The following is a 97803-nucleotide window of genomic DNA, read 5'->3' on the forward strand; positions in this document are numbered from 1 at the left end:
GCATCCAGCATGGGGCTTACAAAGGGGGGCGTGGCCGCCTAATTGGTCGCACAAAGGGCGGGCTGAACTCCAAACTCCATGCCGTTACGGATGCGGTGGGTCGCCCAATTCAGCTGTTTCTGACAGCGGGGAACGTCAGCGACTACATCGGCGCACGGGCGCTCTTACCCTCACTACCTGCTGCGCAATGGATGTTAGCGGATCGCGGATATGATGCCGACTGGTTCCGAGAAGGCTTGAAAGAAAGAAGCATTGAACCATGCATCCCATCGCGCCGGAATCGCAAAAACGTCATCCAACATGACACCAAGATTTATCGAAGCCGCCACAAGATTGAGAACATGTTTGGGCGGCTGAAAGACTGGCGCAGGATCGCGACCCGCTACGACAGGTGCCCTATTATCTTCATGTCTGCCATCGCCCTCGCGGCAACGGTGTTGTTTTGGTTATGAGTCCAGAGCCTAAGACCCATCATCGTTTCATTCACCCGCTTTTTGAAATAATTCTAAGAAGGATATATTTTTCCAAACACAAGAGAGACGTATCTTTTGAATCCAGCAAACAGTGGGACGTTGTAAATGAGTATTTTCCTTTTTTTGAATACACCAAAACACAAAGATACCTTTTGAACCTCACCACTTACCGCCCACGCGATTTAAGTGTGTTAATGAATTGCGCCAAACAAGTAGACAAAAAAAGAAACAATTTTCGTGAGGAAACTTTCACACGTTTGATTAGGCAAAAATTGCGAGACGCTTTGTGGACAGATTTTGCAGAAGCCTTGCGTAGTTCGTACACTAGAGAGCAGCTATCGGTTTTAAAACGTGTACTTTTTCATCTACCGCGATCTTTTCAATTCAAACAGTTTAATGAAGTTCTTGATGATTTCTCACACGACCCGGAACTTGCAGACTTGATTGATTTTTACGAACCGAAAGATTGGGCGCGCCTGTTGAAAGACATGTACCGTTTAGGAGCGCTAGGCTACTCTCACAAAAATGAGGCCGATGAAGAACGCCTACATTTTATGTTTCGAGGTGATCTGGACGGACTAGTTATTTCGCCAGAGCATCAGGTTGTGAAACCTTGGGGGCTTTGTGTTGAAAAAGGGTAGCCTGCATTCAGTGATTTACACAGACACCAAAATAGGTTCTCGCTTGAGATAGGGTCAAATTTTTCGCTTCCACCCACAGCCACTTTTGATGGACAGCTTCAGCTGTCCATTTTTAAGGCGCTGATAAATGCCTCCTGCGGAATATCGACCTTCCCGAACTGGCGCATCTTCTTTTTACCCGCCTTCTGCTTGTCCAGCAGTTTACGTTTCCGCGTGGCGTCGCCTCCGTAGCATTTGGCAGTCACGTCCTTGCGCAGGGCCGAGAGGGTCTCGCGCGCGATGACCTTGCCTCCGATGGCGGCCTGGATCGGGATTTTGAACATGTGGCGCGGGATCAGGTCTTTGAGCTTTTCGCACATCGCCCGGCCCCGCATCTCGGCCCGGTCACGGTGAACCATGGTCGACAGCGCATCGACCGGTTCGTCATTCACCAGCACCGACATCTTGACCAGCGCGTCCTCGGTATAGCCGGTCATCTGATAATCGAACGACGCATAGCCCTTGGTCACCGATTTCAGGCGGTCGTAAAAGTCAAAGACAACCTCGTTCAACGGCAGGTCATAAACGACCATGGCGCGGCTACCCGCATAGGTCAGGTCCATCTGGATGCCGCGGCGGTCCTGACACAGTTTCAGCACGTCGCCCAGGAATTCGTCGGGCACCAGAATGGTCGCCTTGATGCGCGGTTCCTCAATATGGTCGACCTTCGACGGATCGGGCATGTCGGCGGGGTTGTGCAGCTCGATCATCTCGCCGTCTTTCATGTAGACGTGATAGATCACCGACGGCGCGGTGGTGATGAGCTCGATATCGTATTCGCGTTCGATGCGATCGCGGATGACCTCAAGGTGCAAAAGCCCGAGGAAGCCGCAGCGGAAGCCAAAGCCAAGGGCTGCCGAGGTTTCCATTTCAAAGCTGAAGCTGGCGTCGTTCAGGGCCAGTTTGTCGATCGCATCGCGCAGGTCTTCGAATTCGGAACTGTCAACGGGGAAGAGGCCACAGAATACGACGGGTTGCGCGGGTTTGAAGCCGTCCAGCGCGATTTCCGTGCCGTTGCGGTCATTGGTGATGGTGTCGCCGACGCGGGTATCGCGGACCTGTTTGATCGAGGCGGTGAGAAAGCCGATCTCGCCGGGGCCAAGGCTGTCGACCATCTCCATCTCAGGCCGGAAAACACCGACGCGGTCGACATGGTGCAAGGTGTTGTTCGACATGAACTTGACCCGCATCCCCTTTTTCAGCGTGCCGTCCATGATACGAACCAGAACGATGACGCCGAGATAGGCATCGTACCACGAATCCACCAGCATCGCCTTGAGCGGCGCGTCCAGAGTGCCTTTTGGGGCAGGCAGATGGGTAACGACGGCTTCCAACGTCTCGTGGATGCCCTGCCCGGTCTTGGCGCTGACCTGAATCGCCTCGGACGCGTCGATGCCGATCACATCCTCGATCTGTTCCGCCACGCGGTCACAATCGGACGCAGGCAGGTCGATCTTGTTCAGCACCGGTACGATGTCATGATCGGCGTCGATGGCTTGATACACATTGGCCAGCGTCTGCGCCTCGACCCCTTGGGTCGAGTCCACAACCAGCAGTGAGCCTTCGACCGCGCGCATGGACCGCGAGACCTCATAGGCAAAGTCCACGTGGCCGGGGGTGTCGATCAGGTTCAGCACGTATTGCTCGCCATTGTCGGCGGTATAATCGATGCGGACCGTGTTGGCCTTGATGGTGATGCCGCGTTCGCGCTCGATATCCATGCTGTCGAGCAGCTGTTCCTTCATGTCACGATCCTTGACTGTTCCGGTCTCTTGGATGAGCCGGTCAGCAAGGGTGGATTTGCCATGGTCGATATGCGCGACGATGGAGAAATTGCGGATATGAGCGAGGTCTGTCATGGGTTGGGGATATGTAGGGGAATCGTGGGTTGGTCAAGGTGGCACGTTTAGTGTTTCAGAGGTCTGAACAACCCACTTGGATATGCGATGCCTAAAGCTGACTACGTTGAAAAGCTAAGTTCGGAAATTCGGAATAATGACGCTCATAAATGTGTTGGCGCCGCCTTGCGTGCCGCGTTAAGGAATTTTCCGCTCGTCAACATGGAGGGTAACCACGACGCAAGTAGCAGCCACTTTTTTCCTGAAGGAAAGCTCCTGCTGCAATCAGTCGTAAACTGGCGGTTCCTGTGTCTCGAAACGACCGACGCTTTGAGACAATCGTTATCAAAAATAAACTCAGATAGCTTCCACGTTTTGAAAACACATATCATTTTGCTGCGAATTCGACTTACCTCCAAGACGTGGACATTGCTCGGCAAACTATCGAAAGCGCCGTAACCTCGTTCGCTTCTGCAGCCAACAAGGAACAGTTTTTGTTTGCTAAAACTGCTAAAGATTGGTCAGCACGGCATGCATATGACAATGCGCAATCCGTTATGACGAAACTCAGTTTGGATGATCTGGAATTCTCTAGCGATGAAATTTTTGATCGTGTGCTTTGGCCTCAAGAAATCGACTTCGTTGTCTCACTTGAAGAGCAAACCCCGTTTAAAGGCTTTTTTCACGATTCTAAGTTCTCTTTTTGGCGAGAGTGGCGTCAGGGTTTCATAGATGGGCTGCCGTTAAACTGGGACCTTCAATGGCGTATTGCATTGATCAATGAAAATATTTGGGACGCGGGACCAGACGCTGTTGCGACCGAGATTGAACGGGTCCGAGCGCGGTGGGAGGCCGAGAAAGCCCTAACCGACTTAAGCGATAGCCTGAGTGCCCAAGTTACCGCACGCCAAGGCATCGGTGGTAACAACCCTCCTGAGAGCATTCAAGACGAGCTTTTGGTTGGTTCGATCACGTTGATCTGGGAAGCCAAAGAAGAACTCTCAACCGCATTTGAAGAGGAAAATCCTGATCGCGCGCGGATTGAGGCAATCCTAGTTAAGTTCAAATCCGGATTGGGAAGCTTTCTCAAGTGGTGCGCAAGCAAGGGCGATCTTGCGGTCGATACTTTGATCAAATGGGGTGTTCCTGCCGCTGGAGCGGGATATGCCGCGAAATATCCAGAGAAGCTCGAAGCGTTAATTGACGCCCTCGAACGATGGTTGCCGTACCTGCACTGATCGATGCTGAAGTGAAGCTCAGCCTATAGGGTGCGGTTTTCCCAACTCGCACAATCACTTTTTCGCAACGCATGATTGATCCCGAATCCAGATTGATTCATACTCCCACGCAGACCGAGAGGGGCATCAGACCTTTCCGGGCAGGCAAATACGAGGCATGAGCATGAAAAAGTTCCTCCTAATCGCATTCTGTGCCACGTCGATGGTGGCGGTAGCTCCGGCCGTGGACGCGGCGCAAATCAAACGCGCCTGTCTGGCGTCGGATCGCTCGGCGGCAACGCGGGATCGGTGCAGTTGCATTCAGCGGGTGGCCAATCAGGCATTGACCCGTAGTGATCAGAAGACCATCGCCAGGTGGTTCCAAGACCCGCATCAGGCGCAAGAGCTCAAGATGTCGAAGACCGAACGCGACGATGCGCTGTGGGACCGGTATCGGAACTTTGGTCAGATGGCGCAGGCGATCTGCAACTAGGCTGATCAATCCTTGACCTGACCCGAACTGCGCCCCAGAAAGGCGCAGCGAAAGGGATATCTGATGGTTATGAAAGGGCTGACCCTGCGCGGTCTCGAAGTGTTCGAGGCGTTGGCGCGGACCGGATCGGTGGCGCAGGCCGCCGAGATCACCGGGCTCAGCCAGCCGTCAGTGTCCCAGCAATTGCGCAATCTGGAAAAGGCGGTGGGCACCGATCTGGTGGATCACGCACGACGTCCAATGCGCCTGACCCAGGCCGGGCGCAGCTTTCTGGCCCGCGCGCAGGCGGTTCTGGCCGAACTGCAGATGGCCCAGAGCGAGCTGACCGTGATGGACTTGGGTCACCTTGCGACTCTGTCTGTCGGTCTGATTGACGATTTCGACAATGACCTGACCCCGCGACTGGCCACTTTGTTGGCGGAAAGTCTGACACGGTCAAAGTTCAAACTGATCACACTGCCCAGTCTTGACCTGTTCGAAGAACTTGAGGCGCAGCGCCTTCAGCTTGTGGTGTCAGCCCATAGCGGCGAGGTGCTGGAAGGCGTGGTTGAGTACCCGCTGGTTCGCGACCCCTTCATTTTGGTGACCCCCAAGGGGGCTGAGAACGCCATGCAGGATCTGCCCTTCCTGCGCTACGCCCGCGAGCAGTTGATCAGCCGTCAGATCGAGGCCCATCTGGCGCGTCAGCAGCTGGAATTTGAAGAACGGTTCGAAATCGGTTCTCATCTGGCGCTGATGGCGATGGCCGCGCGCGGCCTCGGCTGGGCGATCACGACGCCGCTGGGCTACATGCGGGCGGCGCGGTTCCATGACGGGCTTGAGGCACACCCTGCCCCGATCGGAGACGTTTCGCGGACGATTTCCTTATTCACCCGCACCGACTGGTCAGGTCAGGTTCCGCAAGAAGTTGCAGGCATGATGCGCCGCCTTATGGGCAGCCAGATTGTTGATCCAGCCCTTGCACAACTGCCGTGGTTGAACACTCGCCTAAAGCTGATGAGCTAGCTGCGCAGATGCGCGTCGAGACCTTCGACCGCTACCTCGATTAGATCCAATGCTCCATCGAAGTCACGTGTATAGTATGGGTCCGGGACGTGGTCTGTGCCGATATGTGGCGCAAAATCCGTCAGCAGACGCACTGGGGTTTCGTTCCCGGCTGGCCTCAATGCCTCAATATCCGCGATGTTGTCGGCATCCATCCCGATGATCAGATCGAACCTATCGAAATCCACGGTTGCGAATTGCCGCGCCCGTAAATCATCAAGCTTTTTGCCGCGCGACTGAGCTGCCTTTTGCATCGGCCCATAAGGTGGGTCACCGATGTGCCAACCCGACGTCCCAGCACTATCGGTGGTGTGATGCGGCGCACGGGCGCGAAAGGCGCCCTCGGCGGCAGGTGAACGGCAGATATTGCCCAGACAGACGAACAGGATACGGTGGGTCATGAACCACGGTGTAACGCGAAGGGCCAAGATGGAAAAGATCGTCATTCTGACAGGGGCCGGGATTTCCGCCGAAAGCGGATTGGGCACGTTCCGCGACGAGGGCGGTCTGTGGGCCCAACACCGGATCGAAGACGTTGCCACGCCCGAAGGGTTCGCACGTGATCCCGCGCTGGTGCACGGGTTTTACAATGCCCGCCGCGTGCAGGCCGCCGAGGCGCAACCTAACGCGGCCCACGATGCGCTTGCCCGCCTACAGCGGGACTGGCCCGGCGAGGTTGTGATCGTCACACAAAACGTCGACAGTCTGCACGAGGCCGGTGGCACGCAAGACGTGATCCACATGCACGGAACGCTGTCCGGGGCGCTTTGCGCGGCCTGTGGCCACCGCTGGACGGCACCGCCCGAGATGGCCGTGGGCGAGCCCTGCCCCGCCTGCGCAGCCCCTACTGCACGTCCGGATGTGGTGTGGTTTGGTGAGATGCCTTATCGCATGGATGCCATCTATGATCATCTGGCAGGCGCAAGCATCTTCGCCGCCATTGGCACTTCGGGTCAGGTCTATCCCGCCGCGGCTTTCGTGCACGAGGCCATGATGTCCGGAGCAAGAACTGTCGAACTGAACCTCGAGCCGTCGACCGGCGCATCCAGTTTCGACGAAGTCATACTGGGCACCGCAACAGAAACCGTTCCGCGCTGGGTTGATCAGATCCTGAACTCGCAGTAGGGCGAAACCCGCAGACAAGTGGCGAATTTCCTTGCTATACTAGTGCCCTAACAACCCGAGAGGTCCCCATGACAGACCCAAAAAACCAACAAGGTGAAATCCTTGACGATGACAGGCTCGATACGCGTGGCGCCCTTGGTGATCAGCTAACGGACCTGTGGTGGACATTCTTGCTGCGCGGAATCCTGGCCGGTGCGCTCGGGATCGCAGCGCTATTCTGGCCGACGGGCAGCATCTCTTTGCTGATCCGTCTGGTGGGTCTGCTGTTGGTCCTCGATGGAGGCCTGACGCTGCTGGGGTTTGGTCGACGTGGCCTGATTGGCGGTTTCGGCATCGGGGCGCTTCTGATCGGACTGATCCTGATGATCTGGCCGGAAGGCGTCGCGCGCCTCGCGTTCTTCCTGCTGGGAGCGTGGGCTTTGATTGTCGGGATAGGCTCGCTGATGGCGTGGCGGCAATTGCCCGATGCACATCCGGACGCATCCACCATGCGCAATTCCGGCATCGTTGCGCTGTTGATCGGCCTTGTTTTATTGTTCTGGCCCGGCAGCGGCATGGTGGCGCTCGGCTGGGCGATTGCCTTCTCGGCGCTGGCTGTTGCTGCAGTGATGCTCTGGCTGGCTATGCGCTTCAAACGCGCCCATGACCGCGTGGCGATGCGGGTGGTCAACCGCTGAACCTTTTCCACAACGGCAACAGGCCGGGAATAACCCGGCCTGACGCATGGATGACGGCCGCAACGCGGCCCGAGTTCAGGCGTAACTTTAGTTCGAATGCGAACCGTGACCGCCGGTGTCCTTACGCACCAAATCCACCGGAATTTCGATCTCGACTTCGCCTGCTGTCTCAAAGATCAGCGTAACGGGAACCATTGCATCCTGTTCAAACGGGGCTGTCAGGCCCATGAACATCACGTGGTCGCCGCCGCGCTTCAGCATGTGCGTTTCACCCGCCGGGATGGCAATGCCCTCTTCGACATGGGTCATTTTGGCGACGCCGTTTTCGTCGACAATATGGGTGTGCAACTCGACCCGAGCTGCGGCGTCCGATTCTGCGCCGATCAGACGGTCATCGGTCGCGCCGGTGTTCTGGATCATCATGAAGGCCGCGCCAGCTTTGGCTGTTTTGCCAGATGAACGGGCATATGCGTCATCAACGGTGATGGTGTCCTGCGCAAAAGCAGCCGTAGCAAGGGTTGCGGCGGCAAGGGTGGTCAGCAGTCTGGAAGTGAGGGACATAGCGCCTCTCCTGTAGTTTGGTGTTTGATAAGAGTTGAAAATGAATCAAACACTTGCAGGAGGTGCCCGGGCAGGTTGAGATGGTAACGGCAGAGCGATCAGATTCTCCGCCATACGCGATGGCATGGGTCGATCGATTTCCGGGGCTACGGGCAAGGACGGCTCCGCATTGCTCAACGCACCCAACAGGTTCAGCGCATAATCCGGACAGAAGTGCGGGGCCTTTGTCGGCTGCCCTTCGGCATCCATATAGACCACAACCGGCCCCGAGCCGGTGCACAACACCATATGTCCGACTGCCCGGTCCACACCGCGCGATGCAGCAATGCCCTGCCCGGTCAAAACGACCAGCAGCGACAGCACAAACGGCAGAACTTTGTTCAGAACGGGTTTCATCCTGTCCCCGATATAGGCCAGAGACAAAACGGGCTTCAAGCGCAATCAGACACGCCTGAAGCCCAGGGCCGGGAGGACAATGTCAGCGGTCCAGTTCCGGACGCTTGACGGACCCTTTTGTCAGGCTTGTATGCAGCCGATTCACCCGACGCTGCATTCGCAGACATGCCCCAAACGTTTTGCCGAAAAAACCGGCCAGAAGGGAGAAAGAAGGTAATGATTTGAACGACATGAGGTTGAACTCCGCCAGATGAATATGCCTAAACATAATACGGGTAGAGCAAACGGTATGTGAACAATTTCACCCAATGCGGAAATTTATCTCCATTTTGAGAACAGCGCTCTGCGCAAAACAAAAAAGCCCTGCACCAAAAGGTACAGGGCCAGAATTCTTGCAAGAAAAAGGTCTTAGGCCGAAGCTTGCGCCTTGGCGATTTCCTTTTTCACTTTCAATGCGTTGTTGGACAGCTCATCGTCCTTGGCTTTCGCCAGGAACGCGTCCAGACCACCACGGTGGTCCACCGAACGCAGGGCAGCCGCCGAGATGCGCAGCTTGACGCCACGGCCCAGCGTTTCCGACTGCAGCGTAACGTCGTTCAGGTTGGGCAGAAAACGACGACGAGTTCTGTTTTTGGCATGGCTGACATTGTTGCCAGTCATCGGGCCTTTTCCGGTCAGTTCGCAACGGCGCGACATGGTTTCTTCCTTTGTTTCTGGAGGCCAGGCAATACACCCTCGGCCAAATCACAAGGGGCACAACCCGAAGTCGCGCCCGAAAACTGGTTGGATGCATGTAGTGGGAATCACAGACGGGGTCAAGCCATATGCCAAGGATTCACAGCACCAAGTTTTCATTTAATTCTCCCAGCCGTTTCAGGGCGTGATTTTCCAACTCGGGGCGACCTGTTTTTGCCGCTGCGGCCGCCAGACGCGCCCAGTAATGGTGGCTTTTCAGTCGCGCCGCACGATGCACATGGACCATTCTTTCCGGTGACAATCGCTGACGAAGCAGCATTTTCTGCAGCCTGCCATATCCACCAGTTTGCCTTATAGCTTTGGTCGCAGGATGACCAGTAAAGCATAGCCTTACGATTTTCATCGTGGGAAAGGCGTCCTGGATCATACGGGCATTCAGCAAATCGGCGCGGTTGAACGGATCAACCAGAATGAGGCCCCGTACTGGATAAGAGCGACTCGGCAGCGCTCCAAGATCAGGATCGAATTCAGTCGCCCATTTTTTGAAGCGCGGGTCAAATGGCACGTGTTCTTCAGAAATTGAGAACTGCGGTGAAACAGCAAGAAGAGATTTCAAGTTCAGCGCCCGCGCCAAGCGAAGACCCGCGTAACCACCCATTGAAAAGCCAATCGCCGCGACATGTTCCAATCCGTGGGTCAGCCGCGACAGGCAGACCTCAAGCTCAGGTGTTTCAGAGTTTACATACCAATCATTCAGCCGAGCCTGCACATGCAAATGCGCATATCCCGCCTGTATGAAAGTTGCCGCTGGCCGGGGTTCCGAAAACTGTCCTGGATCAGACACCCGGTGGCGAAAGGTGATATACAAGCGAGAATGAACTGGATTGAAAAGCGTGGCACGCAGTCGATTTCCATCAAAAATCCGACATTGCTGCATTCTTCAACTGCCCTTTTTTGACCAGAATCGCCTGCCTGATCGGGTTATTTCATTCAGTCACGTATTCAGAGCGGGTTCAACATGACTGCTTTTTGAGGATTTTAATATCCAAGGGGCATTTCCCTATACGTCATAGCCCTGCAGCAGTGGCTTTTCATTCTTCAGGTGCCGAGCCACGAGGCGCGCTTGTTGGGGGCCTTTGGGGATGTACCGGGCCGGGTTGGGATTGTGGTTCATTTCCGCCAATTCTGGAAAGATATCGAATATTTCACGTCGGGCTTCCAGGCTAAGGGTCTTGAGCGCCTCAGGTCCGGTAAACAGGCTTTCGCTTGGGGCGTTTTCGGCAAAGATAACCTCGTGCCGGTCAAAAAGCAGGTGGTAATATTCGACACTGTCCACCGTGTCATCGACGAATATGCCTGGCAGCGTGGTCAGTTTTATCGCTGGAATCAGAACTTCGGGCTCGCCAAACATCCGTTCAGCGATTTTCGACTGCACCAGCATTCTGTGCTGCCGTGACACCAGCAGGTCTCGTTTGGGCAACCCATTGCCCAGCGCGCCTGCCAAAATGCGGACGGGGCGACGTTTCGGATCGCCTGCCAATGCCACCGAGTCAAATTTACGGCGCCCGATCCAGCGGATCGGCTGCATCCCGTTGCCCTGCGTTGGGATCATATCCCCCTGCCGAAGATCCTGAATAAGGACCGGCCCACGTTGTGCCTGAATTACTGTATCGCGGGTAAAGCACAAAAACCCTGTGCCGGATTCAAACCCGCCATAGTTGACCACGATCCCCGAGGGCAATTCGAAGCTGCCGCTGGACAGCGAATAGGATTGCCCGACAACAACGGTGAAAGTTCCGAAATTTGCGTCGGTTACAACTGTGCCCACCGGAAGGTTCAGCGCGTCCTGCCCGCCGCCGCCCTGAACATCCCCGGCGACTTGGGTTCGGATAAAGTTCAGGGTGTCATTGCCCTGCCCCAAACGGATATTTCCGACACCTACGTCAAAAACCGTGACGGTATCCGCATCGCGACCCGCATTGATCTGCCCGTCGATCTGGGCGTTGAACACGGTGATTTCATCGTTTCCAGCGTTGCCGCGTACATTCCCGGAAATAGTACTGCTTACAATCGTGATCTCATCGTCACCGCCTCGGGCGCGAATATCATCAATGGGCGTGCCCTGGGGCGTACCGTTCAGCGTACCTTCGTCGCCGGTGACTTCGATATCGTCGTCACCATTTGTCCCACGGATATTGGGCATGTACGGCTATCTCCGACGCGTTCATTTGTTGACGTGCGCCACAACGAGACTATCGCCTTCCCCTCGAAATAGCACAATCAGAAATTGTATCCCCGCCCATAATACATGACTTTGGCGAACCCTCCACCTCTGACGCTAAAAGGCGTCTAGTGTGTTGCCAGGATACTAAGCATTCGTTCCGCAGCCGCCGTCGGGCTGAGATTGCCGGCACCAACATCGGAACCAAGGCGATCCATTTCTGCGCGCGCGGTCGGCGTATCCAACCGCGATAGCAGCGCGTATCGCACCTCCTGATCGAACCAGAACCGCGCCTGTGCCGCGCGGTTGCCATCCCAGTGGCCGTTTTCACGCCGCCAACCTGACAAGGTGGTCATTTCGTCCCAGGCTTGGTCAAGCCCATGTTCCTCGACCGCGGAAACGGTCATCGCTTTGGGAAAACCTTCTGGGTCCTGCGGGCGTTTTCGCAGCAGGCGCAAAGCCCCCGCGTAATCTGCGCAGGTTCGGGTGGCCGTGGCTTTCAGATCCCCATCCGCCTTGTTCACAAGGATCATATCGGCCATTTCCATGATGCCGCGTTTGACCCCCTGCAATTCATCCCCGCCCGCAGGCGCAAGCAACAGAAGGAACAGATCCGACATTTCGGAAACGACGGTCTCTGACTGCCCGACCCCTACAGTTTCAATCAGCACCACGTCGAATCTCGCCGCCTCGCACAGGGCAATCGCCTCGCGGGTGCGGCGGGCCACGCCGCCCAAATGGGATTGGCTGGGGGATGGGCGGATAAAGGCGTTCTTCTCGCGACTCAGCCGCTCCATCCGGGTTTTGTCGCCCAGAATAGATCCACCTGAACGGGTCGAGCTGGGGTCGACGGCCAGGACCGCAACGCGCAGGCCCTGCTCGATCAACATCATGCCAAAGCTCTCGATAAAGGTGGATTTGCCCACCCCCGGGGTACCGGACAATCCAACGCGCAGGGATTGCCGCCCGGATTTGGCCAAATGCGCCAGCAATTCAGACGCCTGCGCCCGATGATCGGCGCGGCCACTTTCGACCAGAGTGATTGCCCGGGCCAGCGCACGCCGGTCTCCGTCCAAAATCTTATCACCTAGGCTGTCCATATCCATTCCGACCCCGATCTTTTGCGGCACGACTACTTGCCGCCCCGACAGGTGATTTGTCCAGACCGGACCGCGAAGGAAACCTGCCCGATACCTGCATTTCGCACCTATGTGTTGCTGTTGATCCTCTTTGACCGGACCGCGGCCGGCTCGATGCTGCAGCGGCGCGATCATCGTCATTGAGAAACAGCGGAACTGGACGTTGCGCCTTGGTTGGCGGATAAAGCGCCAATGACAACACGCCTGCCCATTGATGACGCCATCCCCGAATTGCTTAACGCCCTGACGGCCAATGGCCGGGCCGTTTTGCAAGCCCCTCCGGGCGCAGGAAAAACAACGCGGGCACCTCTGGCGATGCTCGAGGCCGGGTTGTGCAATGGCAAGATCATCATGCTCGAACCCCGCAGGCTTGCCGCGCGTGCCTCGGCAGAGCGGATGGCTGAAACACTGGGACAACGTGCAGGCGAAACCGTCGGTTACCGCGTGCGGGGCGATGCGAAAACCTCAAATGCAACCCGCATCGAAGTGGTGACCGAGGGCATTCTGACCCGAATGCTGCAATCTGATCCGGATCTGCCCGGCGTCGGCGCGGTGATTTTTGACGAGTTTCACGAACGATCTTTGAACGCTGACCTCGGGCTTGCCCTGTGCCTTGAGGTTACGGGCGCACTACGCGACGACCTGATCCTGCTGGCGATGTCCGCCACGCTCGACGCTGAACCCGTCGGCCAACTGATGGACGCGCCGGTGGTGACGTCCGAAGGGCGCAGTTACCCGGTTGAAACACGTTGGCTGGACCGGCCACTGGGTGCACAGGCGCGACGGCTGGATGCACTAATAGATCTGGTCGCCAAGGCCGAGCGTGAAACCGAGGGCGGCATGCTCGTGTTTCTGCCCGGCGAGGGCGAAATCCGCAGGGCCGAGGCCGCGCTATCCAAACGGTTGCCCGGCAATTGCGCAGTTAAACCTCTGTTCGGCGCAATGCCCTTTGCCGCCCAACGTGCGGCGATTGCCCCGGCTGAGACGGGGCGCAAGGTCGTGCTTGCGACCTCAATCGCCGAAACCTCGCTGACCATTCCCGACATCCGCGTGGTTGTGGATATGGGCCAAGCGCGCCGGGCGCGGTTCGATCCGGGCTCTGGCATGTCGCGGCTGGTCACGGAACGGGTGACGCGAGCCGAAGCAACCCAACGCGCAGGTCGTGCGGGGCGCGTGGCCGAGGGCGTGTGTTACCGGCTGTGGTCCAAGGGGGAAGAAGGTGCGCTGTCCGCCTACCCCCCTGCCGAAATCGAAGCGGCCGACCTAACGGGCCTTGCGCTGGAACTGGCGCTTTGGGGGGCCGAACCGGATGACCTGGCCTTTTTGACACCACCACCCGAAGGAACGATGACCGAGGCCGGTACATTGCTGAACATGCTGGGTGCGTTGGATGCAAAAGGGCGGATCACCGACCACGGACGGGCCTTGGCTGCGCTGCCCCTGCATCCTCGGCTGGGGCATATGCTGGTGACTGCCGGGACCAACGCCGCTCCGCTGGCGGCGCTTATGGCGGAACGTGATCCGCTAAAGGGCGCTCCTGTAGATCTGTTGCTGCGGCTTGATGCGTTGCGCGATACCCGCGCCTTTCAACGCAACCGGGTGTGGCAGATCAACATGGGCGCGTTGGAACGGATCAAAACCGAGAGCAAGCGGCTGAAGACACGAAGCAGCAAGACAGACCTGAGCCCTGCCGCGATGGCCGCCTTGGCCTATCCCGACCGCATTGGGCAACGTCGCAAAGGCGATGTGCCGCGTTACGTTCTGTCCGGCGGCAAGGGCGTCGTGCTGGACAGCAGTGACACACTGGCTGCCGCGCCCTTTCTTGTCGTCACAGATACGGACGGAAACCCACGCGAGGCCAAGGTGCGCATGGCCGCACAAATCTCGGAACGGGAAATCCGGGACCTGTTTGCGGATCAGATCGAATGGGTCGACAGCTGCGCGTGGTCGAAACGCGAACGCCGGGTCATTGCGCGCAGGCAGGAACGCCTTGGCGCGATCACTCTGGATGACCGTATCTGGAAGGACGCGCCGGACGAGGCTGTCGCCCGCGCCATGCTGGACGGAGTGCGCGATCTGGGATTGCGGCTGGACGGGGCCACGGCACGATTGGCGGCGCGGGTCGAACTGGTACGCACCGAAGGGATCGCCCTACCGGACTTTTCATTGGACGGGTTGATGGCCGTTTTGGACGACTGGCTGCTACCCATGCTGTCAGGTCAGCGCAGTGCAGACGACTGGAAAAAATTCGACCTGCTGCCCGCCCTGCTCGCCCGGCTGGACTGGACCCAAACGCAGGAATTGGACCGTCGCGCGCCGGGATCGTTTGAAACACCACTGGGCCGCAAGGTGCCGATTGATTATGGTGGGGCGGTGCCCGAGATTTCGGTCCGCCTGCAGGAACTGTTCGGTGTCACCCGGCATCCGGTTATCGGGGGCGAGGCACTCAAGATCACTCTGCTGTCGCCTGCGCGGCGACCAATTCAAATCACGCGCGATCTGCCGGGATTTTGGGCCGGATCTTACGCGGATGTGCGCAAGGACATGCGCGCGCAATATCCCAAACACCCCTGGCCTGAGGATCCAACCCAGGCCGATCCAACCTTGCGAGCCAAGCGGCGGACCTGACGTTCGTTTGCTTCAGAAAATGCGTTCGTTCAATAGATGCATTGAAGCCCCGCTTTATAGTTGTTATGTCACTTTTCCTTGAACCTAAGAAAAGTACTGGCACTTAATCGATGGCATCTTGGCTGAACAATATCTGGGAAGAAGTTGGCAAACCCTTCTTTCAACGCCCACACAGGGTACAGTTTGCAGCCTTGTGCGTGCGCGGATCCGGTGACGACAAAAAAGTTCTGTTGATCACCAGCCGTGGCACAGGTCGCTGGGTCATCCCAAAGGGATGGCCGATTGACGGCATGGACGGGGCAGAGACTGCCAAAGAAGAAGCATGGGAAGAAGCCGGTGTGAAAGTGAAACACCTGGGCCGCAAGGCAGTGGGCCATTTCACCTATGACAAGATCCTGGATGACGGTACGGCCCAACCCGTGCGCACCAATGTGTATCGCATAGATGTCAAAGATCTGGCCGAGGAATTCCCCGAGGTCAGCGAGCGTGAACGGTGCTGGTTTTCGCCGAAAGAGGCCGCAGAGCTGGTGCAAGAGCCGGAACTGCGCGAAATGCTGCGGCAAATGTAACGCTTTCGCAACAAACTTCTGTGAGGCCGGTTGCCACAAGACCTGCCAGCCGTTAACCGCGCCGGTTAAACCGTATTACCCACAGAAAACCGATGTCGAACACGAACGAAAAAAACCGCTGGCAAGCCCTGGACAGCGATCTGCACCGAATTTCCCGCCTTGAGCATGCGAACGTGCACGTGGCGCGGCCGCTGCTTGCGCCGGGCATCGCGCTGGCCTTCATAGTCATTGCAGGATTGATTGCTGCGATACTATTCGGTCGGGCAGACGGTGGCCTGATCGTCATCGCGGCTGCCGGTTTTGGTGCCTACATGGCAATCAACATCGGCGCCAACGACGTTGCCAACAACATGGGCCCAGCCGTCGGTGCCAACGCCCTGACCATGGGTGGCGCAATCGCCATTGCGGCAGTTGCAGAAAGCGCGGGAGCTTTGCTGGCGGGCGGCGATGTGGTTTCGACCATCTCCAAGGGCATCATCGACCCTGCCTCAGTCCAGAATAGCTCGGTCTTTATCTGGGCGATGATGGCCGCGCTGATCTCGTCGGCGTTGTGGGTCAATCTTGCGACATGGGTCGGCGCGCCCGTTTCCACAACGCATTCGGTCGTGGGTGGCGTGATGGGCGCTGGTATCGCAGCAGCAGGCCTTAGCGCGGTCAGCTGGGGCACGATGAGCGCGATTGCCGCCAGCTGGGTAATCTCTCCGGTTCTGGGCGGTGCGGTCGCCGCCGGTTTTCTGGCGCTGATCAAGGCGAAAATCCAGTATCAGGACGACAAGATCGCGGCAGCCCGTCGTTGGGTGCCTATTCTGGTGGCTGTGATGGCTGGTGCATTTGCGACATATCTCTCTGTCAAAGGCCTGAAGCGGATCGTGAAAATCGATCTGGAAATCGCGCTACTGATCGGATTGACCTCGGGCATTTTGGCTTGGGCCGTGACCGTGCCTTGGGTTCGCCGCAAATCCGAAGGGCTGGAAAACCGCACCAAATCTCTGAAAGTTTTGTTTGGGTTGCCTTTGGTCATTTCAGCCGGTTTTCTGAGCTTTGCACATGGTGCCAACGACGTCGCCAATGCTGTCGGCCCGCTGGCCGCAATTGTGCACGCCGCTGAATTTGGCGATTTTGCCTCGAAAGTCACGATCCCGACCTGGGTAATGGTGATCGGTGCCTTTGGGATTTCGTTCGGTTTGTTCCTGTTTGGCCCCAAGCTGATCCGGATGGTGGGTAGCCAGATCACCAAGCTGAACCCGATGCGCGCATTCTGTGTCGCGTTGTCGGCGGCGATCACAGTGATTGTTGCAAGTTGGCTTGGGCTGCCGGTCAGCTCGACCCACATCGCGGTAGGTGCGGTGTTCGGCGTCGGGTTTTACCGTGAATGGAATCAGGATCGCCGACGCAAGCAAAGTAATGATCGCCGTCCGCCCGAGTTGCGGCTGGCCCGTGAAGAGCAGCGGCGGCGCAAGCTGGTGCGTCGGTCGCATTTCATGACTATTATTGCCGCTTGGGTGATTACCGTCCCGGCCGCGGCTGCAATGTCAGCCGTTATCTTCTGGATACTGACCGCGTTCACCTGAATGTGGTCAGATCACGGGATGATCTGATCCGGTGACAGACTTACATCCGGCTTCTGTTCGATCAGAGCCTGTACCCTTGCGCAAATCGGTGCAGGCCGCCCATATTGCTTGCCCAGTCGGACAATCTCACCTTGCAGACTGTCGATTTCCGTCACGCGCCCCGCCGCGAGGTCATAGGCCATCGACGTGCGTGCGCTGGGGTCGATGGTCAGCATCCGGGCCGCGATCCGCGTGAATAACGGCGTTGGCAGACGCAGGATATGCGGCGTCATCCAGGCAGGCAAAGGTGTGGTTGATGCTACAGGGTGGCCTGCGACCTGAAGTACCCCCAAAGCCTCGGCCATCTGGTCGGACATCAGGCGACGCCACTTACGATCTAGCAATTGATTTTTTAACGTCAGCCCCGACAACGCGTTCAATGCGTTGTTCAGATTGATGACCAGTTTGCCCCATTGCACAGATTCGATGTCGTCGCTTTCGGTCACCGGCAGGTTAGGTGAACTAAGTGCCTGCCCCAAACCGCCCGGGCCGGACTGGATCACGATATCGCCCGAAGTGGCGCGGTGAAAGCTGGCGGGCTGTGGCGGCACAACGTTGAAGGGCACTATTCCCGCGCGAACGTCATGATCCGGAAGCGCTGCCCGCAGCACCCGGGCGTTTTCCATCCCGTTCTGCCAAGACAACACCGGTGCAGAGGTCGGGGCGAACCGCGCAATCTGACCTGCCATTTCCGCAGTGGCCGCCGCCTTGACGGCAACAATCACCAACTCAGCATCTTTCAGACAATCGGGGCTTTCGGACATCGTCAGCGTCTCGGCCGCCACATGAAGGTGCAGGCCGGAAAAATCAGTGACGGTCAGGCCCTGCTCACGGATTGGGTCCAGAATGCGTGGGCGGCCCAACAGCGTGACCGAGTGACCGGCATCAGCCAAAAAGGATCCACAATAACATCCAATGCTGCCCGCGCCTGCGATTACGATCTTCATGGCAACCCTCCCGTTGAGGCGAGGATTGCCGGTATCGCAAGTTCGGACAAGGCCCCCTGACGTCTGGTTAACGTGCCCGCCTTGGGCTAGTGCGCTCCAACTCGTCTGAAATCGGAATGAACTCCTGATCGTCGCCAGCGGGCAAGTGGAAGGCACCGTTGGCCCAATCGGCGGCTTTCCATTCGCGCGTAGCGTTTTCGATTTTTTCCTTCGAAGAGGACACGAAATTCCACCAGATGTAGCGATCTTCGTTCAACGTGGCACCCCCCAACAGCATCAGCCGTGCGCCAAGTGGACCGGCCTTGGCCGAAAGACGATCGCCAGGGCGAAACACCATCATGCGACCTTCCTCGAACATGTCGCCAGCAATCTCGACCGAGCCCTGAATGACATAGACCCCGCGATCTTCGTGATCGTCGGGCAATGGAAAGGTGGCACCGGGTTCAAGCTGCACGTCCAGATAGAAGGTGTCCGACAGCATCGTCACCGGGCTGGTTTCACCGTAGGCCGAACCAAGGATCAGCCGGGCACTGACACCGTTGTCCTCGATGTACGGCAGCGCGCCTTGCTTGTGGTGTTCAAAATCGGGGGCCATGTCCTCATGCGCCTCTGGCAGTGCAATCCAGGTCTGCACACCGAACAGGCTGTGTCGCTTGGCCCGCGTTTCCTCGCTGGTACGTTCCGAATGGGTCACGCCGCGGCCGGCCACCATCCAGTTCACCTCACCGGGATAGATCATCTGATGGGTGCCAAGGCTGTCGCGATGCTCGAACTCGCCCTGATACAGATAGGTCACTGTACCCAAGCCAATATGAGGGTGCGGTCGCACGTCGATGCCACCGTCGGTGATGAACTCGGCGGGGCCCACCTGGTCGAAAAAAATGAACGGTCCAACTAGCTGACGTTTAACCGAAGGCAGCGCACGCCGCACCTCGAACCCGCCCAGATCACGGGCACGAGGAATGATCAGCGTTTCCAGAGGAGATTCCTCAGGGTGTTGGGTGGGGTTCCAACTCATGACTGCTCTCCTGTGATCGGTCCGTTCAGTTCCCTGATACAGAATAGTACCGACAAACCAGCCATTCAATTTGCAAGAATGCACAGAACTGGTGCGGGCCCGGTCCTTAAATCAGACAAGACCCAGCCCGCGCGGCCAAAGCTGCGGGAAAAACGTCCCACCAATTCGATCACCTTCGCGATATCCTTCGGCTTCGAACTGCGCCCGTTCATCCTTGGCCCAATCCCCCCGATACCGGATCCTGCCATCCGGAGCGGTCATCCGCAGCGTAAACCTGCGTACCGTTTCCGTTGGGGTGACTGATGACAGCCCACCGTGCAAGGTGCGCATGTCGAAGAAGATGCAGTCGCCCAGATTCATATCCCATTGCAAAAGATCGAATGCACCCGGATCGGCATTGACGTCAGGCGGCGGGTGATAGGTCAACCCTGCAACCTCGGTGGGTTCGTAGCTGGGATGCCCGTCGGCGAACCTGACCCGCATGAACAGCTTGTCCCACAGATGCGAGCCTTTGACGAAGGCGATACCGTTTTCTTTGGTAACCGGCTCAAGCAGCAACCACAGGACGCACATCGTGCCTTCGAAGTCGAAATAGGACAGGTCCTGATGAAACGGTGGACGCGAAGTTGATCCAGCCTCGCGCAGGAACCAGTTGTCCATGACAAGATTGATCGATGGTGCACCCAGCAACTGTGCGGCAAGCGGAGCACAAGGTGAGTTGTGAACGAATTGCGTGAATTGCGGGATTTTATTCCAAGCCCAGTAGTCCTCGAAATAGGCAGGTGCGCGAGGGTCCTTGGTATGGCGGGTGAAATTATCGGTTGGGCGGACCAAATCCGCGTCGATGCCGTCTCGCAAAAGTGCCAGCCAATCCTCTGAGAACCTGGAGCGCAGTACAACCGCACCGTCGCGCTTGAACGCCTTGATTTCTTCGTCTGAGACAACGTCTTCGACAATCATAGTGCAGGACTCCCCGAACTGACGGATTTCAGGATGGCACCTGCGCGGGGGCACGGTCAAAGGAATTCACAATTTGTCACCCCCGCCGCGCGCCCCCTCGGAAACTGAAACAATCGTGCTATCTTTCCGCTGAAAGGATGCCCGGCATTGTCGAGGCGTGGTGAAACACTTGAAAAGAGAGGTTTGCATGCCTGGTCTTACGTTCTCTCGTCGTTCTTTGGTTTTGGCGTCTGGGGCTACTCTGGCAATGGGTGCGACAGGCCTTTTGGTTCCAGCGCGTGCAAATGGCCTGGTCCCCACCGCATCCATGCGTGGTGGATCTAACAATTACCGCCCCGGTGCGCCCATCGTTGACCGGATCGGCGGCGGCGGGTTCTGGATGACTGGCACGGTGCGGCGGGCCGGTGATGGTGCCCCCCTGCCCGACCAACGTATCCAGATCTGGGCGCATACGACAGAAGGCCACGAACGCGACCCGCAGAGTCACGGCGCAACTCTGACCGATGCCAATGGTGAGTTTCGACTGGAGATGCCGCAGATCGTACCCGCCTTTGGCCAGCCACACGGCCACCTGGCCTATGACAGTGGCGAGTTCGAGACGGTGTTCCTGCGCCCAATCATGGGCAGCTCCAAGGACAAGACCTTGGCCGCGCATTTCGTCCTGCAGCCCGCCTGATCACAGTGCGTCGAAGCCTAGTAACCTGGACCATTGTGATCCTTGGCATGGCCCTATCGCTTATCGCGGCCGCAGCCAGCCCGCTGCTGGCATGGCGCGAACCGGTCTACATTGCAGCCGGGTTTGCCGGTGTAGTATCAATGTGTTTGTTATTGATGCAGCCGCTGCTTGCCGGGCGTTTGTTACCCGGCCTGGCTCCGGTGACAAGCCGCCGTTGGCACCGGTGGTGTGGGTTGATGTTGGTTGCAGCCATTCTGATCCATGTCGGTGGTTTGTGGATTACCAGCCCGCCCGACGTTTTTGACGCCCTGTTATTTGTTTCACCGACACCGTTTTCGGCTTGGGGTGTGATTGCAATGTGGGCCGCGTTCGGAGCCGCGTTTCTGGGTCTTTTTCGCAAGCGCCTTGGATTGCGGTTTCGCGTCTGGAGGTTGGCTCATGCGAGCCTTGCGATCATCACCATTCTTGGTAGCATCGTACATGCCCTGCTGATTGAAGGCACTATGGAGGTCATGACCAAATGGGCGTTATGCGGTCTGGTCGTGTTGGCGAGCGTCACAACGCTCGCCAAAGTGCGGATTTGGGATATCAGGCGACCCAGCTGAACAACACATCGCCGAAGGCGGCCGGGCACTGGTTATGGCCCGGCCAGCCGTTTCGCGTAGGAAGTGCGGTTCATCTGAACGTCTTGCACCGTAAGGCTGCCAACGTCGGGCAAGGCCGCCGACAGAACCTCCAATATGGCCGCGTTAAGCCCAGAGCGCGTCGCCTCGTCACGACCCTGCATCAGCAGAAGCGTGGCGTGGACAAAGCTCTGGGGATCAGTGCCGATACGGTAGTATTCTACCGGAATGGCGCGGATTTTTATCGTTTCAGCGTCGAATTCACGATGTTCAGCCAGCAAGGCAAATAGCTGATCGCAAATTGCCTGAACATCATGGACCTGCTCTATGCCTTTCGAAAACTCCTGTGTGACATGAGGCATGGTACACTCCGTTCAGACGCCCAGACACCAGCGCATCACGGCCTTTTGCGCGTGCAGACGGTTTTCGGCCTCGTCGAAGATGACCGAGTTGGGGCCGTCCATCACTTCGGATGTCGCTTCTTCTTCGCGGTGGGCAGGCAAGCAGTGCATGAACAGCGCGTCCGATTTTGCATGTGACATCAGCTCGGCGTTGACCTGATAGGGGCGCAGCATGTTGTGGCGACGTTCCTTGGCGGACTGGGAATCGTGCATTGAAACCCAGGTATCGGCGACCACCAGATCGGCACCCTCAACCGCTTTATACGGGTCTCGTTCGACCACGATTTTCGAGCCCTTTTGGTGGGCAAGCCCCATAAACTCTTCTTCCGGATCAAGCTGGGCCGGGCCGGTGAAAGTGAAATCAAACCCGAACTGACCCGCAGCATGTAGGAACGAGGCGCAAACATTGTTGCCGTCGCCGGTCCAGACTACTTTCTTGCCCGCAATCGGACCGCGGTGTTCCTCAAACGTCAGCACATCCGCCATGATCTGGCAGGGATGGGTGCGGTCAGTCAGGCCGTTAATGACTGGCACGTCCGAGTATTCAGACATCTCGGTCAGAATGGTCTCATCGAAGGTCCGGATCATGATCATGTCGACATAGCGCGACAGGACGCGGGCGGTGTCAGCGATGGTTTCACCGTGGCCCAGTTGCATGTCCTTGCCCGACAGCACCATGGTCTGCCCCCCCATCTGACGCACGCCCACGTCAAAGGACACGCGCGTTCTGGTAGACGGTTTTTCGAAGATCAGCGCGACCATACGGTCTTTAAGAGGCTGTTCGTCATCAAGTGCTGCCTTTGGGCGGCCCAGGCGCGCCTGTTTCATAGCGCCCGCCTGATCAATCATGGTCCGCAGATCGCCCGCGTCGGTTTTATGGATATCGAGGAAATGGTTCATTTCAGTTCACTTTTCATTCGGGTGTGTCTTAGGCCGAGGCCATTGACTCTTCGACCTGCGCAGCGGCTTTTTCGAGGCGGATCACGGCTTGGGCGATGTCATCCTCGGTCAATGTCAGCGGCGGAAGCAGGCGGATCACGTTATCGGCTGCGGGGACGGTAATGACCTCATTATCATAGCCGGCGTTTACCATGTCGATATTGGGCGCTTTGCACTTCAGGCCTAGCATCAGTCCTGTTCCGCGCACTTCTTCGAAGACCTCCGGGTGCTCGGCGATTAGCCCTTCGAGCTTCTGGCGAAGCATCCCGGCCTTGCGGTTGACGCCCTCTAGGAATGCAGGCGTTGCCACCTGATCAATAACGGCGCAGCCCACGGCACAGCCCAGCGGGTTGCCGCCATAGGTAGAGCCATGCGTGCCTGCCGTCATACCGCTGGCGGCGTCTTCCGTGGCGAGAACCGCCCCTAGAGGGAAGCCACCGCCGATGCCTTTGGCGACCATCATGATGTCCGGGGTAATTCCAGCCCATTCATGGGCGAACAGCTTGCCGGTACGACCTACTCCACATTGCACCTCATCGAGGATCAAAAGCAGGCCGTTGTCATCGCAAATCTGGCGCAAGGCTTTGAGTTCCGCGTCTGGGACGGGACGGATGCCGCCCTCGCCCTGCACGGGTTCGATCATGATCGCGGCGGTTCTATCGGTGATCGCGTTGGTGACGCCATCGAGGTCGCCAAACGTGACATGAACAAAGCCCGGCAGCAGCGGGCCGAAGCCCTTGGTCATCTTCTCAGACCCGGCAGCGGCAATACCAGCCGACGACCGGCCGTGGAACGAGCCATCAAAGGTGATGATCTCGACCCGTTCAGGCTGATCCTTGTCATAGAAATACTTGCGGGCCATCTTGACCGCCAGTTCGCAAGACTCGGTGCCCGAGTTTGTGAAGAAAACAGTGTCAGCAAAAGTATGCTCGACCAGCTTGTCCGCCAGCGCCTGCTGCTGCGGGATGTGGTAGAGGTTTGAAACATGCCACAGCGCGTGCGCCTGTTCGGTCAGGGCATTGACCAGTGCGGGGTGGGCATGGCCCAGCGCATTCACGGCGATCCCAGCGCCCAGGTCCAGAAAACGTCGGCCATCCGCCTCGGTCAGCCAGGCGCCTTCGCCCTTCACGAAAGTCAGGGGCGCGCGGTTGTAGGTCGGCAGAACGGACGGGATCATGGGATCATCCTTTTCAGGTAGTTTGAGCCTTGTGAGTGATACACTCGGCCTGTGTTCGTCAACTGATTTGGTGAAAATTGCGCCGATTTGAACAGCGCAAATAGATCAAAGAGGCCGGTTACGCGGCGAAGCGTCGGCGTCGGAGTCGCAGGATATGTGCGTTTTTGATCATAAGCCGCCGTATAGCGCTGCCCGAGGCGTCTGAAAACCCTGAAATTTGCGGACGCTGAAAATACTTGTGTGCGCGACATTTGTCGCTTGCCATTTACCCCATGCTAACGCACCGCTGACATATGTTTGTCGCCAAAGCCCACAATCCGCCTCTTGCGGCCGTGCTGATCACCGCCGCCAGCGCGTTGCTGGCCGGGACCACCCTGCTGGCCAAAGCCTTGGGGACGGGCACGTTGGGCCCCGCGCTGCATCCAATGCAGATCAGCCATGGGCGGTTTCTGTTTGCCTTTATCGTGATCGTCACCGCCGTAGGCGTGATGCGGCCCCGCTTGCAACGTCCGCATTGGGGGCTGCATATCGGGCGAACAAGTTTCGGCTGGGTCGGGATCACACTGATGTTCGCCTCGGTCGCATTCATTCCGATCGCGGATGCGACGGCGATTTCTTTTTTGAACCCGGTCTTTGCAATGGTGCTGGCAATCCCGCTGCTGAAAGAGGGTGTTGGCCCGTGGCGCTGGCTGGCGGCAGCGGTGGCGCTGATTGGGGCGCTGATTCTGTTGCGCCCGACACCTGACAGCTTTCAACCCGCCGCTCTTCTGGCACTGACCGCAGCCGCAGTCATCGGGATGGAGCTGATATTCATCAAGAAACTCTCGGGTCGTGAAATCCCAATCCAGATCTTGCTTATCAACAACGCGATGGGCCTGACGATTGCCTCTATCGCGGTGAGCTTTGTATTCCAGATGCCAACTTTAGAACAATGGGCGGCACTCGCGGGTATCGGCGCATTGATGGCCTGTGCGCAGGCGTGTTTTGTGAATGGTATGGCGCGGGCAGACGCCTCATTTGTTGCCCCAATCAGCTATGCGACGCTGATTTTCGCTGCATTCTACGATTTCGCGATATTCGGCGTGATTCCGGACGGGATCAGTATGATCGGCTCAGCCATAATTCTGACCGGCGGACTTATTCTTGTCTGGCGAGAAGCGCGGGCGCGGCAGGCCTGAAACTCTAAAAAGTTCTCCTGACATGGCCCGGGGGCGACCTGTATGTCGCAAACCCGGAAGAACGCGGATTGATCCGGCGCAATGTAACCTCAGTTGATTTGAGAGTTTACCCATGCACGAACGCCGTATCCCCGAATGGGTGCGCCATGCCCCAGCGCCTTCAGTCCGCGACTTTGGTATCCTTGCCGGGTTCGAGGCGATTGTCCGCGGCATTCTGATTTCGGTCTTTCCACTGGCCATGTACCGGGCGCTGGGTGATGCGTCTTCGGTATCATTCCTGTATTTTCTGGTCGGCGTTATCTCGTTGATTGCGGGGCTGATGGTGCCGTTCCTGATCCGCTTCGTACCACGCAGATGGGCATACACCGTCGGTTGCCTCATGTTCATCGGCGGTGCCCTTCTGGCGATTGAGGGCAGCCCGGCGGCAGTGGTCGGCGCGCTTGCACTGAACACGGTCGCGACAGTGGTCACATTCATTTGCTTCAATGCTTATGTCCTGGATTACATCAGCAAAATCGAGCTGGGCAAATGTGAGACCAGTCGCATGTTTTACAGCGCCCTCGGCTGGGCGGGCGGCCCGATGGCCGGCGTCTTATTGCTGGAGGTATGGCCCCCTGCCCCCTTTGTCATCAGCGCGGTGGCAGGTGCGGTCATGCTGATCCAGTTCTGGCGCATGCGGTTGGGCAATGGCAAGTTGATCACCAAGGCGCGAGGCACCGCAAAAAACCCGCTGGCCTTTCTGCCGCGCTTCTTTGCCCAGCCGCGGTTGGTGGCCGGGTACCTTTTCGCCATGATCCGATCCTGTGGCTGGTGGATCTATGTAGTGTATCTACCCATCTTCGCCATTCAAAACGGGCTGGGTGAGCAACTGGGCGGCATCCTTTTGTCCACCACCAATGCGATGCTGTTCGCAGCTCCGCTTATTCTACGTTGGGTGCAGGGGCGTTCGATTCGCACAGCAGTCCGCGTGGGTTTTGCTGCCTGCGGAACCTGCTTTGTCACCGCTGGGGCAATCGCAGGTTGGCCGATCGCGGCGGTTGCGGCGTTGGTTCTTGGGTCCATCTGGCTGATCGTTCTGGACATTTGCGCCGGTCTGCCTTTCCTCATGGCAGTGAAACCGTCCGAACGCACTGAAATGTCAGCGATCTACTCCAGTTACCGCGACGTCTCCGGCATTCTGACACCAGGAGTTGCATCACTGGTCCTTCTAATCTCACCGGTCGCCGGGGTTTTTGCAGTCGGAGGCTTGGCCCTGTTTGGGGCCTGGGCCGTGGCCGTAAATCTGCACCCCCGACTGGGAAAGCCCAGAATGACCTTTCAGCCGGGCTCCTTAGCCGAGACAGGTTAAGCCTTGAGGCGATACCCCGTCCGCAACATCTGCCAGGTCAACGCGCCGACCAGCAGCGTGGCGCCGGTACAAACGGCAATTCCCAACCAGGGTGAGCTATCGGACACGCCAATCATTCCATACCTCAGGCCGTCAATCAGATAGAAAACCGGGTTGACATGACTCACCCGGTTCAGGATCGGAGGCAGCGCCTGGACCGAATAAAACGTACCCGACAAAAAAGCCAATGGTGTCACGATGAAGTTCGTGATGGCCGCCATCTGATCAAACTTGTCGGCTAAAATACCGGCAAACAGGCCCAAGGCCCCCATGAATACGCCGCCCAGCACAACGAAGATCAGGGCAAACAACGGGCTCTGCGGGTAAATGCCCAAAACCAGCGCAAGTGCGACCGCAACTACGCATGCGATCAGAACACCACGCGCGACCCCACCAGCCAGATAGCCCAGCAGGATTTCAAGCGGGGACAAAGGCGGCATCAACGTATCGACGATGTTTCCCTGCACTTTGGCGATCACCATCGAGGATGAGGTGTTGGCGAACGCATTCTGGATTACGGTCATCATCATGATACCCGGTGCCAGAAACGTCAGGAACGGCACCCCCATCACATCCGGACGTCCTGGCCCGATGGCGATATTGAAGATCAGCAGGAACAGCCCGGCCGTCACAAGCGGCGCCAACAGGGTTTGTGTCCAGACCGCCAGAAACCGCAATGTTTCGCGTTGGGCCAGCGTGTAAAGCCCCATCCAGTTAACTGTTCCGAAACGACGTTCGCTCTGATCTGCGGAAATCTGCATCACCTGCCCTCATCCTGATTCGAGAACCGCTTGTAACTCGGCTCGCAGTGATTAAAATAGGGGGCTGAGACGAATTCCCAAGGCGGCCCGAATCCGGGGCCGCTTTCCGCTTTTGAAAGGCAAATGATGTCCTGGACTGACGAGCGCGTAGAACTGCTGAAGAAAATGTGGGGCGAGGGCCAGTCGGCCAGCCAGATCGCCAAGGAGCTGGGCGGCGTGACCCGCAATGCGGTGATCGGCAAGGTGCACCGTCTGGGTCTGTCGAACCGCGCAACCGGTGCCTCGCCGGCCAAATCCGAACCCAAGGAAAAACCGGCACCCGCGCCCAAGGCCGAGGCCAAGCCAAGGCCAGCGCCCAAGACCGAACCGGCGCGCCCGGCCCCGGCACCAACAGCTGAGACAAAACCTGCTGTTCCGGCCCGCCGCCAGATCATTCCGGCCGGTCAACCGTTGCCGCCACAGCCATCGGCCAATGAAATCAGTCCCGAGGCACTGGCCAAAGTCAACGAGATCGAGAAGAAGGCCAAGAAGCTGACGCTGATGGAACTGACCGAGAAGACCTGTAAGTGGCCCGTGGGCGACCCCGCGACTGAGGATTTCTGGTTCTGCGGCCTGCCGGTTGAAGCGGGTAAACCTTATTGCGAAGCACATGTGGGCGTGGCGTTCCAGCCAATGAGCTCGCGTCGAGATCGTCGGCGGTAAATTCATAGGCGTGCGCGCTGGTCTCTTGGTGTGTCACGGGCGACTTGTTTTCTTAACTGACCACCCATCGAAAGGCGGGTGGTCAGTCCTTTTTTGACCAGAGAGATTCTGCTATTCCACCAAGATTGAGATACAAAGTCCTGTTCTTCGCCTATGCTGTGCTGATCTTTATTGCCTACATGCAGCCGTTAGATCCGCAATTGTTCGAACCAAACACGGACAGAAAAGCCCTCTTATTGTTCATTCAAGGCTTGTTTCTGCTCGTTTGGCTCATCCCCGCCGCACCCATATGCATTGGCGGACTTGCCTTGCTAGGGATGTGTCCAATCCCGCGTCTTCTAGCAGTATTTCTGGCGATCTCGTCAGTTGTGATTGGACTACTGCTGACACTGGCATCCGGCGTGCTCGCCTTATTTTCGGACACTCAGCTGTTACATGGGATCAGCTTAACGATCGCGATTGCATCGAGCTTTCTCATTTGGTCGGGGCGTGATGGGAAGCCAAATCCATCACGGACTGCTAAAATCGGGATATCGATCTCGACTCTGTTCGCGCTCTGGTCCCTGCTGACGATTCCGATGCTCTTGTTTCAAGCACGGTTGATCGCGGACGGTTCCCCCTATTGCATCGCCGAGCATTCCGAGAATTCCGAGAATTCTCCGATCGAGGTCCTGCATGGGCTACGTGGATTCTCATTCTACACAACAAAAACCGGGTACAAATCGACGTCTGAATGGTACTTTCACGGTTTGATGATCGTAGATCATCCCGACGATCAAAGGGTTTACAATTGGTCTCCAAGACATTGGCGTTTCGATCTTGTAGAACGCCCGGATGCACTGATCGAACCGGTCAGAAACGTCTGCGTCGCAAAGTAAGTTCTACTGCGCCGGATGCGATGGCAAATCCGGCATCGGCACCCAGCGTGGTAATTCATCCGGAGAGACCGAGACATGGAGCTTCTCTGACCGGTCGCGGCCCACCTTGCGGTGCTTCCGCAGCAGGAAAATCTTGCCCCAGCCACGCCACGTTCCAACAGAACGGGCAGAGGTATCCGTCGGGAACCGATCACGCCAGCCTTCGGGCAAAGGCAAACCGTGCAACTCGGCCTTATCCAGCATCCAGACCAGAGAAATGTTGCTGAGGGGACGGGCCTCCTCAAAGCCGTTCAACTGGCCGCCCACATCACCGTGAGTGCCACGGAACCATACCTGTTCGACATGACCTTTGAATTCGGGCGTACATTTCCACAAAACCGGCTCGAACACTTCGCGGGTCTCGTCCAGTGCCATCGCGTGGTAGCCATGGCGCGTCGCCGGGCCAAGCTGGTGGGTGTGAAAGGAATGGCGCTCTTCGGCCCAGCGCCACAGCAGCGGCAGACGCATGCCCAGCGCTTTGACCGTATCCCAGACGCCAACCATCTCAATCGCCACATCCTCGTGACAGAATTGCCGCCGGAACGCGGCCGCGGCTGACCCGCTGGCGTTGCATTCATAGTGGCGGTAGGCCTGCTTGATGTTGCGAACGGTCGCATGTTCAGCCTTAACCAGACCGATCATATCGATCACGCCAGCAAGGCTGCGCACACCATAGGCGCCGCGTGAATAGCCGATGAAATAGATACGGTCGCCGGGTTTGTAGCGTGAGGCGAGATAGCCATAGGCGCGGCGGATCTGGCGGTTGATGCCGCGCCCCATCATCACGTCCAGCGAGGATTTCCAGTTTTCCCATTGCACACCGGATTCGTAAAAGACCGACACTTTGCTGCCCATTTCACGGCATAGCCGTAGAGTCTGGCCCGCATGTGTTTCAAAGCCCGGCTCAAGCGTCGACATAGTGCCGTCAAGGATAATCACATGGCTGACGGGCTCGCGGTGAAGCGCCTCGGCGGAATGCTCGGACCGTAAGGGCCGTCCGAGCCATCCCAGTACCTTTCTACTCAGCCGCGACAGAACCATGCGTTAACAATTCCCATACTTTGTGAGGTGTGAAAGGCATGTCCGCCTGCCGCACCCCGTGATCCCAGAGCGCATCCTGAACAGCGTTTGCCACCGCGGCCAGCGCGCCCACGGTGCCGGCCTCGCCACAACCTTTCATCCCCATCGGGTTAGAGGTTGACGGAACCGGCGCCGAGGTAAACTTAATCATGGGTATCTCGGCGGCGCGGGGCAAGGCGTAATCCATCAACGAAGCCGTGAGCAGTTGCCCCTGCGCATCATGTACAACACATTCCGTCAATGCCTGACCGATGCCTTGTACCACCCCGCCATGCACCTGCCCTTCGGCCAACATCGGGTTGATAAGATTACCGAAATCATCAACGATCGTATATTGGTCGACCCAGGTTTCACCGGTGTAAGAATCGATCACGACTTCGGCAACATGTGCGCCATTGGGATAGCTGCGCGCATCCAGATTGGCGCTGGCTTCATGGCTCAGCAGGTCGGCGCGCCCATCGGCGCGGGCCATCTCCGCGGCTTCGCTTAGCGTGGGCGTCAGGTTTGACCCCGGTGCGCGGAAGGTTTCATGGTCGAAACGCACATCACTTTCCTCTACCCCCATCTTATCCGCCAGATACGGCGTGAATGCGGCGATCATGACATCAATTGTCGCCAGCGTGGCTGTGCTTTGCACCGTAACCGAACGTGACCCGCCAGTCCCGCCGCCATGTGGCAACTGATCGCTGTCACCCTGGACCACATTGATCTGGTCCATCGGAACTCCGGTCTGGTCTGACAGGAATTGCGCATAGACCGTCTCATGCCCCTGCCCGTTCGATTGGGTGCCGACATAAAGGTTCACCGTGCCATCCTCACAGAACTCGACTTTCGCGTTTTCCGAAGGGTCACCCAAAATGCTTTCGATATAGTAACACAAGCCCCGCCCCCGGATCAGGCCACGTTCTGCATCTGCAGTTTTTCGCGTCGCAAACCCCTGGGTCTGGATATCTGCACGGGACAGGACCATATCGAAATCACCTACGTCATAGATTTCGCCGGTCGCGGTCTTGTAGGGGAAGTTCTCCGGCCGGATGAAATTCCTGCGGCGCAACTCCCAAGGATCGACGCCCAGATGGCGCGCGGCGCGATCCATTACACGTTCCAGAACATAGATCGCCTCGGGCCGCCCTGCCCCCCGATAGGCGTCGACTTGCGTGGTGTTGGTATAGAACCCCTCAACCCGCAGATACGTCGTTTGAACGTCGTAAACCCCCATCAACACCTTGCTGAAAAGACTGGTCTGGATCGCTTGCCCAAAATGACTGCTATACGCACCCAGATTTACCTTGCTGTGCACACGGTAAGCCGTGATTTTCAGGTCCTCGTCAAAGGCGAGCTCAGCCAATGAGGTCAGGTCGCGACCGTGATGATCCGACTGCATCGCCTCGGATCGGTCAGACATCCAATGAACTGGCTGCCCGAGTTTCATTGCAGCAACTGAGACGCAAAAGTACTCAGGGTACGGCATGACCTTCATGCCGAATCCGCCACCCACATCCGGGGTGGTGACACGGATCGCCTCGGGCTCCAGCTTCAGCTTTTGCGCCAACTGCGCCCGCATCGCCCAGACGCCTTGCCCACCATAGGCAAAGTGCAAACGTCCATCGACCCAATTGGCCTGACATCCCCGTGGCTCGATTGAGGTGATGATCACGCGGTTGTCGGCCACATCCAGCGAAACGGTATGCGCGGCAGCCTGAAAGGCCGCATCGGTTGCTGCTTCATCGCCCAACCCCCAATCAAAAGCACGATTGTCGGCGACCTGATCATGCAGCGGTTCGCCCCCGGCTTCGACATCCAGCTTTGCGGGCAGATCATCCGTGTCCATCCAGATCATCTCAACCGCATCCCGCGCCTGCAACAGCGTGTCTGCGATCACGACGGCCACAGGTTCGCCAACAAACCGGACGCGGTCTTGGGCCAGCATATGCCTGTCGGGCGCAAGGGTCTGAGAGCCATCGCGGTTCTGCACAGTTGCCGCGTTCATCACTGTGTCGATCCCCGCCGTCGAGAGATCATCCAGTGTCATGACAAGGCGCACCCCTTCCGCCTCACGTGCGGCATCCAGATCCAGCGCCGTGATCCGACCATGGGCAACCGGGCTGCGATAAAAGGCTGCGAACAGAGCATCTTCTGGTACATCATCGTCCATGTATCGTCCGTGCCCGGTCAGAAACCGCTGATCTTCTGTCCGTTTGACGGGCTGGCTTTTGCCGAACTTTTCCATGCGATGATCCTCCTGCGATGGCGACCGTAGCCCAGCCCAAGTCGATGTCCAGTCGAACAGGCAGCTTCCCCGTGTTTTGCCAGTCTTTTTTCGGTTAACCTACAGGCCATGACATGGGCACATGACAGCGTTTTTCCATTCACTGCCCTGCTGACCAGCGGCGGTGAAGCCACCCACGACGTGTATGTCGGTGGCGACGGTCCTCCTATTTTGATCCTGCAGGAATTGCCCGGGATCGGACCGGAAACGCTGAATCTGGCGCAGCGTCTGAACACAGCCGGGTTTCGTGTCTACCTGCCCCATATGATCGGAACATATGGAAAGGTCACGATGGTCAGAAACGCAGCGCGCCTTTTCTGTGTCCGGCGTGAGTTCAACATGTTTCTCAAGGGTCGCCAAAGCCCTATTGCCCATTGGATGCAAGCGCTGGTCGCCGAGATCAAATCCCGCGACAACGCCACCGGTGTGGGCGTAATTGGCATGTGCGTGACTGGCAGCTTTGCTCTGACCCTGATGGCCGAAGATGCCGTTTTGGGTGGGGTCGCCAGTCAGCCTGCCTTACCGATCTTTGGAGGGGACTGCCTGCACATGAGCCCGCAAGAGGTTGGCAACGCCCGCGCGGGCATGGCACGGAAGGGCCCCGGCCTCGCCATGCGCTACGGCGATGACAAACTGGCCTCAGAAAGGCATATGGGCGCCTTGAAGAATGCTTTCGGTGATCATCTTGAGACGGTGGAATTTGACGGCAACGACCACTCATTGCTGACTTTGGATTTCCATGAACCGGCCTACCAGCGTGTTCCGCACTATTTTCGCACGCGCTTTGCCCAGGCCGAATAGCATACAACCCTTCCCCTTCCCTTACGCATTCGCTATTGCAGGCGCTGACCCGAATTTGTTGACGCAGGACGCATCCAATGGCGATGGAAAAGACATTCAACGCGGCCGAGGCCGAGGCCCGCATCTACAAGGCCTGGGAACAGGCCGGAGCCTTCAAGGCAGGCGCGAACAGATCGCGCGACGAAAGCTTTACCATCATGATCCCGCCGCCCAACGTGACAGGTGCGCTGCACGTGGGCCACGCCTTCAACAACACCCTGCAGGACATCCTGACCCGCTGGCACCGGATGCGCGGCTTCGACACGCTTTGGCAGCCCGGTCAGGACCATGCCGGTATCGCCACCCAGATGCAGGTCGAAAAGATGCTGGCCGCCACCCAACAGCCCAGCCGAAACGAGCTGGGTCGCGAGGCTTTTCTGGACAAGGTCTGGGAATGGAAGGGCGAATACGGCGGCACGATCATCGAGCAGCTGAAACGTCTCGGCTCCTCCTGCGACTGGTCGCGCAATGCCTTCACCATGGCTGGCGCGCCGCGTGATCCGCGGACCGGGCACGAGAACTCGGCCAATTTCCATGACGCGGTCATCAAGGTCTTCGTCGATATGTACGAAAAAGGCCTGATCTATCGCGGCAAGCGGCTGGTTAACTGGGACCCGCATTTTGAGACCGCGATTTCGGACCTCGAGGTCGAGAACATCGAAGTCGCGGGCCACATGTGGAACTTCAAGTATCCGCTGGCCGGTGGTGAAACCTACACCTATATCGAGAAGGATGAAGACGGGAACGTCGTTTTCGAAGAAGAACGCGATTACATTTCGATTGCCACGACCCGCCCCGAAACCATGCTGGGTGACGGCGCGGTTGCGGTTCATCCGTCGGATGAACGGTATGCGCCAATCGTTGGGAAACTCTGCGGAATCCCGATTGGTCCGAAAGAGCAACGCCGTCAGATCCCGATCATCGCCGATGACTACCCCGATCCCGATTTCGGCTCGGGCGCGGTGAAAATCACAGGCGCGCATGACTTTAATGACAACATGGTCGCCAAGCGCGGCGGTATTCCGATGTACCGCCTGATGGACACCAAAGGCGCGATGCGGGCCGATGGTGCGCCCTACGCTGATGAGGCGGGCAAGGCGCAGGAATACGCACGTGGTCGCGCGTTCACCGAGAACGAGATCGACGCGATCAACCTCGTCCCCGATCACCTGCGCGGGCTTGACCGTTTTGAGGCGCGCGCGAAGGTCGTGGAAGAGATCAACAACGATGGTCTGGCCGTCATGACCCGCGCGGATGATCCGCGTCTGGGCTCTGCCGCTCTGAAGCCTGACGCTGAGGGCGCAGATGAGCTGGTGTCGCTGGTCGAGAGCAAACCGATCATGCAGCCCTTCGGCGACCGTTCCAAGGTTGTGATCGAGCCGATGTTCACCGACCAGTGGTTCGTGGACGCCGAAAAGATCGTCGGCCCCGCGCTGGATGCGGTCAAAGACGGCACGGTCAAGATCATCCCTGAGTCAGGCGAAAAGACCTATTACCACTGGCTGGAAAACATCGAACCCTGGTGCATTTCGCGTCAGCTTTGGTGGGGGCACCAGATTCCGGTTTGGTATGGTCTCGATCTGTCTGCGGAAGACTTCATCGATGACGAGAACGACGGAGACCTTGATTTGGTCGAATTGGGTCGTCTGCTGAATGAAGGTGGCATGCTGCACCGTGGCAATGTCATGGAATGCGCAACCAGCTTGGATGCAGTCACCGAGAAGTTCCTGGACGACAACGCCAACATTCCCAGCCCGCTGAGCCACGCAACCGTTGTGGAAGTTGCAGACAAACATGAGGCGATCCATCGGTTTGCTGAAAGTCTCGCACAGTATGCGGTCGAACAAGACCCAACCAAACTGATCTATCCGGTCTGGCGCGACCCCGACGTCCTCGACACCTGGTTCTCCTCCGGCCTCTGGCCGATCGGCACGCTGGGATGGCCCGAACAGACCGAAGAGATGGAGCGCTATTTCCCGACTGATGTGCTCATCACCGGCGCAGATATCCTGTTCTTCTGGGTCGCCCGGATGATGATGATGCAACTGGCCGTGGTAAACGAAATCCCGTTCCATACCGTCTACCTGCATCAGCTCGTCCGCGACGAGAAGGGCAAGAAGATGTCCAAAACCACTGGCAACGTCATCGACCCGCTGGAGATCGTGGACGAATTCGGCGCCGATGCGCTGCGTTTTACCAACGCCTCGATGGCGGCAATTGGCGGCGTGCTGAAGCTATCCCGCGAACGCATCACCGGCTATCGCAACTTCGGCACCAAACTGTGGAATGCCGTCCGCTTTGCCGAGATGAACGAGGTCTTCACCGACGCCGTCCCGCAATTGGATGTGGCCGACCTGAAGCCCAAAGCCGCCGTAAACCGCTGGATTATCGGCGAAACCGCACGTGTGCGGGAAGAGGTCGACGCGGCGCTGGAAAGCTATCGCTTCAACGATGCCGCCAACGGACTTTACGCCTTTGTCTGGGGCAAGGTTTGTGACTGGTATGTCGAGCTTTCCAAGCCATTGCTGCAAGGCGACGATGCCGAGGCGCAGGCCGAAACCCGCGCCACGATGCGCTGGGTTCTGGATCAGTGCATGGTCCTGCTGCACCCGATCATGCCCTTCGTCACCGAAGAGCTGTGGGGGTTGACCGGCGACCGCGCCAAAATGGCCGTCCACGCCGATTGGCCGACTTACGCCGCCGCCGACCTGATCGATGCGGATGCGGATCGTGAGATGAACTGGGTGATCTCAGTGATCGAAAACACCCGCTCGGCCCGTGCGCAGATGCGGGTTCCGGCAGGTCTTTACGTGCCGATGTTGGTGACTGAGATTGACGCCAATGGCCAAGCCGCATGGGACCGCAACGAAGCGCTGATCAAGCGCCTTGCGCGGATCGATAGCCTGACCAAAGCGGATGAGTTGCCCAAGGGTACGATCTCGATTGCCGCCCCCGGTGCGTCCTTCGGCCTGCCGCTGGCGGATATCATCGATATCGGCGCGGAAAAGGAACGGTTGGAGAAAGCCAAAGGCAAGCTGGCCAAGGAATTGGGCGGCCTGCGCGGGCGTCTGAACAACCCGAAATTCGTGGCCTCGGCCCCGGAAGAGGTTGTCGCGGAGGCCAAAGCCAACCTTGCCGCCCGCGAAGAAGAAGAGGCTAAACTGAACGAAGCCCTCGCCCGTTTGGCCGAAATCGCCTGATCTTCATCTTTTCGCAAATACTCAAAATCCAACACCCGCCGCTCACTCGGCGGGTTTTTTTGTGCGATGACGCATTTCACCTTGTTTCTATCCGCTTGCGATTGTTAGCAATCTCTGCAGACAACTCCGAGGAAGTCATGGCGCGTCCTTACCCTCCTGTGCAGACGATTTCGACCGGGCTTGTGGTGGCGGTCGTAGGGTTTTTCAGCTCTTTTCCGATTGTGCTGCAGGGCCTTATTGCAATGGGCGCCTCGGAGGCTGAGGCGGCCTCTGGTTTGATGATGGCCGCGGTTGCAATGGGAGTGACAGCGATTGTGGTCAGCCTTTGGTACCGGCAGCCAATCAGCGTGGCATGGTCAACACCCGGTGCCGCCCTGCTGGCGGTTTCAGCGACCCCATTGGTCGGATTTTCTGATGCAGTTGGTGCATTTCTTTGCGCCGGGGCCCTGACTGTTGTTGCCGGATTGTGGCGTCCGCTTGGACGGCTTGCGGCCGCTATCCCGACAACACTTGCACAGGCCATGCTGGGCGGGGTTTTGCTGCCCTTGTGCATCATTCCGTTTAAAGCGGCAGTTGAGCTGCCCTGGCAAGCGCTGCCGGTCATTCTGACGTGGTTTATCGCCGGGCGGATCAACCGGTTGATCGCGGTTCCTGCCGCGGTGGTTGCCGCGGCAATCGTCGTTGTATTGAACGCAGGTGACGGCTCGGTCCGGCCCGAGCATCTGGTCGCCGCCCCTGTCTGGACCATTCCGACATTCTCGGTCGCATCGGCGATCGGGATCGGCATCCCTCTGTTCATCGTCACCATGGCTACACAAAACATCCCCGGCATCGCCGTCATGCGCAGCTTTGGGTATGCACCAATTGCTGGCAAGCTGTTCTCAGCCGTCGGAGGCGCCAGTATTCTGTCCGCCCCCTTTGGCGCTCCGGCCACGTGCCTTGCCGCAATTACCGCTGCGATGTGTTCGAACGAAGACAGCTACCCGGACCCGAACCAGCGTTACTGGTCTGCGGTTATGGCAGGCCTGTTTTACTGCGTCTTTGGTGTCTTTGCCGTGGCGATCACCGGGTTCGCGGCCCACGCCGACCCATTGCTCATGGGCACTCTGACCGGCATTGCCCTGATCGGTGTGATGGCAAACGCGACCTTTGCAGCATTAGAGGTCCCCGCCGAACGCGAAGCGGCGATTCTGACATTCGCCATCACCGCATCAGGCATCACTGTCTTCGGCCTGGGCGCTGCAGTCTGGGGGTTGGCCGCAGGCGGCATCGCTTATCTGGTTACCAACCGATCCAGGTGACAGCTTTCCCCCGCTGTGCTGGTCGGATACTATGAACCTATGTTGGGATCGCTCGGAAAACTGGTCGAACGCCAGATCAAAAAGGCGCAAGCCGAAGGTCAACTAGAGGGGCTGGAAGGCGAAGGCCAGCCGCTGCCCGACCGTTCGTCCGAGGCTCAGTCCGATCCGGCCATCGCCGCCGGTCATCTGATCATGGCGCAGGCGGGCGTTCTTCCCGAAGAGTTCAGCATCAAGAAAAAACTGGATGCCGCGCGTAAGGCTTATGCTTCGCAGACCGATCCTGATAAACGTATGGCTACAATGAAGCTGATCGCCGAGCTTGAGATGCGATACAATATGGCCCGTGATGCACGACGGGCTTTTATGCGTTAAATGCCGTGTGCAAATGCCCTGCTAGACACGGAAATCGAGTTTCCCGACGGGTCCTTGGCATTCGCGAAACTGTAGCCATCCGCCTTGTGGATCGAACCGAATTTCAGCCCGTGCTGCGCGGCTTGTCTGCAAAACTCGGCAACGTCCACGACATCAAAAACGATTTTGACCGCTGCTTGCCCCTGACGGGCGGCCTTGCTGGCCGGGTGCAACAACAGGCGCAACCCGTCTTCGACAGGGACAAGCTCAACAATCCGGTCCCCTTCCAGTTGGCGCACTGCATATCCAAAATGTGCCTCATAGAAACGCACCATCTTCTCGATATCCTTGGTGTACAGGATCAATCGTGTGACAGGTGCCGAGATCATTTGAACTCTGGCTTGCGACCTTGCAAATTCGCCGCAATGACCTCCATCTGGTCGGGTTTGCCAATCAGTTCGGCTTGCTCTGCGGATTCCTCCAGCAGCACATCAGTGCGCGGCTTGGCTTCGGCGAACTCAATCAGGCGTTTGGCCGCCCGGATAGCCGAAGGGCTTTGGCCAGCGATGTCTTCGGCCAAGGCCAATGCCTCGGTCAGCGGGTCGTCCGACAGCTTGGTGACCAACCCCCAGTCCGCAGCTTGCACAGCACCGATCGGGCGGGCGGAATACGTCAACAGGCGTAAGACGTCCGACCGGACCAGCTTGGGCAGCAGAACCATCCCGCCCATGTCGGGGATCAGGCCCCACTTCATCTCCATCACGGCGAGTTTAGCCTCGGGATGTGCTATCCGGATGTCAGCGCCCAGCGCAAGTTGCAGACCGCCGCCATAGGCAGCCCCCTGAATGGCACAAATGACGGGAACGGGTACGCGCTGCCAAACCAAGGCAACCTCCTGCACCTCATTGGCGTCTTTGTGGCTGCGGGCCATCAACCATTCGGTCGGGTCCGTTTGCGCCATGCTCGCAAAGCTGGCCATGTCCAGTCCCGCGCAAAAGCTTTTGCCTTCACCTGACAGCACTACCGCGCGCGCATCCGAAGCTGCCACCTCCTGCCCCGCAGAAATGATGACCTTTATCATCGCATCATCCAGAGCATTCATCTTATCGCCACGCGTCAGAGTTACGTGCGCGATGTGATTTTTGTATTCGACGGATACGCGTGACATCTCAGGCCTCTCAATTCCGGTTAGGGGTACAATGCCCCGATGGATCAGGCAGTTCCACCTCAACGTTAGGGCAGATTTGACGCAGGCATGCGCCCGAACCAAGGCGAATCCAATGTCATGACGTAGAAATGTCCCCCGACCACCTTGCCACCCGTGGTTATGCCCAGCCGACCGCCGGGGTCTTGCAAGGTCTGCAGGATGTTCCCGTCGCCATCAAATTGCACCATCATTCCGCGATTGATCGGCGCAGGCCGCACCATCGGTCCCAGCCGCCAGATCATCTTTCGCAGGAAAGGGTATGGCATCAGCGCCTCACTTGGCACACGCGGGCTGGCAAAAGCCATCCAAAAGGTGCCATCGCCCTGTGCCTCGATGTTATCGGGATAGCCGGGTAAATTGTCCATCAGCACCTCTTTCTGCCCTGCCTTCGGGCCTGTTAGCCAAAGCTTGTGCACCCGTGCACGTCCGGTCTCGGCGATCAGCAGAAAATCCTCATCCGGCGACAACGCGACGCCGTTCGTATAGACAAAACCTTCGGCCAGTTTCTCGGTCGTGCCATCGGTCGCGTGGCGGGCAACATAACCGGTGTCCGATTGCTCCCAGATGGTCAGAACCGAGGTCGGTTTGGTCCCGCCCATCGTTTCGGGATCGAACCGATCGGACGAGTTTGAGAAATAGATCGTTCCATCCTTCGCCACGTCCAATTGATTTGCATAGATCACCGGCGCGCCATTTATCTCGGACACGACAGGCTGCAGCTTACCAGGGCCGGTCCATCGCATGATGCCTCGAAAACTGTCGGCGATATAAAGCGCCCCATCCGGACCGACCGTCAGCCCCAAGGGCCGACCGCCGAGATCGTCTACTTTTACCGTGACCTCCCCGTCTATCCGGTACAGAGCCCCGGATAAGCTGGTCGTGTACACGGACCCGTCGGGCATGACGGCAATGTCTTCGGGGCCTTTCTCACTGTCAGGCAACGAGATCAGCTCCAGCTGGTCCAACGCATTGTTCTCCGCAAAGTCACCAGTGAAACCCGGTGCTTCGGGTGGGGTCCATGCCACCGGTTGAACCGGGACCGGCCAGAAAACCAGGTAAGCGAGACCGACAATCAATAGGCCCAAAACAATGCGCATGCGCGCTCCTCCCTTTTTTCTTTACGCGAACAATGCGGAGCGGCATCCTGCAACGCAAGCTTGCCTGTCGTATGACCTTACGTTTATCTGCCCCCATGACAGAACCACGCTACACCCCGCTTGCCCAATCCCTGCCTGCAACCGTGCCTTTTGTCGGCCCCGAAACGCAGGAGCGCCAGCGCGGCGCGCCATTTGTGGCGCGGTTGGGCGCAAATGAAAGCGTGTTTGGACCCTCACCGCGCGCCATCGCGGTAATGGCAGATACGGGGATTTGGATGTATGGCGATCCGGAAAACCACGATCTGCGCGCTGCATTGGCAGAGCATCATGAGGTGAAGCTGGAAAACATCGTAGTTGGCGAAGGCATCGACGGGCTGTTGGGTTACCTGGTGCGGCTACTGGTCGGATCCGGAGACGCGGTTGTCACCTCAGATGGGGCATACCCGACTTTCAACTACCATGTGGCGGGGTTCGGCGGAACGCTCCACAAGGTACCGTATCGCGACGACCATGAGGACCCGGCGGCGCTGTTTGCCAAGGCAGGTGAGATGGACGCCAAGCTGGTTTATCTGGCCAACCCTGACAACCCGATGGGCAGTTGGAATTCCGGTGCGGATATCGTGGCTGCGTTGGACGATCTACCCGACGGGTGCTTGCTTGTATTGGACGAGGCCTATGTGGAATGTGCGCCTGAAGGCACCGCCGCCCAAGTGGCAGCAGACGATCCTCGGGTGATCCGGATGCGGACTTTTTCCAAGGTGTACGGCATGGCGGGCGCGCGGGTTGGCTATGCCATCGGCGCACCCGGCCTGATTTCAGCCTTCAACAAGGTGCGCAACCATTTTGGGATGAACCGAGCTGCACAAGCCGGTGCGCTGGCTGCATTAAAGGATTCTGATTGGCTGGATCACATTCAGGCCAGAATTGCCGAAGCACGCGACCGGATCGGCCGGATTGCCCGAGAGAACGGGTTGATGCCCCTGCCCTCTGCCACCAATTTCGTAGCCATTGATTGCGGGCAGGATGGGACCTTTGCCAAGGCGGTTCTGGACTCGTTGGTTGCGCAGGGCATTTTCGTGCGTATGCCCTTTGCCGCCCCGCAAAATCGGTGCATCCGCGTCAGCTGCGGTGAAGCAGCTGATTTGGATGCCTTTGCCGCTGCGTTGCCAAATGCGCTTGCCGAGGCGCGGCGTTAGGCCGTAGACGCAAGCACCGCAGCCGCAGCTTCTAACGCGCCTTTACCGCGAGGGATATCTAGTCCGGCCATGGCTGTTTCCACGCCGCCCAACATCGCCATGACCATCTGGCCGTTGACGTGACCCATGTGGCCAAGGCGGAAGCATCCGTCCCAGTCGTCCATCCCCAGACCAATACCAAGGGTCAACCCCAGTTGGTTTTCAGTGAACTTGCGCAATGGCGTGCCGCGTCCCTCGGTCAGTCGCAAGGCGGTGACAGCGTGGCTGCGATGTTGACGATCCGCAACATTCAGATGCAACGCGTCACCTTGCGCCCAGGTTTCACATGCTTCCCAGATGGCCGTGGCTAGCCTCTCGTGCCGCGCCCAAACCTGTTCCATCCCCTCGGCATGGATCATGTCTAAGGCTGCGCGCAAACCGTAGAGGTGATGGGTCGGTGCGGTGCCGTTGAAATACTGATAGAACAGCTCGGGGTTGGATCGTGGCTGCCAGTCCCAATACTGCGAAACACGTGGCATAGCGGCCCGTTTGGCCTGTGCTTTGTCATTGAAAAACACGAACCCTGTTCCTGCGGGTGTCATCAGCCCCTTTTGGCAAGCCGTAACCGTAACATCGACGCCCCAGGCATCCATTTCGAACCGGTCACACCCCATCGAGGCAATGCAATCCGCCATCAAAAGCGCCGGGTGCCCCAGATCGTCCAACAAGGCGCGTAGAGCTGGAATGTCGTTCCGGATTGAACTTGAGGTATCCACATGAACGGCCAGTACCGCCTTGATCTTGTGGGCCTTGTCGCCACGCAACGCCTCGGCAATACGGTCGAAATCCCATGCCGAGGACGGGCCGAAGTCGATCAATTGAACCTTGGCGCCGATACCCTCGGCCATCTCGGCCCAGCCATGGGTAAATCGGCCAGATGCGGGGGCTAGAACCGTTTCACCGGGTGCGATGACGTTGGACAGCGCGGCTTCCCACGTTCCATGGCCGTTAGAGATATAGATAGCAACATTATGCTCGGTCCGCGCCACGCGACACAGATCGTTGGTCAGCGACGGCATCATCTCGATCAGCTCGCCCTCGTAGATATTCGGTGACGGGCGGTGCATGGCTTGCAACACCGCGTCTGGAATGACCGAAGGTCCTGGAATCGCCAGATATTCGCGCCCTTGCGCCAGGGAAATGGAGTTTGTCATGGGATCAACCTGTATGAATTGACGCCCACCCTAGCGCAGCTTTAAGCGGCGTCAATCCATCAGCTTGGAGGCCGCGCGCGCAAGGTTTTCGATACCGGCCCAATCCCCATCAATGACCATTTTTTTCGGCGCAACCCAGCTTCCGCCCGCGCAAACCACATTGGACAAGGACAAGTAGTCTTTTGCATTTTCGGGGGACACACCACCGGTCGGGCAAAACTTGATTTGCGGCAACGGCGCGCCGATCGCCTTCAACGCCGGTGCACCACCCGATGCCTCGGCCGGGAAGAACTTGAGCATGTCATAGCCCTTTTCCAAAAGACGCATCGCCTCGCTGGCCGTAGCGGCACCTGGCAACAAGGGCAGACCCTCGGCCTCGCAGGCCGCGATCAACTCGTCGGTGGCACCGGGCGAGACGCCAAATTGCGCGCCTGCTTCTTTCGCGGCGCGCACATCTTCGGGCGTGACCAAAGTTCCTGCGCCGACGACGCCGCCCGGCACGTCTGCCATCGCGCGGATCGCATCCAGCGCGGCGGGGGTGCGCAGAGTCACCTCAAGCGCGGGCAGGCCACCTGCGACAAGCGCCTCGGCCAATGGGCGCGCCTGAGCCGCGTCATCGACGACAAGGACAGGAACAATGGGCGCAAGTGCGCAGATTTCACGCGTGCGTTGGGTTTTGGACATGGGTCAAGCTCCGAAAATACTGGCGCCGGTGTCTGCTGATCCGACATTTTGGCGGAAGGTAGCGAAAAGGTCGCGCCCCACGCCATGTTGGTTGGCCGAGAGGTCGGCGGTGGCAGGCGCACGGTCCAGAACCCCGGGGGTCAAAATCTCCAACTCACCCTTCACCGCATCGACGCGCAAGATGTCGCCATCCTGCATGTAAGCGATCGGCCCGCCATCCAGCGCCTCGGGGCAGACATGGATCGCCGCGGGGACTTTGCCGGACGCGCCGGACATACGACCATCGGTTACAAGCGCTACCTTTTGCCCACGGCCCTGCAAGATCGACAGGATCGGCGTCAGCGAGTGTAGCTCGGGCATGCCATTTGCTTTGGGTCCCTGGAACCGGACAACAACGATGACGTCTCCAGTGAACTCTCCGGCCTTGAACGCGGCTTTTGCTTCGCCCTGATCATGGAACACGCGTACAGGCGCTTCGACAACCTGATGTTCCGGGGCGACGGCCGAAACCTTCATCACGCCGGTGCCCAAATTGCCAGTCAGGCGCGACAACCCACCAGTGGGTTGGAACGGGTCTTTCGCCGGGCGGACGATTTTTTCGTTCAGGCTGTGGCCAGCCCCGTCTTCCCAAACCAGCTCACCGTTCTTCAGCTTCGGTTCTTTGGTGTAATTCTGCAGACCCTGCCCCGCGACGGTCAGAGTGTCAGGGTGCAGCAGCCCGTCTTCCAGAAGCGTTCCAATGCAGTACCCAAGACCACCCGCTGCATGGAAGTGGTTCACGTCTGCCAGACCGTTCGGATAAACCCGCGCAACCAGAGGAACCACGGCGGATATGTCAGAAAAATCCTGCCAATCCAGTATGATACCACCTGCGCGCGCCATTGCGATCAGATGGATTAGCAGGTTGGTCGACCCACCCGTGGCCATCAGACCCACGATGCCGTTCACAAACGCCCGCTCATCCAAAACCTGATAGGCCGGCGTGTAGTGATTGCCCAGCGCGCTCAGCGACAGGGCGCGGCGCGCGCCTTCCTCGGTCAGCGCGTCACGCAAGGGCGTGTTGGGGTTTACAAAGCTTGACCCTGGCAGGTGCAGACCCATGAACTCCATCAGCATCTGATTGGTGTTCGCGGTACCATAGAAAGTGCAGGTGCCCGGTCCGTGATAGGCGGCCATTTCAGCGGCCATAAGCTCTTCGCGGCCGATCTCTCCGGCGGCGAATTTCTGGCGAATCTTGGCCTTTTCATCGTTGGGCAGACCACTGGTCATCGGCCCGGCCGGCAGAAAGACAGCGGGCAGATGACCGAACGCCTGTGCACCGATAATCAAACCGGGGACGATCTTGTCACAGACGCCCAAGAAAACGGCGGCATCGTAGGTGTTGTGGCTCAGCGCCACTCCGGTCGCCAGGGCAATCACGTCACGCGAAAACAGAGACAACTCCATCCCCGCCTCACCTTGGGTGACCCCGTCACACATGGCTGGCACGCCACCCGCAACTTGTGCAGTGCCACCTGCGGCTCGGATCGCATCGCGGATCAGGCCGGGATAACGCTCGAACGGCTGGTGGGCGGAAAGCATGTCGTTATAAGCGGTGACGATGCCCAGATTACCGGCCGTATCAGTGGCCATCGCTTGCTGATCCTCACCCGCGCCGGCATAGGCGTGGGCTTGACCGCTGCAAGACAAATGCGCGCGCGCAGGTCCCTTGGATCGGGCATGTTCCATACGCTCAATATGCGGGCCGCGCAGTTCGGCGCTGCGGTCGATGATGCGTTGAGTGACGTCGGTGATGACTGAATGTACCATGATTACCCTCCGATCTGACGCCAGCGGCGCCCATCGCGATGCATCAGCATCAGTGCTTCTTCTGGGCCGGAACTGCCCTGATCATATTTCGCGGGGCGATCTCCACGCTCTTCCCAACTGTGAATAATGGGATCAACCCAGGCCCAGGCGGCTTCGGCTTCGTCGCCGCGCATGAAAAGGGTTTGGTCGCCGCGAATGACATCCATTACCAGACGTTCATAGGCGTCCGGCGATTGTGCCTCGTCCCCAAGCGCCTCGGCAAAACTCATATCCAGCGCAACATCTGACAGGCGGAACCCGCCCTGCCCCGGTTCTTTGATCGTTGTACGCAGGGTAATACCTTCGTCTGGCTGCAGGCGGATCACCAGCACGTTGCCGTGCAGCGGGCCGACATTGGGGAAGATCGTATGCGGTGGATCCCGGAAAAACACCGCGATTTCGGATTCCCGCGCCCGCAGGCGTTTGCCTGTTCGCAGATAGAACGGCACACCCGCCCAGCGCCAATTGCCGATATGGGCCTTAAGAGCGATGTAGCTTTCGGTGCGGCTCGCGGGGTTTCCCACATGATCCAAGTAACCGTCGCCGCCCTTGCTCGAACGATATTGACCGCGTGCGATGTCAGACGGCGCAACGGGCTCCAGTGCCTCGATCACCTTGACCTTCTCGTCACGCACGGCGTTGGGCGAAAATTTGGACGGAGGTTCCATCGCAGTCAGACACAGAAGCTGAACAAGGTGGTTCTGCACCATGTCCCGCATTGCACCGGACTGATCGTAATAGGCTCCGCGCCCTTCGACGCCAACAGTCTCGGCCACGGTGATCTGAACATGATCGACATGTGTCGCGTTCCAGAGAGGTTCGAACAGGGAATTGGCAAAACGCAGCGCCATCAAGTTCTGCACCGTTTCCTTTCCCAAATAGTGGTCGATCCTATATATCTGATGCTCTTCAAAGCAGGCTCGCAGCCCGGAATTCAGCGCCTTGGCCGAGGCGAGGTCGTGGCCAAAGGGTTTTTCGACCACGATACGGCTGTCGGGCGTTGCCATGCCATAATCGCTCAGCCGTTTTGCGATACCCGAGAAAAGGCTGGGGCCAACTGACAGGTAGAAAGCGCGTACAACGTCAGGACGCAAGGTATTGGCAAGCTCATTCCAGCCGGAGTCTCCCAGTGCGTCAACGGGAACATACTCAACATGGCTTAGAAACTGATCCAGAACCTCCTTTTTGAACGCAGGGGCAAATTCTTTCATCGAGGCGCGTATTTGGTCCCGGAACCCGTCGCTGTCCATGTCGGACCGCGCCGTGCCGATGATCTTTGCGCCTTCGGGCATCTGGCCAACTTCGAACCGATGATAGAGCCCGGGTAAGATCTTGCGCTGCGCCAGATCACCGGTCGCGCCGAATAGCACCAGATCGAACGGGTCTACCGGGATTACGCGTGAAACCATCTATGGGCTCCTTCAAATCTGCTGGCATCACTTAGGCGCAGTTATCACTGGTCCTTGTGATGCAAACATTGTTACCGCTAACATTCAGGCACTGAATAGGGAAGCGCAACTGGAAAATCAACCCTGATTCCGCAACCACTCCATTACCGAGGATCGAACCGATTGGTCTCCACGATGGCGGGCATCGGCGATGATCTTACGCAGTGACTGCAGATCGGCGCGCAACAGCACGCTTTTGACCGGGCCTATCGACGCCGGGCGCATTGACAAGGTCCGAATACCCATGGCTGCCAGACAAAGCGCCTCAACCGGTCGCCCGGCATCCTCGCCACAGAAAGACAACGGCGTGTTCGAGATATTGCAGCGTTCGACAATCCGTTCGATGAAGGTCAGGAAACTGACATTCAGCGTGTCATAGCGTCGGCGCACCAGCTCGTTTTCGCGGTCAGCGGCAAAAAAGAACTGTTTCAGGTCGTTGCCCCCGATCGAGACGAAATCGACCTCGTCAAAGAACTTCTGCGGGGCAAAGGCGAGAGACGGCGTTTCCAGCATTGCGCCAACCTCGATCGATTCTGGCAGCACATGACCAAGGCGCTTTTCGCGTTCGATGGTCTTGTTCACTTCCCAACGTGCCTCACGGTATTCTTCGGCCTGCGCCACAAACGGGAACATGATTGTCAAAGGCCGCCCATTGGCTGCACGCATCAACGCCTGCAACTGCATCCGCATCACGCCGCGTTTGTCCAGACCAACGCGAATAGCCCGCCAGCCCAGTGCGGGGTTGGGCTCTTCTACATGTTTCATATAGGGCAAAACTTTATCCGACCCGATATCCAGTGTGCGGAACACCACGCGCATGTCGCCAGCAGCATCCATGACGCGCTGATATTGTGTCACAAGCTCGGACCGCTTGGGCATCTGGTTGCGGATCAGGAACTGAAGCTCGGTGCGGAACAGGCCCACACCCTCGGCCCCGGAATTGCCCAGCGACGGCAGATCCGCCATCAGGCCCGCGTTCATAACCAGATTGATCCGTTCACCATCGCGCGTCACTGTCGGAGTATCGCGGATCGAGGCATAGCGTTCCTGAGCTTTGGCCTGCATGGCGATTTTATCGCGAAACGCGGAGACAACTGTATCTTCCGGACGCAGTTGGACCATGCCCTGATCGCCATCAACCAGAATATGATCTCCGTTCAATGCCTCGGTCGTGATGTGCCCAACGTGAACCACCAGTGGAATTGCCAGGGCGCGAGCCACAATCGTGGCGTGGCTACCGACCGAGCCTTCCTCAAGAACGATCCCTTTCAACGAGCGACCATATTCCAACAGATCCCCAGGCCCGATATTTCGGGCAACCAGGATCGGATCGGGTGGCAAGTCGGCCCCGTTGGTGCCCCCCTGCCCGGTCAGGATACGCAGCAGCCGGTTGCTGAGGTCATCCAGATCTGCCAGCCGTTCACGCAGATAGGGGTCGGTGACCTGCCCCATGCGCGCCCGTGCCTGTGATTGCTCTTTCTCAACCGCCGCTTCGGCGCTAAGCCCCAGGGCAATATCCTCCTCCATCCGGCGCATCCAGCCTTTGGAATTGGCGAACATCCGATAGGCTTCCAGAACCTGCAATTGTTCCTTGTCACCGCCCTGCGAAATCTCAAGCATCTTGTCGACGCCCACGCGCAGCTCATCCACGGCCTCGTTCAGACGTTCACGTTCGCGGTGGGGATCGTCGGCAATCGGGTTGGTGACGACAACACGGGGTTCATGCAACCAAACATGCCCTTCGGCAGATCCTTCCTGTGCCGGCCCCCCCTCAAATTGCACCGATTGCTGGTGACGGGGTGAAAGCGCTGCGCCCTCGCCGACAAAGGCACCAAGCTCGGTCATCTCGGCCAGAACCATGGCGACCACTTCCAACGCATAGACCTCGTCAGCAGAATACACGCGCGCATCACGGGATTGCACGACCAGTACGCCCAGCTTTTCACCCAAACGCTGGATCGGCACCCCAATGAAGGACGAGAACCTCTCTTCGCCGGTTTCCGGCATGTACCGAAACCCTTTGGTCGAAGGCGCGTCGGCGGTGTTCACGACCTTGCCGGATTGCGCGACATGACCCACAAGGCCTTCACCCAACCGCATGCGTGTTTTGTGAACCGCCTCTGGCGACAATCCCTCGGTCGCGCAAAGCTCAAGGGTGTCGGCATCTCGGAACAGATAGATCGAGCACACCTCGGCCCGAATACTATCGGCAATCAGATGCGTGATCCGGTCAAGACGTTCCTGACCGGCGGCTTCGCTCGCCATCTCTTCGCGCAGCCGCCCCAGCAGCTTGCGGGATTCAGTTTCGGTGCCTTCCGCCATATCCCACCCAAATTACGGAATCAGGCGAGACCTTTGGCTGAAATGCTCAGGCCGCCTTGTCCAATTCAAAGGCATCATGCAGTGCCTGAACAGCAAGTTCCATGTATTTCCTGTCGACTAGGACGGAAATTTTTATCTCAGAGGTTGTAATGACCTTGATATTGATCCCCTCATCCGAGAGTATCTTGAACATCTTGGCCGCCACGCCCGACTGCGAGCGCATGCCGATCCCCACGACCGAGACCTTGCAGACATCCTGGTCTGCGACCAGTTCGGCATAGTTCAGCTCACCCGCATCCTTGATCGCCAGCAATGCCTGTTCGGCGCGCGCCACCTGATCGGTGGGGCAGGAAAAGGTCATGTCCGTGCGTCCCTCGTCCGAGATGTTCTGCACGATCATATCGACATTCACGCCCGCATCGCTGAGCGCGGTAAAGATGATCGACGCGATGCCCGGGCGGTCAGCCACCGAGACAACAGTCATCTTGGCTTCGTCGCGGGAATAGGCCACACCGGCCACAACATTGGATTCCATGATATCCTCCTCATCGCAGACCAGCGTACCGGCCTCGTCGGATTGTTCTTCAAAACTAGAGAGAACGCGCAGTTTCACCTTGTTCCGCATCGCCAATTCGACCGAGCGGGTCTGCAGCACTTTTGCCCCCAATGAGGCCAATTCCAGCATTTCCTCGAACGAAATGCGGTCCAGCTTGCGTGCCTTCTCGCAGATGCGCGGGTCGGTGGTATAGACACCGTCAACGTCCGTGTAGATGTCGCACCGCTCGGCACCGAAGGCGGCGGAAAATGCCACGGCGGTGGTGTCCGACCCACCCCGGCCCAGGGTCGTGATACGGCCTTCGGGGCTAATGCCCTGGAACCCGGCGACAACGGCAACCTTCATGCCCTCACCAAACTTCTGGTTCAGGTTATCGGTCGGAATTTCTTCGATCCGGGCCTGGCTGTGGGCGCTGGTGGTCATCAGCGGAACCTGCCAGCCCTGCCAGCTGCGGGCCGGGACATCCATTTCCTGCAACGTCAACGCCATCAGGCCAGCGGTGATATTCTCGCCCGAGGACACGACGGCATCATATTCCCGCGCATCGTATAGCGGTGACGTCTCGTCGACCCAACCCACAAGCTCGTTTGTCTTGCCGGACATGGCCGAGACGATGACGATCACGTCATAGCCCTTTGCCACTTCGACGCCGATGCGCTTCGCTGCGCGGCGGATACGGTCAAGGTTGGCAACCGACGTGCCGCCAAATTTCATCACGAGTAAGGGCATGGGGGCAAGTGTCTCCGCGCCTTGGATTTCTGATCCCGTGCGTCTTATGCGAGGGGGGCCGCGAGGGCAAGAGTTCAAAACCGGTCGGATGGCCGCATCTGACCGCTTTACAACCGACACAGAGGCTGTCAGCCTGCATCCCGAAATTATTCCCAGAGGTTTTCCATGTTCCGCGTTGCCGCAGTCTTCGCCCTTTTGTCTTCATCCGCCTTTGCGCAGGTCTCTACGCTGGCTGCAACCGACGGCAAAAATGCTTTGGGAACGGTGCCCTGTGCCAAAGCCGGTGCGGCGCTAAGCAGCTGCCACGCCGAACTGCGCCACCATGACGACGGGACCACGACCCTGGCAGTGGGACTGGGCGGCGCCGAAGTACGTAGCATCTATTTCACGGATGGCATCCCGACGTCTAGCAGCTCACCTGCCCGGATCAGCCATGAAACACGGGGAGACTTGACGGTGGTCTTCATCGATCCAGATGAAGTTTACGAAATCCCCACGGCAGCGTTGAAACGTCAATAAGCGTGCGGCTGACCGTCCCAGGTTTCAAAACACCCGGTTGTGGCAAGTGACAGTGCCCCAAAGCGGTCAAGCAGCCCGCCGGCAGCCTGATCAACAGTGATCTCAGCCTGAGCGCCCCCCATATCCGTCTGCACCCAACCCGGATGGTAGATGCCAACGGCGACTCCATCCGCGCGCAGATCCGCCGCCAGATTGCGCCCCAGATTCAGGGCCGCCGCTTTGGACGCGCGATAGATATAGCTGCCACCGGGCGCGCGCGTATGCGACGCCATCTGGGACGACAGGATCGCAACCCTGCCTTTCGCGGCCTGAAGATTGGGCAAAAGCGCCTGCACGGTCAGAAACACACCTGTCACATTGGTCGCAAAACTCTGCGCCCACATGTCGGCAGGATAGCCGTCTATGCCGTGACCTTTGTCCAGATAGACCCCGGCGTTGCAGATCAACAGATCAACCGGACGACCCGCAAGCCCTTCTGCCATAGAAGCCTGCTGCTTCGGGTCTGTCACATCCAGTACAAGCTGGGCACTGGAATCCCGGGCGGTTCCGGTAACGTCATGGCCCTGCGCGCGATAACGATCTGCCAGAGCTTGGCCAATTCCGCGATTGGCCCCCGTGATGACAATATGCATGGGTCAGTTCGTTTTACGGGTGGGAAGAAATGGAAGCGGCGAAACCGGCACACCGTCTTCGATCAGCGCTTTGGCCTCGTCGGGCTTGGCTTCGCCATAAATCGCGCGTTCGGGCGCATCGCCCAAATGGATCTTACGCGCTTCTTTGGCAAAATCCTTACCGACATAGTCCGAGTTTTCCTCGACCTTGCGACGCAGATCGGCCAGCACCTTCTCGATATCTGGCGACGGGGTCGCGACATCCACCTGTTTGCTTTGTGGTTCAGTTGTCTGAGCATTGCGGGCCGGACGAACGCGAGGGGTCATGATAGCCTTATCTACTTGCGCGTCACCACACACAACGCAGGTCACCATACCTGCGGAGGCGAGTTTGTCGTAAGCGGCGGCCGATTGAAACCAACTGTCAAAAGTATGGTCGCGGCTGCATTTCAGCGAATATTGAATCATGGTTCGTCCATTTTCCGGTAGCCAAATAGATACCGACAGACATGGCAAGATCAAGCCCTTCGAAAGGCGAGTCAGTGTAGATTCGGGCCAAGACTGCGTAACAAATGGGACAGTTCCGGCGATTTCACCAGAGAGGCCGCCTTTTTGGGCGAAACCCACTTTCGCTTTCGTTGGGCCCGTTCAGGAAATTCAGGCGCAATCGACGTAACACAGAGGGGAAAGACATCCACCAGACACACCACAGGGATCATACTGAAGCGGGATTTCAGGTATGTGAAACGGCCCATGGGCTTGTTTGCGCAATTTCCTTTAACCCCAGCCTCTTCCCAAGCTTCTCGTCTGGCGGTTTGCGACGGCGTCATATCCTCGATCAGCCAGCCCTTCGGTATGATCCAGCGTTTGGATTTGCGCGTTGTGATCAGCAAAACCCTGAGTTTTCCGTGTTTGATGCGATAGCAAAGGGCCGCTGATTGATGCTTAAGCCGCAGGTGCCGTTCGCTTCCCTGCAGACACGTCGGTTGCCTCGCACCGATCACGTCGCACCACCTTTCAAACTGCTTTCATCCTCAATCGCCGACCTTTGAGGTTCTTATACATTTAGCGGTCGGCTGGGTTCAGAATACCATATGGTGCGGTTTCTTCCAAGAGTTTAGACAGGCTTCAGACCCGAGCAGCCAGTTTCCGAACCAGATCTTCATGCGGGATATCGGCATCAATTGCCAGTCGCCGCAACCCAAAGTGAACTCGGGCCACCTGCTGATAGTACCGGGTGTAGACGTAGTTCGTACCACCCCCTGCGATCGCACCCAGGACCGGTATCGATTGCGCTGCCAGTTTCTGGCCCAGTACAATGGACAGTCGCGGCGCTACCGCTGCAATCAGCTTTTGCATCGCTGGGCCAGTCAACGTCAGGCGGACCGAAAAGAAGCCCAGATCTGCGCCATCGTCAAAAGACAGAGGTCCGGCTGCAGACAGGACCCGTACGCAATCAAATTTGACGCCTTCCTCGGACGGATCGAACCCTTCGCGGAACGCCGCACCCTGAATGGCACGCAATAGCATGGCCGTCGTAGCAGGCAATTCCATCAGTGCAGTCGACACGCCACCCATGCCACCGGCCGCCCCCATCGCCGTTGCGACAGCGGTGTTGACCCACGGCTTTTGATCCGGAACAGCCCGGCGCGAACCCTCGGCTGCGTGCATCGCTAACCAAAGCGCCTGTTCCGTGGCCCCTGTCAACCCCTGCCGCACAGATGCAGGCAGTTGTTCCAGCAAGGATTCTGCCGAACCTCCCAAACTGTTCAACAGTTTAACGCCGGGACCTCCGGCTGTTCTGTAAAATTTGGCCAACCGATCCAATTCGGCTTCGGTATCCAGCTTTTCGACTAAAAGCACGTCCTGCATATAAGCCCTCCTGACGTTAAACATCGGGGCTGAATGGCGGGGTTTCAATACCTCAGCGCGTCCAGCGGGTCACCTCGCCACGCACATTCAACCATTCACCAGGGCTCAATTCCGCGCCTAGGACCCGGTCAGGGTTTGTTGGCGGGGGCATTTCCACACCGGAAAGTCGTGTGAACCCGAAACGCGCATAATAAGGCGCATCGCCCACCAGCATCGCCCTTTGCCAGCCTATTTCGCGACCGGCCTCAAGCCCCTGATGGATCAGGAATCCCCCCAGACCTTCGCCTTGATGGGTCGGGTGCACCGCCACGGGGCCCAGCAACAAAGCGTCGTGATCGCCCACATGCACGGGCCAGAAACGGATCGCCCCGGCCAGAATGCCCTGCCCGTCACGCGCAACAAGGGAAAGACCCGACACCGGCGGAACATCATCGCGCAGACGATACGAGGACAGCGCCTCACGCCCCGGCGCAAAGCACAGGTCGTAAAGTGCCTCGACCTCCCACCAATCATCCGGCTCTTCCGGCCTGATCACGAACTGCTGCACCCTGCCCTCTTTTCCTAGCTGGCAATCGCCCTAGCACTTCGGTACGCCTTGGGCAAACGCTTGGAGACCATATGTTCTATCGCCCCGAAGACGGCCACGGCTTGCCGCACAATCCATTCAACGCCATTATCACGCCGCGGCCGATTGGCTGGATCTCGACACGTGACAAGGATGGCGTCAACAATCTGGCGCCCTATTCGTTTTTCAACGGGGTTGCATATACGCCGCCGCAGGTCATGTTCGCCTCAACCGGAACCAAACACGATCAGGACGGCACAAAAGACAGCCTCGCCAATATCGAGGCCACCGGCGCGTTCTGCGTCAACGTTGTGGCCCATGCACACCGGGATGCGATGAACGCAAGCTCAGCTGGTCTTCCCAAGGACGTGGACGAATTCGGTCATGCCGGGCTTTCGCCGGTAGAATGCGAAACCATCCCCTGCGCCCGGATCGAAGGGGCACCAGCGGCGCTGGAATGCAAGCTGACGCAGATCGTATCCTTGCCGGGCGAGGCCAATCGGGTGGTGTTCGGAGAAGTAACCGGCGTGCATCTGCGCGACGATTGTCTGAAGGACGGCGTGTTCGACGTCACAACATTCCAACCGCTGGCGCGGCTTGGATACCGGGACTATTCGGTGGTCACCGAGCTGTTCAGCCTTTCACGACCGGATGACTAATGCCGCTTCCTGACCCCTTACGCAGATACCCGATCACGCTCCCTAATGGCTCTGATCACAAGGGCACGGTTTTCCTGTCTGAAGCGATTGACCATCCCAGGTTTAAGGCCGGAGCTTTCAGCTATGCTTCGGATTTTGATGCGCCAGAGGATTGGGCCTCGCGCCTTGCCCCCTACCTGTTTCCGTTTTCGCAAGAAAAGCTGGTGCTGGGGAAGTTCTGCCAGATCGCCCATGGCGTACGTTTCCTCACATCATCGGCCAATCATTCAATGGATGGATTGACGTGCTTTCCGTTTCCAGTGTTTGACCCGGACGGAATGACCGGGTTTCAGCCGGACACGCGCGACACTCTCATCGGCCACGATGTCTGGATTGGCTATGGTGCAATGATCCTGCCCGGTGCGCAGATCGGTTCGGGGGCAATTATTGGTGCCGGGTCTGTTGTTCGCGGAAACGTACCGCCCTATGCGATCATTACCGGAAACCTTGCCGAAGTGCGGCGGTTCCGGTTCGAAAAGGACACCATCGATCGGCTTTTAACACTGAACTGGTGGGATTGGCCCGCCGAGAAGATCGCCGAAGCCGAAGAGGCGCTTCTGTCCGGTAATATTGAAGAATTGGAACGGATTGCTCCAAAGTAAAAGGCGGCCGAAGTGGCCGCCTTTTACAATCAATGCCCGCCCAGCACACCCGTGCGGACCGAGTAATCGACGGCCAGTTCGTAGTCCGGGTCATCGTCGCTATCGACCATAAGGTGGCCGGCCTTGTTCAGCAGTTTGTGGCAATCCCGGCTGAGGTGGCGCAGCATAACGCGTTTGCCTGCGGTCTCGTATTTGCCAGCGATGTTCTCGATGGCCTGCAGCGCGGATTGGTCCACGACCCGGCTTTCGGCAAAGTCCACGATTACGGTGTCAGGGTCATTCTGAACATCGAACAGCTCGGTAAAACCATCGGATGAGCCAAAGAACAGCGGCCCCTGAATCTCATAGACCTTTGCACCTTCTTCCGTGGCAGACTCACGCGTGACGGCATGGATACGCTTGGCGTTATTCCAGGCATAGGCCAGCGCCGAGACAATCACACCGACAACCACCGCAACTGCAAGGTCCTCCATCACGGTGACAACGGTCACCAGAACGATAACGAACGCATCCATCAGGGGCACCTTGCGCATGATCTTGAACGAGTTCCAGGCAAAGGTTCCGATTACCACCATGAACATCACACCCACCAGCGCCGCCAGCGGAATCTGCTCAATCAGGGGTGAGGCAAACAGGATAAAGATTAACAGGAACAGCGCCGCAGCGATCCCAGCAATGCGTGTACGACCGCCCGATTTCACGTTGATCATCGACTGACCGATCATCGCACAACCGCCCATGCCGCCGAAGAATCCAGTCGCCACATTGGACACACCCTGCGCAATGCATTCTTGCGAGGCCCCTCCGCGCTTGCCGGTGATTTCACCAACGAGGTTCAGGGTCAGCAGGGATTCAATCAAGCCGATGGCGGCCAGAATGACAGCGTAAGGCAGGATGATCTCAAAGGTCTCCCAGTTCAGCGGCACCATCGGGATGTGGAATGCGGGCAGACCGCCCTCGATGGAGGCCAGATCGCCGACGCGCGGCACATCAAGACCAAAGCCAATCACCAGCGCGGCAACGACAAAGATACCGGCCAATGGCGCGGGCACGATCCGTGTAATCCGCGGCGTGACCCAGATCACGGCCATCGTCAGGGCGACCAGACCCAGCATCGTATACATCTGCAGACCCGAAAGCCATTCGCCACCACTTAAGCCGTGACCGGTGTTTTCCATAGTGCCCGGAACCTTGAACTGGCCCATCTGGGCCAGAAAAATCACGATCGCCAGACCATTCACAAAGCCCAGCATCACCGGATGCGGCACCAGTCGGATGAACCGGCCCCAATGCATCGCGCCTGCAATGACCTGCAAAATGCCCATCAAAACCACAGTAGCGAACAGGTACTCGACCCCGTGTTCAGCTACCAACGCCACCATGACAACCGCCAGAGCGCCGGTCGCGCCGGAGATCATACCAGGTCGACCGCCGATCAGCGCCGTGATCAAACCCACCATGAACGCGGCATACAACCCGACCAAAGGGTGCACACCTGCGACAAAGGCAAATGCTACCGCCTCGGGGACCAGCGCCAGCGCAACGGTCAAGCCAGACAACAGCTCAATCCGCAAGCGCGAGACCGTCAGCCCCTCATCCGGCATCCAGCGGAGATCGGGTTTGGCTATACGATTGGCAAAGCTTGCCAGCATGGCTCGGGGCATGAGACGTCCTGTGGGGTTGTTTGTTCGCGCGAAAGATGCCTTTTACCTGTCATATCTGACATTAGATACTGCACCCAGCGGGACCCTGATATGCGCAAACCGCATAGCTGGCAAGCAAGTTACACAAACCCTTGAAGCCACTTGCCAAACCCGCGGCTGCCACGCAGAACTCTTTATACAGTTTTTCACGGAGAGCAGCCATGACCCAGACCAAAATCGCCATCATCGGCGGATCAGGCATTTACGACATCGACGGTTTGGAAAATGCCGAATGGGTCACAGTCGAAACGCCATGGGGCGATCCTTCGGATCAGATCCTGACCGGATCGCTGAACGGTGTGGACATGGCGTTCCTTCCCCGTCACGGGCGTGGTCACATCCATTCCCCGACTGACGTTCCTTACCGCGCCAATATTGACGCGTTGAAACGGCTTGGTGTGACTGACGTGATCTCAGTCTCGGCCTGCGGATCGTTTCGCGAGCACATGGCGCCGGGCGATTTCGTGATCGTCGATCAGTTCATCGACCGGACGTTTGCGCGCGAGAAGAGCTTTTTTGGCACCGGCTGCGTAGCCCACGTCAGCGTTGCACACCCCACCTGCCCGCGCCTCTCGGATGCCTGTGAATCTGCCGGCAAAGCAGCAGGCATCACCATTCATCGCGGCGGTACGTACTTGGCAATGGAGGGGCCACAGTTCTCGACACTCGCGGAATCCAAGATGTACCGCGAACACTGGGGCTGCGACGTGATAGGCATGACCAACATGCCCGAGGCCAAACTCGCCCGCGAGGCCGAGCTTTGCTATGCCTCGATCGCGATGGTCACCGACTACGACAGCTGGCATCCAGACCACGGCGAGGTGGACGTCACCTCCATCATCGCCACGCTGACCGGCAATGCCGAAAAAGGCAGGGCACTTGTCAAAGGTCTGCCCGATCTGCTGGGCGCTGATCGCGCGCCCTGCCCTCATGGCTGCGACCGGGCGTTGGAATATGCCATCCTGACCGCGCCGGAAAAGCGTGATCCGACCGTGTTGGCGAAACTGGATGCTGTTGCTGGTCGGATTCTCTGACCGGCAACCTTAGTTGGCTTGCAGGGACTGTTGAACCTGATCCCACAATCCGTGCGACCAGAGGTCGTTATGGGAGCCGTTCGGGATGACATAGATCTGCGCGGTATCCCCGGCCATCGCGGCCAAAGCTTCACCATGATGCAGTGGAACTGTTTCATCCTCGGTCCCGTGGAAGATCAAAGTCGGAACGGTGACGTTCTCAATCAAGTCGCGAGTCGCGAACTGATCCCGCATCAGGGCATGCACAGGTAGCCAGGGATATCTTTCCGCCGCGACGTCCACCGTGGCCGTAAAGGGTGCCTCAAGCACCAGCAGTTGTGCATTTGGGCGTTGTTCAGCCACGGCGGTCGCAACGGCTGTTCCAAGACTTTGGCCGTGCAACACAACGCCCGCGCCTTGGCGGTCCAGCTGGTCATACATCTGGATGCCGTCGGAAATCAGCGCCATCTCGGACGGTTCGCCCTCGCTGCCCGGATACCCACGATAGCTGGGGGCCAGCAGGCCGAAGCCGCTGTTGAGGATATCTCTCATCCGGTCGACCCGGTCGCCCAGATTGCCCGATTGGCCATGAAAGAACAAAACCGTCGGCGCATCATCGGTCGCGGGTGGGGCGGACCACGCGGTCAACCTGACGCCATCGGACATCGTAAGGGAAACGGTCTCGACATCGGCCAGGCCGATCGAATTGGGTGCGGGCAACTTGCCATCTGGTTTGAACAAAAGCGATTGCTGGTTCACATACATATACCCCACGATGCCCGCATAGATCACCGCGAGGACCGGAACCAAGAGGATCAGCGCGCCCTTTACGCGGGCAAGCCGCGAGTGGCTGGTTTCAGGTGCCGCGTTGGCGCGTGTTTGATCTGTTTGAACCATCGGCCTCTCCGAAGTGTTGCGTCCGATCCAAGGTCGGTGGCCCAAGGAACCGTTTCAAGCCGCGCGGGCTACACTTAATCCAATCTTAAAACTTGTTGCCGCATTGCACGGCCCCGGCTCTTTTTTGCCCTTCATCTTGAAAAATCGCCTGTACTGCACCGATGTGTGTTTCGCACGGCACCGTCAGAACGCTGGCGAAACAGAGGGATAGCATGAAGCGACTTGAGGCATTGGACGCAGCCCGGTTTCTGGCGTTTTGCGGAATGGTTCTGGTGAATTTCCGCATCGCCGCTCAGATCGCCCCTGGCAATGACTGGGCCTCGACCCTGATCGATTTGCTGGAAGGCCGCGCCGCCGCTTTGTTCGTCATCCTGGCCGGTATCGGAATTGGGTTGTCTTCTGTTTCAGCGCCGGTGTTGCTGCGGCGCGCGGTGTTTCTGTTCGCGCTCGGTCTGATCAACATGACCGTATTTGACGCCGATATCCTGCATTTCTACGCGGTGTACTTCGTTGTTGGTGCAGCTTTCCTGACGGCACCGACCCGCGCATTGTGGCTGGGTTCAGTTGGGGTGGTGGCACTGGCTGTCCTCGCCGTCATGATTTTCAACTACGACCTTGGCTGGGACTGGGAAACGCTGACATACACCGACCTTTGGACCCTGCCCGGTTTTTTGCGCAACCTGTTATTCAACGGCTGGCACCCGGTCTTTCCCTGGGCGGCGTTCCTATTGATCGGAATGGCCATTGGACGGTCAGAACTGCACACGATCTGCATTCAACACAGGCTGATCATGTGGGGGTTCGGAGCTGCCGTATTTGCCCTATTCCCGCAGATGTTGGCCTCGGACCCTGATCTGGTGATCTATCTGGGATCCGCGTCCATCCCACCGGGACCGTTCTACATTATTGCCGGAACCGGCTCGGCTTGCGTGGTGATCGGATTGCTGCTGAAGCTGTGGCCCAAAATCGAAAGGTTGCACATCAGCCCCGCCCTGACCGCGCCCGGCCGGCAAAGCCTGACGCTTTATATGGCCCACATCCTGATCGGTATGGGCATACTGGAGGAGGCCGGGTTGCTGAACGGGTCACTGAACGCCCCGCAGATCGCGGGTTACGCTGTTGCGTTCTGTGCCGCGTCCTCGGTCTTTGCCCTATTGTGGTCCCGCAAATTCAAACGCGGTCCGCTTGAGGCGCTTATGCGCCTGACAACGCAACCACGCAGGGCTTGACCTTGCGCGCTGGTCCGGGCTTGCTGCGTAAAACGCATTACAGGATTTCCGATGTCCCATGACCTTTGGCTCGCCTTTGTCGCTGCATCTACCGCCCTACTATTGATCCCAGGCCCAACGGTCTTGCTGGTGCTCAGCTATGCCCTGTCCAAGGGGCGCAGCGTGGCTGTCGCCTCGGCGACGGGTGTAGCTGTTGGAGATCTGGTGGCTATGACGGCCTCTCTTTTGGGGCTTGGCGCGCTGGTCCTGGCCTCGGCTACCCTTTTCACGGCCCTCAAATGGGTCGGTGCCGCCTATTTGGTCTGGCTGGGGATCAAACTGTTGCGCAGCGCGCCACCAGGCGGGCTTGAGACCGTGGACACCGGGCGCAATGTCACCGCACACAGCGTTTTTGGCCATGCTGCCGCCGTCACCGCGTTGAACCCGAAATCCATCGCGTTTTTTATTGCTTTCGTTCCTCAGTTTCTGCGCCCGGCTGACCCGCTCGGACCGCAATTTGCTATCCTGATCGCAACCTTCGTGGGGCTGGCATGGCTAAATTCGCTGGCATACGCCCTTTTGGCGGACCACCTGCGCCAGATGATCGGCCGTTCAGGCGTCATCACTGCGATGACCCGGTTCGGAGGGCTGGCATTAATCGGGATGGGAGTGGCCACGGCTGTCCTGCGCCGCCCGGCCTGAGGGCTCAGCCCTCTGCGTGTTCCTTCATGAAACCGCGAATGAACCGCCGGATTTCTCGCGCGGCCGACGTGTCCAATTCTTTGCACAGCTGAACAAACTCGTCCCGTTCATCCTTGTCCAGCCGCAGGACCAACTGACTGTTTTTCTTGGTTGAAATCTTACCGTCTTTCGTTCTCACGCGTCCCATTCCCATCAAAATCGCAGACCTACAAGATAGTCTTTGTATATACTTCGCATAGAATTTGTATTTCACGAGCACCTAACAACAAAAGAAGATTATGGCAACGAACCTTCATGTCGCTCAAGCGATTTTTTCAAAAGATCTGGGCAAGGTGCACAAACCATATCTGACGCGGCCGGTCGATGCACTGTATCGCGATTACCGCCAGTCGAAACGCCGCACGCCTGGGGCGGCAATCTTTCCTTGCATGACTCACAGCAATGGGCCAAACAGCCCAGCGTGTTTTGACGCCAGAGGGGATGGCCATGTCCAGAAACAAGTCGGTCAAAGATTACATTCGGACCATCGTGGATTTCCCACATGAAGGGATCATGTTCCGGGACGTCACGACCCTGTTCGCGGATCCGCGCGGTTTCCGTATGGCGATTGATCAAATGCTGCACCCCTATGCCGGCGAACGCATCGACAAAGTCGTTGGCCTCGAGGCGCGCGGCTTTATCCTTGGCGGCGCCATCGCACACCAGCTAAGCGTCGGTTTCGTGCCCATCCGCAAAAAGGGCAAGCTGCCGGGAACTACGATCAGCCAAGACTACAAGCTTGAATACGGCGAGGCGATTGTCGAAATCCACGACGACGCCATCCAACCGGGTGAAAAAATCCTCGTCGTCGATGATCTGCTGGCGACAGGTGGCACCGCTGCAGCGGGCATCAAACTGATCGAGCGGTTGGGGGGCGAGATCGTCTCATGCTCGTTCATTATCGACTTGCCAGAGTTAGGCGGGCGCAAGGCATTGGAAGACATGGGGATGGATGTCCACGTCCTGTGCGAATTCGAAGGCCTCTGACGTCCCGCGCAATCACAAATTCGTGAGTGGAAATCTGGAACCGCGCTGGCCTAGCGCGGTTTTTTATTGGATCAACCCGAACTTATCGGCACAAACAGTGATCTCTTTTCAGTGATGCAGCGTACCCCGGTTGATGCCACCAAGGGCATTTCAATTAGGGAAATCATACCATGTTTCGCAATCTCGCAATTGCCGGTGTCGCAAGCCTTTTCGTCTCAACTGCGGCTTATGCTGATGGCCATTCCAAAGATATCGTCGACACCGCCGTCGGCGCAGGCAGCTTTGAGACTCTTGTCGCAGCTGTTCAGGCCGCAGAGCTGGTTGATACGTTGAAAGGCGAAGGTCCCTTCACCGTTTTCGCTCCCACGGATGAGGCGTTTGCCGCCCTACCCGAAGGCACAGTCGAGACCCTTTTGAAGCCCGAGAACAAGGATCAGCTGGTTGCAATCCTGACCTATCATGTGGTGCCCGGAAAAGTGATGTCAGGCGATCTGTCCGATGACATGACGGCCGCGACCGTTCAGGGTGGAGAAATCAAGATTGACCTGGACAACGGCGTAATGATCAACGACGCCAACGTTGTGCAGGCAGATATCGAGACGTCGAACGGCGTCATCCACGTGATTGATAAGGTTATTCTGCCTGGATCGTAATATCGGCGCGCGGCCCATGCGAAGTGGGTCGCGCCTACGCCTTTAGCACGGCCCCTGGATTCATGATCCCCTTTGGATCAAGGGCAGCTTTGATCGCACGCATCGCAGATAGCTTTACCGGATCGCCATAGCTCTCCAAGTCATCCGTTTTCAAACGGCCTATGCCGTGCTCGGCGCTGATCGACCCACCGAACTCATGCACCAAATCATGCACCGCGCGCTTTACACTATGCCGCTGGGCATCATATTCCGCGCGGCTGTGCCCCTGCGGCGGAAACACGTTGTAGTGCAGATTGCCGTCGCCCAAATGCCCGAAGCAATTGATACGGAATGTCCCCAACGCATTCACCAACTCGGACCCACGCCGGATAAACGCGGGGATATCCGAAATCGGGACCGAGATATCATGGCTTGAGACCGAACCGATCAACCGATTGGCCTCAGGGATCTGCTCACGCACCGCCCAAAGTTCCATTCGTTGCGCTTCGCTTTGAGCTATGACCGCATCATCTACTAGCCCGCGCGCTTCTGCAGCCTCGAACAACTCCATCAGCGCATCTGACGGTGACGCACCGCCGGAAAGTCCCAACTCCACCAGCACCATCCAATCGGGCTGGACGTCAAAGGGCTGGCGGATATTGGGCAAAACCTCGGACAGGAACTGCAGACCTTGCTTGTGGATCAGTTCAAAGGTGCTGACCCCCTCGCCCACATGATCGCGGGCCAGCGCCAGCAGATCAATGGCAGCCTCAGGCGAGGCCACCCGGAACATCGCAGTGCCGGTTTCCCCCGGACGTGGGGACAGTTTCAAAGACGCTGCGGTAATGATCCCTAGCGTACCTTCTGCTCCGATCAGTAGGTTGCGCAGATCGTACCCGGTATTGTCCTTACGCAAACGGCTCAGACCGTGCCAGATCTCACCATTTGGCAAAACCGCCTCAAGCCCCAAGCACAAATCACGCGCATTGCCGTAGCGCAGGACATTAACCCCACCCGCATTCGTCGCAAGATTGCCGCCGATCCGGCACGATCCCTGTGCAGCCAGCGCAAGGGGAAACAGCCGATCCGCCTCTTCCGCAGCAGCCTGAACATCGGCCAAAATGGCACCGGCCTCGGCGATCAGAATATTCTCGGCCGGATAAACCGCCCGGATGGCTGACATCCGTTCCAAAGAAATCAGCAAAGGGGCCGGACCATCGGTCATCACCTGCCCGCCGACCAGTCCGGTCCCGCCGCCATAAGGCACGATGGGAACCGACGCGCCCGAGGCGAGCTGAACGAGCGTCGAAACCTGTTCTACCGACCTCGGCAGGGCCAGAACGCCCACATGGCCCGCAAACCTGCGGCGCGGCTCTTCTAGATATCGTGCCGCGACGGGGTGCAGAACATCATCGCCCAAGGCAGAGCGGATCGACTGGGCAAAAGTATCATCGGCAGGGTTCAGTTTCATACCCTTTCCTTGCCCAAGTCGTGACGTCCCGACAAGCCTTATTCCAGTTCGATAAGGTATTGCGGCTCAAGCACCACGACCGTCGGGCGATCAGGTAACGTGCGCAGAGACACGGTGATCTCAGACACACCTTTGCGCTCAACGGGGAAGTCGTTGCGGATATCGACCAGAAAACGGTCCAGCGAAAAGCTGGAAAACCAATGCATCGGAATGATGACCGAACTTTTCAGTCGCATCAGCACCGTGATCATTTCCGGCAACGGCATCGTCGTACCGCCATCCACGGCAGCCATCACAACATCCAAACGCCCCAGGGCGGCAAATTGTTCGTCCGACGGCACGTGGTGCAGATGACCCAGATGGCCTATGCACAACCCTTCAACCTCAAACACAAAGATTGAATTTCCGCGCTCTTCCACACCGCCATAAGAGGATCGGATATCGGTCGAGACATTGCGTATCAGCATCTCTCCCAGATTAAGATAGTGTTCGATCCCCTGCCCGAACTCGCCCCAACCCGGCAACACATTCGGGATGGCAGGATCCGGATGGGCGGTCCAATGGGTGCCGTGGGCATGGTTCATCGTCACCACGTCCGGGATCAGATCCGCGCTGCCGATGAAACCGGTGAAGTCCGTCACTGCGTTCAACCCGCCCTGCGTCTGAATCATAAACGACGCGTGAGCAATATAGCTGATCCGAACCGAGAACTCGGGCACCGGGTCCTGCCAGGCTGCTTTGTGAATATACTCAATCCCCGGTGCGGCATCCGCGATGGCAATGCAATGGCTCGGCCGCCGTTCCTGTGCCGAAGCCCCACCCGAGATCACCATCAATACCGCAACAATCCAGCGCATGTCCGGAGTGTAGCGCAGAACACAGGTAAGTCACGCCTGCAGGTATCGCGTGAGTGAAATCACGGAATTGGCATTTTCTAGGAGCAGTTCAGAGAACGATGCACTCCCGCAGCTTGAACGGGCGCGAGACTTTCGCCGCACGTAACGCCTGAGCCAACGGATCACTCACAAAAAATGCGTCGCGCATTTGTGGGTCCATCCAGATGTCAGGGCCATCCAGGGCCGACGCGCTCACGGCGATATCCTTGTCTTGCATTGCGCCCGGTGGTTCCCAGATGTCGTGGTTTTCATATGGTTTATCTATGCGCGGAGATTGTTCTGTCAGCACGGCGGTCTTTTGCGCACCGAAGTTCAAACAGAAGTACTCGCCTTCAACCGGTGTGGTGCGATCATGCTGGAACAGCCTGACAGGATAAAGGTTGCCTTCACCGAGATCAAACTGGCGTAGAACTGCCGCACAGGCAGTAGAAACGCTCCAAGTCCCGCCGGCATTGAAAAGATCGGGCTGTTTCTTTTCCTTTTTGTCTTTGTATTCCGCATACATTTCCTTGGGGAAACGATCTGCCGCCAAGGGCTCCCCAACATTGTTTCGCTTCATAGCATCGACGGCAAGTTCGTTGTTTTCGAGATAGTTGTCTTGATCAAACCCCTTAATACTCGAAACGCTTACCATCGCCCCACTGATCCAAATCATTGGCTGTTTTGCCCGCGCCATTGACCTACCCCGCGTCGGTCTTCCCGCGCCGGTCCGACCGTAGGCTGGCGTACAGCACATGCGTCCGCCACCGCCCGTTGATCTGCAGGTACGACTGCGCCACGCCCTCGTATTTGAACCCCGAACTTTCCAGCAACCCACGTGATGGTTTGTTCTCGGGCAGGCAAGCGGCCTCGATCCGGCTCAGGTCCAGTCGGGTAAAGGCGTGATGAACGATCGCACCAATGGCCTCGCGCATGTAACCCTGACGGGCAAAAGACTGGCCCGTCCAATATCCCAAGGTTCCTGCCTGCGCCGGGCCGCGACGGACATTGTCCAGCGTGATGGCCCCCAAAAGCACATCATCCGTGCGACGGAACAAAAACAGTGGGATCGCCGTCCCACCGGCCACGGAGCGCTGCGCCCAATAAACCCTGTTGGTAAAGGATTTGCGGCTCAGGTGATCCTTGGCCCAGATCGGCTCCCACGGGGTTAGGTATTCCTGTGACGCGCGCCGTAGCGCCGCCCAGTCGTTAAAGTCGGAATGCGCGGGCGGGCGCAAGCTCAGGCGCTCGGTTTCAAGTTTCAGCTTGCGTCTGCCCAACAGCATCACGCCGCACGCCTCTCCTGCAATTGCGCCAGCGTGGGTGCGCCCGAGACAGGACCGTACAGCGCCAGCGCCGCAGGGGCCTGCACTGCCATCTGCTCGGCGAAGGCACGCACATCTTCGGTGCTGACGGCGTCGATCTTAGCTACGGCATCCTCGAGCGATGGTACCCGGTCCCAGATCTGCACCAAACGCGCCAGACGTTCCGCCCGGTTCGATGGGCTTTCCAGCCCCATCAGCATACCGGCTTTCATCTGCGCGCGGGCGCGAGCGACCTCTTCGGCGCTCATGTCTTCGGCTGCGCGCTTCATCTCATCAATTGTTATGCTGGCCAGCTCTGCGACCTGATCCGCCGACGTTCCGGCGTAAATCGTCGTCGTGCCGGTATCGGCATAGGCTCCGGTCTGCGCAAAGATCGTGTAGCACAACCCGCGTGTTTCGCGCACTTCCTGGAACAGGCGAGAGGACATGCCTCCGCCAAGCGCCGTCGAATAAATCTGTGCGGTATAGATCGCATCGTCACGATAGCCAGGGCTTTCCAGCGCCAGTGCGAAATGCGCCTGTTCCAGCTCTTTCTCCTGCCGCGCTTCGCCGCCAGTGAAACGGGCGGTTTCCGGGATCAGCCCCTTGCACGGTTTAAGATGGCCAAACAACGCCTCAGCGGTTTTCATCAGCGCATCGTGATCAACGGCACCAGCGGCAGACAGGATCATCTGCTCGGGACCATAGTGTTCAGCCACAAACCCGGACAGATCTTCGCGCGAAAACGCACTGACCCGTTCGGTCGGACCCAGAATGGTTCGACCCAGCGGTTGATCGTGATAGCTCTGCTCTTGCAACCAGTCAAAGATCACATCGTCAGGCGTGTCATAGGCCTGACCGATTTCCTGCAGGATCACACCGCGTTCAACTTCGATCTCACGCGGGTCAAAGATCGGGTTCAGAACGATGTCACCGATAACGTCCATCGCCAGCGCCACGTCGTCTTTGAGAACACGCGCGTAATAAGCCGTCACCTCGCGCGACGTGTAGGCGTTGATATATCCGCCCACGTCCTCAATCGCCTCGGCGATTTGCAAAGCCGAACGGCGCTTGGTTCCCTTAAAAGCCATATGCTCAAGGAAATGCGCGATACCGTTCTGTTCAATCCGCTCGTGCCGCCCACCGGCGGTCACCCAGATGCCGATGGCCGCTGATTGCAACCCCGGCATATGTTCACTGACGATACGAAATCCGTTCTTCAGTTGGTCTTGTCTGACAGTCACTCAGCGATATGCCTTCTGATATGATCCTCGAGGGTGCCCAGATCGTTGGCGATGCGGGTCACCCGTTCCGGACGTTCATACAGATCAGACATGCGGGATGGAAGAGGCGGATGCGCGCCGCTTGCCTTCTCGACCGCTGCCGGGAATTTTGCGGGATGCGCGGTGGCCAGTGTGATCATCGGAACGTCGGTCGAGCGATGCTCTTCTGCAACCTTGATGCCCACGGCGGTATGCGGGCAAACCAGTTCGGCACTGTGGGTCAGAGTGGACTTGATTGTCGCCAGCGTCTCTTCTTCAGAGACACGGCCCGAGTCAAAGCTGTCGCGCAGCGCTTCCATCGCGCCCTGGCTGACATTGAAGCCGCCGTTCTTCAGTTCATCCATCAACTGCGCGACAGCCCCGCCATCCTCACCATAAGCATAGTAAAGCGCACGCTCAAAGTTCGAACTGACCTGAATATCCATCGACGGGCTGATCGAGGGGATGGTGTCGCCCTTGAAGTACCCCTCGCCCGACAGGCAACGGTGCAGAATGTCGTTCTGATTGGTTGCGACAACCAGACAGTCAATTGGCAGGCCCATGCGCTTGGCAAGGTAGCCCGCGAAGATGTCACCGAAATTGCCGGTCGGCACCGTAAAGCTGACCTTGCGATGCGGCGCGCCGAGGCTGACAGCAGCGGAGAAGTAGTAGACGATCTGCGCCAGAACACGGGCAAAGTTGATCGAATTCACGCCAGCCAGCTTCACGCCGTCGCGGAAGTCGAAGTCGTTGAACATGTCCTTCAGCGCGGCCTGACAATCGTCAAAATCGCCGTCCACGGCCAACGCATGCACGTTGCTGTCCGCAGGTGTCGTCATTTGCCGACGCTGCACTTCCGAGACTCGGCCATGCGGGAACAGGATGAACACGTCCACGGCGTCCAGCCCCCGGAACGCTTCAATCGCGGCCGAGCCGGTGTCACCGCTGGTTGCGCCAACGATGGTCACACGGTCGCCACGGCGCTTCAGCGCCACCTGAAACAGCTGACCGATCAGCTGCATGGCGAAGTCTTTGAAGGCCAAAGTCGGCCCGTGGAACAGCTCCAACAGGAAGTGGTTTTCGTTCAACTGCTTCAATGGCGCGCGGGCGTCATGGCCAAAGCCTTCGTAGGCGCGGGCGATGATCTCTTTGAACTCACCCTCACCGAAAGATCCGCTGACATAGGGCCACATCACCCGGAACGCGATTTCCTCAAAGGGCAGTCCGGCCAGTGCTGCGATCTCATCCTGCGTCATCACCGGGATCTCGGCAGGCAGGTACAGACCACCGTCACGAGCCAATCCGGTCAGCATCGCTTCTTCAAACGTCAGTTCGGGCGCCTGCCCGCGGGTCGAGATGTATTTCATGTCGCGTCACTCTCAGAAGGGGCGCGGCTGCGCCACAGAAAATATCCGGTCATCGCGGCCCAGACCAAAGCCAGGCCAAACCATGTAATTGCATATTGCAAGTGATCATTCGGGATACCCGTCGCCGAAACTGGCAAGGGTGTGATGTCGGGGTCGGTTTGCGACCGCGCGATTAGCAGTACTGGCTCAGCGCCAAGTGCGGCGGCCAGGTTCGGAACATCACGGGCAAACCATATATTGTCGTCAATATCCGGCTCAGGCGTGTAGCCGTCAATTTCGTCCGGCCAGTGCAGATTTCCAGTGATCTCCATCGGTCCATTCAGCCTTTGATCGTGCTTCGCGGTCACAGGAACAAAGCCCCGGTCCACAAGAATTGTCCGGTCATTTGTGCTGAAAGACTGGATGATGCGATAGCCCGCCCCAACCTGTTTGACCGAGACAAGAACGTGGATCTCGCCCGGCTCGATCTCGCCCGCAATCGTAACCGGCAGATACTTGTCAGCATCCCGCGACACGGTGTCAGGCAAATCAACCGGATCGGCTGAAATCCGATTTTCGATTTCGGCTAAAACGCCTTGTTTCCACGCCAGCCGCTGCATCTGCCAGACACCCAGCGACACAAGGACCGCCAGACCGGCAATGCCAAAGATCATCAGAAAGAGAATGCGGCGCATGTCAGGACCAGGTTGTGTTGTTCGAAGGCTCTGCAAGAGCCGGCGTCTTGTTAAGGGCTGCAGCCGCAGAAAGGCAACCTTGCAATTGTATGGGGCGCAATCTTGCGCCCAGAATAGAGAAAAAGCCGCCCCGAAAGGGCGGCTTTTGCAATTTGATCACCCTTCTGACGTTACATCAACGGGGCCTGGCCCCAGATGTAAACTGCGAAGAACAGGAACAGCCAAACAACGTCAACGAAGTGCCAGTACCAGGCAGCCGCCTCAAACCCGACGTGTTTCTCAGGCGTGAAGTCACCCTTGAGCGCCCGGATTAAGCATACTGACAAGAAGATGGTACCGATAAGAACGTGGAAACCGTGAAAGCCGGTTGCCATGAAGAAGTTCGAATAGAACTGATCACCGCCGAATTTCCAGCCTTCATGCGCCAGCAGCTCATAGTATTCAAATGCTTGCAGACCGGTGAAAGCGATGCCCAGAGCGATACCGATGGCCAGCCCTTGCACCAGCGCCTTGCGATCATTGCCGTGCACCAGCGCGTGGTGCGCCCAGGTGATTGCGCAGCCCGACAGCAGCAGGACCAGAGTGTTGATCAGCGGCAGGTGGAACGGGTCAACCGCATGAATGTCAGGCTGGATATATTCGGTACCGGCATAGTCGTACATCGGGTACATGCGATGTTTGAAGAACGACCAGAACCAGGCAAAGAAGAACATCACCTCGGACATTACAAACAGGATGAAGCCATAACGCAGGCCGATGCGGACAACCGGTGTGTGATCGCCCTGGCGGCTTTCGACCACAACCTCGGACCACCATGCGAACATGGTGTAAAGAACGGCCACCAGACCGGCCCAGAACATCCACGAGGTAACCCCGTGCATCCACAGGACGGCCCCGAACAGCATCACAAAGCCGCCGATCGCGCCGATCAGAGGCCAGATCGACGGGGCCAGAATGTGATAATCATGGTTTTTTGCGTGTGCCATCAGCGTCCCTCACCTACAGGCGTTAGTTCGTTGTTATATCAGCCTGCGTCTCAAGGGCGGCAACGCCCTCGGGCAGGTCAATTTCGTAGAATGTATACGACAGTGTAATCGTATGAACATACTTAGCTTCAAGATCCTCGACCATTTCAGGGTCGACGAAAAAGGTGACCGGCATCTCAACGCGTTCACCGGGTTGCAGCACCTGCTCTTCAAAGCAGAAACAGGCGATTTTCTGAAAGTACCCACCGGCCGAATACGGTGTCACGTTGTAGGACGCCTGCCCGGCAATGGGGCGGTCGGTCGGGTTGTAGGCTTCGTAAAAGGCCAGCCCGGTTTCACCAATGCGCACTTCCATCTCGCGCGCGACTGGCTTGAATTCCCATGCCATGTCTTTCGCCTTCGAGGCGTCAAAGCGGATGGTAACCTTGCGGTCCAGAATGTCTTCGGGTGCAGTCGCGGCCACACCAGTGGTTCCACCAAAACCGGTGACACGGCAGAACCAGTCATAAAACGGAACAGATGCCCAGGCCAGGCTGCCCATGAGGACAACCACGCCAACGGTTTGCGCAACAGTTTTCTGGGGACCCGTCAACGCCATCAGTACTGAACTTCTTGCGTTGCCAGACTGAAATCCGTGCCCGAAACCTTGACGATCGTCAGGCCGAAGATGATCACGATAAAGGCAGCCAGCGTCAGACCGACCCCTAGGTTACGACTGAACCGGCGTTGGTGCAGCTCGTGGCTCTTACGCAGGCTCATGACCAACCTCCCAACCCATAGGGTTTCAGCAGTGCTTCGACCAGGATAGCACCGAAATGCAGGAACAGATACAGCAGCGACAGCTTGAAGAACGCGCGTTCGACCATGAAATTGTCGGCCTCGGAATCATCCTCGTTGCGGCGCGAAATCTGCCAGGCACCGCGCAGGAACAGCGCGTTCAGCACCACAGCGACGGTCAGGTAGATCGGACCGCCAACGCCCGAGAATGCGGTTCCAACAGCCAGCATGGCCAATAGACCCGTGTAGACCAGAATGTGCCAGCGCGTGGCGCGACGACCATGTGTGACGGTCAGCATCGGAACGCCCGCATCGTCGTAATCCGAGCGCATGAACAGAGCCAGTGCCCAGAAATGCGGTGGGGTCCACATGAAGGTCAGGGCAAACATCAACCACGGCTCGATGGACATAGACCCCGTTGCGGCAACCCAACCGATGACCGGCGGGAATGCCCCTGCCGCGCCGCCGATCACGATGTTTTGCGGCGTCGAGCGTTTCAGCCACATCGTATAGACGACAACGTAGAAAAAGATCGTGAAGGCCAGGAAAGCACCAGCAAACCAGTTGGTTGCCAGACCCAGCATAATAACGGACAGCCCCGACAGGGCCAGCCCGATTGCCATCGCCTCACCCTCCTGGACCTTGCCAGAGGGGATCGGGCGGCCTTTGGTCCGCTTCATCACGCGGTCGATATCGGCGTCCCACCACATGTTCAAAGCGCCGGATGCGCCGCCGCCAATGGCGATGAACAGGATGGCGCAGAAGCCCACGAACGGATGAACAGAGACCGGTGCCGCAAGAAGGCCGACCAAAGCGGTGAACACTACCAGCGACATCACGCGCGGCTTCAGCAAGGCAAAGAAATCACCAAAGCTGGCCTCATCCGCGTGGGATTTGGCGCTCACTGTGCTGGCATTGATGCTTGCGTCGCTCATTTCCGGTCCTTCTGGGGTGAAAGCTGCGCGAAAAACGCGCAGCCTGCGTTACTCCTGGCGCGAGCTTTACAGCCCGCGCGGGTCATCACTTCGATGCAACCTGATAGGTTGCGGGTAGACCTGCATATTCTTCCAGCGCGCCTTGCAGCCACTGCTCATATGCTTCCTCGCTGACCACTTTGACGGTGATTGGCATGTAAGCGTGGTCCTTGCCGCACAGCTCGGAACATTGACCGAAATAGATGCCTTCTTTCTCGGCCTCGAACCACAGTTCGGCCAGACGACCCGGAACACCGTCCTGCTTCACGCCGAAGGACGGGATGGTCCACGAGTGGATCACGTCCGAAGCGGTAACCTGCATGACGACGACCTTACCAACCGGAACGACAACGGCGGTATCGGTGGCCAGCAGCCATTCGTCATCGCTGTAGCCCGCATCCGCCAGTTTGGCACGCATCGCATCGTTCAGAACAAATGGGGTCACATCAGCATCGGCCGGGCGTGCGCCTTCGTCCAGTGTGGCCGGGTGGCCCAGCAGATAGCTGTCAAAGGCGAAATCGTGATCAACGTATTCGTAGGTCCAATACCACTGGTTCCCAACGACCTTGATGGTGATGTCGCCTTCGGGGATTTCCTGCTGATTGAACAGAACCGGCAGCGAGAAGGCACCGATGAAGACCAGAATCAGGATCGGGCCAAGGGTCCAGGCGATCTCAACCGGGGTGTAGTGCGAGAATCGCGCCGGTTCAGGGTTGTTACGCGAATTGTATCGAATGATGCAGTAGATCAGCAGACCCGCAACAAACAGGCAGATCGCGGTGATGATCACCAGAATCATATCATCCAGCCGCTGAATCCCCGAGGCCAGGCTGGTGGCCGCGGGCTGGAACCCAAGGCCGCCATCAACCGGCTTACCAATAATCTCAAGCTCCTGAGCCATTGCGGGAAGGCTGGAGAGGGCTGTCATCAACCCCGAAAGCATCAAAGCATTCTTCATTTTCTGTCCTGATCGTCTGATCTTTGCTTCTCTGGCGAAAAGGTGTGAATCAGTCGCACCTCTCCCGTTGTCTTTGGCCGCGTTAAAAACCATATTCCGTCGGGTAGATAAAGCAAAATGCTTGCGTCAAACAGACGCTATTTTTGATCTGGATCAAACTCGGAAGGTCCCAACAGATGTCCAATGACCCGTTTCGCCCATTTGATAGCGCTATTCCGCAGGACGAGGCGCTTGCGGTTTTGCAATCCGCCACTTCCGGGGCAGAAGACGGTGAGCTGTTTGTCGAGCGGCGAAAATCCGAGTCTTTGGTCTTTGACGACGGGCGCTTGAAGACGGCATCTTATGACGCATCCGAAGGGTTTGGCCTGCGGGCGGTGCAGGGCGAAGTTGCCGGGTATGCGCATTCCACCGATGTCTCAATTCCGGCGCTGAAGCGGGCAGCCGAGACCGCGCGCCTGGCTGTTGGCGACGGCGGCGGCACGCTGGCCGATGGTCCGCGCGCTACCAATACCCGCCTTTATACGGACGAAGACCCGATTGAATCCGCTGATTTCCCGGTCAAGATCGAAACACTGCGCGAGATCGACGCCTATGCCCGCGACATGGATCCCCGCGTCGTGCAGGTTAGCGCGACAATCGCCGCAGCCGTACAAGAAGTCGAGATTTTGCGCCCGGATGGCGTACTGATGCGAGACGTGCGGCCAATGACCCGCCTCAATATCTCGGTCATCGTCGAACAGAACGGTCGCCGCGAAAGTGGCTCGGCCGGGGGTGGCGGGCGCGTCGGGCTAGACGGCCTGATCGATCCGTCGGATTGGCAGGACAAAGCGCGCGAGGCGTTGCGGATCGCCTTGGTCAATCTCGACGCGATCCCGGCCCCTGCCGGCGTGATGGAGGTCGCGCTTGGCCCCGGTTGGCCAGGCATCCTCTTGCACGAGGCAATCGGACACGGTTTGGAGGGTGACTTTAACCGCAAGGGAAGCTCGGCCTTTGCCGGTTTGATGGGACAGCAGATCGCATCCAAAGGCGTGACCGTTGTTGATGACGGCACAATCCCGGATCGTCGCGGCTCGATCTCTTTGGATGACGAAGGCACACCCAGTTCCAGGACTGTCTTGATCGAAGATGGCGTCCTGACCGGCTATATGCAGGATCGCCAAAACGCACGCCTGATGGGCGTGGCCCCCACCGGAAACGGGCGGCGGCAAAGCTATGCGCACAAACCCATGCCGCGGATGACGAACACTGTGATGCTGGGTGGTGAGGCTGATCCGGCCTCTTTGGTTGCGGACATCCAGGACGGAATCTGGGCCGTTGGTTTCGGCGGCGGTCAGGTGGATATCACCAACGGCAAATTCGTGTTCTCGTGCACCGAGGCGTACCGCGTGGAAAACGGTAAGATCGGGGCACCCGTCAAAGGCGCGACCCTGATCGGCGACGGTCCATCCGCCCTTAAACGCATTCGGGGGTTGGGCAACGACATGGCGCTGGATCCGGGCATGGGAACCTGTGGCAAAGACGGCCAGTGGGTGCCCGTCGGCGTGGGACAGCCAACGGTCCTGATGGATGGCCTGACGGTCGGCGGATCGGCTGCATAACCGGGAATCGCTTGGCGAGAAATCGAGAGCGCAGGGTTAACACTGCGCTTTCTGACCGCCTGCGCCTTAACATCCTGATGGGCGGCCGCGCTGAGGGTGGTGTTTTTTATTTCATATATTTCAATGCACTGGAAAACTCTCGAATATAAACGTCGAAAATTATCCGGATAATTTGAAGAGATTCACAAGCTGTTAACCCCAGCAATCGTAAACCAGTTCTGCAATCAGGCGGAGCATCGGATGACCGAAGAGCAGCATTCTTCCTATCACCCCACACTCCCACCCACCACGGAAGAGGATCGGTTTTCCTGGCTTCGTCTGTTGCGCTCTCGCAAGGTTGGTCCGGCGACGTTTCGTCGGTTGCTGCGGGAACACGGCTCGGCGCAGAACGCGCTGGCCGCGCTGCCGGAAATGGCACGCGCTGCCGGAATTGATGGGTACAAAGTTTGCCCCCCCGGCGTGATTGAGGCGGAACTCAAGGCCGCAAAAGCCGCGAACGCGCACCTTTTGTGCCTTGGCTCCGCCGATTATCCAGATGCCTTGCATGATCTTTCCGACGCCCCACCGTTGCTTTGGGCGATTGGAGATAGCTCTCTGCTTCAGCGCCGGTCGATTGCACTGGTCGGCGCGAGGAATTGTTCGTCCTTAGGGGCGCGGATGGCGCGGGGGCTTGCCACGGATCTCGGCAAGCAAGGCTATGTCGTTGTGTCCGGCCTGGCACGCGGCATTGATACAGCGGCCCATATGGCCGCGATTGAAACGGGCACCGTCGCTGTAATGGCAGGCGGCGTGGATGTCGTCTATCCCACCGAAAACACAGTGCTGGCGGAAAAGATTGGGCAAACCGGGCTGCGTGTCTCCGAACAGCCCATGGGCGTCACACCGCAGGCCCGGCACTTCCCGCGCAGAAACAGGATTATCTCAGGTCTGGCGCAGGCGGTTGTCGTCGTCGAAGCTGCCGCAAAATCCGGCAGTCTGATTACTGCGCGGGACGCCTTGGATCAGGGGCGCGAGGTTCTGGCCGTACCTGGGCACCCCTTTGATGCACGCGCTGCCGGGTGCAACATGCTGATCCGGGACGGCGCGATATTGGTGCGAGCCGCCGAAGACGTCATTGAGGCTCTACCGAAACGGGCACCCACCAGTCAGGTCGAGGGCCCCACCGTGCCAGACGTTGTAGCCAAACCGGTGATCGCAGGTGCCGCGCTACATCGTGAAATCCTGTCGCGATTGGGGCCCTCTCCGATTGCCGAAGATCAGTTGATCCGCGACATTGCCGCAACGGCCGGAGAAATCGGGCCCGCATTGATTGATCTGGAACTCGAGGGACAGATCCAGCGCCAGCCCGGCGGCCTTCTGTCGCTGTCAGCGTAATCTTCATCGCTGAGGCCTGGCTTCTGCCCAAGTCCTTTTTATGTACAGGTTACGTGATTGAAATTACCACATAATTCCTGTGTTCAAAGGAACGCATTGACAATTCGCCCTTGCCCTCCACATCTTGCACGATCATAGAAGGCGTCAATTCCGTCGAGCGAGGTTTTCCCTTAAATGCCTGTAGTTGTTGTAGAATCCCCTGCCAAGGCCAAAACAATCAACAAATATCTTGGCCCCGACTACACGGTGCTGGCCTCGTATGGCCATGTCCGGGACTTGCCGCCCAAGGATGGATCCGTCGATACCGAGCATGAATTTGAGATGAAATGGGAGGTCGGCAACGACAGCCGCAAACATGTCAAAGCCATCGCCGATGCGCTGAAAGAAGACAACGCTCTGATTCTCGCGACTGACCCTGATCGTGAGGGTGAGGCCATCAGCTGGCACCTGCAAGAAGCCCTGACCAAGCGCCGCTCGATCAAGAAAGACACGCCTGTCAGCCGCGTGACCTTCAACGCGATCACCAAGGATGCCGTAACCGAGGCGATGCAGAACCCGCGCCAGGTCGACATGCCGTTGGTCGAGGCCTATCTGGCCCGCCGAGCGCTGGACTACTTAGTGGGATTCAACTTGTCGCCGGTTCTGTGGCGCAAACTGCCCGGCGCCAAGTCTGCCGGTCGCGTTCAGTCAGTCTGTCTGCGCCTAATCGTCGAGCGCGAGATGGAGATCGAGGCGTTCAAGCCAGTTGAATACTGGTCTGTGAAGGCAGTGTTCGAAACACCGCGCGGCCAGACTTACGAGGCGCGATTGGTCACGCTGGCCGGCAAGAAACTGGACAAACATGATCTGGCCAACGCCACGCAAGCCGAACTGGCGGTGCAAGCCATCACCAGCCGCGCGCTAAGCGTTACTTCGGTCGAAGCCAAACCCGCTGCGCGTAACCCCAGCGCGCCCTTCATGACCTCGACCCTGCAACAAGAGGCCAGCCGCAAGTTCGGAATGGGTGCGCGCCACGCGATGCAAGTGGCGCAACGCCTCTACGAGGCGGGCTACATCACATATATGCGGACCGATGGCATCGACATGGCGCCCGAGGCCGTGGCGGCCACCCGCGATACCATCGCGGACCGTTACGGTGCAGAATACGTGCCGGACAGCCCGCGTATCTATAAAAACAAGGCCAAGAACGCCCAGGAAGCGCACGAATGTATCCGCCCGACGGATATGTCCCGCGATACCAAGGCCCTGAAGGTCACGGATGAGGATCAGCGCAAGCTGTATGACCTGATCTGGAAACGTACCATTGCCTGCCAGATGGCTGCGGCCCGGCTGGAGCGCACGACGGTCGAGATCGGCAGCGATGACGGCCAGGTCGGCCTGCGCGCCACCGGTCAGGTAGTTCTGTTCGACGGGTTCATGCGCGTTTATGAAGAAGGTCGCGACGACGTGGCCGATGATGATGAAAAGCGCCTGCCGCAAATCATGCAGGGCGATCCGGCTCGGTTTGCCAAAACATCCCTGCGCGATCAGTTCACCAAAGCGACCAGCGAGGGCACTGAAAAGGCAGCGAAAGAGGCTATTCTGTCCGAGAACGAATCTGTACTGGCCCTGCAGCACCACACTCAACCGCCGCCGCGCTACACCGAGGCTACGCTGGTCAAGCGGATGGAAGAGCTGGGGATCGGGCGACCGTCGACCTATGCCTCGATCGTCACAACGATTCAGGACCGGGAATATGTGCGCAAAGACAAGAACCGGCTGATCCCTGAGGAAAAAGGCCGGATCGTTACGATCTTCCTGCTGAACTTCTTCCGCCAGTACGTGGGGTATGAGTTCACTGCCAATCTGGAAGAACAATTGGACGACGTCAGCGCCGGTGGGCGTGACTACAAGGAGTTGCTGAGCAAGTTCTGGCGCGATTTCTCGGCTGCTATCGGCGAGACGTCCGAGTTGCGGATCTCCGAGGTTCTGGACAAACTCGATGAAGCCCTGGCGCCGCAACTTTATCCGCCGCGTGAAGACGGCTCGGACCCGCGTGTCTGTCCGAAATGTGGAATGGGTCAGTTGCATCTGAAAACGTCGCGCACCGGCGGGTTCGTTGGGTGTGGAAACTATCCTGAATGCACCTATACCCGCCCCATCGCCGGCGAAGGTGCCGAAGGCGAGGAACGTCTGCTGGGCGATGATGCAGGGGATGATATTTGGCTGAAATCTGGCCGCTTTGGCCCCTATGTTCAGCGCGGCGAACCGACACCCGAGAACAAGAAACCACCGCGCGCCTCACTGCCGCGTGGTTGGAGCAAAGATGACATGGATCTGGACAAGGCGCTGACGCTGTTGTCCCTGCCCCGCCAGATTGGCGAACACCCCGAAGGCGGTATGATCAGCTCGAACTTCGGGCGGTTTGGTCCCTATCTGATGCATCAGTTGGCGGATGAGGCCAAGCCGGTCTACGCCAACCTTAAAGACCCCAACGATGTGTTCGAGATCGGCATGAACCGCGCGGTCGAGTTGCTGGCCGAAAAGCGCGCCAACCCCGGGCGGGGCCGTCGCGCAGCGGCCAAAGCGTTGAAGGAATTGGGCGAGCACCCCGATGGCGGCGCGATGCAGGTTCTGGATGGGCGTTATGGGCCATACGTGAAATGGGAAAAGGTCAACGCGACTATTCCCAAAGATATCAAGCCCGAGGACGTGACACAGGAAATGGCCATCGAACTGGTCAACGAACGCTCAGCCAAAAAGGGCACCAAGAAAAAAGCCGCCCCTAAAAAGAAAGCTGCGGCCAAGAAAACGACTAAAAAGGCGTCCACCTGAGGGCAGTTAGGTAGAAATACCACCCACCCCCTGGTTTCATTGACTTCCCCGTGACGTGGCGGCACAACCTGCGCCATCACCATGTCATTGGGGGAGTTTTCCATGAAGAAAGTCTATGCCAATGCCACTGAGGCACTCGATGGAGTGATTTCGGACGGCATGATGATCGCGGCAGGCGGTTTTGGCCTGTGCGGTATTCCCGAACTGCTGCTTGAGGCGATCAAGAACTCGGGCGCACAAGATCTAACGTTTGCCTCGAACAATGCCGGCGTCGACGATTTCGGCATCGGCATCCTGCTGCAGACCAAGCAGGTCAAAAAGATGATCAGCTCTTATGTCGGTGAAAACGCCGAATTCATGCGCCAGTATCTGGCCGAAGAGCTGGAGCTGGAATTCAATCCGCAAGGAACCCTGGCCGAGCGTATGCGCGCCGGTGGCGCTGGAATCCCCGGTTTCTACACCAAAACCGGTGTAGGCACCGTGATCGCCGACGGCAAAGAGCACAAAGACTTCAATGGCGAGACTTACATCTTGGAAGAAGGCATCTTTGCCGATCTGGCCATCGTCAAAGCCTGGAAGGCCGATGACACCGGCAACCTGATCTTTCGCAAGACCGCGCGCAACTTTAACGTGCCCGCAGCGACCTGTGGCAAGATCTGCATCGCCGAGGTCGAGGAAATCGTGCCACGTGGCTCGCTGGACCCCGATATGATCCACCTGCCCGGCATTTATGTGCATCGCATCATTCAGGGTCAGCATGAAAAGCGCATCGAACAACGCACCACCCGTAAGAAGGAGGAAGCATAATGCCCTGGGATCGCAATCAGATGGCCGCACGTGCGGCGCAAGAGCTGGAAGACGGCATGTATGTAAACCTCGGCATCGGTATTCCGACGCTGGTGGCAAACTATGTGGGCGACAAGGACATCACCCTGCAATCCGAGAACGGAATGCTTGGCATGGGCCCCTTCCCCTTTGAGGGCGAAGAAGACCCGGATCTGATCAACGCTGGCAAGCAGACGATCACGGAGCTGTCCCGCACCGCCTATTTCGACAGTGCCACATCGTTTGCCATGATCCGCGGCGGCAAGATTGCGGCCGCCGTTCTGGGCGCGATGGAGGTCGATGAAGAAGGCGATCTGGCCAACTGGATGATTCCGGGCGTGCTGGTGAAGGGCATGGGCGGCGCGATGGACCTGGTTGCAGGTGTTCGTCGCGTGATCGTCGTGATGGACCACACCAACAAGCACGGCAAATCCAAGCTGCTGAAGAAGTGCACCCTGCCCCTGACCGGCAAGAAGGTGGTGAACCGCATTATCACCAACCTTGGCGTTCTGGACGTGGTTGATGGTGGCTTGAAGATCATCGAGATCGCTGAAGGCGTGACCGAGGACGAAATCCGCGCCGCGACCGAGGCCAACATCGTCAACTGATTCACACCAATGAAAAGGCCCACCAAATTCAGGTGGGCCGTTTTCAGTTCAGCGATTGGAATACACACCCATCCGTAATCAGCTGGGGCGGTGTCGAACACAACGCCCGCGCCACCTGAAACGCTGCAAGAACCTTGGGCACGTAATCACGGGTCTCTGCGTAAGGCGGGACGCCCTCGTGCTTACGTACGGCCCCTTCCCCGGCGTTATACCCCGCAAGGACGAGGATCGGGTCGTTACCGAATTCTTCCATCAGCCAGTTCAGGTACTTCACACCGCCCGCGATGTTTTGCGACGGCTGCGTACTGTCCTGAACCCCAAACCGTTTGGCGGTTGCAGGCATCAATTGCATCAACCCCTGTGCCCCGGCCGAGCTTACAGCGTCGGTGCGCCCAGCGGACTCAACGGAAATGACCGCCAGAACCAATGCCGGTGAGACATTTGTTCCAACGGTCGAGCGCAGAATATCCACACGGCGTTTTTGGGCGATGTTTTGCAGGGTCTGTAAACGGGGTGCCGCGACATTGATCGCAGCCAGCGCATTCATGGCATCGTGCAGTCGTCCGGACCCGGCCTCGGCCAAGGACGGCGACACTCTCTCCCAGAAAGCCTTGTACGAGCCAACTGGTTTTTTGCCCGCACCGGGAAGAGTTGGCGGTACGACACGCGTGCGCGCAATGATTTCAGGTTCGACTAAATCTACGCCTGTACTAGGGGCAGACGGGGTCTTCGCATGCTCATCGGGCGTGATCTGGACCGTGACGCGCGGTCGTGTGCCGGGCTTAGGGGCCTTGACCCTTTTGTAGACGCCTCTTGGCTCAACCTCGTTTGCCACGACTGGCACAGGGCCAGACAGCATCAACGCCGCCAAACCGGCGCAAGTCATTGCGAGCCGGAGATTCATTTGCCTGCCTCATGTTTTTCTTTTGGTTGAGTTGAACCTCGAATCTGCCCGCAAGGCCAGAAAAACAATGCGAAATGGGGCAATTTCGCCTCATTTGCCGCAAATTTGCATCGGGGCTACCAGACAATCTCTGCCAAGTTTGTTTTTTTATTGTTTTCTTACAATCACTTACTAAAAGAACTACCAAAAAGTTAAACTTCACCAAAAAAAAATAGGGTTTGGCCCAATTCCTGCCATGCACAGCGGTCAATCATAGTGCCATACCGAGACGATCGGGAGCGGACTGAGAGAGAAAGCTCTGAAAGACGCCGAGGTTTAATAGACTTTTTTGATCCTTTAGGAGGGACGTAACATGATCAAGTTCATCAAGAATTTCCGCAAAGACGAAGACGGCGCCGTAACAGTAGACTGGGTCGTTCTGACCGCAGCCGTTGTTGGCCTGGCCGCAGTTGCATACACTCAGATCGGCAACGGCACCAAAGCCGTTGCGGACAACATTGGCTCCGCGCTGACCACCACTGCAACTAGCGTTGTGTCTGACGTCCAAGTCAACCCGGAATAAAGCGTAAGCGACGTCAAAGACGACAGTGGCGCAGTAATCGTCTGATCGTCTTGACGAGATTAAAAGGGGCTGAGTTGCAAACTTGGCCCCTTAATTTTTCTAACACTTGCCGTGGTGCTCCCATGTTTAGAACAATCTCAAATTTCTGCAAATGTGAAGACGGGGCTGTGACTATTGATTGGGTGGTGTTGACGGCCTTTGTTGCATTTATGGCTGGCGTTGTGGCCTTATTCATCGCAGGCCCAGTTAGAGACATTGACACAAAGAACGGTGCTGCGATGTTAACTGTAGCAGATCAAGTTGAAACCATGGAAGTCACCGTGAGCTTTGGCGAATAAAGGCTGTATTGATCAGATTTTTGGTTCGTACCGTGACGAACGGGCAATAAGAAAACCCCACATTGTCCCCCTTTTCGACACAATTCACGTTTAGACAGAGGTCAAATGGTGTCGTATTCTGTTCGACATCTAACTAAAAAAGAAGTGTGAGGGGACACAAATGCGTGCGGTATTTGGACTTGTTCTGATTATTGGGGTCGCTCTGGCCGGTGGTGCGGTGTACTTGGCAAAAGACTACATCAGTCAAACGCAAGCGGAGCTAGAGCGGGAGAGGCTGGCCACTCAAAACGCTCTCGCGAATGTAAAGACAATTCCGACAGTGGACGTCATGGTCATTAACCGAGCCATGAAGTACGGGGAACGTCTTACACAGGATGATGTTCGCACCGTGCAATGGCCTGAGGACGCCATTCCCGAAGGGACTTTTTCGGACATGGCCGTTTTGTTTCCCAAGGATGGGAGAGGCGATCGGTTTATCCTTCGTACAATCGAAAAAGACGAAGCCCTTTTGGAAGTCAAAGTTACCCAGCCTGGCGAATCAGCTGGCATTACCTCGCGCCTAAAGAAAGGCATGCGAGCCTTTGCAATCAGCGTGGATGTAGCATCAGGTGTGTCTGGCTTTTTGCGACCCGGCGACAACGTTGACGTATACTGGACCGGATCTCTGAGGGATGCGGGCGGCGAAGGAGAGATCACGCGTCTTATCCAGACCAACATCGAGCTGATCGCAATCGATCAGAGCGCAGGATCGGACGTGACCGGCACGACGATCGCCAGGACGGTCACTGTGGCTATTACCCCGGAACAGGTCGCCGCTCTCGCGCAAGCACAGAACACCGGGCGGTTGTCACTGGCCTTGGTCGGTGCTCAAGATGAGACCATTGCAACCGCGATTGAAGTGGACCAAAGAAAACTGCTGGGAATCGAGGAAGCGGCGCCTGCCCCTATCACAGTCCAAGAAAAGGTTTGTACGGTCAAAGCGCGCCGCGGCGGCGAGATCGTCGATACCGGAATAACAACGCCCTGCACAAACTAGCGTAAAATCAACACGTTAAAGCCACAAGCCGCGCCTTCAGCGCGGCTTGTATCGTTTCGTATGTTGCGCATTATCCACATAAGGAAAATTCCAGAAACCATTGATTATTGCAATAAATTCGCAATTCGCGCAGTGTTATCTCACATAGGCGTTAGACCTAAAACGAGGCGTGATCGGAGAGGCAGGTCACATGAAAATAATATCTTGTATCAGCGCAACCCTTCTGGGGTTGGCGTTAGTTGTCAGTTCGGCCAGCACAGCTGTCCAGGCTGAAACACTTCGCGTGGTTAAGAACGGTACGGCGGAAACGCTGGACGTTCCGATGAACCGCGCAATTGTCGTTGAAAGCGAAACACCATTTGCGGAACTCAGCATCGCCAACGCAGGCATCGCTGACATTTCGTCGCTTTCTGATCGTACCATCTATGTATTGGGTAAGGCACCTGGCCTGACCACGCTGACTTTGTTCGACGGTGCAGGTAATCTGCTGGCCAATGTTCGGGTCCGTGTATCGCCGGATGTGTCTGAATTCAAAGAAAGGCTACGGCAAATTCTGCCTAGCGAGCCAATTGAAGTGCGTACTGCCAACGACGGCATCGTTCTTTCTGGCACGATTTCCAGCTCGGCCAAATTGGCCCGTGCTCTAGAGCTTGCAGAACGTTACGCGCCCGAGCGCGTCTCGAACCTGATGTCTGTTGGCGGCGTTCAACAGGTTATGCTGAAAGTTCGCTTTGCCGAAATGAATCGGTCGGTTGCGAAAAGTCTGACTGCATCGTTGGGCTTTGGCGGCGGTGACGTTACGGGCGGCTTCAACACCCTGAACAGCGCAGGCGCTTTGGCCAATGCATTGAACAACAACATTCCCTTCCAACAGACGAATACGGGCGCTATCCTTTTCGGCTTTGGTGCTGGCTCGACACAGGTACGGTTGCTGTTGGAAGCGCTTGAAACTAAAGGGCTTGCCCGAACTCTTGCGGAGCCCAACCTGTCAGCCCTGTCGGGTCAGGAAGCTGAATTCCTGGCGGGTGGCCAAGTCCCGATTCCTGTTCCTGCGGACGACGGCAACATTGCAATCGAATATCGGAACTTCGGTGTGCAGGTTCTCTTTACCCCTCGCGTGGTGGATGGTGATCTGATTAACCTTGAGTTAGGAACATCGGTCTCAACTATTGACCCGAACTCCAACTTCTCAATTGCAGGCAACAACGTGCCTACCTTTATCTCGCGTCAAACAAAGACGACAGTTGAATTGCGAGACGGAGAGAGCTTTGCGATTGCAGGGTTGATTCAGGACAACTTCGCGGACCTGAACAGCCAAATCCCATGGGTCGGCGACATTCCTGTACTGGGTGCTTTGTTCCGCAGCGCGGAATACCAGCGTCAGCAATCTGAACTGGTTATCATCGTCACGGCCCATCTGGTATCACCCACCCGTGGTGAAGCCCTAGCCCTGCCGACAGACCGCGTCAAACCGCCTAGCGAGTTTGACCTGTTCTTGAACGGAAAAACGGCGCGAACGACACGCGTTGGTTCGGGTGCTGCGTCTGAAGTCGCCAAGCAAGACTTTGGCAGCTCATACGGCTACATCCTGGAATGATTGAGAGGATAGGACCAATGCAAAAGTGGATCATAACACTGGGTCTGTCGGTCGCCGTTGCCGCGTGTACACGTGAAGCGGGGTACGAAGCTGACCAAGGCGCCTTTGGCAACGCAACCCTAAACAACGTTCAGGTCATGAACGGTGAACTGACATACGCACAAATCCTGGGCCAGCGGTTTGCCGCAGAAGTGCCAACGCAGATCAATTTTGCGTTTAACAGTTCTCAGCTGGACGCTCAGGCGCAACGCGTCTTGTTGCGGCAAGCGGCATGGATCAAGCAGTTCCCCGAAGTGAGGTTCCGCGTTTATGGCCATACCGACGCCGTCGGCTCGACTGCCTATAACCAGTCGCTTGGGCAGCGCCGTGCAAACGCCGCCGTTGCATTCCTGACGCAGCAGGGGATCTCGCGATCACGCTTGGAAGCCGTTGTTTCCTTTGGGAAAACACGACCTCTGATCGACACTCCGAACCGAGATCGCCGCAACAGGCGTACAGTGACGGAAGTGTCAGGCTTCTTGGATCGCAACCCGCTGGTACTGGATGGCAAATACGCCGAAATCGTGTACCGCGAATACGTCGACAGCGCGACAAGAGAAAGCTACATCCAGCGTGACGACGCTGGCGGCAGCGACGATGAATAATCCATAAGAAATGGGCGACATCGTCGCCCATTTCCCTACAATTGGTTCTTTTGCGCCAAATTCTTGCCTAAGTTCCAAGCCATCCTTTCAACAATTAGGTGAAGTGCGGCCCGAATTGGCCGCGACCGGGCAACAGCGAACTGAACCGAAACAGACATGTTCGGGCAGCGAGCTGGCCCAGACGACAAGGATTGTGTGAATGACAAGCGCCAAAACGCATGATGACGGAACTGCTATTCTGGCTTGCACGATCAGCCGTGACGTCCAAAACTTTGATCTTCTGATCGAGGACATGGAGACCATTTTGGGCGAACGTTGGGGCGACCTTGGCTTTGCTGAGGCCCTGGCCTTTTTCAGCCAGCCAGAGGCGGAAAGCCTTGAATTCGTTGCGCTTGCTATTGACGGAGAAGATGAAGACAACCTTTCCCTGATGGGCGAGATCATCTCGCAGGCCAAGGAAAAAAAGATCAAGATCGTTCTGATCGCCGAAGACGTCACACCCGCGTCTCTGCACCAGCTGCTTCGCAAGGGCGCGGACGAGTTTGTCCCCTACCCTCTTCCCGAAGGAGAACTGCAGGAAGCCATCGAGCGGATGAACAAACCTGATCCGGTAGCAGCGACTGCAGTTGCAACGGCTCCAGCCGCTCACGGTGATTCGAAAGAAGGCGCGCTGTTTGTGGTCCATGGGCTGGCAGGCGGCGTGGGATCAACGACTATGGCGGTCAACCTCGCCTGGGAGTTAGCAACTGCATCAGACAAAGAGGCACCTTCCGTGTGCGTCATCGACCTGGATCTGCAGTATGGTAGCGTGTCGACGTATCTGGACCTTCCTCGACGCGAAACCGTGTTTGAAATGCTGTCGGATACCACATTGATGGATGACGATGTTTTCTCGCAGGCCCTTCAAACCTATGAGGAAAAGCTTGAGGTCCTGACTGCACCGTCCGACATGGTTCCCTTGGACCTGATCACCCCTGAAGACATCGAACGCGTCATCGAAATAGCCCGCAGAAGATTCGACTACGTGGTTGTCGACATGCCGACGACCCTTGTTCATTGGTCAGAAACGGTTCTTCAGGCTGCGCATGTTTACTTTGCAATGATCGAACTGGATATGCGATCCGCTCAGAACGCGCTGCGGTTGAAGCGCGCCCTCCAAGCCGAGGAGCTGCCGTTCAACAAGCTCCGGTTCGCTCTGAACCGAGCCCCTAAATTCACTGACCTGAATGGCAAAGGCCGGGTCAAGCGCATGGGCGAAAGCCTGGGCATTTCAATTGATCTGCAATTGCCGGATGGTGGCAAACCAGTCATGCAAAGCGGTGATCACGGATTGCCGCTGGCCAAATCCGCCGCCAAGAACCCGCTGCGACGGGAAATAGCTAAACTTGCAAAATCACTTCACAGCTTGGGCAGCAGCAGCGCTGAAGCCGCGTAACAGTATTTCAGAGGGGTAGTCGCCGTGTTTTCAAGATATAAGAAGCAGCCAGCAGCGCAGCCGGTCGAATCTGCTCCGGCGCCTCAGGCTGCGGCGCAAACGCCTGCTCCTAAAAAAGCGACCACCGCCTCTGCCAACGCCGTCGCTCGCCGCCCAATTCAAAAGAAGGCCGCCGAACCGGTAGCCTCGGACCGGGATCGCAAGCGCAAAGAGCGATTGAGCGAAATCAAGATCGAGATGCACCGGGAGCTGTTGGAAAACCTGAACCTTGCGGCACTTGAAAAGGCAGGAGAATCCGAACTTCGGGCGGAAATCAGTGCGATTTCGAGTGAAATCCTCGAATCCCGTGACATCGTTCTGAATCGTGAAGACCGGTCACAGCTTACCAAAGAACTGTATGACGAGGTTACCGGACTGGGTCCGCTTGAGACGCTGCTTCAAGACGATAGCGTCAACGATATCTTGGTAAACGGCCCTCAGCAGATTTTTGTCGAGCGGCACGGCAAGCTTGAAATCAGCGACATCACATTCAAGGACGAAAAACACCTGATGCGGATCATCGACAAGATCGTATCCGCCGTGGGTCGTCGTGTTGATGAATCCAACCCTTATGTTGACGCGCGTCTGGCTGACGGTTCGCGTTTCAACGCAATGGTGCCGCCTATCGCCGTAGACGGGTCTCTGGTTTCCATTCGTAAGTTCAAAAAAGACAAGCTGGCCATTGATGATCTGGTCAATTTCGGTGCCTTTACAGAGGAAATGGCCGCCTATTTGCAGGCAGCTGTTTCTACGCGTCTGAATATCATCGTCTCGGGCGGTACAGGCTCGGGTAAGACGACAACGCTGAATGCCTTGTCCAGCTTTATTGATGACGCCGAACGCATCCTGACCATCGAGGATACGGCGGAACTTCAGCTGCAACAGACCCATGTGGGTCGGATGGAAAGCCGCCCTCCTAACGTGGAAGGCAAAGGCGAAGTCAGCCCACGCGACTGTCTGAAAAACGCCCTTCGTATGCGCCCTGACCGCATTATCGTGGGCGAGACGCGTGGTGCCGAGGTGATCGACATGCTGCAGGCCATGAACACCGGCCACGACGGTTCGATGACCACGATCCACGCCAACTCGGCCCGTGACGGGATTTCGCGCCTCGAAAACATGATCGCAATGGCCGGAATCGAGATGCCCCTCAAAGCGGTCCGCAGCCAAATCTCATCAGCTGTGAACCTGATCGTTCAGGCCAGCCGCTTGCAGGATGGCTCGCGTCGGATGACCTCGATCACCGAGATTACGGGGATGGAAGGTGATGTGATTTCGATGCAGGAGATTTTCAAGTTCCAACGCGTTGGTCTGACACCGGACAACAAGATCATTGGCCATTTCACCGCGACCGGTGTTCGCAGCCACTATTCCGAACGCTTCCGTCTGTGGGGCTTTGATCTGCCTCCATCCATCTACGAACCTACGGCCATCTAAGGAGATCCGGAAATGCAACTGCCCGTAGAGGCCCTTATCTATGTTGTGATCTTCGTCGGAGTACTTCTCCTGGTCGAGGGCATCTATCTTGTGGCATTTGGCAAGTCCATCAGCCTGAACAGCCGGGTGAACCGACGTCTGGATATGCTTGAGAAAGGCGTCGGGCGCGAACAGGTTCTGGAACAGCTGCGCAAGGAAATGCAGCAGCATATGAAAACCCAGAGCATCCCGCTCTATTCGCTGTTGGCTGATAAGGCCCAAAAAGCAGCCATCGCCTTTTCACCGCGCCAATTAATCATGATCATGATGTTGGTTTCTGGCTTTGCCTATGTCGGGTTGAGTATCGGCACAGGAACGGAGATCGTTTTGCGGATTGCGCTTTCGATCGCGATTGGCGTGGGCGGCGTTTATGCTTGGGTTAACAACAAGGCCAAAAAACGCATGGGCTTGATGGAAGAGCAACTGCCTGACGCAGTTGAACTGATGGTTCGGTCCCTTCGTGTCGGCAACCCATTCGTTTCGACAATTCAAATTGTTGCCAGTGAAGTGCAGGATCCGCTTGGGACGGAGTTTGGTATCATCGCAGATGAATGCGCCTATGGTCGTGACGTGGGTGAAGCCCTTAAGGACCTGGCCGAACGACTTGGGATGCAGGATCTGCGCTTTTTGTCCGTTGCGGTCGGAATTCAGCAACAGGCTGGTGGTAACCTCGCCGAGATTTTGGCGGGATTGGCCCAGGTTATCCGAGCGCGGTTCCGCCTGTTCCGCCGTGTCAATGCGATCACGGCCGAGGCCAAATGGTCCGGCAAGTTCCTGTCTGGCTTCCCGCTAGCCTGCCTGTTGTTCATTTTGGTGAAATCTCCGAACTATTACGACGAAGTTCTTGACCACCCGTGGTTTATTCCGATGTGTTTCTTTGTGGGCATCATGCTGACATTGAACTTGATCGTCATGCGCATTCTTACGAATATCAAAGTCTGAGGGCTCGAGTATGGAATTTCTGACCCAAATCAATGAAGTCCTGACTGAGCATTTGGGGCCGTTCGGGCCACTGATCGTGGTCGGGATTTTGGGATTCTTCATGATCCTTGTGGCCGTGCCACTGATGCTGAACCAACCAGAGGACCCCCTCAAGAAACTTCAGCGTTCGAATGCGGCCCCCAAGGAAAGCAAAAGGGGCAAACAGGACAAACTGCGACAATCCAGCCGCAACGAGCAACTTCAAAAATTCGCGAACTTCCTGGAACCACAGAACAAGGAAGAACTGTCCGCGATGGAGCTCAAATTGCGCCAAGCGGGGTATCAGTCCAAGGACTCGGTCCGGTTTTTCCACTTTGCTCAATTTGCGCTTGGATTGGTCGGCATTTCGATTGGCGTTCTGTTGGTCACGGTTTTTGCCGGCGATCAGGAATTCACCCCGGCCCAGATGGCCATGCGCGTCTTGATCCCGGCATGTGCGTTCTACTTCCTCCCACGCTATTGGGTAACACGGCGCGTTGCCGAACGGCAGGAAGCTATCGTTGCAGGTTTCCCCGACACTCTGGACCTTATGCTGGTCTGCGTCGAAGCGGGTCAGTCGCTGGATCAGGCGATTGTTCGGGTCGCGGCTGAGATGAAGGTTTCTTACCCGGATATCGCCTCGGAATTCGAGGTTGTCGCACACGAACTGAAGGCCGGTAAAGACAGGGACAGCGTTCTCAGAGACTTTGGCACACGTTGCGGCGTTCAAGACGTCAGCTCGTTCGTGACTGTCATGATCCAGTCGGCCACGTTTGGTACGTCAATCGCCGAAGCCCTGAGAGTTTATGCCGGTGAAATGCGTGACAAGAGGGTAATGCGCGCCGAAGAGGCCGCGAACAAGTTGCCAACCAAAATGACACTTGCCACAATGATCCTGACTGTGCCGCCGTTGCTGGTTATTCTGGTCGGCCCCTCGGCAAAAGGCATTTCGGACTTTGCAAACAGTGGATCCGGTGGATAACGTCCCGATGAACTCAAATTTCAGGTGTATCCAGTTCAGGCTACGCCGCATGTTTCAGGCCACCATGGTTTTTGCCATGGTGGCCTCTTGTACAGAAACGGGCCTTTCAAACGGTCTGGACGCTCCGGGCGTTGACCCCAAAGCCGATGCCGTTGATCCGGTTACGGTCGGAAACCGACTGATGGCATCGGGAGAATATGAGCTGGCGCTGACGTCCTTTTCCCGTGCCGCGCTGGATCAGGGGATGACAACGGAACTCTTGACCTCAATGGGAACGGCAAACTTGGGTCTCAGGCGTTTGGGGCAGGCAGAAGAACTGCTACGCCGCGCGATAGAGGATGAACCCGACTGGCCAATTGCGTGGAATAATCTGGGTGTTGTGCTGATGGAAAAGGCCGAATACCCCGAGGCAGAACAGATGTTCAGACGCGCCTTTGCTTTGGACAATGGCGAAAGTGACGCAATCTTGGACAATCTGCGCTTAGCACTCGCAAAAATGGAAAATCCTGTTAATACTACCCCGGAAAAACAAGAATATACACTGGAGCAGCAAGGCGACGGGCAATTCATGCTGCGCAAGCTCCCGTAACATTGGCAAGAGCAGTAAGGGACGCAAAAAAATGCGCCAACAATTCTTGATTCCGACGATGGTGATCTGCGGGATGGTTCTGTCCGCCTGCGAAAAAGAGACCGAAGAAGAAAAGGTCGAACGCACCTATCAGGAGGTGAACGTCATTGACGAAACCAACCTGAACGAGGTTCTTCTGACCGCGGCTGACCCAAACGAGGCTGTGACCTATTTCAAAGGGGCCGCCGCAAAAAACCCAGGCCGGATCGACCTGCAACGGGGCCTCGCGATTTCTCTTACCCGCGCTAAGCGAACGACCGAGGCCGCTTCGGCTTGGAAAAAAGTGACGACCATGAAGGGCGCGAGCAACGTCGACCGGGTCGAATACGCCGCCGCATCGGTCCGCGCGGGTGACTGGTCGACAGCCAAGTCGACGCTGGATTCCGTTCCTCCAACCTATGAAACGTTCCAACGTTACCGTCTTGAGGCGGTCGTCGCAGACTCCAGCAAAGACTGGAAGCGCGCGGATCACTTTTACGAAACAGCCGTCGGTCTGACCACGCGCCCTGGCAGCGTTATGAACAATTGGGGCTACTCCAAGCTGTCGCGCGGTGACTACGCCGATGCCGAAAGATTGTTTTCTGAAGCAATCCGTCAGGACAAATCGCTGTTTACCGCCAAGAACAACCTCGTGTTGGCCAGGGCCGCACAAGGCAACTATAACATGCCGGTTGTTCCTCTGACGCAGATTGAGCGCGCCATGCTGCTGAATACAATGGGTATTTCTGCGATTAAACAAGGCGACATCACGACCGCAAAGAACCTGTTCCGCGAAGCCATCGCAACCCATCCCCAGCATTATGAGGAAGCCGTTCGATCGCTTCGCGCGCTTGAAGAGGCCTGATCCATGAATATCCCTGCGACGGCAGCCGCGTGGTTTTTGCCGTTTGTGTTGCCGATCTGCTTTTATGTGGCGTTCACCGATCTGCGTAGCATGCTGATCAAAAATCACGCCGTGATCGCGCTGGCTGTGGTTTTTGCAGTTGTCGGATTGTTTGTGCTGCCACCCTGGGCCACCGAGTGGACGACCGGAGGCGTAGGGCCGATTACCCTGACACTTCCGCCCTATCTATGGCAAATGTTGCACATCGTGGTCGTTCTGTTTTTTGGCATCCTGTTCAATGCGGCTGGCGTCATGGGGGCAGGTGATGCCAAGTTTCTGGCTGCCGCCTCGGCTTTTGTTTGGGCTGGTGACTATCTGCTTATGACGCTGATCGCCACTTGTGCCATGCTTGGCGCATATGTGACGCACAGGCTAGCCAAGCACACGCGCCTTAGGGCAATCGCCCCGGATTGGGAAAGCTGGGATCGGGGCAAGCATTTCCCCATGGGTTTTCCGTTGGGGGCCAGCTTGGCGATCTATCTGATTTTCGGAACTGTTTCCGGCTCATAAACTATCATCAGTCCGCCTTTTCAATGCCTTGGTGCTGACACAAAGCAGGTTAAGATTTTATGCAAGCGGCCCTTGTGGGGCTTTTGGCGTGATTAGTGGATAGACGGGCAACGCTCATGAATATGCAGACGACCTCGGTTATGGCCCCCCCTGCCCCAAAGGGTATGGCCGAAATGAAACTGCCCATCGTGATGATGCGGGACATTCTACTTAAGACGATATTCCGAAAAAACGTGGATACGGTCACGGAAATCGCGGAAGCGATCTGTTTGCCAGGCGCGGTCACGCAGGAATTGGTCGACATCGCACGCGATCAGAAACTGCTCGAAGCGACCGGCACGTTGAACGCCAATAGCGGTAACGAGATGGGCTATCAGCTTACCGATGCCGGCAAAGCCCGCGCCCTGGACGCGCTGAGCCAGTCTGAATATTTCGGTGCCATGCCGGTTCCGCTGGACGTCTACCGGGAACAGGTCAAGCGTCAGTCGATCCGAAACATTCAAGTGACCCGTGATCAGCTAACCGGTGCCATGGGGCATCTGGTTCTGCCCAACAGCCTGCTGGACCATCTGGGCCCCGCGGTCAGCGCCGGCAGATCCATTCTGATGTATGGCCCTCCGGGAAATGGTAAATCCTCAATCTCGAACGGTATTCGCGACGCGCTGGGGGACAACGTCTATGTACCCCGTGCCATCGAGTATGCAGGTCAGGTCATCACGGTCTATGACCCGATCGTCCACACCGCGATCGAGCAAGAGGCGGATGACCCCAACAGCCTGCGCCGTCGCAAGCGGTTCGACACGCGCTATGTTCAGTGCGAACGCCCGACCGTTGTAACGGGTGGTGAACTTTCGCTTTCAATGCTGGATCTGGTCTACAACCCGACTGCGCGGACTTATCAGGCGCCGCTGCAGCTAAAATCAACTGGCGGCATCTTTATCGTGGATGACCTTGGTCGTCAGCAGGAACCGCCACAGGCGCTGATCAACCGATGGATTGTTCCACTGGAAGAGAACAAGGATATTCTTGGCCTCCAATCAGGCGAAAAATTCGAGGTTCCCTTTGACACATTGGTTATCTTCTCGACCAACTTCCACCCGAATGAGATCTTCGACCAAGCGGCCCTGCGCCGGATCTTCTTCAAGATCAAGATTGGCGGTCCGGTTCAAGAAGACTTCCTGAAGATCTTTGCGATGGTCGCTCGCAAGCGCGGCATGCCACTGGACGAATCCGCTCTGGTGCATTTGCTGAAGGTCAAGTACCCGACCATCAACAACGTCTATGCCAACTATCAGCCGATCTTCCTGATCGACCAGATGATCTCAATCTGCGAATTCGAGGGCATCCCCTATCAGATGAGCCCCGACCTGATCGACAGGGCATGGGCCAACATGTTCGTCAAAGACGAGATAATCGTAAATTAACGCCGTGCCATTTCCAGGACAGGCCGGGTAGTCTGCGTTCATGACGCAGATTCCCGCCCGGATCACGGATTGGTTTGACGCCAAAGGCTGGTCCATCCACCCACATCAGCAAGAGATGTTTGACCGGGCTGCAGACCCGGCTACTTTGCTTATTGCGCCCACCGGCGGTGGCAAAACAATGGCCGGTTTCCTTCCGACGCTGGCCGAACTGGCGGAAAACGATCGCCCCGGCCTGCACACGCTTTATGTTTCCCCACTCAAGGCTTTGGCCGCCGATATCCGCCGAAACCTGCGCGGCCCCGCGGATGAAATCGGTCTGCCCATTCGCATCGAAGACCGAACAGGCGATACCTCAGCCACGCAAAAGAAACGTCAGCGCGTGGACCCTCCGCACATCCTGCTGACCACGCCTGAAAGCCTGGCCTTGCTGACCTCTTATGAGGATGCGCCACGGATGTTTGCGGGCGTTCAACGCGTGATCGTGGACGAAATCCACGCCCTGGCCGAAAGCAAGCGTGGCGATCAATTGATGCTGGCGCTAGCCCGTTTGCAAAGCTTGTGCCCGGACCTTCGCCGCGTTGGTCTTTCAGCCACAGTCGAAGATCCTGATGCCATCGCGCAGTTTTTGGCCCGCCACCCCGATCCTTGCAAGATCATTCAGGCTGATCCCGGCCCCGACCCCGATATCCAAATGCTTGAGACGCAGGAAATGCCTCCCTGGTCCGGCGGAGGGGCGGCCTATTCGATCCCCGCCGTTCTTGAGCAGATCAAACGGCACAAGACCACTCTTATCTTTCACAACACCCGCGCGCAGGCCGAGATTTTCTTTCACAATATCTGGCTTGCCAATGACGACGGGCTACCCATTGGCATCCATCATGGCAGCCTGGATCGGCAACAGCGTGAGCGGGTCGAAGCCGCAATGGTGCGTGGCGATCTGCGCGCGATCGTCTGTACAGGCAGTCTGGATCTCGGCATCGACTGGGGGGATGTCGACCTGGTGATCCAGATTGGTGCGCCAAAAAACGTCAAGCGGCTGGTGCAGCGTATCGGTCGGGCCAATCACCGCTACAACGCCCCCTCCAAGGCCCTTTTGGTGCCAGCGAACCGGTTCGAAGTCGTAGAGTGCGTAGCCGCGCTGGAGGCCGCAAAGGCCCATGACCTGGATGGCGAACCGCGCGGAACGGGCCCAAGGGACGTGTTGTGCCAGCATATGCTCATCGCCGCTGCAGCAGGTCCGTTCGATGCAGATGCCCTGTTCACCGAAATGACAACAGCAGGGCCATTTTCTGACCTCAGCCGCGCTGAGTTCGACGCCTGTTTGGGTTTCTGCGCAACCGGCGGCTACGCACTGCGCGCCTATGATCGCTGGCAGCGGCTGTTGCAGCGACCGGACGGGAAATGGCAGCTAAGAGATCCGCGGGCGGCACAGCGTATTCGCATGAACCTGGGCACGATACAGGACACCGACACGCTGAAGGTCCGCCTAAAGCGCAATCGCGGGGGTAAGCCCCTTGGTGAGGTCGAGGAGGCATTTGCTGCCTCTCTGACGCCCGGAGATACCTTCCTGATAGGCGGGCAGATCGTGCGGTACGAGGGGCTGCGAGAAATGGTGGTCGAGGTCAGTCGCCGGGCCGACAAGAAGCCCAAAATCGCCACGTTCTCGGGCACCAAGTTCGCGACCTCGACCCAACTCAGCGACCGTATCCTTCGCATGTTCGCTCAGCCGGACTGGCCACAACTACCTGCCCACACGGCCGAGTGGTTAGCGTTGCAGCGGGATATGTCCCGATTGCCTCACCGCGATCGATTGCTGATCGAGAGCTTTCCCAATGATGGCCGCGAACATCTATGTGTTTACGGCTTCGCCGGGCGCAATGCACAACAGACCCTCGGGCTTCTATTGACCAAACGGATGGAGGAAACCGGGCTGGCGCCGCTTGGTTTTGTTGCCACCGACTATGCGACGCTGGTTTGGGGCCTGGATGTTGTGACCGACCCACGCCCTCTGTTCCAACTGGACGAGCTTCGTGACGGGCTTGAGACATGGCTGGCGGGCAACGCTGTCATGAAACGAACCTTTCGCGCCTCAGCCACCATCGCAGGCCTGATCGAGCGCAATACAGGCGGGCAACGCAAAAGCGGGCGTCAGGCTACGTTTTCATCGGACATCCTTTACGACACATTGCTGAAATATGACCCCGACCACCTGCTGATGCAGATCACCCGCGAGGAAGCGATGCGCGGTCTGGTGGATTTTGGACGCATTGAAGCAATGATTGAACGAATTGGCGACCGTATCGATCTGGTTCGGCTGGATCGGGTCTCTCCGCTTGCTGCGCCGTTGTTTCTGGAGGTTGGCAAGGTACCGGTCAAAGGTGCCGCCGAAGAACGCATGTTGGCCGAGGAAAGCGCCCGGCTGCTACAGGCTGCGGGACTAGACGCGAAGTAAATCAGCTTGCGCCAGTGGTCAAAACAGGTGAAGAACGTACCATGAACGAGCTGGCGTTTTCCTTTACTGAACAAGACCTGCGCGCATTGGGATCTGGTGCGTTGTGGTGGCCAAGTCGGAATCTGCTATGCGTCAGCGATCTGCATCTTGGAAAATCCGAACGTATGGCGCGGCGCGGTGGTCCCTCTTTGCCGCCTTATGACAGTCAGGACACCCTGACCCGGCTGGCAGCCGACATCGACAGAACTGGCGCGCAAACTGTCATCTGCCTGGGCGACAGCTTTGACGATTTGGATGCTTTGGCGGCGTTGGGCGCCGCCGAGAAGCTCTCGTTGACGGCCCTGCAAGCAAGCCGACAATGGATTTGGATCGAAGGAAACCACGACCCGGGTCCAATAGATCTGGGCGGAACACATCTGGCTGAATACGTGGTAGGTCCGCTGGTTTTTCGGCATATCGCCCAACCCGGTGGTCACGGCGAAATCTCGGGGCACTATCATCCCAAGACCCGCATCAGGGCACGCGGTCGGACGATCACACGCCCGGCGTTTTTGCTGGATAATTCAAGGCTTATCCTACCGGCTTATGGCACCTATACAGGCGGGCTACGAAGTTCCGAGAAAGTTCTAAGTGACTTGATGAGCGACCGGGCAATGGCCATCCTGACCGGCCCTCATCCACAAATCATCCCAATGCCACGCTGAGATCATATCAACCCGTCGTCCTCAAGCATCGGCTTGTACTTCCGGCTGACCGGTATCAGGTCACCATTCACCAGCTTCAAGTAGATTCTGTCGGCTACCTTCTCGGTGCCTGTGACTGCGTTGTCCACGATCCAATGGGACCGGTGCGCACAATGCCCGCGCAAGGGCTCCATTTCCCCAACCGCATCAGAGAGCCGTAATCGGATCGCAAAGGTGCCCTCAGATGTGACCACATCCACATAGTGATTGCGCGAGCTCAGGCGATAAATCTGCCCCTGAAAAGACGCAGGCAACCGTCGCGCAAGCCGCGGTGCCGGGGATGATGGTGGAGCGCTTTTGGGTTCCGCCCGGCTGGTCAAAATCAGACCAGCGGTAAACAACGCACTGTATCCAATAACCCGCGGAATGCCGGGTGCGGAGTGGCCCCCAATGGAAAACAGAACCACGGCCAGCACCCAAAGGGACGGGATAAACAACAGCAAAACAAACAGGGCGATTGCCAGGTCACGCACCGGCAGGTTCAGAACAGTCCCGGGTTCGCGGATCAGTTTTCGGGCCATCCAGGTCGACGTCACAGCGATGCCCATCACCCCGAACCAAAATAAGAAGCTTATGACAAACGGCAAATCCGACATCTGGAACGGCGGAAAAGCGTAAGCCAGCATAGGAAGGAAGAACGCTCCGGCCACCACTCGTTGTGGGCTGCACAGGCTGAAGATGGGTCTTAGCTTTGAAGTCATACCATATCAAAAACCACTTTCAGGGACCCAGCCAAAAGCCCCGGAAAGCTAACATTCACACACTGTAAACGGCTGGGAAATCCCGGCTAACACGCCCCATTCAGACATTCAAACCTTAAAGGGGGGAAATTTAGCACGTTGACATCATGGCCAATTTTCACACTTGTGCAAAATTCAGCTGTGTTGGGGCGCATATTTTG

The 97803-nt window shown here is 57.6% G+C and carries 97 protein-coding genes; 49 read left to right on the top strand and 48 right to left on the bottom strand.

Going from position 1 to position 97803, the window contains the following annotated elements:
- Window positions 1-452, top strand: a 452-nt coding sequence (locus DS906_RS12465; protein ID WP_113790487.1) for an IS5 family transposase, incomplete at its 5' end; no start/stop codon positions are given.
- Complete coding sequence (locus DS906_RS12470; protein WP_113790488.1) at window positions 449-1114, top strand: P-loop ATPase, Sll1717 family; 666 nt, start codon at window positions 449-451, stop codon at window positions 1112-1114. The genes DS906_RS12465 and DS906_RS12470, both read left to right, overlap by 4 nt.
- Before the next feature lie 98 nt (window positions 1115-1212).
- Here the strand turns inward: DS906_RS12470 and lepA are convergent, their stop codons facing one another.
- Window positions 1213-3012 carry a translation elongation factor 4 gene (gene lepA / locus DS906_RS12475; protein ID WP_113790489.1) on the bottom strand — a complete coding sequence of 600 codons (1800 nt, stop codon included), beginning with the start codon at window positions 3010-3012 and terminating at the stop codon, window positions 1213-1215.
- Between the two features lie 401 nt (window positions 3013-3413).
- On the opposite strand from lepA, the gene DS906_RS12480 reads away from it, so the two are divergent.
- The 3 genes from DS906_RS12480 (at window position 3414) to DS906_RS12490 (ending at window position 5706) form a co-directional block, all read left to right on the top strand.
- Window positions 3414-4229 carry a hypothetical protein gene (locus tag DS906_RS12480; RefSeq protein ID WP_113790490.1) on the top strand — a complete coding sequence of 272 codons (816 nt, stop codon included), beginning with the start codon at window positions 3414-3416 and terminating at the stop codon, window positions 4227-4229.
- Between the two features lie 163 nt (window positions 4230-4392).
- The gene (locus tag DS906_RS12485) at window positions 4393-4701 is read left to right on the top strand and encodes a hypothetical protein (protein WP_113790567.1); all 309 of its coding nucleotides are present in this window, start codon (window positions 4393-4395) and stop codon (window positions 4699-4701) included.
- 63 nt (window positions 4702-4764) lie between these two features.
- Window positions 4765-5706 carry a LysR family transcriptional regulator gene (locus DS906_RS12490; RefSeq protein ID WP_113790491.1) on the top strand — a complete coding sequence of 314 codons (942 nt, stop codon included), beginning with the start codon at window positions 4765-4767 and terminating at the stop codon, window positions 5704-5706.
- Here the strand turns inward: DS906_RS12490 and DS906_RS12495 are convergent.
- The gene (locus tag DS906_RS12495; protein ID WP_113790568.1) at window positions 5703-6146 is read right to left on the bottom strand and encodes a low molecular weight protein-tyrosine-phosphatase; all 444 of its coding nucleotides are present in this window, start codon (window positions 6144-6146) and stop codon (window positions 5703-5705) included. The two genes, DS906_RS12490 and DS906_RS12495, sit on opposite strands and share 4 nt — an antisense overlap.
- 28 nt (window positions 6147-6174) lie before the next feature.
- On the opposite strand from DS906_RS12495, the gene DS906_RS12500 reads away from it, so the two are divergent.
- Both DS906_RS12500 and DS906_RS12505 read left to right on the top strand, forming a co-directional pair.
- Window positions 6175-6870 carry an NAD-dependent deacylase gene (locus DS906_RS12500; RefSeq protein ID WP_113790492.1) on the top strand — a complete coding sequence of 232 codons (696 nt, stop codon included), beginning with the start codon at window positions 6175-6177 and terminating at the stop codon, window positions 6868-6870.
- Window positions 6871-6938: 68 nt separating this feature from the next.
- Window positions 6939-7547: an HdeD family acid-resistance protein gene (locus DS906_RS12505; RefSeq protein WP_113790493.1), complete on the top strand. Its 609-nt coding sequence runs from the start codon at window positions 6939-6941 to the stop codon at window positions 7545-7547.
- An 87-nt stretch (window positions 7548-7634) separates the two neighbouring features.
- Here DS906_RS12505 and DS906_RS12510 read toward each other — a convergent pair whose 3' ends face one another.
- The 6 genes from DS906_RS12510 to meaB form a co-directional block, all read right to left on the bottom strand.
- Entirely contained in the window at window positions 7635-8108 is a 474-nt protein-coding gene (locus DS906_RS12510; protein WP_113790494.1) for a copper chaperone PCu(A)C, read from the bottom strand.
- A gap of 45 nt (window positions 8109-8153) precedes the next feature.
- Window positions 8154-8549 carry a hypothetical protein gene (locus DS906_RS12515; RefSeq protein ID WP_233494777.1) on the bottom strand — a complete coding sequence of 132 codons (396 nt, stop codon included), beginning with the start codon at window positions 8547-8549 and terminating at the stop codon, window positions 8154-8156.
- Between the two features lie 363 nt (window positions 8550-8912).
- Window positions 8913-9200 carry a 50S ribosomal protein L28 gene (rpmB, locus tag DS906_RS12525; protein WP_058272217.1) on the bottom strand — a complete coding sequence of 96 codons (288 nt, stop codon included), beginning with the start codon at window positions 9198-9200 and terminating at the stop codon, window positions 8913-8915.
- Window positions 9201-9339: 139 nt separating this feature from the next.
- Window positions 9340-9888, bottom strand: coding sequence for a hypothetical protein (locus tag DS906_RS12530; protein ID WP_147235246.1), 549 nt, complete (start codon window positions 9886-9888; stop codon window positions 9340-9342).
- Between the two features lie 372 nt (window positions 9889-10260).
- Window positions 10261-11403, bottom strand: coding sequence for a Hint domain-containing protein (locus DS906_RS12535; protein WP_113790497.1), 1143 nt, complete (start codon window positions 11401-11403; stop codon window positions 10261-10263).
- 146 nt (window positions 11404-11549) lie between these two features.
- A complete protein-coding gene (gene meaB, locus DS906_RS12540) occupies window positions 11550-12527 on the bottom strand; it encodes a methylmalonyl Co-A mutase-associated GTPase MeaB (protein WP_113790569.1) in 978 nt (325 codons plus the stop codon).
- A 225-nt stretch (window positions 12528-12752) separates the two neighbouring features.
- On the opposite strand from meaB, the gene hrpB reads away from it, so the two are divergent.
- The 3 genes from hrpB (at window position 12753) to DS906_RS12555 (ending at window position 17328) form a co-directional block, all read left to right on the top strand.
- Window positions 12753-15188 carry an ATP-dependent helicase HrpB gene (gene hrpB / locus DS906_RS12545; protein ID WP_113790498.1) on the top strand — a complete coding sequence of 812 codons (2436 nt, stop codon included), beginning with the start codon at window positions 12753-12755 and terminating at the stop codon, window positions 15186-15188.
- Between the two features lie 110 nt (window positions 15189-15298).
- The gene (locus tag DS906_RS12550) at window positions 15299-15757 is read left to right on the top strand and encodes an NUDIX hydrolase (protein WP_113790499.1); all 459 of its coding nucleotides are present in this window, start codon (window positions 15299-15301) and stop codon (window positions 15755-15757) included.
- A gap of 92 nt (window positions 15758-15849) precedes the next feature.
- The gene (locus DS906_RS12555; RefSeq protein WP_113790500.1) at window positions 15850-17328 is read left to right on the top strand and encodes an inorganic phosphate transporter; all 1479 of its coding nucleotides are present in this window, start codon (window positions 15850-15852) and stop codon (window positions 17326-17328) included.
- Between the two features lie 11 nt (window positions 17329-17339).
- On the opposite strand, the gene DS906_RS12560 is transcribed toward DS906_RS12555, so the two are convergent.
- The 3 genes from DS906_RS12560 to DS906_RS12570 all read right to left on the bottom strand — a co-directional run bounded on the left by DS906_RS12560 (window position 17340) and on the right by DS906_RS12570 (window position 20292).
- Window positions 17340-18314: a 2-dehydropantoate 2-reductase gene (locus DS906_RS12560; RefSeq protein WP_113790501.1), complete on the bottom strand. Its 975-nt coding sequence runs from the start codon at window positions 18312-18314 to the stop codon at window positions 17340-17342.
- A 67-nt stretch (window positions 18315-18381) separates the two neighbouring features.
- Complete coding sequence (locus DS906_RS12565) at window positions 18382-19332, bottom strand: pirin family protein (protein ID WP_113790502.1); 951 nt, start codon at window positions 19330-19332, stop codon at window positions 18382-18384.
- Between the two features lie 111 nt (window positions 19333-19443).
- The gene (locus tag DS906_RS12570; RefSeq protein ID WP_113790503.1) at window positions 19444-20292 is read right to left on the bottom strand and encodes a phytanoyl-CoA dioxygenase family protein; all 849 of its coding nucleotides are present in this window, start codon (window positions 20290-20292) and stop codon (window positions 19444-19446) included.
- 187 nt (window positions 20293-20479) lie between these two features.
- Between DS906_RS12570 and DS906_RS12575 the strand changes: the two genes are divergently transcribed.
- Window positions 20480-20968 carry a twin-arginine translocation pathway signal gene (locus tag DS906_RS12575; RefSeq protein ID WP_113790504.1) on the top strand — a complete coding sequence of 163 codons (489 nt, stop codon included), beginning with the start codon at window positions 20480-20482 and terminating at the stop codon, window positions 20966-20968.
- Between the two features lie 47 nt (window positions 20969-21015).
- Window positions 21016-21573 carry a ferric reductase-like transmembrane domain-containing protein gene (locus DS906_RS12580; RefSeq protein WP_113790505.1) on the top strand — a complete coding sequence of 186 codons (558 nt, stop codon included), beginning with the start codon at window positions 21016-21018 and terminating at the stop codon, window positions 21571-21573.
- Window positions 21574-21605: 32 nt separating this feature from the next.
- On the opposite strand, the gene DS906_RS12585 is transcribed toward DS906_RS12580, so the two are convergent.
- From DS906_RS12585 to DS906_RS12595, 3 genes are read right to left on the bottom strand one after another with little or no spacing between them, the layout of a single operon-like run.
- Window positions 21606-21953, bottom strand: coding sequence for a 5-carboxymethyl-2-hydroxymuconate Delta-isomerase (locus DS906_RS12585; protein ID WP_113790506.1), 348 nt, complete (start codon window positions 21951-21953; stop codon window positions 21606-21608).
- Window positions 21954-21965: 12 nt separating this feature from the next.
- A complete protein-coding gene (gene argF / locus DS906_RS12590; protein ID WP_113790507.1) occupies window positions 21966-22892 on the bottom strand; it encodes an ornithine carbamoyltransferase in 927 nt (308 codons plus the stop codon).
- Between the two features lie 28 nt (window positions 22893-22920).
- Window positions 22921-24108, bottom strand: coding sequence for an aspartate aminotransferase family protein (locus DS906_RS12595; protein WP_113790508.1), 1188 nt, complete (start codon window positions 24106-24108; stop codon window positions 22921-22923).
- Between the two features lie 293 nt (window positions 24109-24401).
- Here DS906_RS12595 and DS906_RS12605 point away from each other — a divergent pair, with 293 nt between their 5' ends.
- Both DS906_RS12605 and DS906_RS12610 read left to right on the top strand, forming a co-directional pair.
- Complete coding sequence (locus tag DS906_RS12605) at window positions 24402-25286, top strand: DMT family transporter (RefSeq protein WP_113790510.1); 885 nt, start codon at window positions 24402-24404, stop codon at window positions 25284-25286.
- 112 nt (window positions 25287-25398) lie between these two features.
- On the top strand, window positions 25399-26634 hold the full coding sequence (locus DS906_RS12610) for an MFS transporter (RefSeq protein ID WP_113790511.1): 1236 nt from the start codon (window positions 25399-25401) through the stop codon (window positions 26632-26634).
- Here DS906_RS12610 and DS906_RS12615 read toward each other — a convergent pair.
- The gene (locus DS906_RS12615; RefSeq protein ID WP_113790512.1) at window positions 26631-27434 is read right to left on the bottom strand and encodes an ABC transporter permease; all 804 of its coding nucleotides are present in this window, start codon (window positions 27432-27434) and stop codon (window positions 26631-26633) included. The genes DS906_RS12610 and DS906_RS12615 overlap by 4 nt on opposite strands.
- A gap of 126 nt (window positions 27435-27560) precedes the next feature.
- On the opposite strand from DS906_RS12615, the gene DS906_RS12620 reads away from it, so the two are divergent.
- Together DS906_RS12620 and DS906_RS12625 are read left to right on the top strand one after the other, a co-directional pair.
- Window positions 27561-28136, top strand: a complete 576-nt coding sequence (locus DS906_RS12620) for a GcrA family cell cycle regulator (protein ID WP_113790570.1) — start codon at window positions 27561-27563, stop codon at window positions 28134-28136.
- A gap of 125 nt (window positions 28137-28261) precedes the next feature.
- Entirely contained in the window at window positions 28262-29014 is a 753-nt protein-coding gene (locus tag DS906_RS12625; protein ID WP_113790513.1) for a hypothetical protein, read from the top strand.
- Window positions 29015-29017: 3 nt separating this feature from the next.
- On the opposite strand, the gene DS906_RS12630 is transcribed toward DS906_RS12625, so the two are convergent.
- Both DS906_RS12630 and DS906_RS12635 read right to left on the bottom strand, forming a co-directional pair.
- The gene (locus DS906_RS12630; RefSeq protein WP_113790514.1) at window positions 29018-30094 is read right to left on the bottom strand and encodes a DUF2235 domain-containing protein; all 1077 of its coding nucleotides are present in this window, start codon (window positions 30092-30094) and stop codon (window positions 29018-29020) included.
- The gene (locus DS906_RS12635; protein ID WP_113790515.1) at window positions 30072-32363 is read right to left on the bottom strand and encodes a xanthine dehydrogenase family protein molybdopterin-binding subunit; all 2292 of its coding nucleotides are present in this window, start codon (window positions 32361-32363) and stop codon (window positions 30072-30074) included. Before DS906_RS12635 ends, DS906_RS12630 begins: the two co-directional genes overlap by 23 nt.
- Window positions 32364-32471: 108 nt before the next feature.
- On the opposite strand from DS906_RS12635, the gene DS906_RS12640 reads away from it, so the two are divergent.
- The 4 genes from DS906_RS12640 to DS906_RS12655 all read left to right on the top strand — a co-directional run bounded on the left by DS906_RS12640 (window position 32472) and on the right by DS906_RS12655 (window position 38115).
- Complete coding sequence (locus DS906_RS12640) at window positions 32472-33203, top strand: dienelactone hydrolase family protein (RefSeq protein ID WP_113790516.1); 732 nt, start codon at window positions 32472-32474, stop codon at window positions 33201-33203.
- A 77-nt stretch (window positions 33204-33280) separates the two neighbouring features.
- A complete protein-coding gene (locus DS906_RS12645) occupies window positions 33281-36442 on the top strand; it encodes a valine--tRNA ligase (protein ID WP_113790517.1) in 3162 nt (1053 codons plus the stop codon).
- Window positions 36443-36579: 137 nt separating this feature from the next.
- Window positions 36580-37743 carry a benzoate/H(+) symporter BenE family transporter gene (locus DS906_RS12650; RefSeq protein ID WP_199528564.1) on the top strand — a complete coding sequence of 388 codons (1164 nt, stop codon included), beginning with the start codon at window positions 36580-36582 and terminating at the stop codon, window positions 37741-37743.
- A 39-nt stretch (window positions 37744-37782) separates the two neighbouring features.
- Window positions 37783-38115 (top strand): DUF1992 domain-containing protein, encoded by a 333-nt coding sequence (locus DS906_RS12655; protein WP_113790518.1) that lies wholly within the window; start codon window positions 37783-37785, stop codon window positions 38113-38115.
- Here the strand turns inward: DS906_RS12655 and DS906_RS12660 are convergent.
- The 3 genes from DS906_RS12660 to DS906_RS12670 all read right to left on the bottom strand — a co-directional run bounded on the left by DS906_RS12660 (window position 38112) and on the right by DS906_RS12670 (window position 40398).
- Window positions 38112-38483, bottom strand: a complete 372-nt coding sequence (locus DS906_RS12660; RefSeq protein ID WP_113790519.1) for a VOC family protein — start codon at window positions 38481-38483, stop codon at window positions 38112-38114. The two genes, DS906_RS12655 and DS906_RS12660, sit on opposite strands and share 4 nt — an antisense overlap.
- Window positions 38480-39262: a crotonase/enoyl-CoA hydratase family protein gene (locus tag DS906_RS12665; RefSeq protein WP_113790520.1), complete on the bottom strand. Its 783-nt coding sequence runs from the start codon at window positions 39260-39262 to the stop codon at window positions 38480-38482. Before DS906_RS12665 ends, DS906_RS12660 begins: the two co-directional genes overlap by 4 nt.
- A gap of 65 nt (window positions 39263-39327) precedes the next feature.
- Window positions 39328-40398 carry an SMP-30/gluconolactonase/LRE family protein gene (locus DS906_RS12670; RefSeq protein ID WP_113790521.1) on the bottom strand — a complete coding sequence of 357 codons (1071 nt, stop codon included), beginning with the start codon at window positions 40396-40398 and terminating at the stop codon, window positions 39328-39330.
- Between the two features lie 95 nt (window positions 40399-40493).
- Between DS906_RS12670 and DS906_RS12675 the strand changes: the two genes are divergently transcribed.
- A complete protein-coding gene (locus tag DS906_RS12675; protein WP_113790572.1) occupies window positions 40494-41594 on the top strand; it encodes a pyridoxal phosphate-dependent aminotransferase in 1101 nt (366 codons plus the stop codon).
- Here the strand turns inward: DS906_RS12675 and DS906_RS12680 are convergent.
- The 6 genes from DS906_RS12680 to DS906_RS12705 form a co-directional block, all read right to left on the bottom strand.
- Window positions 41591-42787: an alanine--glyoxylate aminotransferase family protein gene (locus tag DS906_RS12680; protein WP_113790522.1), complete on the bottom strand. Its 1197-nt coding sequence runs from the start codon at window positions 42785-42787 to the stop codon at window positions 41591-41593. The genes DS906_RS12675 and DS906_RS12680 overlap by 4 nt on opposite strands.
- 51 nt (window positions 42788-42838) lie before the next feature.
- Window positions 42839-43471 (bottom strand): bifunctional 4-hydroxy-2-oxoglutarate aldolase/2-dehydro-3-deoxy-phosphogluconate aldolase, encoded by a 633-nt coding sequence (locus DS906_RS12685; RefSeq protein WP_113790523.1) that lies wholly within the window; start codon window positions 43469-43471, stop codon window positions 42839-42841.
- Window positions 43472-43474: 3 nt separating this feature from the next.
- Window positions 43475-45280: a phosphogluconate dehydratase gene (gene edd / locus DS906_RS12690; RefSeq protein ID WP_233494778.1), complete on the bottom strand. Its 1806-nt coding sequence runs from the start codon at window positions 45278-45280 to the stop codon at window positions 43475-43477.
- A 2-nt stretch (window positions 45281-45282) separates the two neighbouring features.
- A complete protein-coding gene (zwf, locus tag DS906_RS12695; protein WP_113790525.1) occupies window positions 45283-46728 on the bottom strand; it encodes a glucose-6-phosphate dehydrogenase in 1446 nt (481 codons plus the stop codon).
- A 117-nt stretch (window positions 46729-46845) separates the two neighbouring features.
- The gene (gene ptsP / locus DS906_RS12700; protein ID WP_113790526.1) at window positions 46846-49089 is read right to left on the bottom strand and encodes a phosphoenolpyruvate--protein phosphotransferase; all 2244 of its coding nucleotides are present in this window, start codon (window positions 49087-49089) and stop codon (window positions 46846-46848) included.
- 46 nt (window positions 49090-49135) lie between these two features.
- Window positions 49136-50374, bottom strand: a complete 1239-nt coding sequence (locus DS906_RS12705) for an aspartate kinase (RefSeq protein WP_113790527.1) — start codon at window positions 50372-50374, stop codon at window positions 49136-49138.
- A gap of 165 nt (window positions 50375-50539) precedes the next feature.
- Here DS906_RS12705 and DS906_RS12710 point away from each other — a divergent pair, with 165 nt between their 5' ends.
- Complete coding sequence (locus DS906_RS12710) at window positions 50540-50893, top strand: hypothetical protein (RefSeq protein WP_108861747.1); 354 nt, start codon at window positions 50540-50542, stop codon at window positions 50891-50893.
- Here the strand turns inward: DS906_RS12710 and DS906_RS12715 are convergent.
- The 5 genes from DS906_RS12715 to DS906_RS12735 form a co-directional block, all read right to left on the bottom strand.
- A complete protein-coding gene (locus DS906_RS12715; protein WP_113790528.1) occupies window positions 50887-51525 on the bottom strand; it encodes an SDR family NAD(P)-dependent oxidoreductase in 639 nt (212 codons plus the stop codon). The two genes, DS906_RS12710 and DS906_RS12715, sit on opposite strands and share 7 nt — an antisense overlap.
- A gap of 3 nt (window positions 51526-51528) precedes the next feature.
- Entirely contained in the window at window positions 51529-51972 is a 444-nt protein-coding gene (locus DS906_RS12720; RefSeq protein ID WP_108861745.1) for a DUF1178 family protein, read from the bottom strand.
- Window positions 51973-52043: 71 nt separating this feature from the next.
- Window positions 52044-52508, bottom strand: coding sequence for an NUDIX hydrolase (locus DS906_RS12725; RefSeq protein WP_113790529.1), 465 nt, complete (start codon window positions 52506-52508; stop codon window positions 52044-52046).
- A 124-nt stretch (window positions 52509-52632) separates the two neighbouring features.
- On the bottom strand, window positions 52633-53376 hold the full coding sequence (locus DS906_RS12730; RefSeq protein WP_113790530.1) for an EcsC family protein: 744 nt from the start codon (window positions 53374-53376) through the stop codon (window positions 52633-52635).
- 52 nt (window positions 53377-53428) lie between these two features.
- Entirely contained in the window at window positions 53429-53923 is a 495-nt protein-coding gene (locus DS906_RS12735; protein ID WP_058276957.1) for a GNAT family N-acetyltransferase, read from the bottom strand.
- A gap of 71 nt (window positions 53924-53994) precedes the next feature.
- On the opposite strand from DS906_RS12735, the gene DS906_RS12740 reads away from it, so the two are divergent.
- On the top strand, window positions 53995-54600 hold the full coding sequence (locus DS906_RS12740) for a flavin reductase family protein (RefSeq protein ID WP_113790531.1): 606 nt from the start codon (window positions 53995-53997) through the stop codon (window positions 54598-54600).
- Complete coding sequence (locus tag DS906_RS12745) at window positions 54600-55241, top strand: CatB-related O-acetyltransferase (protein ID WP_113790532.1); 642 nt, start codon at window positions 54600-54602, stop codon at window positions 55239-55241. The genes DS906_RS12740 and DS906_RS12745 overlap by 1 nt, the downstream gene beginning before the upstream one ends.
- Window positions 55242-55270: 29 nt before the next feature.
- On the opposite strand, the gene DS906_RS12750 is transcribed toward DS906_RS12745, so the two are convergent.
- Window positions 55271-56905 carry a SulP family inorganic anion transporter gene (locus DS906_RS12750; RefSeq protein WP_113790533.1) on the bottom strand — a complete coding sequence of 545 codons (1635 nt, stop codon included), beginning with the start codon at window positions 56903-56905 and terminating at the stop codon, window positions 55271-55273.
- A 200-nt stretch (window positions 56906-57105) separates the two neighbouring features.
- On the opposite strand from DS906_RS12750, the gene DS906_RS12755 reads away from it, so the two are divergent.
- Window positions 57106-57978, top strand: a complete 873-nt coding sequence (locus DS906_RS12755; protein ID WP_113790534.1) for an S-methyl-5'-thioadenosine phosphorylase — start codon at window positions 57106-57108, stop codon at window positions 57976-57978.
- Window positions 57979-57987: 9 nt separating this feature from the next.
- Here DS906_RS12755 and DS906_RS12760 read toward each other — a convergent pair whose 3' ends face one another.
- Window positions 57988-58854 carry an alpha/beta hydrolase gene (locus DS906_RS12760; RefSeq protein ID WP_113790535.1) on the bottom strand — a complete coding sequence of 289 codons (867 nt, stop codon included), beginning with the start codon at window positions 58852-58854 and terminating at the stop codon, window positions 57988-57990.
- A 212-nt stretch (window positions 58855-59066) separates the two neighbouring features.
- Here DS906_RS12760 and DS906_RS12765 point away from each other — a divergent pair, with 212 nt between their 5' ends.
- Together DS906_RS12765 and DS906_RS12770 are read left to right on the top strand one after the other, a co-directional pair.
- The gene (locus DS906_RS12765) at window positions 59067-60083 is read left to right on the top strand and encodes a DUF418 domain-containing protein (RefSeq protein ID WP_113790573.1); all 1017 of its coding nucleotides are present in this window, start codon (window positions 59067-59069) and stop codon (window positions 60081-60083) included.
- Window positions 60084-60134: 51 nt separating this feature from the next.
- Window positions 60135-60764 carry a LysE family translocator gene (locus DS906_RS12770; RefSeq protein ID WP_113790536.1) on the top strand — a complete coding sequence of 210 codons (630 nt, stop codon included), beginning with the start codon at window positions 60135-60137 and terminating at the stop codon, window positions 60762-60764.
- Window positions 60765-60768: 4 nt separating this feature from the next.
- Here DS906_RS12770 and DS906_RS12775 read toward each other — a convergent pair whose 3' ends face one another.
- Window positions 60769-60942: a hypothetical protein gene (locus DS906_RS12775; protein ID WP_233494779.1), complete on the bottom strand. Its 174-nt coding sequence runs from the start codon at window positions 60940-60942 to the stop codon at window positions 60769-60771.
- A gap of 308 nt (window positions 60943-61250) precedes the next feature.
- Between DS906_RS12775 and DS906_RS12780 the strand changes: the two genes are divergently transcribed.
- Complete coding sequence (locus tag DS906_RS12780; protein ID WP_058272309.1) at window positions 61251-61790, top strand: adenine phosphoribosyltransferase; 540 nt, start codon at window positions 61251-61253, stop codon at window positions 61788-61790.
- A 170-nt stretch (window positions 61791-61960) separates the two neighbouring features.
- On the top strand, window positions 61961-62443 hold the full coding sequence (locus DS906_RS12785; RefSeq protein ID WP_113790537.1) for a fasciclin domain-containing protein: 483 nt from the start codon (window positions 61961-61963) through the stop codon (window positions 62441-62443).
- Window positions 62444-62477: 34 nt separating this feature from the next.
- On the opposite strand, the gene DS906_RS12790 is transcribed toward DS906_RS12785, so the two are convergent.
- The 12 genes from DS906_RS12790 to coxB form a co-directional block, all read right to left on the bottom strand.
- Window positions 62478-63893 carry an FAD-binding oxidoreductase gene (locus tag DS906_RS12790; RefSeq protein WP_113790538.1) on the bottom strand — a complete coding sequence of 472 codons (1416 nt, stop codon included), beginning with the start codon at window positions 63891-63893 and terminating at the stop codon, window positions 62478-62480.
- Window positions 63894-63931: 38 nt separating this feature from the next.
- Entirely contained in the window at window positions 63932-64750 is an 819-nt protein-coding gene (locus tag DS906_RS12795) for an MBL fold metallo-hydrolase (RefSeq protein WP_113790539.1), read from the bottom strand.
- Between the two features lie 88 nt (window positions 64751-64838).
- On the bottom strand, window positions 64839-65465 hold the full coding sequence (locus DS906_RS12800) for an imm11 family protein (protein WP_113790540.1): 627 nt from the start codon (window positions 65463-65465) through the stop codon (window positions 64839-64841).
- A gap of 4 nt (window positions 65466-65469) precedes the next feature.
- Window positions 65470-66054, bottom strand: coding sequence for a GNAT family N-acetyltransferase (locus DS906_RS12805; protein ID WP_058272263.1), 585 nt, complete (start codon window positions 66052-66054; stop codon window positions 65470-65472).
- Window positions 66054-67316 (bottom strand): pitrilysin family protein, encoded by a 1263-nt coding sequence (locus DS906_RS12810; protein WP_113790541.1) that lies wholly within the window; start codon window positions 67314-67316, stop codon window positions 66054-66056. Before DS906_RS12810 ends, DS906_RS12805 begins: the two co-directional genes overlap by 1 nt.
- Window positions 67313-68701: a threonine synthase gene (thrC, locus tag DS906_RS12815; protein WP_113790542.1), complete on the bottom strand. Its 1389-nt coding sequence runs from the start codon at window positions 68699-68701 to the stop codon at window positions 67313-67315. The genes DS906_RS12810 and thrC overlap by 4 nt, the downstream gene beginning before the upstream one ends.
- The gene (locus DS906_RS12820) at window positions 68698-69375 is read right to left on the bottom strand and encodes an SURF1 family protein (RefSeq protein ID WP_113790543.1); all 678 of its coding nucleotides are present in this window, start codon (window positions 69373-69375) and stop codon (window positions 68698-68700) included. Before DS906_RS12820 ends, thrC begins: the two co-directional genes overlap by 4 nt.
- A 170-nt stretch (window positions 69376-69545) precedes the next feature.
- Complete coding sequence (locus DS906_RS12825) at window positions 69546-70361, bottom strand: cytochrome c oxidase subunit 3 (protein WP_113790544.1); 816 nt, start codon at window positions 70359-70361, stop codon at window positions 69546-69548.
- A 22-nt stretch (window positions 70362-70383) separates the two neighbouring features.
- Window positions 70384-70959, bottom strand: a complete 576-nt coding sequence (locus DS906_RS12830; RefSeq protein ID WP_113790545.1) for a cytochrome c oxidase assembly protein — start codon at window positions 70957-70959, stop codon at window positions 70384-70386.
- On the bottom strand, window positions 70959-71120 hold the full coding sequence (locus DS906_RS22305) for a hypothetical protein (RefSeq protein ID WP_199528566.1): 162 nt from the start codon (window positions 71118-71120) through the stop codon (window positions 70959-70961). The genes DS906_RS12830 and DS906_RS22305 overlap by 1 nt, the downstream gene beginning before the upstream one ends.
- Window positions 71117-72073 carry a heme o synthase gene (gene cyoE / locus DS906_RS12835; RefSeq protein ID WP_113790546.1) on the bottom strand — a complete coding sequence of 319 codons (957 nt, stop codon included), beginning with the start codon at window positions 72071-72073 and terminating at the stop codon, window positions 71117-71119. Before cyoE ends, DS906_RS22305 begins: the two co-directional genes overlap by 4 nt.
- 85 nt (window positions 72074-72158) lie before the next feature.
- Window positions 72159-73070, bottom strand: coding sequence for a cytochrome c oxidase subunit II (gene coxB, locus DS906_RS12840; protein ID WP_113790547.1), 912 nt, complete (start codon window positions 73068-73070; stop codon window positions 72159-72161).
- Between the two features lie 176 nt (window positions 73071-73246).
- Between coxB and tldD the strand changes: the two genes are divergently transcribed.
- The 5 genes from tldD to DS906_RS12865 all read left to right on the top strand — a co-directional run bounded on the left by tldD (window position 73247) and on the right by DS906_RS12865 (window position 80289).
- The gene (gene tldD / locus DS906_RS12845) at window positions 73247-74668 is read left to right on the top strand and encodes a metalloprotease TldD (protein ID WP_113790548.1); all 1422 of its coding nucleotides are present in this window, start codon (window positions 73247-73249) and stop codon (window positions 74666-74668) included.
- A 240-nt stretch (window positions 74669-74908) separates the two neighbouring features.
- Window positions 74909-76042, top strand: a complete 1134-nt coding sequence (dprA, locus tag DS906_RS12850; protein WP_113790549.1) for a DNA-processing protein DprA — start codon at window positions 74909-74911, stop codon at window positions 76040-76042.
- Between the two features lie 174 nt (window positions 76043-76216).
- Window positions 76217-78856 carry a type I DNA topoisomerase gene (topA, locus tag DS906_RS12855; protein WP_113790550.1) on the top strand — a complete coding sequence of 880 codons (2640 nt, stop codon included), beginning with the start codon at window positions 76217-76219 and terminating at the stop codon, window positions 78854-78856.
- A 102-nt stretch (window positions 78857-78958) separates the two neighbouring features.
- Window positions 78959-79663 (top strand): CoA transferase subunit A, encoded by a 705-nt coding sequence (locus DS906_RS12860; protein ID WP_113790575.1) that lies wholly within the window; start codon window positions 78959-78961, stop codon window positions 79661-79663.
- A complete protein-coding gene (locus DS906_RS12865) occupies window positions 79663-80289 on the top strand; it encodes a CoA transferase subunit B (protein WP_058276937.1) in 627 nt (208 codons plus the stop codon). The genes DS906_RS12860 and DS906_RS12865 overlap by 1 nt, the downstream gene beginning before the upstream one ends.
- Before the next feature lie 43 nt (window positions 80290-80332).
- On the opposite strand, the gene DS906_RS12870 is transcribed toward DS906_RS12865, so the two are convergent.
- On the bottom strand, window positions 80333-81193 hold the full coding sequence (locus tag DS906_RS12870; RefSeq protein ID WP_113790551.1) for a lytic transglycosylase domain-containing protein: 861 nt from the start codon (window positions 81191-81193) through the stop codon (window positions 80333-80335).
- A 352-nt stretch (window positions 81194-81545) separates the two neighbouring features.
- On the opposite strand from DS906_RS12870, the gene DS906_RS12875 reads away from it, so the two are divergent.
- The 15 genes from DS906_RS12875 to pdeM all read left to right on the top strand — a co-directional run bounded on the left by DS906_RS12875 (window position 81546) and on the right by pdeM (window position 96863).
- Window positions 81546-81755 (top strand): Flp family type IVb pilin, encoded by a 210-nt coding sequence (locus tag DS906_RS12875; RefSeq protein ID WP_113790552.1) that lies wholly within the window; start codon window positions 81546-81548, stop codon window positions 81753-81755.
- 122 nt (window positions 81756-81877) lie between these two features.
- Window positions 81878-82093, top strand: coding sequence for a hypothetical protein (locus DS906_RS12880; protein ID WP_113790553.1), 216 nt, complete (start codon window positions 81878-81880; stop codon window positions 82091-82093).
- A 160-nt stretch (window positions 82094-82253) separates the two neighbouring features.
- Window positions 82254-83129, top strand: coding sequence for a Flp pilus assembly protein CpaB (cpaB, locus tag DS906_RS12885; RefSeq protein WP_113790554.1), 876 nt, complete (start codon window positions 82254-82256; stop codon window positions 83127-83129).
- A 190-nt stretch (window positions 83130-83319) separates the two neighbouring features.
- A complete protein-coding gene (locus DS906_RS12890; RefSeq protein WP_113790555.1) occupies window positions 83320-84726 on the top strand; it encodes a type II and III secretion system protein family protein in 1407 nt (468 codons plus the stop codon).
- 17 nt (window positions 84727-84743) lie between these two features.
- Window positions 84744-85370, top strand: coding sequence for an OmpA family protein (locus DS906_RS12895; protein ID WP_113790556.1), 627 nt, complete (start codon window positions 84744-84746; stop codon window positions 85368-85370).
- Between the two features lie 199 nt (window positions 85371-85569).
- Entirely contained in the window at window positions 85570-86805 is a 1236-nt protein-coding gene (locus DS906_RS12900; protein WP_113790557.1) for an AAA family ATPase, read from the top strand.
- Window positions 86806-86829: 24 nt separating this feature from the next.
- On the top strand, window positions 86830-88281 hold the full coding sequence (locus DS906_RS12905; protein WP_113790558.1) for a CpaF family protein: 1452 nt from the start codon (window positions 86830-86832) through the stop codon (window positions 88279-88281).
- A 12-nt stretch (window positions 88282-88293) separates the two neighbouring features.
- The gene (locus DS906_RS12910) at window positions 88294-89262 is read left to right on the top strand and encodes a type II secretion system F family protein (RefSeq protein WP_113790559.1); all 969 of its coding nucleotides are present in this window, start codon (window positions 88294-88296) and stop codon (window positions 89260-89262) included.
- A 10-nt stretch (window positions 89263-89272) separates the two neighbouring features.
- Window positions 89273-90262 carry a type II secretion system F family protein gene (locus DS906_RS12915; protein WP_113790560.1) on the top strand — a complete coding sequence of 330 codons (990 nt, stop codon included), beginning with the start codon at window positions 89273-89275 and terminating at the stop codon, window positions 90260-90262.
- Between the two features lie 49 nt (window positions 90263-90311).
- Window positions 90312-90851, top strand: a complete 540-nt coding sequence (locus DS906_RS12920) for a tetratricopeptide repeat protein (protein WP_233494780.1) — start codon at window positions 90312-90314, stop codon at window positions 90849-90851.
- A 31-nt stretch (window positions 90852-90882) separates the two neighbouring features.
- Entirely contained in the window at window positions 90883-91734 is an 852-nt protein-coding gene (locus DS906_RS12925; protein WP_113790561.1) for a lipopolysaccharide assembly protein LapB, read from the top strand.
- Between the two features lie 3 nt (window positions 91735-91737).
- On the top strand, window positions 91738-92283 hold the full coding sequence (locus DS906_RS12930) for a prepilin peptidase (RefSeq protein WP_113790562.1): 546 nt from the start codon (window positions 91738-91740) through the stop codon (window positions 92281-92283).
- Between the two features lie 116 nt (window positions 92284-92399).
- On the top strand, window positions 92400-93707 hold the full coding sequence (locus DS906_RS12935; RefSeq protein ID WP_113790563.1) for an ATPase: 1308 nt from the start codon (window positions 92400-92402) through the stop codon (window positions 93705-93707).
- A gap of 40 nt (window positions 93708-93747) precedes the next feature.
- Window positions 93748-96159, top strand: coding sequence for a ligase-associated DNA damage response DEXH box helicase (locus tag DS906_RS12940; RefSeq protein WP_113790564.1), 2412 nt, complete (start codon window positions 93748-93750; stop codon window positions 96157-96159).
- 41 nt (window positions 96160-96200) lie between these two features.
- Window positions 96201-96863 (top strand): ligase-associated DNA damage response endonuclease PdeM, encoded by a 663-nt coding sequence (gene pdeM / locus DS906_RS12945; protein WP_113790565.1) that lies wholly within the window; start codon window positions 96201-96203, stop codon window positions 96861-96863.
- Window positions 96864-96865: 2 nt separating this feature from the next.
- Here pdeM and DS906_RS12950 read toward each other — a convergent pair whose 3' ends face one another.
- Complete coding sequence (locus DS906_RS12950; protein WP_113790566.1) at window positions 96866-97603, bottom strand: LytTR family DNA-binding domain-containing protein; 738 nt, start codon at window positions 97601-97603, stop codon at window positions 96866-96868.
- Between the last annotated feature and the right edge of the window lie 200 nt (window positions 97604-97803).

This window comes from Ruegeria sp. A3M17, from assembly GCF_003318255.1.
Lineage (GTDB): Bacteria > Pseudomonadota > Alphaproteobacteria > Rhodobacterales > Rhodobacteraceae > Ruegeria.

Excerpts from the sequence above, each read along its gene's own strand:
- DS906_RS12895 (WP_113790556.1), top strand. The coding sequence starts at position 84,744 with ATGCAAAAGTGGATCATAACACTGGGTCTGTCGGTCGCCGTTGCCGCG.
- zwf (WP_113790525.1), bottom strand. The coding sequence starts at position 46,728 with ATGGTTTCACGCGTAATCCCGGTAGACCCGTTCGATCTGGTGCTATTC.
- DS906_RS12860 (WP_113790575.1), top strand. The coding sequence starts at position 78,959 with ATGAAGAAAGTCTATGCCAATGCCACTGAGGCACTCGATGGAGTGATT.
- dprA (WP_113790549.1), top strand. The coding sequence starts at position 74,909 with ATGACCGAAGAGCAGCATTCTTCCTATCACCCCACACTCCCACCCACC.
- DS906_RS12585 (WP_113790506.1), bottom strand. The coding sequence starts at position 21,953 with ATGCCTCATGTCACACAGGAGTTTTCGAAAGGCATAGAGCAGGTCCAT.
- ptsP (WP_113790526.1), bottom strand. The coding sequence starts at position 49,089 with ATGGCGGAAGGCACCGAAACTGAATCCCGCAAGCTGCTGGGGCGGCTG.
- DS906_RS12900 (WP_113790557.1), top strand. The coding sequence starts at position 85,570 with ATGACAAGCGCCAAAACGCATGATGACGGAACTGCTATTCTGGCTTGC.
- DS906_RS12610 (WP_113790511.1), top strand. The coding sequence starts at position 25,399 with ATGCACGAACGCCGTATCCCCGAATGGGTGCGCCATGCCCCAGCGCCT.
- coxB (WP_113790547.1), bottom strand. The coding sequence starts at position 73,070 with ATGAAGAATGCTTTGATGCTTTCGGGGTTGATGACAGCCCTCTCCAGC.
- DS906_RS12655 (WP_113790518.1), top strand. The coding sequence starts at position 37,783 with ATGTTGGGATCGCTCGGAAAACTGGTCGAACGCCAGATCAAAAAGGCG.
- DS906_RS12870 (WP_113790551.1), bottom strand. The coding sequence starts at position 81,193 with ATGAATCTCCGGCTCGCAATGACTTGCGCCGGTTTGGCGGCGTTGATG.
- DS906_RS22305 (WP_199528566.1), bottom strand. The coding sequence starts at position 71,120 with ATGAGCCTGCGTAAGAGCCACGAGCTGCACCAACGCCGGTTCAGTCGT.
- DS906_RS12800 (WP_113790540.1), bottom strand. The coding sequence starts at position 65,465 with ATGGCGCGGGCAAAACAGCCAATGATTTGGATCAGTGGGGCGATGGTA.
- meaB (WP_113790569.1), bottom strand. The coding sequence starts at position 12,527 with ATGGATATGGACAGCCTAGGTGATAAGATTTTGGACGGAGACCGGCGT.
- DS906_RS12920 (WP_233494780.1), top strand. The coding sequence starts at position 90,312 with ATGTTTCAGGCCACCATGGTTTTTGCCATGGTGGCCTCTTGTACAGAA.
- pdeM (WP_113790565.1), top strand. The coding sequence starts at position 96,201 with ATGAACGAGCTGGCGTTTTCCTTTACTGAACAAGACCTGCGCGCATTG.
- DS906_RS12580 (WP_113790505.1), top strand. The coding sequence starts at position 21,016 with ATGGCCCTATCGCTTATCGCGGCCGCAGCCAGCCCGCTGCTGGCATGG.
- DS906_RS12550 (WP_113790499.1), top strand. The coding sequence starts at position 15,299 with ATGGCATCTTGGCTGAACAATATCTGGGAAGAAGTTGGCAAACCCTTC.
- cyoE (WP_113790546.1), bottom strand. The coding sequence starts at position 72,073 with ATGAGCGACGCAAGCATCAATGCCAGCACAGTGAGCGCCAAATCCCAC.
- DS906_RS12705 (WP_113790527.1), bottom strand. The coding sequence starts at position 50,374 with ATGCCCTTACTCGTGATGAAATTTGGCGGCACGTCGGTTGCCAACCTT.
- DS906_RS12670 (WP_113790521.1), bottom strand. The coding sequence starts at position 40,398 with ATGCGCATTGTTTTGGGCCTATTGATTGTCGGTCTCGCTTACCTGGTT.
- DS906_RS12555 (WP_113790500.1), top strand. The coding sequence starts at position 15,850 with ATGTCGAACACGAACGAAAAAAACCGCTGGCAAGCCCTGGACAGCGAT.
- DS906_RS12780 (WP_058272309.1), top strand. The coding sequence starts at position 61,251 with ATGTCCAGAAACAAGTCGGTCAAAGATTACATTCGGACCATCGTGGAT.
- DS906_RS12875 (WP_113790552.1), top strand. The coding sequence starts at position 81,546 with ATGATCAAGTTCATCAAGAATTTCCGCAAAGACGAAGACGGCGCCGTA.
- DS906_RS12505 (WP_113790493.1), top strand. The coding sequence starts at position 6,939 with ATGACAGACCCAAAAAACCAACAAGGTGAAATCCTTGACGATGACAGG.
- DS906_RS12790 (WP_113790538.1), bottom strand. The coding sequence starts at position 63,893 with ATGAAACTGAACCCTGCCGATGATACTTTTGCCCAGTCGATCCGCTCT.
- thrC (WP_113790542.1), bottom strand. The coding sequence starts at position 68,701 with ATGAAATACATCTCGACCCGCGGGCAGGCGCCCGAACTGACGTTTGAA.
- DS906_RS12865 (WP_058276937.1), top strand. The coding sequence starts at position 79,663 with ATGCCCTGGGATCGCAATCAGATGGCCGCACGTGCGGCGCAAGAGCTG.
- DS906_RS12720 (WP_108861745.1), bottom strand. The coding sequence starts at position 51,972 with ATGATTCAATATTCGCTGAAATGCAGCCGCGACCATACTTTTGACAGT.
- DS906_RS12805 (WP_058272263.1), bottom strand. The coding sequence starts at position 66,054 with ATGCTGTTGGGCAGACGCAAGCTGAAACTTGAAACCGAGCGCCTGAGC.
- DS906_RS12755 (WP_113790534.1), top strand. The coding sequence starts at position 57,106 with ATGACCCAGACCAAAATCGCCATCATCGGCGGATCAGGCATTTACGAC.
- DS906_RS12510 (WP_113790494.1), bottom strand. The coding sequence starts at position 8,108 with ATGTCCCTCACTTCCAGACTGCTGACCACCCTTGCCGCCGCAACCCTT.
- DS906_RS12715 (WP_113790528.1), bottom strand. The coding sequence starts at position 51,525 with ATGCATATTGTCATCACGGGGGCCAATCGCGGAATTGGCCAAGCTCTG.
- DS906_RS12495 (WP_113790568.1), bottom strand. The coding sequence starts at position 6,146 with ATGACCCACCGTATCCTGTTCGTCTGTCTGGGCAATATCTGCCGTTCA.
- DS906_RS12660 (WP_113790519.1), bottom strand. The coding sequence starts at position 38,483 with ATGATCTCGGCACCTGTCACACGATTGATCCTGTACACCAAGGATATC.
- DS906_RS12770 (WP_113790536.1), top strand. The coding sequence starts at position 60,135 with ATGTCCCATGACCTTTGGCTCGCCTTTGTCGCTGCATCTACCGCCCTA.
- DS906_RS12470 (WP_113790488.1), top strand. The coding sequence starts at position 449 with ATGAGTCCAGAGCCTAAGACCCATCATCGTTTCATTCACCCGCTTTTT.
- cpaB (WP_113790554.1), top strand. The coding sequence starts at position 82,254 with ATGCGTGCGGTATTTGGACTTGTTCTGATTATTGGGGTCGCTCTGGCC.
- DS906_RS12795 (WP_113790539.1), bottom strand. The coding sequence starts at position 64,750 with ATGCGCTGGATTGTTGCGGTATTGATGGTGATCTCGGGTGGGGCTTCG.
- DS906_RS12740 (WP_113790531.1), top strand. The coding sequence starts at position 53,995 with ATGTTCTATCGCCCCGAAGACGGCCACGGCTTGCCGCACAATCCATTC.
- argF (WP_113790507.1), bottom strand. The coding sequence starts at position 22,892 with ATGAACCATTTCCTCGATATCCATAAAACCGACGCGGGCGATCTGCGG.
- DS906_RS12490 (WP_113790491.1), top strand. The coding sequence starts at position 4,765 with ATGGTTATGAAAGGGCTGACCCTGCGCGGTCTCGAAGTGTTCGAGGCG.
- DS906_RS12685 (WP_113790523.1), bottom strand. The coding sequence starts at position 43,471 with ATGTCCAAAACCCAACGCACGCGTGAAATCTGCGCACTTGCGCCCATT.
- lepA (WP_113790489.1), bottom strand. The coding sequence starts at position 3,012 with ATGACAGACCTCGCTCATATCCGCAATTTCTCCATCGTCGCGCATATC.
- topA (WP_113790550.1), top strand. The coding sequence starts at position 76,217 with ATGCCTGTAGTTGTTGTAGAATCCCCTGCCAAGGCCAAAACAATCAAC.
- DS906_RS12880 (WP_113790553.1), top strand. The coding sequence starts at position 81,878 with ATGTTTAGAACAATCTCAAATTTCTGCAAATGTGAAGACGGGGCTGTG.
- DS906_RS12940 (WP_113790564.1), top strand. The coding sequence starts at position 93,748 with ATGACGCAGATTCCCGCCCGGATCACGGATTGGTTTGACGCCAAAGGC.
- hrpB (WP_113790498.1), top strand. The coding sequence starts at position 12,753 with ATGACAACACGCCTGCCCATTGATGACGCCATCCCCGAATTGCTTAAC.
- DS906_RS12935 (WP_113790563.1), top strand. The coding sequence starts at position 92,400 with ATGAATATGCAGACGACCTCGGTTATGGCCCCCCCTGCCCCAAAGGGT.
- DS906_RS12570 (WP_113790503.1), bottom strand. The coding sequence starts at position 20,292 with ATGATTGTCGAAGACGTTGTCTCAGACGAAGAAATCAAGGCGTTCAAG.
- tldD (WP_113790548.1), top strand. The coding sequence starts at position 73,247 with ATGTCCAATGACCCGTTTCGCCCATTTGATAGCGCTATTCCGCAGGAC.
- DS906_RS12745 (WP_113790532.1), top strand. The coding sequence starts at position 54,600 with ATGCCGCTTCCTGACCCCTTACGCAGATACCCGATCACGCTCCCTAAT.
- DS906_RS12645 (WP_113790517.1), top strand. The coding sequence starts at position 33,281 with ATGGCGATGGAAAAGACATTCAACGCGGCCGAGGCCGAGGCCCGCATC.
- DS906_RS12605 (WP_113790510.1), top strand. The coding sequence starts at position 24,402 with ATGTTTGTCGCCAAAGCCCACAATCCGCCTCTTGCGGCCGTGCTGATC.
- DS906_RS12765 (WP_113790573.1), top strand. The coding sequence starts at position 59,067 with ATGAAGCGACTTGAGGCATTGGACGCAGCCCGGTTTCTGGCGTTTTGC.
- DS906_RS12665 (WP_113790520.1), bottom strand. The coding sequence starts at position 39,262 with ATGTCACGCGTATCCGTCGAATACAAAAATCACATCGCGCACGTAACT.
- DS906_RS12950 (WP_113790566.1), bottom strand. The coding sequence starts at position 97,603 with ATGACTTCAAAGCTAAGACCCATCTTCAGCCTGTGCAGCCCACAACGA.
- DS906_RS12565 (WP_113790502.1), bottom strand. The coding sequence starts at position 19,332 with ATGAGTTGGAACCCCACCCAACACCCTGAGGAATCTCCTCTGGAAACG.
- DS906_RS12640 (WP_113790516.1), top strand. The coding sequence starts at position 32,472 with ATGACATGGGCACATGACAGCGTTTTTCCATTCACTGCCCTGCTGACC.
- DS906_RS12620 (WP_113790570.1), top strand. The coding sequence starts at position 27,561 with ATGTCCTGGACTGACGAGCGCGTAGAACTGCTGAAGAAAATGTGGGGC.
- DS906_RS12925 (WP_113790561.1), top strand. The coding sequence starts at position 90,883 with ATGCGCCAACAATTCTTGATTCCGACGATGGTGATCTGCGGGATGGTT.
- DS906_RS12535 (WP_113790497.1), bottom strand. The coding sequence starts at position 11,403 with ATGCCCAATATCCGTGGGACAAATGGTGACGACGATATCGAAGTCACC.
- DS906_RS12830 (WP_113790545.1), bottom strand. The coding sequence starts at position 70,959 with ATGGCGTTGACGGGTCCCCAGAAAACTGTTGCGCAAACCGTTGGCGTG.
- DS906_RS12730 (WP_113790530.1), bottom strand. The coding sequence starts at position 53,376 with ATGCAGGACGTGCTTTTAGTCGAAAAGCTGGATACCGAAGCCGAATTG.
- DS906_RS12560 (WP_113790501.1), bottom strand. The coding sequence starts at position 18,314 with ATGAAGATCGTAATCGCAGGCGCGGGCAGCATTGGATGTTATTGTGGA.
- DS906_RS12930 (WP_113790562.1), top strand. The coding sequence starts at position 91,738 with ATGAATATCCCTGCGACGGCAGCCGCGTGGTTTTTGCCGTTTGTGTTG.
- DS906_RS12760 (WP_113790535.1), bottom strand. The coding sequence starts at position 58,854 with ATGGTTCAAACAGATCAAACACGCGCCAACGCGGCACCTGAAACCAGC.
- DS906_RS12825 (WP_113790544.1), bottom strand. The coding sequence starts at position 70,361 with ATGGCACACGCAAAAAACCATGATTATCACATTCTGGCCCCGTCGATC.
- DS906_RS12750 (WP_113790533.1), bottom strand. The coding sequence starts at position 56,905 with ATGCCCCGAGCCATGCTGGCAAGCTTTGCCAATCGTATAGCCAAACCC.
- DS906_RS12890 (WP_113790555.1), top strand. The coding sequence starts at position 83,320 with ATGAAAATAATATCTTGTATCAGCGCAACCCTTCTGGGGTTGGCGTTA.
- DS906_RS12615 (WP_113790512.1), bottom strand. The coding sequence starts at position 27,434 with ATGCAGATTTCCGCAGATCAGAGCGAACGTCGTTTCGGAACAGTTAAC.
- DS906_RS12595 (WP_113790508.1), bottom strand. The coding sequence starts at position 24,108 with ATGATCCCGTCCGTTCTGCCGACCTACAACCGCGCGCCCCTGACTTTC.
- DS906_RS12675 (WP_113790572.1), top strand. The coding sequence starts at position 40,494 with ATGACAGAACCACGCTACACCCCGCTTGCCCAATCCCTGCCTGCAACC.
- DS906_RS12785 (WP_113790537.1), top strand. The coding sequence starts at position 61,961 with ATGTTTCGCAATCTCGCAATTGCCGGTGTCGCAAGCCTTTTCGTCTCA.
- DS906_RS12630 (WP_113790514.1), bottom strand. The coding sequence starts at position 30,094 with ATGGTTCTGTCGCGGCTGAGTAGAAAGGTACTGGGATGGCTCGGACGG.
- DS906_RS12710 (WP_108861747.1), top strand. The coding sequence starts at position 50,540 with ATGTTCCGCGTTGCCGCAGTCTTCGCCCTTTTGTCTTCATCCGCCTTT.
- DS906_RS12575 (WP_113790504.1), top strand. The coding sequence starts at position 20,480 with ATGCCTGGTCTTACGTTCTCTCGTCGTTCTTTGGTTTTGGCGTCTGGG.
- DS906_RS12910 (WP_113790559.1), top strand. The coding sequence starts at position 88,294 with ATGCAACTGCCCGTAGAGGCCCTTATCTATGTTGTGATCTTCGTCGGA.
- edd (WP_233494778.1), bottom strand. The coding sequence starts at position 45,280 with ATGGTACATTCAGTCATCACCGACGTCACTCAACGCATCATCGACCGC.
- DS906_RS12915 (WP_113790560.1), top strand. The coding sequence starts at position 89,273 with ATGGAATTTCTGACCCAAATCAATGAAGTCCTGACTGAGCATTTGGGG.
- DS906_RS12485 (WP_113790567.1), top strand. The coding sequence starts at position 4,393 with ATGAAAAAGTTCCTCCTAATCGCATTCTGTGCCACGTCGATGGTGGCG.
- DS906_RS12650 (WP_199528564.1), top strand. The coding sequence starts at position 36,580 with ATGGCGCGTCCTTACCCTCCTGTGCAGACGATTTCGACCGGGCTTGTG.
- DS906_RS12820 (WP_113790543.1), bottom strand. The coding sequence starts at position 69,375 with ATGCGCCGCATTCTCTTTCTGATGATCTTTGGCATTGCCGGTCTGGCG.
- DS906_RS12500 (WP_113790492.1), top strand. The coding sequence starts at position 6,175 with ATGGAAAAGATCGTCATTCTGACAGGGGCCGGGATTTCCGCCGAAAGC.
- DS906_RS12635 (WP_113790515.1), bottom strand. The coding sequence starts at position 32,363 with ATGGAAAAGTTCGGCAAAAGCCAGCCCGTCAAACGGACAGAAGATCAG.
- rpmB (WP_058272217.1), bottom strand. The coding sequence starts at position 9,200 with ATGTCGCGCCGTTGCGAACTGACCGGAAAAGGCCCGATGACTGGCAAC.
- DS906_RS12680 (WP_113790522.1), bottom strand. The coding sequence starts at position 42,787 with ATGACAAACTCCATTTCCCTGGCGCAAGGGCGCGAATATCTGGCGATT.